The organism is Amycolatopsis sp. NPDC058340 (assembly GCF_042723975.1).
Lineage (GTDB): Bacteria > Actinomycetota > Actinomycetes > Mycobacteriales > Pseudonocardiaceae > Amycolatopsis.
The window spans coordinates 218519-333861 of sequence record NZ_JBHXIB010000004.1; the positions used below are offsets into that span (position 1 = coordinate 218519).

97 protein-coding genes and 1 pseudogene (1 of these 98 cut by a window edge) are annotated in these 115343 nt (G+C 68.4%); 43 read left to right on the forward strand and 55 right to left on the reverse strand.

The annotated features are described in order from the left end of the window. Positions 1-97 precede the first annotated feature (97 nt). On the reverse strand, positions 98-871 hold the full coding sequence (locus tag ACFWIW_RS07700) for a maleylpyruvate isomerase N-terminal domain-containing protein (RefSeq protein WP_378367787.1): 774 nt from the start codon (positions 869-871) through the stop codon (positions 98-100). 298 nt (positions 872-1169) lie between these two features. Here ACFWIW_RS07700 and ACFWIW_RS07705 point away from each other — a divergent pair, with 298 nt between their 5' ends. Then, entirely contained in the window at positions 1170-2618 is a 1449-nt protein-coding gene (locus tag ACFWIW_RS07705) for a DHA2 family efflux MFS transporter permease subunit (protein WP_378367687.1), read from the forward strand. A 10-nt stretch (positions 2619-2628) separates the two neighbouring features. On the opposite strand, the gene ACFWIW_RS07710 is transcribed toward ACFWIW_RS07705, so the two are convergent. From ACFWIW_RS07710 to ACFWIW_RS07720, 3 genes are read right to left on the reverse strand one after another with little or no spacing between them, the layout of a single operon-like run. Next, positions 2629-3756 (reverse strand): acyltransferase family protein, encoded by a 1128-nt coding sequence (locus ACFWIW_RS07710; RefSeq protein ID WP_378367688.1) that lies wholly within the window; start codon positions 3754-3756, stop codon positions 2629-2631. Positions 3757-3813: 57 nt separating this feature from the next. Further along, the gene (locus ACFWIW_RS07715) at positions 3814-5208 is read right to left on the reverse strand and encodes an ATP-binding protein (RefSeq protein WP_378367689.1); all 1395 of its coding nucleotides are present in this window, start codon (positions 5206-5208) and stop codon (positions 3814-3816) included. Then, complete coding sequence (locus ACFWIW_RS07720) at positions 5201-5878, reverse strand: response regulator transcription factor (protein WP_378367690.1); 678 nt, start codon at positions 5876-5878, stop codon at positions 5201-5203. Before ACFWIW_RS07720 ends, ACFWIW_RS07715 begins: the two co-directional genes overlap by 8 nt. A 231-nt stretch (positions 5879-6109) precedes the next feature. On the opposite strand from ACFWIW_RS07720, the gene ACFWIW_RS07725 reads away from it, so the two are divergent. Further along, positions 6110-7849, forward strand: a complete 1740-nt coding sequence (locus ACFWIW_RS07725) for a glycoside hydrolase family 6 protein (RefSeq protein WP_378367691.1) — start codon at positions 6110-6112, stop codon at positions 7847-7849. 219 nt (positions 7850-8068) lie between these two features. On the opposite strand, the gene ACFWIW_RS07730 is transcribed toward ACFWIW_RS07725, so the two are convergent. From ACFWIW_RS07730 to ACFWIW_RS07750, 5 genes are read right to left on the reverse strand one after another with little or no spacing between them, the layout of a single operon-like run. Continuing rightward, positions 8069-9832 carry a beta-galactosidase family protein gene (locus ACFWIW_RS07730; RefSeq protein ID WP_378367692.1) on the reverse strand — a complete coding sequence of 588 codons (1764 nt, stop codon included), beginning with the start codon at positions 9830-9832 and terminating at the stop codon, positions 8069-8071. After that, positions 9825-11369, reverse strand: coding sequence for an alpha-N-arabinofuranosidase (locus ACFWIW_RS07735; RefSeq protein ID WP_378367693.1), 1545 nt, complete (start codon positions 11367-11369; stop codon positions 9825-9827). The genes ACFWIW_RS07730 and ACFWIW_RS07735 overlap by 8 nt, the downstream gene beginning before the upstream one ends. 3 nt (positions 11370-11372) lie before the next feature. Continuing rightward, positions 11373-12701 (reverse strand): ABC transporter substrate-binding protein, encoded by a 1329-nt coding sequence (locus ACFWIW_RS07740; RefSeq protein WP_378367694.1) that lies wholly within the window; start codon positions 12699-12701, stop codon positions 11373-11375. A 23-nt stretch (positions 12702-12724) separates the two neighbouring features. Further along, complete coding sequence (locus tag ACFWIW_RS07745; protein WP_378367695.1) at positions 12725-13588, reverse strand: carbohydrate ABC transporter permease; 864 nt, start codon at positions 13586-13588, stop codon at positions 12725-12727. Next, the gene (locus ACFWIW_RS07750) at positions 13588-14517 is read right to left on the reverse strand and encodes a carbohydrate ABC transporter permease (protein WP_378367696.1); all 930 of its coding nucleotides are present in this window, start codon (positions 14515-14517) and stop codon (positions 13588-13590) included. The genes ACFWIW_RS07745 and ACFWIW_RS07750 overlap by 1 nt, the downstream gene beginning before the upstream one ends. 88 nt (positions 14518-14605) lie before the next feature. Between ACFWIW_RS07750 and ACFWIW_RS07755 the strand changes: the two genes are divergently transcribed. Further along, positions 14606-15658 carry a LacI family DNA-binding transcriptional regulator gene (locus ACFWIW_RS07755; protein ID WP_378367788.1) on the forward strand — a complete coding sequence of 351 codons (1053 nt, stop codon included), beginning with the start codon at positions 14606-14608 and terminating at the stop codon, positions 15656-15658. Between the two features lie 317 nt (positions 15659-15975). On the opposite strand, the gene ACFWIW_RS07760 is transcribed toward ACFWIW_RS07755, so the two are convergent. Together ACFWIW_RS07760 and ACFWIW_RS07765 are read right to left on the reverse strand one after the other, a co-directional pair. Beyond that, a complete protein-coding gene (locus ACFWIW_RS07760) occupies positions 15976-17448 on the reverse strand; it encodes an SDR family oxidoreductase (protein WP_378367697.1) in 1473 nt (490 codons plus the stop codon). 12 nt (positions 17449-17460) lie between these two features. Continuing rightward, the gene (locus tag ACFWIW_RS07765; protein WP_378367698.1) at positions 17461-17934 is read right to left on the reverse strand and encodes a MarR family winged helix-turn-helix transcriptional regulator; all 474 of its coding nucleotides are present in this window, start codon (positions 17932-17934) and stop codon (positions 17461-17463) included. Between the two features lie 106 nt (positions 17935-18040). Between ACFWIW_RS07765 and ACFWIW_RS07770 the strand changes: the two genes are divergently transcribed. After that, positions 18041-20071, forward strand: coding sequence for an MMPL family transporter (locus tag ACFWIW_RS07770; protein WP_378367699.1), 2031 nt, complete (start codon positions 18041-18043; stop codon positions 20069-20071). Here ACFWIW_RS07770 and ACFWIW_RS07775 read toward each other — a convergent pair. Next, positions 19977-21434, reverse strand: a pseudogene (locus ACFWIW_RS07775) (MFS transporter); the annotation flags it as partial. The gene ACFWIW_RS07770 and the pseudogene ACFWIW_RS07775 overlap by 95 nt on opposite strands. Before the next feature lie 117 nt (positions 21435-21551). Between ACFWIW_RS07775 and ACFWIW_RS07780 the strand changes: the two are divergent. Genes ACFWIW_RS07780 through ACFWIW_RS07805 form a run of 6 tightly spaced genes read left to right on the forward strand, consistent with a single transcriptional unit; the run spans position 21552 to position 26199 of the window. Beyond that, positions 21552-22760, forward strand: a complete 1209-nt coding sequence (locus ACFWIW_RS07780; RefSeq protein ID WP_378367700.1) for a cytochrome P450 — start codon at positions 21552-21554, stop codon at positions 22758-22760. 5 nt (positions 22761-22765) lie between these two features. Further along, positions 22766-23440, forward strand: coding sequence for a TetR/AcrR family transcriptional regulator (locus tag ACFWIW_RS07785; protein WP_378367701.1), 675 nt, complete (start codon positions 22766-22768; stop codon positions 23438-23440). Continuing rightward, positions 23437-23631, forward strand: a complete 195-nt coding sequence (locus ACFWIW_RS07790) for a ferredoxin (protein ID WP_378367702.1) — start codon at positions 23437-23439, stop codon at positions 23629-23631. The genes ACFWIW_RS07785 and ACFWIW_RS07790 overlap by 4 nt, the downstream gene beginning before the upstream one ends. After that, complete coding sequence (locus ACFWIW_RS07795) at positions 23628-24788, forward strand: NAD(P)/FAD-dependent oxidoreductase (RefSeq protein WP_378367703.1); 1161 nt, start codon at positions 23628-23630, stop codon at positions 24786-24788. The genes ACFWIW_RS07790 and ACFWIW_RS07795 overlap by 4 nt, the downstream gene beginning before the upstream one ends. After that, positions 24785-25975 carry a cytochrome P450 gene (locus ACFWIW_RS07800; protein ID WP_378367704.1) on the forward strand — a complete coding sequence of 397 codons (1191 nt, stop codon included), beginning with the start codon at positions 24785-24787 and terminating at the stop codon, positions 25973-25975. The genes ACFWIW_RS07795 and ACFWIW_RS07800 overlap by 4 nt, the downstream gene beginning before the upstream one ends. Before the next feature lie 2 nt (positions 25976-25977). Further along, on the forward strand, positions 25978-26199 hold the full coding sequence (locus ACFWIW_RS07805) for a hypothetical protein (protein ID WP_378367705.1): 222 nt from the start codon (positions 25978-25980) through the stop codon (positions 26197-26199). A gap of 8 nt (positions 26200-26207) precedes the next feature. Here the strand turns inward: ACFWIW_RS07805 and ACFWIW_RS07810 are convergent, their stop codons facing one another. The 5 genes from ACFWIW_RS07810 to ACFWIW_RS07830 all read right to left on the reverse strand — a co-directional run bounded on the left by ACFWIW_RS07810 (position 26208) and on the right by ACFWIW_RS07830 (position 30192). Next, the gene (locus ACFWIW_RS07810) at positions 26208-26510 is read right to left on the reverse strand and encodes a DUF1905 domain-containing protein (protein WP_378367706.1); all 303 of its coding nucleotides are present in this window, start codon (positions 26508-26510) and stop codon (positions 26208-26210) included. A gap of 115 nt (positions 26511-26625) precedes the next feature. Further along, positions 26626-27252, reverse strand: coding sequence for a TetR family transcriptional regulator (locus ACFWIW_RS07815; protein ID WP_378367707.1), 627 nt, complete (start codon positions 27250-27252; stop codon positions 26626-26628). A 137-nt stretch (positions 27253-27389) separates the two neighbouring features. Beyond that, the gene (locus ACFWIW_RS07820; protein WP_378367708.1) at positions 27390-28598 is read right to left on the reverse strand and encodes an NAD(P)/FAD-dependent oxidoreductase; all 1209 of its coding nucleotides are present in this window, start codon (positions 28596-28598) and stop codon (positions 27390-27392) included. Positions 28599-28600: 2 nt separating this feature from the next. Beyond that, complete coding sequence (locus ACFWIW_RS07825; RefSeq protein ID WP_378367709.1) at positions 28601-28795, reverse strand: ferredoxin; 195 nt, start codon at positions 28793-28795, stop codon at positions 28601-28603. Further along, positions 28792-30192 (reverse strand): fatty acid desaturase, encoded by a 1401-nt coding sequence (locus ACFWIW_RS07830; protein ID WP_378367710.1) that lies wholly within the window; start codon positions 30190-30192, stop codon positions 28792-28794. The genes ACFWIW_RS07825 and ACFWIW_RS07830 overlap by 4 nt, the downstream gene beginning before the upstream one ends. A gap of 192 nt (positions 30193-30384) precedes the next feature. Between ACFWIW_RS07830 and ACFWIW_RS07835 the strand changes: the two genes are divergently transcribed. The 3 genes from ACFWIW_RS07835 to ACFWIW_RS07845 are packed head-to-tail and all read left to right on the forward strand — an operon-like array spanning position 30385 to position 32755. Continuing rightward, the gene (locus ACFWIW_RS07835) at positions 30385-31395 is read left to right on the forward strand and encodes a hypothetical protein (RefSeq protein ID WP_378367711.1); all 1011 of its coding nucleotides are present in this window, start codon (positions 30385-30387) and stop codon (positions 31393-31395) included. A gap of 11 nt (positions 31396-31406) precedes the next feature. After that, positions 31407-32303 carry a hypothetical protein gene (locus tag ACFWIW_RS07840; protein ID WP_378367712.1) on the forward strand — a complete coding sequence of 299 codons (897 nt, stop codon included), beginning with the start codon at positions 31407-31409 and terminating at the stop codon, positions 32301-32303. Then, the gene (locus tag ACFWIW_RS07845) at positions 32300-32755 is read left to right on the forward strand and encodes an ester cyclase (RefSeq protein ID WP_034318989.1); all 456 of its coding nucleotides are present in this window, start codon (positions 32300-32302) and stop codon (positions 32753-32755) included. The genes ACFWIW_RS07840 and ACFWIW_RS07845 overlap by 4 nt, the downstream gene beginning before the upstream one ends. Before the next feature lie 52 nt (positions 32756-32807). Here the strand turns inward: ACFWIW_RS07845 and katG are convergent, their stop codons facing one another. The 4 genes from katG to ACFWIW_RS07865 all read right to left on the reverse strand — a co-directional run bounded on the left by katG (position 32808) and on the right by ACFWIW_RS07865 (position 37657). Continuing rightward, entirely contained in the window at positions 32808-35042 is a 2235-nt protein-coding gene (gene katG / locus ACFWIW_RS07850; RefSeq protein ID WP_378367713.1) for a catalase/peroxidase HPI, read from the reverse strand. 32 nt (positions 35043-35074) lie between these two features. Further along, positions 35075-35506 carry a Fur family transcriptional regulator gene (locus ACFWIW_RS07855; RefSeq protein WP_378367714.1) on the reverse strand — a complete coding sequence of 144 codons (432 nt, stop codon included), beginning with the start codon at positions 35504-35506 and terminating at the stop codon, positions 35075-35077. Between the two features lie 126 nt (positions 35507-35632). Further along, positions 35633-37093 (reverse strand): 4-hydroxyphenylacetate 3-monooxygenase, oxygenase component, encoded by a 1461-nt coding sequence (gene hpaB, locus ACFWIW_RS07860; protein ID WP_378367715.1) that lies wholly within the window; start codon positions 37091-37093, stop codon positions 35633-35635. Between the two features lie 30 nt (positions 37094-37123). Beyond that, complete coding sequence (locus ACFWIW_RS07865) at positions 37124-37657, reverse strand: flavin reductase family protein (RefSeq protein WP_378367716.1); 534 nt, start codon at positions 37655-37657, stop codon at positions 37124-37126. Positions 37658-37716: 59 nt separating this feature from the next. Between ACFWIW_RS07865 and ACFWIW_RS07870 the strand changes: the two genes are divergently transcribed. Continuing rightward, positions 37717-38406: an IclR family transcriptional regulator gene (locus ACFWIW_RS07870; RefSeq protein ID WP_378367717.1), complete on the forward strand. Its 690-nt coding sequence runs from the start codon at positions 37717-37719 to the stop codon at positions 38404-38406. Positions 38407-38424: 18 nt separating this feature from the next. Here ACFWIW_RS07870 and ACFWIW_RS07875 read toward each other — a convergent pair whose 3' ends face one another. After that, a complete protein-coding gene (locus tag ACFWIW_RS07875; RefSeq protein ID WP_378367718.1) occupies positions 38425-39798 on the reverse strand; it encodes an MFS transporter in 1374 nt (457 codons plus the stop codon). Positions 39799-39947: 149 nt separating this feature from the next. Between ACFWIW_RS07875 and ACFWIW_RS07880 the strand changes: the two genes are divergently transcribed. The 7 genes from ACFWIW_RS07880 to ACFWIW_RS07910 are packed head-to-tail and all read left to right on the forward strand — an operon-like array spanning position 39948 to position 47225. Continuing rightward, positions 39948-41432 (forward strand): fumarylacetoacetate hydrolase family protein, encoded by a 1485-nt coding sequence (locus ACFWIW_RS07880; protein ID WP_378367719.1) that lies wholly within the window; start codon positions 39948-39950, stop codon positions 41430-41432. Continuing rightward, positions 41414-42085 (forward strand): GntR family transcriptional regulator, encoded by a 672-nt coding sequence (locus ACFWIW_RS07885; RefSeq protein WP_378367720.1) that lies wholly within the window; start codon positions 41414-41416, stop codon positions 42083-42085. Before ACFWIW_RS07880 ends, ACFWIW_RS07885 begins: the two co-directional genes overlap by 19 nt. Before the next feature lie 16 nt (positions 42086-42101). Next, positions 42102-43607 (forward strand): 5-carboxymethyl-2-hydroxymuconate semialdehyde dehydrogenase, encoded by a 1506-nt coding sequence (hpaE, locus tag ACFWIW_RS07890; protein WP_378367721.1) that lies wholly within the window; start codon positions 42102-42104, stop codon positions 43605-43607. A 27-nt stretch (positions 43608-43634) separates the two neighbouring features. Next, entirely contained in the window at positions 43635-44729 is a 1095-nt protein-coding gene (gene hpaD, locus ACFWIW_RS07895; protein WP_378367722.1) for a 3,4-dihydroxyphenylacetate 2,3-dioxygenase, read from the forward strand. Positions 44730-44738: 9 nt separating this feature from the next. Beyond that, a complete protein-coding gene (gene hpaH / locus ACFWIW_RS07900) occupies positions 44739-45524 on the forward strand; it encodes a 2-oxo-hept-4-ene-1,7-dioate hydratase (protein WP_378367723.1) in 786 nt (261 codons plus the stop codon). Continuing rightward, entirely contained in the window at positions 45509-46276 is a 768-nt protein-coding gene (locus tag ACFWIW_RS07905) for an HpcH/HpaI aldolase/citrate lyase family protein (protein WP_378367724.1), read from the forward strand. The genes hpaH and ACFWIW_RS07905 overlap by 16 nt, the downstream gene beginning before the upstream one ends. Positions 46277-46286: 10 nt before the next feature. After that, positions 46287-47225 carry a squalene cyclase gene (locus tag ACFWIW_RS07910; protein ID WP_378367725.1) on the forward strand — a complete coding sequence of 313 codons (939 nt, stop codon included), beginning with the start codon at positions 46287-46289 and terminating at the stop codon, positions 47223-47225. Between the two features lie 263 nt (positions 47226-47488). On the opposite strand, the gene ACFWIW_RS07915 is transcribed toward ACFWIW_RS07910, so the two are convergent. Both ACFWIW_RS07915 and ACFWIW_RS07920 read right to left on the reverse strand, forming a co-directional pair. Beyond that, positions 47489-48742, reverse strand: a complete 1254-nt coding sequence (locus ACFWIW_RS07915) for a DUF222 domain-containing protein (protein WP_378367726.1) — start codon at positions 48740-48742, stop codon at positions 47489-47491. Between the two features lie 209 nt (positions 48743-48951). Beyond that, positions 48952-50301: an MFS transporter gene (locus ACFWIW_RS07920; RefSeq protein WP_378367789.1), complete on the reverse strand. Its 1350-nt coding sequence runs from the start codon at positions 50299-50301 to the stop codon at positions 48952-48954. A 230-nt stretch (positions 50302-50531) separates the two neighbouring features. Between ACFWIW_RS07920 and ACFWIW_RS07925 the strand changes: the two genes are divergently transcribed. Continuing rightward, positions 50532-51086 carry a hypothetical protein gene (locus tag ACFWIW_RS07925; protein WP_378367727.1) on the forward strand — a complete coding sequence of 185 codons (555 nt, stop codon included), beginning with the start codon at positions 50532-50534 and terminating at the stop codon, positions 51084-51086. On the opposite strand, the gene ACFWIW_RS07930 is transcribed toward ACFWIW_RS07925, so the two are convergent. The 16 genes from ACFWIW_RS07930 to ACFWIW_RS08005 all read right to left on the reverse strand — a co-directional run bounded on the left by ACFWIW_RS07930 (position 51064) and on the right by ACFWIW_RS08005 (position 74613). Continuing rightward, complete coding sequence (locus ACFWIW_RS07930; protein ID WP_378367728.1) at positions 51064-51468, reverse strand: hypothetical protein; 405 nt, start codon at positions 51466-51468, stop codon at positions 51064-51066. The genes ACFWIW_RS07925 and ACFWIW_RS07930 overlap by 23 nt on opposite strands. Before the next feature lie 104 nt (positions 51469-51572). Further along, on the reverse strand, positions 51573-55307 hold the full coding sequence (locus ACFWIW_RS07935) for a glycoside hydrolase family 2 TIM barrel-domain containing protein (protein WP_378367729.1): 3735 nt from the start codon (positions 55305-55307) through the stop codon (positions 51573-51575). A 22-nt stretch (positions 55308-55329) separates the two neighbouring features. Further along, positions 55330-56787, reverse strand: coding sequence for a family 43 glycosylhydrolase (locus tag ACFWIW_RS07940; protein WP_378367730.1), 1458 nt, complete (start codon positions 56785-56787; stop codon positions 55330-55332). Between the two features lie 2 nt (positions 56788-56789). Then, positions 56790-59324, reverse strand: coding sequence for an alpha-L-arabinofuranosidase C-terminal domain-containing protein (locus ACFWIW_RS07945; RefSeq protein ID WP_378367731.1), 2535 nt, complete (start codon positions 59322-59324; stop codon positions 56790-56792). Between the two features lie 128 nt (positions 59325-59452). Beyond that, positions 59453-60700, reverse strand: coding sequence for a multiple monosaccharide ABC transporter permease (gene mmsB, locus ACFWIW_RS07950; protein ID WP_378367732.1), 1248 nt, complete (start codon positions 60698-60700; stop codon positions 59453-59455). A gap of 3 nt (positions 60701-60703) precedes the next feature. Continuing rightward, positions 60704-62227 (reverse strand): multiple monosaccharide ABC transporter ATP-binding protein, encoded by a 1524-nt coding sequence (gene mmsA / locus ACFWIW_RS07955; RefSeq protein ID WP_378367733.1) that lies wholly within the window; start codon positions 62225-62227, stop codon positions 60704-60706. A 4-nt stretch (positions 62228-62231) separates the two neighbouring features. Then, the gene (chvE, locus tag ACFWIW_RS07960) at positions 62232-63359 is read right to left on the reverse strand and encodes a multiple monosaccharide ABC transporter substrate-binding protein (protein WP_378367734.1); all 1128 of its coding nucleotides are present in this window, start codon (positions 63357-63359) and stop codon (positions 62232-62234) included. Positions 63360-63385: 26 nt separating this feature from the next. Next, the gene (gene araA, locus ACFWIW_RS07965; RefSeq protein WP_378367735.1) at positions 63386-64891 is read right to left on the reverse strand and encodes an L-arabinose isomerase; all 1506 of its coding nucleotides are present in this window, start codon (positions 64889-64891) and stop codon (positions 63386-63388) included. Further along, positions 64888-65574, reverse strand: coding sequence for an L-ribulose-5-phosphate 4-epimerase (locus ACFWIW_RS07970; RefSeq protein WP_125782774.1), 687 nt, complete (start codon positions 65572-65574; stop codon positions 64888-64890). The genes araA and ACFWIW_RS07970 overlap by 4 nt, the downstream gene beginning before the upstream one ends. Then, a complete protein-coding gene (araB, locus tag ACFWIW_RS07975) occupies positions 65571-67244 on the reverse strand; it encodes a ribulokinase (protein WP_378367736.1) in 1674 nt (557 codons plus the stop codon). The genes ACFWIW_RS07970 and araB overlap by 4 nt, the downstream gene beginning before the upstream one ends. Positions 67245-67329: 85 nt before the next feature. Then, positions 67330-68313, reverse strand: coding sequence for a galactofuranose ABC transporter, permease protein YjfF (yjfF, locus tag ACFWIW_RS07980; protein WP_378367737.1), 984 nt, complete (start codon positions 68311-68313; stop codon positions 67330-67332). Continuing rightward, complete coding sequence (locus ACFWIW_RS07985; protein WP_378367738.1) at positions 68310-69347, reverse strand: ABC transporter permease; 1038 nt, start codon at positions 69345-69347, stop codon at positions 68310-68312. Before ACFWIW_RS07985 ends, yjfF begins: the two co-directional genes overlap by 4 nt. Further along, positions 69344-70846, reverse strand: coding sequence for a sugar ABC transporter ATP-binding protein (locus ACFWIW_RS07990; RefSeq protein WP_378367790.1), 1503 nt, complete (start codon positions 70844-70846; stop codon positions 69344-69346). The genes ACFWIW_RS07985 and ACFWIW_RS07990 overlap by 4 nt, the downstream gene beginning before the upstream one ends. A 22-nt stretch (positions 70847-70868) precedes the next feature. Then, complete coding sequence (locus ACFWIW_RS07995) at positions 70869-71840, reverse strand: ABC transporter substrate-binding protein (RefSeq protein WP_378367739.1); 972 nt, start codon at positions 71838-71840, stop codon at positions 70869-70871. Positions 71841-71920: 80 nt separating this feature from the next. Next, positions 71921-72934 carry a LacI family DNA-binding transcriptional regulator gene (locus ACFWIW_RS08000; protein WP_378367740.1) on the reverse strand — a complete coding sequence of 338 codons (1014 nt, stop codon included), beginning with the start codon at positions 72932-72934 and terminating at the stop codon, positions 71921-71923. A gap of 632 nt (positions 72935-73566) precedes the next feature. Further along, the gene (locus ACFWIW_RS08005) at positions 73567-74613 is read right to left on the reverse strand and encodes a LacI family DNA-binding transcriptional regulator (RefSeq protein WP_240598219.1); all 1047 of its coding nucleotides are present in this window, start codon (positions 74611-74613) and stop codon (positions 73567-73569) included. A gap of 183 nt (positions 74614-74796) precedes the next feature. Between ACFWIW_RS08005 and ACFWIW_RS08010 the strand changes: the two genes are divergently transcribed. From ACFWIW_RS08010 to ACFWIW_RS08035, 6 genes are all read left to right on the forward strand, one after another. Beyond that, positions 74797-76098, forward strand: a complete 1302-nt coding sequence (locus tag ACFWIW_RS08010) for an extracellular solute-binding protein (protein ID WP_378367741.1) — start codon at positions 74797-74799, stop codon at positions 76096-76098. A gap of 3 nt (positions 76099-76101) precedes the next feature. Continuing rightward, a complete protein-coding gene (locus ACFWIW_RS08015; RefSeq protein WP_378367742.1) occupies positions 76102-77082 on the forward strand; it encodes a carbohydrate ABC transporter permease in 981 nt (326 codons plus the stop codon). After that, positions 77079-77936, forward strand: coding sequence for a carbohydrate ABC transporter permease (locus ACFWIW_RS08020; RefSeq protein WP_378367743.1), 858 nt, complete (start codon positions 77079-77081; stop codon positions 77934-77936). The genes ACFWIW_RS08015 and ACFWIW_RS08020 overlap by 4 nt, the downstream gene beginning before the upstream one ends. Before the next feature lie 2 nt (positions 77937-77938). Next, complete coding sequence (locus ACFWIW_RS08025; protein ID WP_378367791.1) at positions 77939-79342, forward strand: GH1 family beta-glucosidase; 1404 nt, start codon at positions 77939-77941, stop codon at positions 79340-79342. Positions 79343-79732: 390 nt separating this feature from the next. Continuing rightward, complete coding sequence (gene abc-f, locus ACFWIW_RS08030) at positions 79733-81352, forward strand: ribosomal protection-like ABC-F family protein (protein ID WP_378367744.1); 1620 nt, start codon at positions 79733-79735, stop codon at positions 81350-81352. Positions 81353-81556: 204 nt separating this feature from the next. Continuing rightward, a complete protein-coding gene (locus ACFWIW_RS08035; protein ID WP_378367745.1) occupies positions 81557-82810 on the forward strand; it encodes a DUF222 domain-containing protein in 1254 nt (417 codons plus the stop codon). An 893-nt stretch (positions 82811-83703) separates the two neighbouring features. On the opposite strand, the gene ACFWIW_RS08040 is transcribed toward ACFWIW_RS08035, so the two are convergent. Beyond that, positions 83704-84048, reverse strand: coding sequence for an MmcQ/YjbR family DNA-binding protein (locus tag ACFWIW_RS08040; protein ID WP_038512763.1), 345 nt, complete (start codon positions 84046-84048; stop codon positions 83704-83706). A gap of 131 nt (positions 84049-84179) precedes the next feature. Here ACFWIW_RS08040 and ACFWIW_RS08045 point away from each other — a divergent pair, with 131 nt between their 5' ends. Both ACFWIW_RS08045 and ACFWIW_RS08050 read left to right on the forward strand, forming a co-directional pair. Further along, positions 84180-84809: a class I SAM-dependent DNA methyltransferase gene (locus ACFWIW_RS08045; protein WP_378367746.1), complete on the forward strand. Its 630-nt coding sequence runs from the start codon at positions 84180-84182 to the stop codon at positions 84807-84809. Positions 84810-84811: 2 nt separating this feature from the next. Next, positions 84812-85606 carry a glycosyltransferase family 2 protein gene (locus ACFWIW_RS08050; protein WP_378367747.1) on the forward strand — a complete coding sequence of 265 codons (795 nt, stop codon included), beginning with the start codon at positions 84812-84814 and terminating at the stop codon, positions 85604-85606. Here ACFWIW_RS08050 and ACFWIW_RS08055 read toward each other — a convergent pair. After that, positions 85524-86120, reverse strand: a complete 597-nt coding sequence (locus ACFWIW_RS08055) for a TetR/AcrR family transcriptional regulator (RefSeq protein ID WP_378367748.1) — start codon at positions 86118-86120, stop codon at positions 85524-85526. The two genes, ACFWIW_RS08050 and ACFWIW_RS08055, sit on opposite strands and share 83 nt — an antisense overlap. Positions 86121-86211: 91 nt before the next feature. Between ACFWIW_RS08055 and ACFWIW_RS08060 the strand changes: the two genes are divergently transcribed. Both ACFWIW_RS08060 and ACFWIW_RS08065 read left to right on the forward strand, forming a co-directional pair. After that, positions 86212-87588: a cytochrome P450 gene (locus ACFWIW_RS08060; protein ID WP_378367749.1), complete on the forward strand. Its 1377-nt coding sequence runs from the start codon at positions 86212-86214 to the stop codon at positions 87586-87588. A 163-nt stretch (positions 87589-87751) separates the two neighbouring features. After that, the gene (locus tag ACFWIW_RS08065; protein ID WP_378367750.1) at positions 87752-88204 is read left to right on the forward strand and encodes a carboxymuconolactone decarboxylase family protein; all 453 of its coding nucleotides are present in this window, start codon (positions 87752-87754) and stop codon (positions 88202-88204) included. Between the two features lie 5 nt (positions 88205-88209). On the opposite strand, the gene ACFWIW_RS08070 is transcribed toward ACFWIW_RS08065, so the two are convergent. Continuing rightward, entirely contained in the window at positions 88210-88926 is a 717-nt protein-coding gene (locus ACFWIW_RS08070) for a helix-turn-helix transcriptional regulator (RefSeq protein ID WP_378367792.1), read from the reverse strand. Positions 88927-89062: 136 nt separating this feature from the next. On the opposite strand from ACFWIW_RS08070, the gene folE reads away from it, so the two are divergent. After that, positions 89063-89659: a GTP cyclohydrolase I FolE gene (gene folE / locus ACFWIW_RS08075; RefSeq protein WP_340681596.1), complete on the forward strand. Its 597-nt coding sequence runs from the start codon at positions 89063-89065 to the stop codon at positions 89657-89659. On the opposite strand, the gene ACFWIW_RS08080 is transcribed toward folE, so the two are convergent. Next, on the reverse strand, positions 89649-90899 hold the full coding sequence (locus ACFWIW_RS08080; protein ID WP_378367751.1) for an MFS transporter: 1251 nt from the start codon (positions 90897-90899) through the stop codon (positions 89649-89651). The genes folE and ACFWIW_RS08080 overlap by 11 nt on opposite strands. Positions 90900-91266: 367 nt before the next feature. On the opposite strand from ACFWIW_RS08080, the gene ACFWIW_RS08085 reads away from it, so the two are divergent. Continuing rightward, a complete protein-coding gene (locus ACFWIW_RS08085; protein ID WP_378367752.1) occupies positions 91267-91974 on the forward strand; it encodes a P-loop NTPase fold protein in 708 nt (235 codons plus the stop codon). A gap of 218 nt (positions 91975-92192) precedes the next feature. On the opposite strand, the gene ACFWIW_RS08090 is transcribed toward ACFWIW_RS08085, so the two are convergent. Further along, positions 92193-92918: a flavin reductase family protein gene (locus ACFWIW_RS08090; protein WP_378367753.1), complete on the reverse strand. Its 726-nt coding sequence runs from the start codon at positions 92916-92918 to the stop codon at positions 92193-92195. Between the two features lie 256 nt (positions 92919-93174). Between ACFWIW_RS08090 and ACFWIW_RS08095 the strand changes: the two genes are divergently transcribed. Continuing rightward, positions 93175-95244 (forward strand): AMP-binding protein, encoded by a 2070-nt coding sequence (locus tag ACFWIW_RS08095; RefSeq protein WP_378367754.1) that lies wholly within the window; start codon positions 93175-93177, stop codon positions 95242-95244. A gap of 115 nt (positions 95245-95359) precedes the next feature. On the opposite strand, the gene ACFWIW_RS08100 is transcribed toward ACFWIW_RS08095, so the two are convergent. Next, a complete protein-coding gene (locus tag ACFWIW_RS08100) occupies positions 95360-96985 on the reverse strand; it encodes an AMP-binding protein (RefSeq protein WP_378367755.1) in 1626 nt (541 codons plus the stop codon). Positions 96986-97092: 107 nt separating this feature from the next. On the opposite strand from ACFWIW_RS08100, the gene ACFWIW_RS08105 reads away from it, so the two are divergent. From ACFWIW_RS08105 to ACFWIW_RS08115, 3 genes are all read left to right on the forward strand, one after another. Further along, positions 97093-97908, forward strand: coding sequence for a response regulator transcription factor (locus ACFWIW_RS08105; protein ID WP_378367756.1), 816 nt, complete (start codon positions 97093-97095; stop codon positions 97906-97908). Between the two features lie 141 nt (positions 97909-98049). After that, positions 98050-99027: a GlxA family transcriptional regulator gene (locus ACFWIW_RS08110; RefSeq protein ID WP_378367757.1), complete on the forward strand. Its 978-nt coding sequence runs from the start codon at positions 98050-98052 to the stop codon at positions 99025-99027. A 78-nt stretch (positions 99028-99105) separates the two neighbouring features. After that, positions 99106-100092 (forward strand): alpha/beta fold hydrolase, encoded by a 987-nt coding sequence (locus ACFWIW_RS08115; RefSeq protein ID WP_378367758.1) that lies wholly within the window; start codon positions 99106-99108, stop codon positions 100090-100092. A gap of 168 nt (positions 100093-100260) precedes the next feature. Here the strand turns inward: ACFWIW_RS08115 and ACFWIW_RS08120 are convergent, their stop codons facing one another. Together ACFWIW_RS08120 and ACFWIW_RS08125 are read right to left on the reverse strand one after the other, a co-directional pair. Further along, positions 100261-101226, reverse strand: a complete 966-nt coding sequence (locus ACFWIW_RS08120) for a DUF6528 family protein (protein ID WP_378367759.1) — start codon at positions 101224-101226, stop codon at positions 100261-100263. Between the two features lie 77 nt (positions 101227-101303). After that, positions 101304-102260, reverse strand: coding sequence for an Acg family FMN-binding oxidoreductase (locus ACFWIW_RS08125; protein ID WP_378367760.1), 957 nt, complete (start codon positions 102258-102260; stop codon positions 101304-101306). Positions 102261-102416: 156 nt separating this feature from the next. Between ACFWIW_RS08125 and ACFWIW_RS08130 the strand changes: the two genes are divergently transcribed. Next, positions 102417-102713, forward strand: coding sequence for a dsRBD fold-containing protein (locus tag ACFWIW_RS08130; protein ID WP_378367761.1), 297 nt, complete (start codon positions 102417-102419; stop codon positions 102711-102713). Between the two features lie 7 nt (positions 102714-102720). On the opposite strand, the gene ACFWIW_RS08135 is transcribed toward ACFWIW_RS08130, so the two are convergent. Next, positions 102721-104463 carry a GAF domain-containing sensor histidine kinase gene (locus ACFWIW_RS08135; RefSeq protein WP_378367762.1) on the reverse strand — a complete coding sequence of 581 codons (1743 nt, stop codon included), beginning with the start codon at positions 104461-104463 and terminating at the stop codon, positions 102721-102723. A 130-nt stretch (positions 104464-104593) separates the two neighbouring features. Here ACFWIW_RS08135 and ACFWIW_RS08140 point away from each other — a divergent pair, with 130 nt between their 5' ends. Continuing rightward, positions 104594-105571 (forward strand): Acg family FMN-binding oxidoreductase, encoded by a 978-nt coding sequence (locus ACFWIW_RS08140; RefSeq protein ID WP_378367763.1) that lies wholly within the window; start codon positions 104594-104596, stop codon positions 105569-105571. A 220-nt stretch (positions 105572-105791) separates the two neighbouring features. Here the strand turns inward: ACFWIW_RS08140 and ACFWIW_RS08145 are convergent, their stop codons facing one another. Further along, complete coding sequence (locus ACFWIW_RS08145) at positions 105792-106424, reverse strand: response regulator (RefSeq protein ID WP_378367764.1); 633 nt, start codon at positions 106422-106424, stop codon at positions 105792-105794. A gap of 188 nt (positions 106425-106612) precedes the next feature. On the opposite strand from ACFWIW_RS08145, the gene ACFWIW_RS08150 reads away from it, so the two are divergent. Together ACFWIW_RS08150 and ACFWIW_RS08155 are read left to right on the forward strand one after the other, a co-directional pair. Continuing rightward, the gene (locus ACFWIW_RS08150) at positions 106613-106918 is read left to right on the forward strand and encodes an ANTAR domain-containing protein (RefSeq protein ID WP_378367765.1); all 306 of its coding nucleotides are present in this window, start codon (positions 106613-106615) and stop codon (positions 106916-106918) included. Positions 106919-106989: 71 nt separating this feature from the next. Beyond that, entirely contained in the window at positions 106990-107394 is a 405-nt protein-coding gene (locus tag ACFWIW_RS08155) for a response regulator transcription factor (RefSeq protein ID WP_378367766.1), read from the forward strand. A gap of 8 nt (positions 107395-107402) precedes the next feature. On the opposite strand, the gene ACFWIW_RS08160 is transcribed toward ACFWIW_RS08155, so the two are convergent. From ACFWIW_RS08160 to ACFWIW_RS08170, 3 genes are read right to left on the reverse strand one after another with little or no spacing between them, the layout of a single operon-like run. Then, positions 107403-111890 carry a HAMP domain-containing protein gene (locus ACFWIW_RS08160; protein WP_378367767.1) on the reverse strand — a complete coding sequence of 1496 codons (4488 nt, stop codon included), beginning with the start codon at positions 111888-111890 and terminating at the stop codon, positions 107403-107405. 17 nt (positions 111891-111907) lie between these two features. Continuing rightward, positions 111908-112987, reverse strand: coding sequence for a PAS domain S-box protein (locus tag ACFWIW_RS08165; protein ID WP_378367768.1), 1080 nt, complete (start codon positions 112985-112987; stop codon positions 111908-111910). 32 nt (positions 112988-113019) lie between these two features. Next, the gene (locus ACFWIW_RS08170; RefSeq protein ID WP_378367769.1) at positions 113020-113697 is read right to left on the reverse strand and encodes a response regulator; all 678 of its coding nucleotides are present in this window, start codon (positions 113695-113697) and stop codon (positions 113020-113022) included. A gap of 320 nt (positions 113698-114017) precedes the next feature. Here ACFWIW_RS08170 and ACFWIW_RS08175 point away from each other — a divergent pair, with 320 nt between their 5' ends. Next, a complete protein-coding gene (locus ACFWIW_RS08175; protein ID WP_378367770.1) occupies positions 114018-114275 on the forward strand; it encodes a hypothetical protein in 258 nt (85 codons plus the stop codon). A gap of 108 nt (positions 114276-114383) precedes the next feature. Here ACFWIW_RS08175 and ACFWIW_RS08180 read toward each other — a convergent pair whose 3' ends face one another. Continuing rightward, positions 114384-114941, reverse strand: a complete 558-nt coding sequence (locus tag ACFWIW_RS08180) for a hypothetical protein (RefSeq protein ID WP_378367771.1) — start codon at positions 114939-114941, stop codon at positions 114384-114386. A gap of 128 nt (positions 114942-115069) precedes the next feature. Continuing rightward, on the reverse strand, positions 115070-115343 hold the 3' end of the coding sequence (locus tag ACFWIW_RS08185; RefSeq protein WP_378367772.1) for an ANTAR domain-containing protein. The gene runs 446 nt beyond the window's last position; 274 of the gene's 720 nt are visible here — the last part of the coding sequence; its start codon lies off the right edge, out of view — the gene reads right to left on this strand; its stop codon occupies positions 115070-115072.

Below are 115343 nucleotides of genomic sequence, written 5' to 3' on the forward strand. Positions count from 1 at the left end.
GCCCCCCCGGGTTAACCCAAACCGGGTTGCTTCACGTTCTGGGGCTGGTTTGGTGTTTCGTCGTTAAAAACCCGTCCTTACCACTCACGAGTCCGCATCAGGGCAAACGCACGACACGCAGGAAAGCGGGCAACAACCAAGGCCGCGGACCGCTGACGACGACCTTGCCCGTCAGCGCGGAACGCACCTTGCCGACCCGGCGGAACAGCATCAGGTTCAGCGATGGCGGATCGAACGAGATCCGTGCGTCGACCGGGCCTCCGGGTTCCTCGACGGTCACCCGTCCACGACGCAGCACCAGCACGACCGGGGACGTGTACGCCGACCGGAACGCCACGGCGATCCGTCTTTCTCGCGGCGGCTCGTCGGTGTCGAGGAGGTGCCCGACGTCATGGCTCAGCACACCGACCAGGAAGAGATCGAAGAACAACGCCGCGTCAGCGGGCGGGATCGTCCACGGCAGCTTCAGCGCCTTGGCGATGTCCCAGCCGTGGATCTGCAGTTCGTTGACCAGGTGCGCGAGCACACCGGCGAGCGGCACTTTCGACTCCCCGAGCCAGTCCAGTGAGGTCGCCGGGTCCGCGTCCTCGGTCACGCGCAGTACTTCTTCGATGTCCGCGAGCAATCCCGTCACCAGCACGCCGAGGTCGCGTTCGGGAAAGTCTCGCAGCACCAAGCCGTTCAACACGGAAACCGTGTCCACAGTGGTCTTCCCGACCTGGCTCTGCCCGCGGGCGTCCAGCACCGGGGCGCTGCCCGGGCGCACCAGCGACGTGTACATCTTCGCGATCATCGCGACGTGGGCGACCGTTTCGGCCACCGTCCACTCCGCGGTGACCATCGCGGACGGATCCGGGGCGCGGCCCACCATTTCCGCGAATCGCGCACCGGTCACCCGATAGGCTCGCCGCACCGAATGCCATCGATCCGCCGTGATCGCTCTGGTCACGTGCCGATTTTATCGTGTTACCACGGAAAATCCGTTCCGCCGGCGTGCGGTCCATGCCGCCCGAAGGGGCAGTGACCGTACTCACTACGGAAATTCACGTGACACGCACCGACCGGCACAGGCAGACTGAAGGGCGAATTCACCCTCGCCTTCGCTGTCACCGTTGCCGTCGTCGAAGGCGGCCCACGCGGACCCGCGCCCTTCCAGGAGCCCTTCACTGATGACCGAGACCCTGCCCGAAACCACCCAAGACCAGGAACGGGCACCGGCGAAAGCCGGGCTCCTGATCGGGGTCCTGGTCCTTTCCGCGTTCGTGATGATCCTCAACGAGACCATCCTGAGCGTCGCGCTGCGTGACCTGACCGTCGACCTCCAGGTCCCGACCACCACCGTCCAGTGGCTGACCAGCGGATTCCTGCTGACCATGGCGGTCGTCATCCCGACCACCGGGTTCCTGCTCGAACGGTTCACCCCGCGCCAGGTCTTCCTCGCCTCGCTGACCCTGTTCAGCACCGGCACCCTGGTCAGCGCGCTCGCCCCGGGCTTCGCGCTCCTGCTGACCGGCCGGGTCATCCAGGCCTGCGGTACAGCCGTGATGCTGCCGCTGCTGATGACCACGGTGATGCGCCTGGTCCCGGTCGAGAAACGCGGCGCCACGATGGGCACGATCACCATCGTGATCGCGGTCGCCCCGGCGATCGGCCCGACCATCGGCGGCGCGGTGCTCTCTTCGCTCGGCTGGCGATGGATGTTCTGGATCGTGCTGCCGCTCGCGATCGCCGCCCTGGTGGTCGGCATGCTGCAGCTGCGGCTGGAGAGCGACACCCGCAAGGTTCCGCTGGACGTGTTGTCGGTGGTCCTGTCCGCCGTCGGTTTCGGTGGCGTGCTGTACGGCCTGTCCGTGTCCGGCGAGTCCGCCGGTGGGCATCAGCCGGTGCCGCCGTGGGTGCCGATCGCCGTCGGGGCCGCGGCGCTCGCGGTGTTCACCTGGCGCCAGCTGCGCCTGCAGAAGGAAGATCGCGCGCTGCTGGACCTGCGCCCGTTCACCCACCGCAGCTTCGTAGTCTCGCTGGTGCTGACTGCACTGCTGTTCATGTGCCTGCTCGGCGCCGCGGCGATCCTGCTTCCGCTGTACCTGCAGACGGTCCTGCGCACCAGCACGTTCGTCAGCGGGCTCGCGGTGCTCCCCGGCGGCCTGGTCCTCGGGCTGCTCGGCCGTCCGGTCGGCGCGTTGTACGACCGCTTCGGCCCCCGGCCGCTGGTCATCCCGGGCGCGGCCGCGATGGCGGTCTCACTGTGGCTGTTCGCGCTGCTGGGCCCGGAATCACCGCTGATCGCGGCCATCGCCATCCACGTCCTCCTGATGGGCGGGCTCGGCCTGATGATGACGCCGCTGATGACCGAGTCGCTCGGGTCGCTTCCCGAGCACCTCTATTCACACGGCAGCGCGATCCTCGCCACCCTGCAGCAGCTCGCCGGCGCGCTCGGCACCGCGGTGTTCATCGCGGTGGCCACGGCGAGCACGACCACGGCCGGGGCGACCAGCCCCGACTCGGCGGGTATCCGCACCACGTTCATGGTCGCCGGTTGCGTCGGGCTGGCCGCCTTCCTCGGTTCGCTGTTCGTCAAGAAGAGCGCCGGAGGCACCCCGGTGGCCGCGCACCACTGATCCCACCGTTTCACCGCGCGCCCGCCGCGGCCTCCACCGGAGGCACGGCGGGCGCGCGTCGTTCGAGCACCTTCCTGCCGTAAGCGATGGCGGGCCGCTCGACCCAGCGGCGTAGCGCGCAGGCGAACACCAACGCGACACCGGTGGTCGCGGCGGCCTTCGCGAGCCCGCTGGGCAGCAGCCATCCCGTGACCCCGGCGGCGCCGGTCTGGGCGAGATAAAGCGCGTACGAACGATCTCCGACGAAGGTCATCGGCCTGGTCGAGAGCAGTGCCCGCACCGGGCCCGGCGAGACGACGGCCACGAGCAGGAGTGCCGAGCCCGCCGCGTAGACCGGGACCACGAACTGCCAATGCCCGCCGAGTGCCTCCGCCAGCGGGCCGACGGAGAACTGCAGCACGACGAAGCCACAACCGAGCACCGTGGCGGCGGCCGGGCTGGTCAGGGGCCGGAGCAGGGCGAAACCGCGCGGATGGTGGAGCGTCATCGCCAGGAGGCAGCCGACGACCAGCGAGCAGTAGTGCACCGAAAGGCTCGCCCAGGTGTGCGACGGTGCCATCGGTAGCGCGAACAGCACGACACCGAGAACGGCCGAGGCGCCCAGCAGCAGGCGCAGCGCGGTCTTCCCGCTTCGCGCGAACGCCGTCAGCACCAGCAAAGCGGGCCACACCAGGTAGAACTTCTCCTCCACCCCCAACGACCACGAGGTCGGATAAGGGGTGTTGAAGTCGACGAGTTCGTTGCCGAAGACGAGGTAGTACGGCATGGCGTCGGCGAGCCTGCTGCTCCGATACGTCCCGCCGAGCGTCACCGCGACCGTGGTCAGCGCCAGGAGGAGGAAGTACACCGGCATGATCCGGAAGACCCGCCGCAGGTAGAACCCGCGCAGCGAGATCCGGCCGTCACGGTCCTCCTCGCGCAGGGCCAGTGTCGTGATGAGGAATCCGGACAGCACGAAGAACAACTGCACGGCGATCCAGCCCTGGAGGCGGTCCACGACGGGACCCCCGTAGTGGAAGAACACCACGGCCACGGCGGCGAGCGCACGCACGCCGGTGAGACCGGGGAACCACGACGAGGCCAGGTAGTCGGCGTGGCAGAGGGGACGCCACCACGTGCGGAGCGAAGAAGCGAACATGGCCCGAAGATTCGGGCTCGGACGCTGAACCGAGGCTTAAGGAAGCTGAAGACGTCTTCAGCTTCGCGCTTCCGCCAACGGCAGGCGGACGACGAGGCGGGCGCCGTCGTCGTGCTCCGCGACCTCGACGGTGCCGCCGTGTGTCTGGGCGATCTCGGCGACGATCGCCAGCCCGAGGCCGGCGCCACCTTCGTCACGCGCACGCCCGTCGTCCAGCCGCACGAAGCGGTCGAACACCCGCTCCCGGTCCGCGACGGGAATACCGGGCCCGTCGTCGGTCACCGTCAACACGGCGAAGTCGTCCACAATGGACACTCGCACCTCGACGCCGGTCCTGGCATGGCGTTGCGCGTTGTCCACCAGGTTCCGCAGCAGCCGTTCCAGCCTGCCGCGATCACCGAGGACCGTCGGATCGTCCTCGATCTCGGCGCGGACGCCCCGCCGCCCGGACAGACAGGATTCGACCACTTCGGACAGTCGCACCGGCGTGGACCGTTCCGGTTCCGCGTTGTCCAGCTTGCCGAGCAGGACGAGGTCGCCGACGAGGTCCTGCAGCCGCGTGATGTCGAGGAGCGCGTTGCGGCAGGCGTCGCGCCAGTCGAGCCGGTCCGGATGGGCGAGCAGCACCTCCAGCTGGGTCCGCAGGGACGCCAGCGGAGTGCGCAGTTCGTGCGACGCGTCCGAGGTGAACCGGCTCTGCCGGGTGACCGCGGTATCGAGGCGCGCGAGCATCGTGTTCATCGTTTCGGCCAGTTTCGCGATCTCGTCGGCGCTGTCCGGCGCCGGGACCCGGCGGGAGAGGTCGTGCGCGCCGATCTCCGCGACCTCCGAGCGGATCGCCTCGACGGGGCGCAGTGACCGGCGGACCGCGAACCACGCGATCGCCCCGATCAGCAGCGCGATCACCGGGACACCCGCCAGCAGCGTCACGCGCACCGAATCCAGCGCGGCCTGGCCGGACTCGTCGACAACCGCGGCGCCGTAGATCCGGTACTTGCTGTCCCCGCTCGTGTCGGCCGCGACGTGCACCCGTGTTTCGGTGGTCTCGACATCGCGGCCGAGCACTCCCCGGCAGCCGACCGAGCCCGCCATCGACTCGTCGACGGCGCCCGCCTCGAGAACCGACACGGAGTCCCCCTGCTGGTAGCTGTCCGTCTGAACGAGCAGACCGTGCCGCAGCCCCGGGCAACCGATGACGCGCTTGCCCGACTGGTCGACCACCTCGTAGGCCGAGTCACGGACGAGCAGAAGCAGATCGGCAGGCGCGGCGCCGTTGTTCAGCAACTGCACGATCGCGGCCGCGCGCGCCCTCGCCACCTGCACCGCGCCCGCCCCCAGCCGGTTCTGGGCGTCGATCACCAGCCAGGCCGACACGAAACCGAGAGCGACGAGCGACGTCACGAACGACGTCAGCGCGACCCGGAACCGGGTCGATTTCCACGCCTTAGGCACCCGATCCCACCACGTGGTAGCCGGCGCCGCGCACCGTCCGGATCGTCTCCGCCCCGAACGGCAGGTCGATCTTCCGCCGCAACGCGCTCACGTGGACCTCCACCAGGTTCGCGGTCGCCGACGCCGCGAAATCCCAGAGGTTCTCCAGCAGCTCCGCCTTGGTGACCACCTCGCCCTGCCGCTTCATCAGATACGCCAGCAGGGCGAACTCCTTGGTGGTCAACGGGATCTCGGCGATGCCGCGACGGCAGACGTGACTCGCCTGGTCCAGTTCGAGATCACCGAGCCGCAGCGTGCCCGGCCGGATCGCTCCCCCGCGCCGGATCAGCGCCCGCAGCCGGGAAAGCAGGACGCCGTAGGAGAACGGCTTCGGGAGGAAATCGTCGGCGCCGGTGTCGAGCGCCTCGATCTCGTCGTCCTCGCCGTCCTTCGCGGTCAGCATGAGGATCGGGGTCGTGTCGCCTCGTTCGCGCAGCCTCCGGCACACGCGGTACCCGTTCAGCCCGGGCAGCATGATGTCGAGGATCATCGCGGCGTACGGATGTTCGGCGGCGTACCAGAGCGCGTCGCGGCCGTTGTGCGCGACGTCCACGGCGTAGCCCTCGGCGCTCAATCCCGCCCGGAGCGATTCGGCCAGGCGTCGCTCGTCCTCCACGAGCAAGATCCTCATCCGCTCACGATCCCATACGGTCCGGCCACATCCGGTCACCGCCCGCTGTCCGGGTGAAGGCCGCGCCGCCGTCAGGACGAACCTCCCGGCGGAAAATTCACTCCTTCGGCCGCTTTCTGGGAGCGATTCCACAATGCGGTCCGACCGGCCTTGTCACGACCGGCCCGCCCCTTTACGGTCCTCGGTGGGAGCGCTCCCATAAATCGGATTCCGGTCGCAAGGAGGCGACGTATGAGATTCCGCAGAAAGGGTGCCACGGCACCATTGGCCATCAGCGCGACACTCGCGATGGTGACAGTGCCGGTGGTGCTGGGCTCGAGCGCCGAAGCGGCGCCGGGCTGCAAGGTCGACTACACGATCACCAACCAATGGGACACCGGGTTCGGGGCCACCGTGACCGTCACCAACCTCGGCGACCCGATCAGCGGCGGCTGGACGCTGAGCTGGGACTTCCCGGGAGATCAGCGCGTCCAACAGGGCTGGAACGGCACTTTCGCCCAGCAGGGCAACCGCGTGACGGTCCGCGACGCCGGATGGAACGGTTCGATCGGCACCGGTGCCACCGTCTCCCCCGGCTTCAACGGAAGCCATTCCGGCACCAACGGGAAACCCGCCGTCTTCACCTTGAACGGCACCACCTGCACCGGTTCCACCGGTCCCACCACCACGACGTCACCCACCACCTCACCCACGACGACCACCACGCCTGGTCCGGGCGGGCCGAAGGCGGACAACCCCTACGCCGGCGCCGGCGTGTACGTGAACCCGGACTGGTCGGCGAAGGCCGCCGCCGAACCCGGCGGCTCCCGGATCGCGAACCAGCCGACCGGCGTCTGGCTCGACCGGATCGCCGCCATCGAGGGCACGAGCACGAGCCGCGGGCTGCGTGCGCATCTCGACGGAGCGCTCCAGCAAGCGGCCGGGAAACCTCTGGTCGTCCAGCTGGTGATCTACAACCTGCCCGGGCGGGACTGCTCGGCGCTCGCGTCGAACGGAGAACTGAAGGCGGACGAACTCCCGCGCTACCAGGCCGAGTACATCGACCCCATCGCCGGCATCCTCGCCGATCCGAAGTACGCGTCGCTCCGGGTGGTGACCGTGATCGAGATCGACTCACTGCCGAACCTCGTCACCAACGTGACACCCCGGCCGACGGCCACGCCCCAATGCGACGTCATGAAGGCCAACGGGAACTACGTCGCCGGTGTCGGCTACGCGCTGGCGAAGTTCGGCGCGATCCCCAACGTGTACAACTACATCGACGCCGGGCACCACGGCTGGCTCGGCTGGGACGACAACCTCGGCCCGTCCGCGGCGCTTTTCGCGCAGGCAGCGAAGAGCTCCGGCAGCACACTGGCCAACGTGCACGGTTTCATCGCGAACACCGCGAACTACGGCGCGCTGAAGGAGCCGTACTTCACCGTGAACGACACCGTCGGCGGGACTTCGGTGCGGACGTCGAAGTGGATCGACTGGAACCGCTACGTCGACGAACTGTCCTACGCCCAGGCGTTCCGGCAGGAGGCGATCCGGGCGGGCTTCCCGGCGGACGTCGGGATGCTCATCGACACCTCGCGCAACGGCTGGGGCGGTACCGCTCGGCCCACCGGCCCCGGACCGTCCACCACGGTCGACGCCTACGTGAACGGCGGCAAGACCGACCGGCGGATCCACCTCGGCAACTGGTGCAACCAGGCGGGCGCCGGGCTCGGCGAACGTCCCAAGGCCGCGCCGGAACCCGGGATCGACGCGTACGTCTGGATCAAGCCGCCGGGTGAATCCGACGGTGCCAGCAAGGAGATCCCGAACACCGAGGGCAAGGGTTTCGACCGGATGTGCGATCCGACGTACACCGGCAACCCGCGGAACCAGTACAACATGTCCGGCGCCCTGCCCGACGCGCCGCTTTCCGGGCACTGGTTCTCCGCTCAGTTCCAGGAGCTGCTGGAGAACGCGTACCCGGCCCTGTAGGTGGCCGCAGTCGTCGCAAGTCCGTGAGGGCCTCCTTGCCTACCCTGAAGGTAGGCAAGGAGGCCCTCACGGACCTTCAGGATCGCCACCCGCAGCCCCGGCAAGGCGGTGGCGTGGTGGGCGGTGCCTCCGTGCCTGTGTCGCGAAAGCCACTTTCGGGACATCGCACGTCGCGAAAGTGGCTTTCGCGACGTGCACGCACACCGCCGCCCGCGAGGCTCAAGCCTCCGTATGCCCTAACAGCGGCCGCGGCACGAACCTCGCCTCGGGTTCGAGCATCGTGTCCAGTTCCAGCACGACGAGATCGTTGCGCCCGGCCCGGACCACCGGCCGCGGCACGTACAGCGTCCTTTGTGGACCGCGCCGCCAATAACGGCCGAGCAGGAACCCGTTGATCCAGACCATCCCCTTGCCCCAGTGCCCGGTGTCCAGGAAGAGGTCGGCGGGCTCGTCGAGAGCGAATCCGCCCCGCACCGCGACCGGCCCGGACAACGGCCCCACCGGGCGCTCGTCCGCGGCGGCCTCGGGCAGGAGATCCGGCAGCGTGGGGACGTCGATGGGGATGACCTCCCAGCCCGTCAGGGGTTCACCGTGCAGGCGCGCGCCGCCGATGATCCCCTTGGCCTCGCCGATCCTGTCCCCGTAGTTCACCCTTCCCTGGTCTTCCACCAGGACCAGGAGTTCGCCGCGGGCCCTGGGCAGCCGGATCGCGCGATCGTGGTGCTCGCGGAGGAGGGTGCCGAGGCGGTCCCCGTCGAAGAACACCGTCGCCCGGTCGCGCACCTCGCAGAAGGTGAGCACACCCGGCTCCCCTGCGTCGATGGTGGTCCGCAGGAACGCCAGGCGCGGTGCCGGGGTCAGTTCGTCGAAGGTGGGCAGGTTCTCGTGTTCCCGCGCGGTCCCCCAGCGGCGGGGCGAGTCGAGCAGCCACGCGGGGTCGCCCAGGGCCGCGACCGGTGTCGGGGCAGGCCGGGCCTCGGGCGGAACGCTGTCGGGAACCTTGTGGTAGCGCGCGATTACCTCGCGGAAGGCGTGGTACTTCGGTGTCGGGTCGCCCGCTTCGTCGAGCGGCGCGTCGTAGTCGTAGGAGGTGACCAGCGGCTGGTAGACGCCCTTGTCGTTGGCCCCGTTGGTGAGCCCGAAGTTGGTGCCGCCGTGGAACATGTAGAGGTTCACCGAGGCACCGGCCGCGAGCAGCGCGTCGAGATCCGCCGCCGAGCCTTCGACCGACGTGGTGTGGTGGTGCGCGCCCCAATGGTCGAACCAGCCGTTCCAGAACTCGCTGCACATCAAGGGCCCCGTCGGCTGATGCTCACGCAGGGTCTTCAGCCGCGCCGCGCTCTGCGAGCCGAACGACGCCGTCCGGTGAAGCACCCCGTCGAGACCGCCGTTCGCCAGCATCTCGTGGGTCGGCTGGTCCACCGTGGTCAGCGGCACGGTGATCCCGGCGGCGCGGGTGTAGTGGGTCAGCGCGGCCAGATACCGCTTGTCGGAACCGAAGGCGCCGTACTCGTTCTCGATCTGGACGAGCAGCACCGGCCCGCCCCGGTCGATCTGGTGCGGCGCCACCACGCGGTACACGTCGTCCAGATAGCCGCGAACGGCGGCGAGGTAGCGCGGTTCGAACTCGCGGACGCGGAGTTCGGGGTCCCGCAGCAGCCAGGTCGGCAGGCCGCCGTTGTCCCATTCCGCGCAGATGTACGGCCCGGGCCGGACGATCGCGTACATCCCGGCCTCGGCGATCAGCCGGAGGAACCGGTCGAGGTCGAGGCCGCCGGAGACGTCGAACTCGCCCTGCTCCGGCGAGTGCGCGTTCCAGGCGACATAGGTCTCGATGGTGTTGAGCCCCATGCGCCGGGCCTTGTCGATGCGATCGGCCCAGAGGTCGGGATGCACACGGAAGTAGTGCAGCGCCCCGGAAATGATCTGGAACGGTTTCCCGTCGAGCAGGAAATCGGTCTCCCCGATGGCGAACTCAGGCATCCCGGACCACCTCCGCGGTCAGCCGGAACGCGGTCCAGGAAAGGGGTGGGAGGGTGACGGTGATGATGGTTCCTTCCGGGTCGTGCCCGGCGGTCGCGCCGGGCAACGGGACGGGCCGGACCGGCTCCGCGTCGACGGAATTCGTGAGATGACGGTCGTGTCCGTCGGGGACCGCGACGGTCCAGGTCTCGGCGAGCGCCAGCCGCGCGCCGCGGATCCGCAGCCGCACGCCGGTCGCGGACACGGTCGCGCGATTGGTGAGGAACACGGCACAGCGGCCGTCTTCGCCGAAGGTCGCCGCCCCGTCGACGACGTCCACGCGGCCGTGGAGTCCTGTGTGGACGGTGTCCCCCGTGACGGTGAGCCGGAGGCTGTTCCCCTCGGCGAGCGCCGAGGTGAGGCTGAACGGGTGGAACGTCGACTGCCGCCACGCGCGGCCACCGGGTTCGGTCCGGATCGGCGCGATGACGTTCACCAGCTGCGCCTGGTTCGCCATCGTCACGCGGTCGACGTTGCGCAACAGGGAGCCGAGCAGCGATCCGACGACGACCGCGTCGGTGACGGTGTAGTCCTCCTCGATGATCCGGGGATGTTCACGCCAGCCGCCGTCGATCAGTTCTCGCTGTTCGACGGCGTTCCAGCGGCGCTGGTCCCAGACGTTCCACTCGTCGACGCTGATCCCGATCTTCTTGTCCAGCCCGGCCTTCGCCAGGACGTCGTCGACGATCCGGCCGGTGGTCCGGATGTAGTCGTCCAGGGTGGCGGCGCTGGCGAGGTAACTGTCGACGTCGCCGTCGTGTTCCTGGTAGTACGCGTGCAGCGAGAGATGGTCGACGAGCGCCGCGGTGTGCTCCAGGACGGTGCGTTCCCACTCGCCGAACGTCGGCATCTCACTGTTCGAGCTCCCCGCGACCACGAGCTCGACGCCGGGATCGATCATCCGCATGAGACGCGCGGTCTCGGCGGCCAGACGGCCGTACTCGTCCGCGGTCTTGTGGCCGACCTGCCACGGCCCGTCCATCTCGTTGCCGAGGCACCACAGGCGGAAGCCGAACGGACGGTCGGCGCCGTTCGCGCGCCGCCGCTCGCTCAGTTCCGTTCCGCCGGGGTGATTGCAGTACTCCAGGACGTCGGCGGCCTCCTGGACGCCGCGGGTGCCGAGATTGACCGCGTACATCACCTCGACTTCCGCGGCCTCCGCCCACGCCGCGAACTCGTGCAGCCCGAAGCGATTCGACTCGATGCTGTGCCAAGCGGGATCCAGCCGGACGGGCCGGCTCTCCACCGGCCCGACGCCGTCCTCCCAGCGGTACGAGGAAACGAAGTTCCCACCGGGATAGCGGACGACGGAGGGACCCAGCTCGCGGACCAGCCCGAGGACGTCGCCGCGGAAACCCTGACCGTCCGAAGTGGAGTGTCCGGGTTCGAGGATCCCGGTGTGCACGGACCGGCCCATATGCTCGACGAACGAGCCGAACAGCCGCCGCGGCACCGGTCCGATCACATCGGAAACGTCGGTTTCGATCTCGATGCCCACGCCTCACCCCGCGCTGACGGTGAAGCCCTGCTGGTTGCCGTAGTCGACGATCGCCTGTTGCCAGGCGTTCAGACCGGCGTCGAGCGAGGTGCCACCGAGGTAGGCCTTGCCGACGGTGTCGCTGAAAACGCTGTTGGCATAGGTCTGATATGGCAAGTAGCTCCAGCCCTTCGCGACGTTCTTCGACGCCTCGTTGAGCACCTGGTTGATCTTCTGGCCGCCGAAGTAGGGATCGGCCTGGTCGAGGAAGGCGGGCGAATTCAGATCGGCCGTCGTCGCCGGGAAACCACCGCTGGCGATGAACGGCTTGACCCCGTTGCCGTGGTTGAGCCAGCGGACGAACGCCGCCGCCAGCGCCGGGTTGCCGCTCTGCTTCAGCACCGACTGCGTGCTGCCGCCGTTCTCCGCGGTGACCGGCTGCCCGTCGTAGGTGGGCATCGGCGCCACCGCCCATTTGCCCGCGCCACCGGGGACCGAGGATTTGAAGTTGCCCGGCATCCAGGCGCCGGTGACCAGCGAGGCGATGGTGCCGTCGCCGAGCGCGCGGAACCAGTCGTCGGACCACTCCTTGATCGGCGCGAGAAGTTTGCCCTCGACCAGCTGGTTCCAGGTGGCTGTCCACTTCTTGGTGCCCGCGTCGGCCAGGTCGACCTTGACGTTCCGCCCGTCGGAGGTGAACGGTTTCCCGCCCGCCTGCCAGATCATGCTGGTGGCGAAGCCGGGGTCTCCGGTGTCGGACGTGAGGTACTTGCCGGGGTCGGCCGTATGCAGCTTCTTGGCCGCGGCGACGTACTCGTCCCAGGTCTTCGGCACGGCGATACCGTGGGCGTCGAAGACTTCTTTGTTGTAGAACAGCGCCATCGGACCGGAGTCCTGCGGGAGGCCGTATAGGCCGTTATTCACCCGGACGCTGGACCAGGTCGAAGGCGCGTAGTCCTTCTCGAAAGCCCCGAAACCGTACTGGTCGAGATTGGCCAGCGAGTCGGTCAGCGCGAACTGCGGCAACGCGTAGTACTCGATCTGCGCGACGTCCGGCGCCCCGGAGCCCGCCTTGATGGCGTTCTGCAGCTTGGTGTACTGCTCCTTGTTGGTACCGGCGTTGACGTAGTTGACCTTGACGTTCGGGAACTCCTTCTCGAACGCGGCGACCTGGTCCTTCGCGGACGGCGTCCAGCTCCAGTAGGTGATCGTGCCGCCCGCCTTGAGCGCGGCGTCGACCGAGTCCTGCGACCCGGCGGCCGGGCCGTCCGAGCCGGACGAACAGCCGACGGCCAGTGCCGCGGCCAGTGTGACGGCGACCGCGGCCTTGACGCGTCTGTGGATTCGCGACATCGAATGTCCTTTCGGGACGGTGTTCATTGCTTGACGCTGCCCGCGCTCAGGCCGGACTGCCAGTAACGCTGCATCAGCAGGAAGGCGATGACGAGCGGGACGATGGTGAGCAGCGAGCCGGTCAGCACCAGGTGGTAGACCGGCTGGGCACCGGCCCCGGAGGCCTGCGCGCTCCACTGGTTGAGCCCGACGGTGAGCGGATACCACTTCGGCTCGCTCAGCATGATCAGCGGCAGGAAGTAGTTGTTCCATGTGGACACCACGGTGAACAAGGCCACCGTGACGATCCCCGGCGCCAGCTGGCGCAGCGTCACGGTGAGGAAGATCCGGATCTCCCCCGCGCCGTCGATCCGCGCCGCCTCCAGCAGTTCGTCGGGGATCGCGTCCGAGGCGTACACCCAGATCAGGTACAGGCCGAACGGGCTGATGAGCGACGGGATGATGATCGCCAGCGGCGTGTTGGTGAGGCCGAGTTCGCTGAACATCAGGAACGTCGGCACCGCGAGCGCCGTGCCGGGGACCGCGACCGCGCCGAGCACGACCGCGAACACCGCACGACGGCCGGGAAAGCGGTACTTCGCCAGGCCGTATCCCGCCGCGGTGGCGAGGATCGTCGCTCCCCCGGCGCCCGCGACGACGTAGAGCAGCGTGTTCCCCAGCCAGCGCAGGAAGATCCCGTTGTCGTAGGTGAAGGTCTCGCCGATGTTGTCGAACAACGCGAACGGCCCGCCGAACGCCAGCCCCGACGTGGTGAACAGGGCGGGCTGCGTCTTGGTCGCGTTGATCACCAGCCACACCAGCGGCACGAGCGTGTAGACCAGGTACAGCGCCATGACGGCGGTGAGGACACGCGACTTCCGTGGCCGGGTCACCGAGAATGTCGCCATCACATCCCCTTCCGGGATCCGCGCAGCTGCACGACATAGGCGATGATCGCGGTGATGACGCCCATCACGATCGCCACGGTGGCGGAGTAGTTGTACTGTTGCGCGCCGAAGGAAAGGTTGTAGGCGTACATGTTCGGCGTGTAGAAGGTGCCGATCACGTTGGGCGCCAGGGTGCGCATGATGTTCGGCTCGTTGAACAGCTGGAAACTGCCGATGATCGAGAAGATCGTGGCGATGACGATCGCCCCGCGCAACGCAGGCAGCTTCACGCTCAGGATGGTGCGGAAGGCGCCTGCACCGTCGATCGCCGCGGCCTCGAACTGCTCCTTGGGGATCACCTTCAGCGCGGAATAGAAGATGAGCATGTTGTACCCGGCGAACTCCCAGGTGACGACGTTGCCGATGGACGCGAGCATCCAGTTGTCCGACAACGGTTTCACCACGTCGCGGCCGAGCAGGTGGTTCAGGTCGGCGGCCAGTCCGAAATGGTCGCCGTAGAGGAACCCCCACATCAGCGCGGCGACCACGGCGGGCACAGCGTAGGGCAGGAAGATCACGACCCGGAAGAAACCGGCGGCGTGCAACCGGGCGCTGTCGATCGCCAGTGCCGCGATCAGCGCGAGCACCAGCATGATCGGCACCTGCACGACCAGGAACACCAGCACCCGCTGGAAGGCGTCCCAGAACTTCGGGTCGGCGAGCACCTGCGCGTAGTTGTCCACCCCGACGAACGTCGTGCCCCCGAAGAAGGCCTGTTCGCGGAACAGGCTCAGGACGAACGCGTAGCCGATCGGGGCCAGGAACGTCAGCGCGAACACCAGCATGAACGGGGCGACGAAGAGCCAGCCTCGCCAGTCGCGGCGGGCGCGGCGCGTGGTGGCCGCACGGCGGGGTGGCGCCGGGGTTGGCGCGACCGCTGTGGACGTCATCGTCCCTCCGGATTCTCCGAGAATGGCGCGTCTCGCGAGATGTTTACGTCAACATCAGACCGGCGGAGGCTATCGTGTTGACGTGAACATGTCCAGAAGCGGCCGTGGGCCCTCGATGGCCGACGTCGCCAGGGAAGCCGGTGTGTCCGGCCAGACCGTCTCCCGCGTCGCGAACGGCAGGTCGAACGTCGACGAGGCGACGCGCGAGCGAGTGCTCGCCGCCATGCGCCGGGTGGGCTACCGGCCCAACAGCGCCGCCCGCGCATTGCGCAACGGCCGCTTCCGCAGTATCGGCGTGATCATCTCCGCGCTCTCGACGTTCGGCAACAGCCGGACCCTCGACGCCGTCGCGTCCGCGGCCGCCCGTGAAGGGTTCGCGATCGTCCTCATGCCGGTGTCCAGGCCGTCCCAAGGTGAGGTGTCGGGGGCCTTCAGCAGGCTGGACGAACAGGCCGTCGACGGTGTCATCATCCTGATCGAGCAACACGAACTGGACCAGAGCGAGATCGAGCTGCCCCACGGGCTCCCGGTCGTCGTCATCGACGCGGGCGGGCGGCGCGATCATCCGGTGGTCGATTTCGACCAGGCCTCCGGTGCCACCGCCGCGACCAGTCATCTCCTCGACCTCGGCCACGAGACCGTCTGGCACGTGGCCGGACCGCCGGAGTCCTACGCTGCCGAACGCCGCCGTAAATCGTGGCAGGAGACGCTCGAAGACGCGGGACGGGAGGTGCCGCCACCGCTGACCGGCGACTGGTCTTCGCGCTCCGGGTACGAACACGGCGTCCGGCTGGCGGGCGATCCCGCGGTCACCGCCGTCTTCGCCGCCAACGATCAGATGGCGCTCGGGCTGCTGCGCGCGCTACACGAGAAGGGCCGGTCCGTTCCGGGCGAAGTGAGCGTCGTCGGCTTCGACGACATGGACGAGGCCGCCCACTTCTGGCCGCCGCTCACCACGGTCCGACAGTCGTTCGACGAGGTCGGGAAGCGAGCCGTCGCGGCACTTCTGGCCGGGATGTCCGAGGAGGGGGCTCCGAAGGCGATCAGCGTCCCGACCGAACTCGTCGTCCGCTCCAGTACCGCCCCACCGGCTCACCGAAGGGGAGCCGATACGCGGGCTCCGAGTCAGGGGCGTGAGTGATCAAGGGCGCTATTGAGGGGTAGATCGAACCCTGTCTCGCAGGCCGTCTTCACCGACTTCGCGATGAGCCGGCCACCCTGGACAGCAGGGTTGCCGACCGAGGCGTGAGCTCACCCCCGGTACGGAGTGTCCACAAGAGACACGTCGCGTCCATTGCGCGCCGATTGGTGTCGAAATGTCCGGCCCCGGCGGGGGTCGTGAGTGGTAAAGAGGGTTAGAACGACCCTTGCCACTCACGACCCCTATGCGAAACGCTCAAACCAGACATGCAGGGGCAGCCACCGTCGGCCACTACGCCGCACCGGTTCGAAGCCCCGTCAGCTCCCGGAGACACCGGCCGCCTTCTGCGCCGCACCGGTGATGTTGCGGACCATGCCACCGAAGACGACACCGTGGAACGGCGCGATCCCCTTCCAGTACGCGTGCCCGGCGAGCCCGTGCGGCTCGAACACCGCCCGTTGCCGGTAGATGGTCCGACCGTCCTCATCGGACTCGACACCGAGTTCGAGCCAGGCGCGTCCCGGCAGCTTCATCTCCGCCCGCAACCGCAACAGCCGCGGCCGGTCGAGATATTCGACGCGCCACCAGTCCAGTGCCTCGCCGAGATGCAGGTGTCGCGGATCCCGTCTGCCGCGCCGCAATCCGACGCCGCCGACGAGCCGGTCGGCCCAGCCGCGGACCGACCAGGCCAGCGGGAACGAATACCATCCGTGCTCCCCGCCGATGGACTCGATGACGTCCCACAGCGCCTCCGGCGAGGCGTCCGTCCGCTGCTCGCGCTTGTCCTCGTAGACGGTCCCGCCCGCCCAGTCCGGATCACTCGGCAGCGGATCCGAAGGCGCCGCGTCGCCTGACGCGTCCGACCAGCGGGTCGGCACGTCGGCGTTGCGGATCCGGGACAGCGCCAGTTCGACGGCGTGCTCGTAATGCGTCAGCCCCGCCTCCGGGTCGGGGATGTGCTCGGCGATCGCGTGGTCGTGACAGACGACCTCGTGCACCAGCGACTCGATCAGCGGCACCGCGATCGCCTTCGGCACGGGCGTGACCAAGTTGATCCACTGCGCGGACAACCACGGGGTCAGTACGGGCACGGGTACGACGGCACGCCTCGGCAAGCCCGCCACCACGGCATAGCGGCGCATCATGTCCAGATAGGTCAGCACGTCGGGCCCGCCGATGTCGAAGGCACCGTTCACTTCGGACGGTAGTTCCGCGGCGTGCACGAGGTAGTGCAGCACGTCCCGGATCGCGATCGGCTGGATGCGGTTGCGCACCCAGCGTGGCGTGACCATCGCCGGGAGCCGCTCCGTCAGGTAGCGCAGCATCTCGAAACTCGCCGAGCCGGAGCCGATGATCACCGCGGCCTGCAGGACGATCGCGGGCACTCCGGAGTCGAGCAGGATCCGGCCCACGTCGGCGCGCGAGGCCAGGTGCGGCGACAACTCCTCGTCGTCCGGCACGATGCCGCCCAGATACACCAGCCGCCGCGCGCCCGCCGTCTTCGCCGCCTCGGCGACCGTCTTCGCCCCCTCGCGGTCGACGTCGACGAAGTCCTTGCGAGACAACGAATGCACGAGGTAGTAGACGACCTCGCAGCCGGTCAGCGCCGTCTCGATCGAGGATGGATCCGTGACGTCGCCGCGTTCGACCTCGACACGGTCACGCCACGGCTCCTCGGCGACCTTCTCCGGCGAGCGGGCCACCACGCGCACTTCGTGACCCGCGTCGAGCAATCGCGGCACCAGCCGCCCGCCGACGTAACCCGTCGCACCGAGCACCACACATCGCATGGTCCCGAGTGTTCACGGTGCCAGCCGGCCACGCACTTCGACGGTCGCCGCGATCGTGCCTCGGAGGAACCGGGCGACCGTCCGCCGCTCGTCCTCCCCCATCTCCCGCCACGCGTCGGCGTAGCGCCGGCCGAGGGGCAGGAAGAACTCGGCGCCGATCTCCCGCGCCTTCTCGTGCATCCGCAACTCGACCTTGCGCCGGTCGGTCGCGCTCCGGTCCCGGTGGAGATGCCCGGCCCGCTCCAGCCGATCCAGCACCGCCGTCGTCGCCGACGCGCTCAGGTGCAACGCGTTCGCGAGCGCGCTCGGGCTCATCGGGGTCCCCATCCTGGCGGCGTCCATGATCACGGCGAGCGCGTTGAGGTCGGTCCGGTGCAGGCCGTGTGCCTCTCCGAACATTTCCGCGAACCGGTCCGACTCGACGGTCAACTGCCGCAGCAGGAGAACGAGCAGATCGTCCGTGACCGGCTCGACGTCCTCAGCCATGTCGGGAAGCTCCCCTCACGTTGCCCCGTCCGGGTGACCACTCTACTATTTCGATGGTCGAACTATTCACTTGTCGAAGTAGCGCTGTCACGGGAGCCATCGGTCCATGATCTCGGAAGTCGAACGCCCCGCCCGCACGCGGTCACGTCTGCGGTGGCTGCTCCCAGCGCTGGTGGCGGTCGCCTGGCTGATCTTCGGCGGCTTCAGCGGACCGTACGCGGGCAAGCTCAGCCAGGTCACGGAGAACGACAGCAGCAGTTTCCTCCCCGCGTCGGCCGAAGCGACCGAAGTGGGCGAGCTCCAGAAGCAGTTCTCCAGCACCGCCGTCATCCCGGCGATCGTCGTCGCCGAGCGGCCGTCGGGCCTGACCGAGGCCGACAAGCGGTTCCTCGCCGATCGGACGTCGAACGCACGGCTCGTCCCGGCTCCGCAGAGCGACGCGGGCGCACAGGTGGTCGTGCTCCTGGACGCCACGAGCGACCCCGGCGACGGCGTCGAGGCGCTGCGGGAGTCGCTCGCCCGTGACACCCCGGACGGGTTGAAAGTGCTCGTGACGGGGCCCGCCGCGCAGGTCGCCGATCTCAAGGAGGCGTTCGGCGGGATCGACGGGCTGCTGCTCCTGGTCGCGGGCGCGGTGGTCGCGGTCATCCTGATCATCGTCTACCGGAGCCCGCTCCTCCCCCTGCTCGTGTTGCTGTCGGCGGTGTTCGCGCTCGGCACGGCGAGCCTCGCGGTGTACGTGCTCGCCGATCACGACGTGCTGGCACTGAACGGGCAGAGCCAGGGGATCTTGTTCATCCTCGTCTTCGGCGCCGCCACCGACTACGCGCTCCTGATGATCTCGCGCTACCGCGAAGAACTCCGGACGACCGACGACGCCCGCACCGCGCTCCGAACGGCGTGGCGCTCGACCATCGAGCCGATCGCAGCCTCCGCCGGGACCGTGATCCTCGGCGTGTTGTGCCTGCTGTTCAGTGATCTGAACTCGAACAAGGGGCTCGGTCCGGTCGCCGCCATCGGCATCGGCGCCGCCTTCCTCACCACCATCACATTCCTGCCCGCCGTCCTGTCCTTGTGCGGGCGCAACGCTTTCTGGCCCTTCCGCCCGGCCGTCGCCGCGCCCCGCGAGGAGACCGGCGGGCTTTGGGCACGCGTGTCGGGCCTGGTCGCCCGCGCACCGCGGACGATCTGGATCGTCACGACCGTCGTCCTGCTCGCGGGCGGCGCGTTCCTCCCCCAGCTCAAGGCCTCCGGCACCGCGCAGTCCGACGTCTTCCTCACGCCGGTCGATTCCGTCGCGGGACAGGAAGTCCTCTCGCGCTACTTCCCCGGCGGCTCCGGCTTGCCCACGGTGATCATCACCCCCGCCGGTCAGGCTCGGGCCGTCACCGCGTTGGCGCGTGTCCCCGGCGTCTCGGACGTCCGCCAAAGCGGCGAAGCGGGCGGACTCGCGAAGATCGACGCCGTCCTCGCCGCTCCCCCGGACTCCGACGCGGCCGTCGCGACGGTGCAACGGATCCGCGACGCCGTCCACACCGTCGACGGCACCAAGGTCGGCGGGCCGACGGCCACCCTGCTCGACACGAGGGAGACCTCCGAGCACGACCGGATGGTGATCATCCCGATCGTCCTGGTCGTGATCTTCCTCGTGCTCGCGCTGCTCCTGCGGTCACTGCTGGCGCCGCTACTGCTGATCGGCACGGTGGTGCTGTCCTTCGCCGCGACGATGGGGGTCTCGGCGCTGGTGTTCAACCACGTCTTCGACTTCCCCGGTGCCGACCCGGTCGTCCCGCTGTTCGGCTTCGTCTTCCTTGTCGCGCTGGGGATCGACTACAACATCTTCCTGATGACGAGGGTCCGCGAAGAGGCGGGCGAGATCGGCACGCGGGAGGGGACCCTGCGCGGCCTGCGCGTCACCGGCGGCGTGATCACGTCCGCGGGTGTAGTGCTCGCCGCGACCTTCGCCGCCCTCGCCGTCCTGCCCATCCTTTTCCTGGCGCAGCTGGCTTTCATCGTCGCGTTCGGCGTCCTGCTCGATACGCTCCTGGTGCGCTCGCTGCTGGTACCGGCGCTGGCGGTGGACGTCGGACGGAAGATCTGGTGGCCGTCGAAACTGGCGAAGACCGGCCGGGGATGAACGCGGCGATCACCAGCGCGACGAGCGCGGTCGCCGAGCCGAGCCCCATGATCAGGCGGAAGCCACCCTGGGACGGAACCTGCATCGGTCCGAAGGAGACGGTCAGCTGCGCCAGGATCACGCCCGCGACGGCGCTGGAGATCGACGTGCCGATCGCGCGCATCAGGGTGTTGAGGCTGTTCGCGGCCGCCGTCTCCGAAACCGGGACGGCGCCCATGATGAGCGCGGGCATCGCGCCGTAGGCGAGCCCGATGCCGGCGCCGATCGTGGCGGACACCAGCACGAGATGCCACACACTCGCCATCAGAACGGTGCCGAGGCCATAGCCCGCGGCGACGACGAGCGCGCCGAGCATCAGCGTCACCTTGGGGCCATGGGCTTTCGTGACCCTCGCGGACAGCGGGGCGGTCAGCATCATCACCACACCGGACGGCACCAGCACCAGCCCGGTGACCAGCATGGTCTGCCCGAGCCCGTAGCCGGTCGCCGCGGGTAGCTGGAGGATCTGCGGCAGCACCAGGGACTGCGCGAACATGGCGAACGCGAACACGATCGACGTCAGGTTCGTCAGCAGCACCTGCCGCCGGACGGTCGTCCGCAGATCCACCAGCGGCCGGGCCGTGCGCAGTTCCCAACCACCCCACAGCAGCAGGACGAGCGCGGCGGCCGCGAACAGACCCAGCGTCCGCCCGCTCGCCCAGCCCCACCGCGCCCCCTGGGAGATCGCCAGCAGGAGACAGACGAGAGCGGCCGAAAGCCCCACCGCGCCGGCGAGATCGAACCGTCCGCCGGTGCGGACGTTCGATTCGGGGACGAACGCCAGCACGAGCGCGGTCACGACGACACCGAGCCCGGCCGCCGTCCAGAACAGCAGATGCCAGTCGGCGTTCTCGGCGAGCAGCGCGGCCGCGGGCAGGCCGAGCGCACCGCCGACGCCGAGTGAGGCGCTCATCGTCGCCGTCGCCGAAGCGAGCCGTTCGGCCGGGAGTTCGTCGCGCATGATGCTGATCCCGAGCGGGATCACCCCGGCCGCGAAACCCTGCAGGACCCGGCCGGCGACCATCGGCGCCAGCGTGTCACTGAGCCCGGCGACGACCGAACCGGCGATCAGCGTGCCGAGGCTGAGCAGCAGCATCCGCCGCTTCCCGTACATGTCGCCGAGCCTGCCGACGACCGGTGTCGCGACGGCGCTCGCCAGCAGCGTCGCCGTGATCACCCAGACCGCGTCGGCCGGCGACGCGTCCAGGAGTTCCGGCAGCTTCGGGATCAGGGGGATGACCAGGGTCTGCATCAGCGAGACCACGATCCCGCCCAGCGCTAACACCACCACGATCAGCTGAGGACGTGGCACGGGCTGAGTCATTCAAGCCTCCGAGAGGGATCGGGCGAAGGACACCAACTTAAGTCAGTTGATTGACTTATGCCAACAACCCGGGCACTGTGTGCATCACCGAACCCCGCCACGCTGAAGGAGCTTCCGATGACGGAGCGTCTGCCGAGCTTCCCGTTCCCGACCGAGGCCGCCCTGGCACCGCCCGCCGAATGGGCCGAGTTCCGCGCGAACTGCCCGGTCGCCAAGGTCACCCTCGCGAGCGGCGACGAGGCGACGCTGATCACCCGTTACGCGGACGTCAAACGCGTCCTTTCCGACCCGAGGTTCACCCGGCCCACTCCCGCCGACAAGGCGGCGCGGGTCGCGGACACCGAATCGGGCGGGGTCTTCAACAGCGAGATGGCGGGGGTGATCCCGCAGCACGGCGAGGCACACCTCAAATGGCGCCGGATGCTCGGCAAGTGGTTCACCGCCAAGCGGATGAACGCGCTGCGGCCGCGGATGGAGGCGATGGCCGTCCAGCTGATCGACGAGATGGTCGCGAAGGGCGAGCCCGCGGATCTCAAGGCGGGCCTGGCCTTCCCGCTCCCGGTGTGGGTCATCTGCGACATGCTCGGCGTCCCGGACAGCGACCGGGAACGCTTCGCCCACTGGTCCGACGTCATGCTCAGCATGACCCGCTACACCCAGGCCGAATTCGACGTCGCGCAGGCGGAATTCGGCCGGTACATGGGCGGGCACATCGCGGCGAAGCGGGCCGAGCCCGGCGAAGACATCCTCAGCGCGCTCATCACCGACACCGATGTCGATGGTGAGCGCTGGTCCGACGCGCTGCTCGTCGCGACCGGTATCGGGCTGCTCATCGCCGGGCACGAGACCACCGCGAACATGATCGCGAAGATGGTCGCGATGCTGCTGGAGGACCGGAGCCGCTGGGAAGCACTGCTCGCGGACCGGTCGCTGATCCGCACCGCCGTCGAGGAATCCCTGCGCATGGACGCCAACGCGGGGATCGGCATGTCGCGCTATCTCACAGAGGATTTCGAGGTCGGCGGCACGACGCTGCCGGCGGGCACCACCGCGATGTGCAGCATGGCCGCGGCGAACCGCGACGAGAGCGCGTTCGAGTCCGCCGCCGACATGACGCTCGACCGGAGCCCGAACCCGCATCTGGCGTTCGGCGCCGGGGCGCACGCGTGCCTGGGGCAACCGCTCGCGCGGACCGAACTCCAGGTAGTCCTCGGTGTCCTGCTGGAAAAACTGCCCACGCTGGAGCTGGCCGTCGCGGCGGCGGAGCTGCGCAAGGTCGAAGGGCTCGCCGTCGGCGGACTGCGGGAACTGCCCGTGCGATGGTGATGCCCATGACGAGTGAGATCACCGGCGCCCGCGCCGAACGGGCGCACGCGACGCGAGAACTGATCCTGACCGCGGCGGAGCGGCTGTTCGCCGAACACGGCGTCTTCGCCGTGTCCAACCGCCAGGTCAGCGAAGCGGCGGGACAGGGCAACAACACCGCGGTCGGCTACCACTTCGGCACGAAGGCCGATCTGGTGCGCGCGATCGCCCGCCGTCATGCGGGGCCGATCGAAGAGATCCGCCGCCGGATGCTCGCCGACGTCGGTGACAGCACGGACCTGCGGGCCTGGATCGGCTGCCTGGTCGCCCCGGTGGCCGAGCATCTGGCCACGCTCGGCAGCCCGACCTGGTTCGCACGGTTCGGCGCGCAGGTCATGACCGATCCCGCGCTCCGCCCGATCATGGTCGAGGAATCCCTGACCTCGCCGTCACTGGTGCGGATCGTCGAAGGACTCCATCGCTGCCTGCCCGATCTGCCCGCCGACGTCCGCGCCGAACGCGGCGACATGGCCCGCCAGCTGCTGGTCCACATGGTCGCCGAACGCGAACGCGCCCTCGCCGAGGGCACCCCCACTCCCCGGTCCACCTGGCAGGACGCCGCGACCGGGCTCATCGACGCACTCACCGGGATCTGGCTGGCACCGGTCACTCCCTGCCCGGACGAAGGAAAAGGACCATGAAGATCACTGTCGACCAGGACAAATGCTGCGGCGCCGGAACCTGCGTGCTGCTCGCCCCCGACGTCTTCGACCAGCGGGAAGAAGACGGCATCGTGCTCCTGCTCCAGGAGTCGCCCGGCCGGGACTCGCACGACATCGTCCGCGAGGCCGCCGACGTCTGCCCCGGCGCCGCCATCACGGTGAGCGAGTGACCCTGCTCGTGGTCGGCGCCTCCGCCGGCGGCCTCGCCACGGTGGAGACCTTGCGCCGCAAGGGTTACGCGGACCGCATCACGGTGCTGGGCGCCGAGCGGCATCTCCCCTACGACCGGCCCCCGCTGTCCAAACAGGTCCTTTCCGGACAGTGGGAACCGGCTCGGACCCGGCTGCGTCCCGCCGACCGTTTGTCCACATTGGATACCGAGTTCCTGCTCGGCGACGCGGCCATCGCGCTCGACGTCCGGGAACGGACCGTCCACACCGCCTCGGGACGCGCGCTGACCGCCGACGAGATCGTGCTCGCCACCGGACTGCGACCACGTACCTTCCCCGGCCAGAGCGGACTCGACGGCGTTCACGTGCTCCGCACCCTCGACGACGCACTGGCCCTGCGGGCGGATCTGCTGTCCTGTTCGCGGGCGGTCGTCGTCGGCGACGGCGTCCTCGGCACCGAGATCGCCGCCTGCATCGCGGGGATGGGCGTTCCGGTCACCCTGGCGGGCCCGCAACCGGCGCCACTTGCCGCGCAATTCGGCCCGGTCGTCTCGGGTCTCCTTGCGGAGCTGCACGAATCCCGCGGTGTGTCCCTGCGGCTCGGCGCGGCGGTCACCGGACTGGATTCGCATGATGGTCGCGTCACCGGCGTGCGACTGGAAACCGGTGAGGTACTCCCCGCGGACGTCGTCGTGGTGGCGTTCGGCGCCGCCCCGGCGACGGACTGGCTCGAAGGCAGCGGGCTGGCGACGGCGAACGGCGTCGTCTGCGATTCGCGGTGCCGCGCGGCGGACGGGATCTACGCCGTGGGCGACGTGGCCCGCTGGCATCACGAAGCGCTCGACATGACCTTGCGGCTGGAGAACCGGACCAACGCCACCGAGCAGGCCGCCCACGTCGCGACGGTCATCCTCGGCGACGACCGGCCCTACCTCCCGGTCCCCTACTTCTGGACCGACCAGTTCGACACCAAGATCCACGTGCACGGAACCCTCTTCCCGGACGCCGAAGTGTCCTTTGTGGAGGGATCAGTCGCCGATCGCCGCTTCGTCGCCGAATACCGGCGAAACGGCGTGGTGACCGGTGTCCTCGGCTGGAACATGCCCAAACAAGCCCGCCTGCGCCGCCCGGGCGTTCTCGTTGGAGGAAAGCCTTGACCACCACACCGTCCTTTCCCGCCACCAGGGCGGCGGGCTGCCCGTTCGACCCGCCGCCCGCCCTCCGGTCGCTGCAGGCGGAAACCCCGCTCGCGCGGGTCCGGCTGTGGGACGGCAGCACTCCGTGGCTCGCGACCCGGTACGCCGACCAGCGGAAACTGCTTTCGGATCCCCGTGTCAGCGCCGACATCACCCGGCCCGGCTATCCGAGTCCGACGCCACTGCGAGGTGGCTCCATCAGTTTCATCCTGATGGACGACCCCGAACACGCCCGGCTGCGCCGGATGGTGACCGCGCCGTTCACCATCAAACGCGTGGAGGCCATGCGGCCCGGTGTGCAGAAGATCGTGGACGACCTGATCGACGAGCTGCTCGCCGGACCGAATCCCGCCGACCTCGTCACGGCGTTCGCGCTTCCCGTGCCCTCCCTGGTGATCTGTCAGTTGCTGGGTGTCCCCTACGCGGATCACGAGTTCTTCCAGGACAACAGCAACGTCCTCATCAACCGCGAGACCGGCCCCGAGGCGAAGGCGGCCGCGGGTGCCGCGCTGGGCGAGTACCTCGGCAAGCTGATCGGCGAGAAACTCGAGAACCCCGGCGAAGACCTCCTGTCCGGCCTCACCGAGCGCATCCGCGCCGGTGAGCTGACCCGGGAGGAAGCGGCCCAGATGGGCGTTCTCATGCTGATCGCCGGACACGAGACGACGGCCAACATGATCGCGCTCGGCACACTGGCGCTGCTCGAACACCCGGACCAACTCGCTCTCCTTCGCGAGACCGAAGACCCGAAGCTGATCGCCTCCGCCGTCGAAGAACTGCTGCGCTACCTGCACATCACCCACAACGGACGCCGCCGTGTCGCGCTCGAGGACATCGAAATCGCGGGCCAGGTCATCCGGGCGGGCGAGGGGATCATCCTCGCCAACGACATCGGCAACCGCGATCCCGACGTCTTCCCCGACCCCGACCGGCTCGACCTCCGCCGCGATTCCCGCCGTCACGTGGCCTTCGGTTTCGGCGTGCACCAATGCCTCGGCCAGCCGCTCGCGCGGATGGAACTGCAGGTCGTCTACGGCACGCTGTACCGGCGCATCCCCACCCTGCGGCTCGCCACCGACCTGTCGGAGATCGACTTCAAGCACGACGGTTCCGTCTACGGGGTGTACGCCTTGCCCGTAACCTGGTGACCATGAGCGCTGAGCAGGACGCCATCGACGAACGGATCCAGGCCGCCGCCGAGCGCGGCGACCTGGCCGAACTCCGGCGCCTGGCCGACGGCGGCAGCAGTGACGCGGCGGACCAGCTGATCGAAACGGCGACCGAACTGGGCGCGCTGGACGAACTGCGGCGGCTGGCCGCCGACGGGAACCAGGACGCCGCGGATCAGCTGGCCGAGCTCACCGAGGAGTAGCGTGACGGTCAGAGGTCGATCAGCTCGACGGTCACTTTCGCCATATCACCCTCCTCGATCCCTTCGGCCTTGCGAACCGCTTTCTTGACCGGCAGCACGTAGGCGCCCCGCTTGGAGTCCGGGAAGATCGACGTCTTCCATTTGCTGCCGCCGATACCGACCTGGACCCGGACCGCGCCGAACCCGCGACGCGGTCCGTCGGTGATCTCGCGGATCTCTTCGGAAACGTCCTGGGGCAGGCTGACGAAGGTCCAGGTCTCCCCACGGCGGGCGTCCCAGACCCAGAGCTCGGCATCGAACACGACGATCATCGGTGGAGCGTCGCATACGGGACCGACAATTCCGCGCGCCCCGGCTCGTGAGTGTTGAGGACGGTTAGAACCGTCCTTGCCACTCACGAGCCGCAGGGCGGCGGGAACCGCAGCCTCAATTCTCCGGAAGATGCCGCAGTGAACGGGTCTTCGTCGCGCCGAGCACCCGCGAGGCCATCCACGCCAGCGCGTCGGCCGTGCGTGCCGGGGTGTCCGACGGCTGCATGATGTGACTCAGCACGGTCCTGACCACGACGTCGATCGCCACATCCAGCTGGGCGGCGTCCAGCGGCGGACCGTAGGCGCGGACCCGGCCGCGCAGCATGACGGTCGCTTCGCTCAGCAGGCTCCCGGCCCGCACCGTCAGCAGCGGCAGCAACTCGGTGTCGGCGCCGTGCGTGGCCGAGACGATGGCGCGCAGCAGGAGATTGTCGTCGGCGAGTTCCAGAACGCCGCGGACGGCGTCGTGGATCGCCTCGACGAGGTCTTCGGGGTGCCGCTCGAAGGCATCCCGGACCACCGAAAGGAACCGGGCGAGTTCGTGCGAGATCATCGCTTCGGCGAGCTGGGTCTTCGAGCCGAGTTCGTTGTAGACGGTCTGGCGGCTGACGCCGACGATCTCCGCGAGTTTGCTCATCGTCACCGAGGCCCAGCCGGAACGCACGGTCAGCTCGATCGCCGACGCGACGATCGGCTGACGGTACGGACCGCCCGTGACCGGTGCCTCACTCATGATCGTCATTCTAAGCTGTGCCTTTCCCAGCGCGCTTTCGGATTTCAGCCAGCCAGGCCAGCCCCCGCCGATCCGAGGCCTCCGGCCGAAAAAAGACGCGCGCGCGCCGTCACCGCCGTCGTCGACCTTCGATCGGAAGACACCTTCTAAGCCGCCGTTCCCGCCGCGAACGCCAGCGCCTCCGGCCACGGCGCCCGTCCGGCGATATGCCGACGGTACTTCATGATCTCGCGCGGCCGGTCGACGGTCAGCGCCCCGACGATCCGGTCCCCGCGCCGGTACAGCGCGGTGAAACCACCGGACTCCGGGACGGCGGCCACCACCTCGTCCGCGCGTGGGGTGCCGACGAACTGGATCCGGTGGTCGTACCAGTCCGACCAGAAGTACGGCACCGGCGACAGCGCCCGCGCCGCCCGCGGGGCGAGCGCGTGACGAGCGGCCGCGGCACCCTGCTCCGCGGCGTTCGTCCAGTGCTCCAGCCGCATCAGCTCACCGTCGAACAACGGGTTCGCGGCATGCGCGACATCCCCGGCGGCGTACACGCCGGGCACCCCGGTCGCGAGCGTGGCGTCGCACACCACACCGCCGTCCCGTGGGTGCAACGGCACCCCGCTTCCGGCCAGCCAGCCGGTGGCCGGGACGACGCCGATGCCGGCGACCACCAGATCCGCGGGCAGCACCTCGCCGGTCGAAAGCCGGACGCCGGTCACCACACCGCCTGCGGACTCCAGGCCCGTGACCGTGGTGGACAACCGCAGTTCCGTGCCCGCCTCCCGGTGCAGCGCGGCGCACACCGCACCGGCCTCCGCGCCGACGGACCGGGTGAGCGGCACGTCGAGCGTCTCGACGATCGTCGCGGACAGCCCGCGCTTCCGTGCCGCCGCGGCGACCTCCGAGCCGATGAAACCCGCCCCGATCACGACCGTGCGTGCCCCGGCGTCGAGCGCCGCGCGGACCGCCAGCGCGTCCTCGGCGGTCCTCAACGTGTGGACCCCGGCGATCCCCTCGCTTCCGGGCAGCCGCCGCGCGGTGGCACCGGTCGCGATCACCAGTGCCTCGTAGGGAACCGTCGTCCCCGCCACCGAAACCTCGCGGGCGGCGGTGTCGAGGCCGTCCGCGGGCGCGCCGAGCATCAACTCGACGCCGAACTCGTCGCGCAACGCGTCCTCGCCGTGGAAGGGCTCGACCTCGCCGGGTCCTTCCGCGTCGAGGAACGACTTCGACAGCGGGAGGCGGTCGTAGGGCGGGTGGTCCTCCGCGCCGATCAGCACGATCCGCCCTCGATATCCGTCCCGGCGCGCGGCCTCCACCGCGCGCAACCCGGCCAGCGACGCTCCCACCACGACCAGTGTCATGATCAGTCCCGCAGCTTCAGGGCGAGGACCGGGCAGGCGTCGACGGCGGCCGACAGGTCCTGGCGGTGTTCCTCACCGGGCCGCTCGTCGAGCACCACGACCGCGCCGTCGTCGCCCACCTCGAAGAAGTCGGGCGCCATCGCCTCGCACATGCCCAGCCCGTCGCATTTCGCGCGGTCCGCCTCGATCTTCATCATGCTCCGACCCTTCCCGGTGCCACGAAATCGACCTTTTCCCGCACCCCGCAGTCCGGGCAGCACCACGAATCCGGGATCGCCGACCACGGGGTCCCGGCGGGGAAACCCTCCCGCGGGTCGCCGAGTTTCTCGTCGTACACGTAGCCGCAGCCCGGGCACATCCCGCCCTCGGTCGCGTCGCCGTGTGTGTCGGCGACGTGCCGGGACGGCGCGGTGACACGGGTTCCGTAACGCGCCAGCACCTTGGCCCGTTTCGAGGGCTGGATGTTGGCGCGGGACATGTCGCCGTCGAAATGCGCGAGCACCCGCGGATCCATCACGCGCCGCCACACCGGCGGGACCAGCGCGAGCACGATCATCCCGGCGTAGCCCGTCGGGAGTACCGGCGATTCCGCGAAATCGCGCAGCGTCTGGTAGCGGCGGGTCGGGTTGGCGTGGTGATCGCTGTGCCGCTGCAGGTGGTAGAGCAGCACGTTCGTGGCGATGTTGTTGGAGTTCCAGCTGTGGCTCGGATCCACACGCTCGTACCGGCGGCGGTTCGGCCGGCCGACCATCTGCCGCCGCATCCCGTAGTGCTCCATGTAGTTCACGACCTCCAGCAGCGAGAATCCGATCACCGCCTGGATCACCAGGTACGGCAGGATCCCCGGCCCCAGCCACACGGCCATCGCCGCCCACAGCACCGCCGACATCAGCCAGGCGTTGAGCACGTCGTTGCCGATCCGGAACGGATGCCGGCCGCGCCTGGCGTAGCGCTTGCGCTCCAGCCCCCACGCGGATTTCAGCGAGCCGAACACGGTGCGCGGCCAGAACCGGTAGAAGCTCTCCCCCACCCGGCTGCTGGCCGGGTCCTCGGGAGTGGCCACCCGGACGTGGTGGCCGCGGTTGTGCTCGATGTAGAAGTGGCCGTAGAAGCTCTGCGCCAGCGCGATCTTCGACAGCCAGCGTTCGTGGCTCTCCTTCTTGTGCCCGAGCTCGTGCGCGGTGTTGATGCCGATCCCGCCGATGCAGCCGATCGAGATCGCCAGGCCGACCTTGTCCATGACCGACAGGTCGCCGCGGGCGATCAGCCAGAACGCCACCACGAAACCCGCGTACTGGATGGGCAGGAACGCGAAGGTGATCCACCGGTAGTAGCGATCCCGCTCCAGCCGTTCGATCACGTCGTCGGGCGGGTTGCTGCGGTCCAGCCCGGCCACCAGGTCGATCAGCGGCACGATCACCAGGATCACGATCGGCCCGATCCAGAACCACACCCCCCAGCCGGTGGCCGCGTGCAGGCCGATGGCCAGGAACGCGAGCGAAGGCACCACCAGGCCGATCAGCCACAGATATCGCTTGCCGTCGGTCCAGCGTTCGGTCGAGCCCGCCGGGATCGTGCCCGTCATCTCGCTCATCGCACCCTCCTCCATTGGCTGGGTTTACAAAACCATATGTGATGTACAGCCAGTTTGACAAGAGGACACCATTTGTAAATCCAGCGTTGCTTCATTTCGTGAGAAGCTGGCGATATCTTGTATTCGTAAGGAAACTTACTTAACTTGTGACGACACGCCGCGACCCACTTCGTCCGCCCCGAAGGAGCGCGAATGCCCCGATCACCTCGCCGGATCCGACCCGCCGCCGTGGCCGCCGTCGCCGCGGCCCTGCTGGTCCTGCCCGCCACCGCCGCCACCGCGACCACGACGGCGAACAGCCCGTGGCCGGGCGGTTCCGCCGTCACGAACGCCGACGGTTCGAACGTCCTCGGCGGCAACATGAGCGGACTGTCGTTCGGCGGCCCGGACGTCCTCTGGGCGGTCAAGAACGGCCCCGGCACGCTGTACCGCCTCGTGCGCAACGGTTCGAAATGGCAACCGGACACCGCCAACGGCTGGTCGTCGGGCAAGCAACTGCGCTACCGCGGCGGCAAGGGCGACCCCGACGCCGAAGCCGTCGTGGCCACCCCGGACGGCGTGGTCGCGGCCACCGAGCGCGACGGCGACAACAGCAAGACGAGCGCGCTCAAGGTGCTCCGGTACGACGTCGCCGGCACGGCCAAGACCCTGACCGCGAAGGCCGAATGGGATCTGACCGCCGACCTGCCGAAGGTATCGGCCAACGACGGCCTCGAAGCCATCTCGTGGATCCCGGACAGCGCCCTCACCGCCAAGGGGTTCGTCGACCAGCACACGAAGGCGCCGTACAACCCGGGCGGCTACCCCGGCCACGGCACCGGCCTCTACCTCGTCGGCCTCGAAAGCAACGGCATGATCTACGCCTACGCGCTCGACCAGGCCGGCGGGAAGTACACCCGGGTCGCGAGTTTCGCGAGCGGCCTCTCCTCGATCATGGAGCTCGAGTACGAGGCCTCGACCGGCAAGCTGTGGGCGGTGTGCGACGACAACTGCGGCGGCGACTCGACGACGCTGGCCGTCGACGCGCAGGGCAAGTTCGCCGTCACGGCCACGTACGACCGGCCGAGTGGGATGCCGGACTACAACAACGAAGGCTTCGCGATTTCGGCCAACTGCGCCGCCGGAGCCAAGCAGGTGGTCTGGGCCGACGACGGGAACGATGGCGGGCACGCGCTCCGCGCCGGCACCCTCTCCTGCGGCTGAAGGGGCGCGACATGAAATTCGCCTCACTCGCGATTCTTCCGGCCCTGCTCTTTCCCCTGCTCCTCCCGCCCGCCGCATTCGCGGGCGACGGCTGGGAATCCATCGGCACCGGCATGACGTCCGGTGCCAGCGGAATCGCCGTCCTCGACCGGGACGACGGCCGGATCGACGCACTTGTCCTGCGAGACAACAAGAAGCCCGGCGAGAACCGGGCGGTCCGGGTCCGGCTCGACCACGGCAAGGTGTCCAAGGTGGACTCGATCGACTGGCCCGGCGAGCTCCCGGTCGATCTGGAAGCGGCCGAAGCGGTGCCGGGGAAGACCGGCGAATTCGTCGCGCTGGCCAGCGACGGCAAGGGCTTTCACTTCACGCTGAAGGACCGGTATCTGAAAGTGCTCGGCACTTTCCAGGTGCCGAAGGGCGACCCGGAAGACAATTACGAGGGTTTCGCGCTGAAAAAGGTGAATGACCGATTGTTCGCGGTCTGGGCGGACCGCGGCCAGGACGCCCGTCCGGCCACGCTCTACTCCGCCGAGTTCTCGGTCTCGAAGCTGTCCTTCAAGAAGCCGAAGTCGATCCCGTTCCGGGTGCCGTACCCGGCCACCCACGTCCGGCACACCTCGGACGTCGAGATCACCGCGGACGACCGTGTCCTGGTCTCGGCCGCCTCCGATCCCGGCGACGAAGGCCCGTTCGATTCGGCCGTCTACGCGGCGGGCGTGCTCCGCTCCGACGGTTCGATCGCGCTCTCCCCCGCTCCGGTGCGGATCGGCGACTTCCCCGGCCACAAGATCGAGGCCATGACCTGCCTTTCGCGCTCGTGCGGCAGCCTGCTCTACGGCACCGACGACGAGGCCGCGGGCGGTAGGCTCCGGATCGCGACCAGGAACGAGCCGGAGGACCAGTGATCAGCGAAGACCTGCGCGAGCGCCGCCTCAAGATCATCGAAGAGCACATGGACACCGAGGTGGCCCATGAGTTCGACCGCACTCTGGGCACCTTCAACGGGCACCCGCACTACGAGATCATGGCGACCGGGCAGATCTTCGACGGCGACGAAGAGGTCATGGCGTACTACCGCATGACCCGGACGGCGTTCCCGGACCAGCGCCACGACAACGTCCGGTACCACTTCGCCGACGAGTCGGTCATCGTCGAATTCGACCTGCTCGGCACCAACCTCGGCGAGTTCTACGGCCGTCCGCCGACCGGCAAGGCGTTCCGGGTGCCGATCATCGCGGTGTTCTTCTTCGACGAGGACAGGATCACCAACGAGCGCATCTACTTCGACGCCGCCAGCCTGATCACCCAGGCCGGGCACGCCGAACTGCTGACCCTGCTGGCTTCCGGCGACGTCTGAAAAACGTCCGGGCCCGCCGCGGAAGCGACGGGCCCGGACGTCCGGATCAGTCTCAGACCAGGTCGTAGCGGTCGAGGTTCATGACCTTGTCCCACGCGGAGACGAAGTCACGCACGAACTTCTCCTTGGCGTCGTCGCTGGCGTAGACCTCCGCCACCGCACGAAGCTCGGAGTTCGACCCGAACACGAGGTCGGCACGGGTACCGGTCCACTTGACCTCGCCGGTCGCGGAGTCCCGGCCTTCGAAGACCTCCGCCTCGGCGGACGTGGCCGTCCACTGCACGCCCATGTCGAGCAGGTTCGCGAAGAAGTCGTTGGTCAGCGCCCCCGGCTTCTCGGTGAACACGCCGTGCTGGGACTGCTGGGCGTTGGCACCCAGGACACGCAGGCCGCCGACGAGGACGGTCATCTCGGGCGCGGTCAGGTTCAGCAGGTTCGCGCGGTCGATGAGCAGGTACTCCGTCGGGAGACGGTGGCCCTTGCCGCGGTAGTTGCGGAACCCGTCCACGGTCGGCTCCAGCGGGGCGAACGACTCGACGTCGGTCTGCTCCGCCGTCGCGTCGGTGCGGCCCGGCGTGAACGGCACGGTGATCTCGTGGCCACCGTCCTTGGCGGCCTGCTCGACGGCGGCGACGCCACCCAGCACGATCAGGTCGGCGAGCGAGACCTTCTTGCCGCCGGTCTGGGCGCTGTTGAACGCCTCCTGCACACCTTCGAGGGTCCGCAGCACCTGCGACAGCGTCTGCGGGTCGTTGACCTCCCAGTCACGCTGCGGCTCGAGCCGGATGCGGGCACCGTTCGCGCCACCGCGCTTGTCGCTGCCGCGGAAGGTCGAAGCCGAGGCCCACGCGGTGGAGACCAGCTGCGAGACCGACAGGCCCGAAGCGAGCAGCTTCTCCTTGAGGGAGGCGATGTCCGCGTCGTCGATCAGCTCGTGGTCGACGGCGGGCACCGGGTCCTGCCAGATCAGCGTCTCCTGCGGCACCAGCGGGCCGAGGTAGCGCTGGATCGGGCCCATGTCGCGGTGGGTCAGCTTGAACCAGGCACGGGCGAAGGCGTCCGCGAACTGGTCCGGGTTCTCGTAGAACCGGCGCGAGATCTGCTCGTAGACCGGGTCGAAACGCAGCGCAAGGTCGGTGGTGAGCATGCCGGGCGCGCGGTTGAGCTTGCCGTCCTCGGGGTCCGGCACGGTGTTCTTCGCCTTGCCGTCCTTCGGGACCCACTGGTGGGCGCCCGCCGGGCTCTTGGTCAGCTCCCACTCGTACTCGAAGAGGTTGTGGAAGAACCAGTTGCTCCACTGGGTCGGGGTCGGCGTCCAGGTGACCTCGAGGCCACTGGTGATCGCGTCGCGCCCCTTGCCGCTGCCGAAGCTGTTCTTCCAGCCGAGGCCCTGCTCCTCGATCGAAGCGCCCTCGGGCTCGGCCCCGACGTACTTGTCCGGGTCGGCCGCGCCGTGGGTCTTGCCGAAGCTGTGACCACCGGCGATCAGCGCGACGGTCTCCTCGTCGTTCATCGCCATCCGGCCGAAGGTCTCGCGGATGTCGCGGGCCGCGGCCAGCGGGTCCGGGTTGCCGTTCGGGCCTTCCGGGTTCACGTAGATGAGACCCATCTGCACGGCGGCCAGCGGGCCCTCGAGCTGGCGGTCACCGCTGTAGCGCTCGTCGCCGAGCCACGTGCGCTCGGGACCCCAGTACACGTCCTCGTCCGGCTCCCAGACGTCGGCGCGGCCACCGGCGAAGCCGAAGGTCTTGAAGCCCATGGTCTCCAGTGCGCGGTTGCCGGTGAAGATCATCAGGTCGGCCCACGAGATCTTGCGGCCGTACTTCTTCTTGACCGGCCAGAGCAGGCGGCGGGCCTTGTCGAGGTTGCCGTTGTCCGGCCAGCTGTTGAGCGGGGCGAAACGCTGCATGCCCGCGCCCGCGCCACCGCGGCCGTCCTCGATCCGGTAGGTGCCGGCGCTGTGCCACGCCATGCGGATCATGAAGCCGCCGTAGTGGCCGAAGTCCGCGGGCCACCAGTCCTGCGAAGTCGTGAGGACGGCGTCGACGTCCTTGGCGAGTTCATTGAGGTCGAGGGTCTTGAACTCGGCCGCGTAGTCGAACCCGGCGTCCATGGGGTCGGAAGCGGCGGAGTGCTTCCGGAGGATCTTCAGGTTGAGCTGGTTCGGCCACCAGTCGCGGTTGCTCGCACCTTCGGTGGGGTGGTTGCGGCGGCCCGACGAGACGGGGCAGCCGCCCGCGCTCTCTTCGTTCATTTCGCCGACGACGGCGTCCGGGCTGTCAGACACGGGAATCCTTCCGGGAATCAGAACTGCAGGGCTCAGGAACGGGGTTCGATCGCACAGTCGGGACACAGGCCCCAGTAGATGACCTCGGCCTCTTCGATCACGAAGCCTTGGTCGTTCGACGCGGTCAAACAGGGTGCGGGACCGACGGCGCAGTCGACGTCGGCGATGGCACCACAGGTTCGGCACACGACGTGGTGATGGTTGTCCCCGACCCGGGACTCGTAGCGTGCCACGGACCCCGACGGCTGGATCCGCCGTACGAGACCCGCGGCGGTCAGCGCCCGCAACACGTCGTAAATGGCCTGGTGAGAGACCTCGCCGAGCTCCGTACGCACGGCACCGATGATCGAGTCGGTGTCGGCATGCGGGTGGTCGCGTACCGCTGTCAGCACGGCCACCCTGGGACGCGTCACGCGCAGGGAGGCCCCGCGCAGCATCCGCTCGAACTCCTGGGTCGTGGGCACGGCCGCAGTCTGGCCCATTTTCTGGAATGAATCAAGTTCGCGGGATCCCGGGCGTGTCCCGTCCTCGCCACAAGCCTCGTGAGTGGCAAGGACGGTTCTAACCGTCCTTGCCACTCACGAGGGCACTCACCGGCCTTCGCGCGCCAAGAGTTCCCGGACCCGTTCCTGCAACGCCTCCCTCGGGTACGCGTTCACCTGGGCTCCGGCCATCCGCACCGGGTCGCCGAAGAAGAAGTACTCGTACAGCGACTCCCGTCCGGCGAAGCTCGAGACCGACGCGTCGAACGCGAGCTTGAACAGCCGCGCGCGGTCCTTGGCGGGCAGGGTGGCCGACTGGAGGTAGGTGTCGATGTCGGGACGGCCCTCCGCGTCGAAGTCCGCCTCGCCCGGCAGCGCCATGAGGCCGGAGGCGGAGAACTTGCGGATGATCTCGGTCAGCCGCGGCGAAACCTTGGTCGGGTACCAGTTCCGGGCGGCGTTCAGGACTTCCCACTTGGGCAGGAAGACGCCGTCCTCGCTGAGCTTGCCGTCCGCCTCCGCCGCCCGCAGCACGGCCTTCTCGATCTCGACGTAGGAGATCAGCTCCGACAGGTCCTGCTGGATGTGCTGGAAGCCGCCGATGCCGATCGCGGCGGCGATCTCGCTGGCGAGCCCGAGGTAGAACTCCGTCTTGGCCAGCGTGCGGGTGACGACCTGGTGGGTCATGAGCGCGCCGGCACCGGTCTCGGAGTACCAGGCGTTGCACAGTTCCGGGTGCCCCAGCAGGAAAACCCGTTCGTTCGGGACGAAGACGTCGTCGAACACCACGACCGCGTCCATCTCCTCGAAGCGGGAGGCGAGCGGTTCGTCGAAGTGCGAGCGGCCGTGGTCGAGCCCGGCGCGGCAGAAGTACTTGAGGCCGGGAGCGTCGTTCGGAACGGCGAAAGCGTAGGAATACGGCGCGTCCTCGGGAGTGCCGCGCAAGACGGTCGACGGGAAGACAAGGAGTTCGTCGGCGATCGGCGCGATCGTGGCGAGCATGCGGGCGCCGCGGACGACGATGCCGTCCTCCCGTTCCTCGACCACCTTCGCCGACAGGTTGCCACCACCCTGCTGACTGCCCGAAACCGAACGGTTGACCTGCGGCGGGATCAGGGTGTGCGTCGCGAGCAGATCGTTCTCGCGCGCCATCTCGTAGTACTTCTCGATGCGCTCGCCGTAGACGGGATCGGCCTGGGAGAAGAACTTCTTCGCGGTCGAGAGCGCGGTGAGCGACGAGTTCATGTAGTCGCCGGTGCGCCCGAGGAAACCGTTCGAATACTCCGCCCAGACGGAGAAGGCCGCACGACGGCGTTTGAGGTCTTCTTCGCTGCGCGGCACCAGGAACGACACGCCGACCCGTTCCCCCGTGGTCGGCGATTCGTAGGTGAGGACGTCACGGTGCGCCGGGTCGTGCTGGAGGTCGAACAGCTTCGCGTAGGTCAACGCGTTGTTGCGGAACGCCGGATGCTCGGCGACCTTCGAGGTCACCTTCTCGCCGTCGACGTACAACTCCGGTGTCATCGCGTTGAGTTTGTCGAGGTACTGCTGTCCGGTACGGGCTCCCATGTCGTGCTCCTTCTCGGGTGGACGTCTTTGTCAGAACAGGGATTCGTGACCTTGCGCGGATTCGTGGATGGTCGAGAACTGCCCGTCGACGAAGCCGAGCGCGTCACCGGAGCGGTAGTCGAACTCCCGCACCTCACCGAGGAACAGGGTGTGGTCGCCGCCGTCGTAGGCGGCCCACGGCGTGCAGTCGAACCAGCTCAGGACGCCGGCGAGCCTTGGCGCGTGTCCGCCCTCGACCCATGTCGGCGCGCCTTCCGGAGTCGGGCGGCCGGCGAAGTTCATCGCGAGCGCCTCCTGTTCGGCGCCGAGGACGTTGACCGCGAACGGGCGGCCCGCCAGCAGATCGTGACTTTTGACCGTGCGCTGGATCGAGACGAGCACGAGCGGCGGATCCATCGAGACCGCGGTGAAGGAGTTCACCGTCAGGCCGTGCCGTTTCGTCGCGGCGTCGAAGGTCACCACCGCGACACCCGTCGCGAACCGGCCCAGACAGCCTCGGAAGAACTGCGCGGGCGGCCGATACAGGCTCGAACCCGGCGAAAAACTGGTTTCGCGTGACATCATCGTCGGATCCTGTTCTATAATCGAACAGCCAGTTCAACTATCGAAATGGATCGTATACGATGGTTTCGGACTCCCGCAAGACCGCGAGCACGTCCCAAACGCTCAGCCGTGGCATCCGTGTCCTCGAAGTCCTTGCCGACGCCCAAGAACCGCTCAGTGTCGACGGGATCGCCGAACGGCTCGGCGTGCACCGGTCGATCGCGTACCGGCTCATCCGCACCCTCGAAGAGCACGGGCTCCTCACGCGGGAACCCGCCGGGAAATACGAACTCGGCGCGCGGCTGGCCGCGCTGGCGGCGGGGATCAAACACGATCTGCAGGCCGCGGCGCTGCCCGAACTGACCGCGGTCGCGAACGAACTCGGCATGACGTGTTTCGTGGCGGTGATGGACCGCGAGGAATGCGTGACCCTGGTCAGCGTGGAACCCCGGCACGCCGTCGCGTCCGTCGCGCAGCGCCCGGGGTCCAGGCATCCGTTCACCGCGGGCGCCCCCGGCCGCGCGATTCTTTCCCAGCTCCCGGAAGAGGACTGGCCGGAAGGGATCGAGGAAGTGGCCGAACGCGGCTACGCGGACAGCCACGGCGAGGTGATCGAGAACCTCAGCTCGGTGGCCGTACCGCTCCCCCTGCGCGGCCACGCCCCCGCCGCGCTCGCGGTGGTCTATCTGTCCAGCGCACGAACCCCCGCCGAGCTCGCGGAGCGGCTCAAGGCGGCGGCGAAGGCCGTCCGTGACGCTCTCGGCGGGTGAGCGTCACGGACGGCGGGATCACTTGCCGAACCGGAGAGGGCTGACCGCCTGCTCGGCCTCATGGTCCGGGCCGAGCGGGATTCCCGATCGGTCACGCAGCAACAAGGTGGCGATGAGCCCGATGACGGTCATCCCGGCCAGGTAGACAGCGACGGACACCGAAGTGCCGGTCGTGTCGACCAGCGCCGTGGCGATCGTCGGCGCGAACGCGCCACCGAGGATCGCGCCCAGCGCGTACGAGATCGAAACCCCGGAGAACCGGATGGACGCGGGGAACAGCTCCGCATAGAACGCCGCCTGCTGGCCGTAGGTGAACCCGAGCCCGACGCTGAGGATGATCAAACCCAGCGCGAGCAACAAGATGTTCCCGGTGTCCACCAAGGGGAAAAGCACCGCGATGCCGGCGAGCTGGGCGATCCAGCCGACGACGTAGGTGCGCCGCCTGCCGATCCGGTCGGACACCGCGCCCGCCGCCCACGTCGAGATCAGCCAGGTCGCCGCCGACGCGGTCACCGCCCACAGCACCGGGCCGCGGTCGAGGCCGAGCGGGCCCTTCGGGTTGGTCGCGTAGTTCTGGATGTAGCCGCCGGTGGTCATGTAGCCGACGGCGTTGTTGCCCGCGAACACCAGCGCGGCCACCACCACGAGCACGGCGTGTTTGCGGAACAGCTGGATGATCGGGGTCCGGGTCTGCTCGCGGCGCTCGGCGATCTCACGGAAGACCGGGCTCTCCTCGACCCGGCGCCGCACGTAGTGACCGACCAGGATCAGCCCGACGCTGAGCAGGAACGGGATCCGCCAGCCCCAGTCGAGGAACGCCTGCCCCGGGACGAGCAGGCTGGTCAGCGCCAGCACACCGGAAGCCAGCAGCAGCCCGAGCGGGACACCGATCTGCGGTGAGGCGCCGAAGAGTCCCCGTCGTTTGGACGGCGCGTGCTCGACGGCCATCAGGACGGCGCCGCCCCATTCCCCACCGGCCGAGACACCCTGCAGGATCCGCAGCAGGATCAGCAGAACCGGCGCCAGGACACCGATCTGGTCGAACGTCGGGAGCACACCGATCAGCGTCGTCGCGGCGCCCATCAGGATCAGGGTGAGCACGAGGACCACCCGGCGGCCGTACTTGTCGCCGAAATGCCCGGCGAGGAACGCGCCGAGGGGACGGAACAGGAAGCTCACCCCCACCGTGGCGAAGGAAACGAGCGTGCTGTTCGCCCCGAGGCCGGAGAAGAACAGCTTGCCGAAGACGAGACCGGCCGCGGACGCGTAAACGAAGAAGTCGTACCACTCGACGGTGGTACCGACGACGGTCGCGAAGGCGACCCGGCGCCGGTCGGAGGACGGTGGTGCGGTCCGGCCGGGCGTGCGCTCATCCTGCGTTGGATTCGACACCTTGACTCCTTTGACGTAGGCCTGACGCGAGTGGCGGCCCGTGGGGAAGCCGGGCGAGGCGAAAGCCACTCGGTGACCGCCTTGCCACTGTGGCACGGAATCATATACGTTATTAGATACGAAGCAAGGGTCGAGGATTTCAGGGGAACATGGGCACTTACGAGGCAGCAGCGCCTTCCGGCCGCGCGACAGGTCCGTTGGGCACCCGGCCGGGCAAGATCATCGCCGTCCATCTGAGCTACGCGTCACGCGCGGAGCAGCGCGGACGGCGTCCGGCGAATCCGTCGTACTTCTTCAAGCCGTCGAGCTCGATCGGTGTGTCCGGCGGCACGGTGGAACGCCCGGCCGGCACCGAACTGCTGGCCTTCGAAGGCGAGATCGCGCTGGTCATCGGCACCGCGGCCCGGTGGGTCAAACCGGACCAGGCGTGGGAGCACGTCGCCGCGGTCACCGCCGCGAACGACTTCGGCCTCTACGACCTGCGCGCCGCGGACAAGGGCTCCAACGTCCGGTCCAAGGGCGGCGACGGCTACACCCCGCTCGGCCCCGGCCTCATCGACGCACGCGACGTCGATCCGTCCTCGCTGCGCGTCCGAGCCTGGGTGAACGGCGACCTGGTGCAGGAGGACACCACGGCCGGGCTGCTGTTCCCGTTGCGGCAGTTCGTTTCCGACCTCTCCCAGCACTTCACGCTCGAACCTGGCGACGTCATCCTCACCGGGACCCCGGCGGGCTCGACGGTGGTCTCCCCCGGCGACGTCGTCGTGGTCGAAGTGGACGTTCCCGGCACCTCGGTGAGCAGCGGACGGCTCCACACCACGGTTTCCCAAGGGATCCGGTCCTTTTCGGACATCGGCAGCCTGCCCGAGGTCGACGACAAGCAGCGCGCCGAAGCGTGGGGAACTCCCGCCGAGGAGTCCGTCGCGGAGGACACTCCCGCGCTCAGCGAGCGGCTACGCGCCAAACTGCTGCGCGCGCCGGTCGCGGGATTGTCCGCCCAGCTGCGCAAACGCGGGCTGAACAACGTCGCGATCGACGGCGTACACCCCAATCTGCCCGGTTCGAAAGTCGTCGGCACGGCACGGACGTTGCGTTTCGTCCCGAACCGCGAGGACCTCTTCAAATCGCACGGCGGTGGCTACAACGCCCAGAAACGCCTCTTCGACTCGGTCGGCGCCGGCGAGGTGATCGTCATCGAAGCACGCGGTGACAAGGGATCCGGCACGCTCGGGGACATCCTGGCGTTGCGGGCTCGCTACCTCGGCGCCGCCGGGGTGATCACCGACGGCGGGGTCCGCGACTTCGACGCCGTCGCCGCGACCGGGCTCCCGGTGTTCTCGCAGGGCCCGCATCCGGCGGTCCTCGGCCGCAAGCACGTGCCGTGGGACACCGACGTCGCGATCGCCTGCGGCGGGGCCACCGTACTGCCCGGCGACATCATCGTCGGCGACGACGACGGCGTGGTCGTCATCCCGCCGTCACTGGCCGAAGAGATCACCGACGCGGCGCTCGTCCAGGAGGACGAAGACTCCTGGATCGCCGAGCAGGTCGGACAGGGCCGCCCGATCGAGGGGCTCTTCCCGCTGAACCCGTTGTGGCGGGAAAGGTATGAGGCATGGCAGAAGAAGCAGTGAAGACGACCAGCAAATCCGAACTCGCCTACGAGTGGCTGCGTGAGCGGATCGCCCGGCACGAGTACGGACCCGGCTACCGGCTGGTGCTCGCCGAGATCGCGGGCGCGCTCGACATGAGCGTCGTCCCGGTGCGCGAGGCGATCCGGCGGCTGGAGGCCGAACGGCTGGTGACCTTCGAACGCAACGTCGGCGCGCGCGTGGCGATGGTGGACCAGAACGAGTACGTCCACGCGATGCAGACCCTAGGCGTCGTCGAAGGCGTCGCCACCGCGTTGTCCGCGCCGCAGCTGCCCGAAGAGAACATCGCGCGGGCACGACGGGTGAACGAGCGCATGATCGCGCTGCTGGACCACTTCGACGCGCACGAGTTCACCGCGCTGAACCAGCAGTTCCACTCGCTGCTCTTCGAATGCTGCCCGAACCCGCAGATCCTCGACCTCGTGCACCAGGGCTGGACCCGGCTGTCCGGGCTGCGCGACTCCACGTTCGCGTTCGTGCCCGACCGCGCGCACCGGTCGGTCGAGGAACACGAAGAGATCCTTCGGCTGATCACCGAGAAGGCCGACCCGCTCGACATCGAATTCGCCGCGCGCAATCACCGCTGGGCCACCATGCAGGCCTTTTTGGACGCTCGAGAGCGCGCGAACCGCTGACTGAGGAGGGCTAGTCTTGACCACCACCACTCCCCGGCCGATCCCGGACGGTGTCCCGGAGCGGATCCGGCACTACATCGGCGGCGAACTCGCCGATTCGGCCGACGGTGCCGTCTTCGACGTGCTCGACCCGGTGACCAACGACGTCTACGTCCAGGCCGCCGCGGGGAAGAAGGCCGATATCGACCGCGCCGTCGCCGCCGCGCGGAAGGCGTTCACCGAGGGGCCCTGGCCGAAGCTGCTGCCGCGCGAGCGCTCGCGCGTGCTCAACCGCATCGCCGATCTCGTCGAGTCTCGGGACAAGCGGCTGGCCACGCTGGAAAGCTTCGACTCCGGTCTGCCGATCTCGCAGGCGCTGGGCCAGGCGCGCCGGGCCGCGGAGAACTTCCGGTTCTTCGCCGACCTGATCGTCGCGCAGGCCGACGACACCTACAAGGTGCCGGGCCGCCAGGTGAACTACGTCAACCGCAAGCCGATCGGTGTCGCCGGACTGATCACGCCGTGGAACACGCCGTTCATGCTGGAGTCGTGGAAACTCGCGCCCGCGCTGGCGACCGGCAACACCGTGGTGCTCAAGCCCGCGGAGTTCACCCCGCTCTCCGCGTCGCTGTGGGCCGAGATCTTCGAGGAGGCCGGGCTGCCGCCGGGCGTGTTCAACCTCGTCAACGGCTTCGGTGAGGACGCCGGCGACGCGCTGGTGAAGCATCCGGACGTCCCGCTGATCTCGTTCACCGGCGAGAGCGGCACCGGCAGCCTGATCTTCGGCAACGCGGCGCCGTTCCTCAAAGGACTGTCGATGGAACTGGGCGGCAAGTCGCCCGCCATCGTCTTCGCCGACGCCGATCTGGAGACCGCGATCGACGCGACGATCTTCGGCGTGTTCTCGCTCAACGGCGAACGCTGCACCGCGGGCAGCCGGATCCTGGTCGAGCGCGCGATCTACGACGAATTCGTCGAGCGCTACGCCGCGCAGGCCAAGCGGGTCAAGGTCGGCGACCCGAGCGACCCCGCGACCGAGGTCGGCGCGCTGGTGCACCCCGAGCACTACGACAAGGTCATGAAGTACATCGAGATCGGGAAGACCGAGGGCAGGCTGGTCGCCGGCGGCGGCCGTCCGGACGGCTTCCCGACCGGGAACTACGTGGCGCCGACGGTGTTCGCCGACGTCAAACCGGACGCCCGGATCTTCCAGGAGGAGATCTTCGGCCCGGTCGTCGCGATCACGCCGTTCGACAGCGAGGAAGAGGCGCTCGAGCTCGCGAACAACACGAAGTACGGGCTCGCGGCCTACGTCTGGACCAACGACCTCAAGCGGGCGCACAACTTCGCGCAGTCCGTCGAAGCGGGCATGGTGTGGCTCAACTCGAACAACGTCCGCGATCTGCGCACGCCCTTCGGCGGGGTGAAGGCGTCCGGGCTGGGGCACGAGGGCGGCTACCGCTCGATCGACTTCTACACCGACCAGCAGGCGGTGCACATCAACCTCGGCGAGGTGCACAACCCCGCCTTCGGCAAGGGCTGACCCCCACTGTCCACAAAGGATGACGCAATGAAGCCGATCCCCACCCCGAAATCGCCGCCGCCGGACGTCCTGCGCTGCGCGTACATGGAACTCGTCGTCACCGATCTGGCGCGTTCGCGCGCTTTCTACGCCGACGTGCTGGGCCTGACAGTGACCGAAGAGGACGAGACCACGGTCAGCCTCCGTACGATCGACGAGTTCATCCACCACAACCTCGTGCTGCGCCAGGGACCGGTCGCGGCGGTCGCCGCCTTCTCGTACCGGGTGCGGGCACCCGAGGATCTGGACAAGGCCGTCGCGTTCTACACCGAACTGGGCTGCCGGGTCGAACGCCGTGCGGATGGCTACACGAAGGGCATCGGGGACTCGGTGCGGGTGCAGGACCCGCTCGGCTTCCCGCTCGAGTTCTTCCACGACGTCCAGCACGTCGACAGGCTCAGCTGGCGCTACGACCTGCACGTCCCGGGCGCGCTGGTCCGGCTCGACCATTTCAACCAGGTCACGCCGGACGTCCCGCTCGCGGTGAAGCATATGGAAGACCTCGACTTCCGGGTCACCGAAGACATCCAGGACGAACAAGGCACCACCTACGCGGCCTGGATGCGCCGCAAGCCGACCGTGCACGACACCGCGATGACCGGCGGCGACGGGCCGCGGATGCACCACGTCGCCTTCGCCACGCACGAAAAGCACAACATCCTGTCCATCTGCGACAAACTCGGTTCGCTGCGGATGTCGGACCACATCGAGCGCGGACCGGGCAGGCACGGCGTCTCCAACGCGTTCTACCTATACCTGCGCGACCCCGACGGGCACCGCGTCGAGATCTACACGCAGGACTACTACACCGGTGACCCCGACAACCCGGTCGTCACCTGGGACGTGCACGACAACCAGCGCCGCGACTGGTGGGGCACGCCGGTGGTCCCGTCGTGGTACACCGACGCCTCGCTGGTGCTCGACCTCGACGGCAAGCCGCAACCCGTCGTGGCGCGGACCGACGACAGCGAGCTGGAGGTCACCATCGGCGCCGACGGCTTCTCCTACACCCGCAAGGGTGACGACGAAGGCGAACTGCCGGCCTGGAAACAGGGCGAGTACAAACTCGGCAACCAGCTCTGAGGCGGGGACATGCTCGAACAGGAAACGATCACCGCGATCGCCGACGAACTGGCGGCCGCGGAGGAGGCGCGGGAGACGATCCCGCTGCTGACGGCGCGCTATCCGGACATGACCGTCGAGGACTCGTACGCCGTGCAGAACGAATGGCGGCGCCGGGGTATCGCGGCGGGACGCCGTCCGGTCGGGCGCAAGATCGGGCTCACGTCGAAGGTCATGCAGGCCGCCACCGGGATCACCGAACCCGACTACGGCGCCATCTTCGCGGACATGGTGTTCGAGAACGGCTCCGTGATCGAGCACAGCCGGTTCTCGAACGTCCGCATCGAGGTCGAGCTGGCCTTCGTGCTCCGTGATTCCCTCGCCGGGCCGGACACCACGGTGTTCGACGTATTACGGGCGACCGAATACGTCGTGCCCGCGCTGGAGATCCTGTCGTCGCGGATCGAGATGGCGGGCCGGACCATCGTGGACACGATCAGCGACAACGCGGCCATGGGCGGAATGGTCTACGGCGGCAACCCTGTCGCCGTGGACGCCGTCGACCTGCGGTGGGTGTCGGCGCTGTTGTACCGCAACGAAACCATCGAGGAATCCGGTGTCGCCGCCGCGGTGCTGAACCATCCCGCGAACGGCGTCGCCTGGCTGGCGAACAAACTCGCCCAGCACGGTGACAAACTCGATCCGGGCGACATCGTGCTGGCCGGGTCGTTCACACGGCCGATGTGGGTGCACCCGGGCGACACCGTGACCGCCGACTACCGGGAGCTGGGGGCGATCACATGCCGCTTCGTCTAGATCCGCCGTTCCGGGATCAGCTGGGCGAGCGGCCGCGGATCGGCATGTGGGTCACGTCGGGCAGCCCGGTCGTCGCGGAGATCTGCGCGGGCTCGGGGCTCGACTGGCTGCTCGTCGACACCGAGCACTCCCCCGCCGGGCTGGAGACCGTGCAATCGTTGCTGCAGACGATCGCCGCCTATCCGATCACGCCGGTGGTGCGCGCTCCGTCCGGTGACGCCGTCGCACTGAAGCAACTGCTCGACCTGGGCGCGCAGAACCTGTTGGTGCCCATGGTCGACAACGCGGAAGAGGCGCAGGCCGTCGTGCGGGCGGTCCGCTATCCGCCGCGAGGCGTGCGCGGGGTCGGCAGCGCCCTGTCGAGGTCCGCGCGCTGGAACCGGGTCGAGGACTACCTCGCGAAGGCCGAGCAGTTCACGTCACTGTTCGTCCAGATCGAGTCGACGGCGGGGGTCGCCGCCGCCGCCGGGATCGCCGCTGTCGACGGCGTCGACGGGGTGTTCGTCGGACCGTCCGACCTGGCCGCCTCGATGGGCTTGCTCGGACAGCAGACGCACCCCGATGTCACGGCGGCCGTCTTGGGCACTTTCGAGGCCGTCCTTGCTCAGGGAAAACCAGTCGGCGTCAACGCGTTCGACCAGGCACAAGCTCAGCGTTATCTCGACGCCGGCGCTTCGTTCGTCCTGGTCGGCGCCGATGTCACGCTGCTCGCCCAAGGTTCGGAGGCGCTCGCGCGGCGGCATCAGGCCTAAGGTCTTGGGCATGATCCCGTGGCTGCTCGACTCCGATCCCGCCCTTCGCTGGCAGGTGGAACGCGATCTCGCCAACGAACCGGCCGAGGTCTGGGAGGCGACGCGGGCACGGATCGCGACCGAAGGCTTCGGCGCGCGTCTGCTCGCCCACCAGGACCCGGACGGCCAGTGGGCGGGCGGCGCGTTCTTCCCCGCCGGATTCACCGGACAGGAGGACGGGCAGCCCTGGACGGCGACGACGTGGTCGCTGAACACCCTGCGGGAGTGGGGCATGGACGCCGGTGTCCTGCGCGGGACAGCCGAACTCCTCGCTCGGAACAGCCGGTGGGAGTACGACGATCTCCCGTACTGGGGTGGCGAGGTCGACTGCTGCATCAACGCGTGGACCCTCGCGAACGGCCTGTGGCTCGGCGCCGACGTCGCCCCACTCGCGTCGTGGTTCTCGGAGCATCGGCAACCCGACGGTGGCTGGAACTGCGAATGGGTCTCGGGGTCTCGGCGTTCATCAGTGCACTCGACGCTGAACTCGCTCAAGGGCCTGCTCGCCTTCGAGTCCGCCACCGGCGGCACTCCGGCTTCGCGGGCCGCGCGGCGCTCGGGTGAGGAGTATCTGCTGGAGCGCGGCTTGTTCCGGCGACTGTCGACCGGTTCGGTCATCGCGCCGTGGATCACGGTGTTCGCTTACCCGTTCCGCTGGTTCTACGACGTGCTGAACGCGGCCGACTACTTCCGTGAGGCCTCACTGCACGACGGCACGGCACCGGACCGCCGGATGACCGAGGCCGTCGAACGCATCCGTGCCGCGCGGCAGCCGGACGGGACCTGGCTGCAAGCCCACCGGCACACCGGGCGGGTGTGGTTCGAGGTCGATGTCGCGGCGGGTGAGCCGTCGAAGTGGCTGACGCTGTATGGCACCCGGGTGCTGAACTGGTGGAATTCGGCGGCTTAGCCTCAGACGCCTTCTGAGGTGCTGTGGCCGGCCGGGCCGTGAAGGCCTCCTCTGTCACCTCCCGGGCTGGCGTCCCGTGGTGATCAGCCTGCTGTGCTCTCAAGGGAAAGGTGATCGGAGGCGGTGCGATTCTGTCCTGGGGCTCACCCGACCATCCGGGTGGGTAAGACTCGATGATCGCGGCCTTGGCCACCGAAGTTCGCCCTGCGGGCATGGTGAGGGGCCCGTCGCCTGGGTGGGTGGCTGGCGGGCTCCTCGATGGTTCAGATGTGATGGAGGGTGTTGCGGCGGGGTTGTCGGAGCGGGTCCCGGTATTGGGGTGGGACGAATTCCGGTAGCCCGTCGGCGGCTATGCGTACTTCCCAGTCGCCGTGGTGAATCAACCGATGGTGGAAGCCGCAGAGCAGCACGAGATTCCGGAGGTCGGTGGGTCCGCCGTCTGCCCAGTGCTCAATATGATGAGCGTGGCAATTCTTCGGCTTTCTGTGGCATCCCGGGAACGCGCAGCCTCCGTCCCGGATGTTGAGCGCCCTGCGTTGGCCGGGCGTGACGAACCGTCTCAGGCGCCCCATATCCAGTGGCTCACCCGAGGTGCTCATCACGACCGGCAACATCAGGCAGTCGCAGGCCGCGAGCCGCGCTTCCCGAGCGGTCATGGTGCCGACGAAGTCGAGACACGCGGTGCCGAGGCCGGATTTGAGTTCGTCGAGTCCGATGGTGACGTTCACGAGGGTGCGGTAGCCGCTGGTGCCGGGCTGGTCCGGGCAGGCGATCGCCAGGTCCAGCAGATCAACCCAGGCGTCTCCCATGCGTTCGCATTTCATCCGCAGGTCGGCTTGCCCGAATTCGTCGACTGGGCGTGGCCGGGCGTGTGCTTCTAGGGCGGCGGCGGTGCGGGCCCCGGTCTCGTCGTCGAGCAGGCCGGTCAGCTTCCAGAACCCGTCCTTGCGGCGTTCCAGGGTGAGTTCGCGGCGTGGCTCTTTCGGTTCGGGGTCTTTGGGTTCTTTGCCGTCGGGGTCGAGCCAGCCCAGCAGGTTCGCTTCGGCCTTGGTGAGCTGTGCGGGTCCAGCGTTCGGGGCGAGGTCGGCCAGGATCTTCTCCGCGGTCGCCCGATCCTCAGCAGACGTGTCGGCGGGGAGCCGTTTCAGGATCTCCAGGATCTGATCGATCCGTTCGTTCCCGATCAGTCCTTCGGCGGCGACGGCGGCAGTGGCGGGCGCGACGGGCGGAACCTCGGTGCCATCCAGAGTCCGGGTGGGGTTCAGCGCGATGGCCCGTTTCACCACCGCACCGGCCTCGCCGCGCGACAAGCCCGCCAGATCCGCGAGCCAGCTGGCCGTACTGCCGTGGCCGTACAAGTCTTTGACGCCCCGAGACTCGATCTCCGCCAAGAACCGCCCCAACGCGGCAGTCGCCACCCGGATCACCTGCAAGGACTGCTGCACGCCATGGGCAAGCTCCAGCTTGCCGGCACGCCACAGCTCCTGCGGCAACTCGGGAAGAAAGGTCTCGGACACCACTCAATAATACCACTTTCTATCGAACACGTGTTCGTAATTTTAAGCGACCAACAAAACCGCACGAACAACACTGAAGAGTGATTTCGTTCAGTCCGCCAGCCCGACTCGGTAACCCTCGCGTTCCACAGTGCCAAGGAACGACCGCAACACCACTACCAGCAGCAACAGAGCCAACCCACTCACTCGCCGAAAAACGGCAAACCGAATCAGCCGACCTCAGCCGTTTCACTCACCTTCCCCGGGAGCCGAAACGCCGCCACAACTCCACCAACAGCGACCAGCCCCACAAACCCGAACACCACACCGAAAGCCAACCCCGGCCTGGCTTCCAGCCCCGCCAGAATCGCCCCGGTCACCGCGACCCCACCCACCGCGCCCACCTGTCTGACCGTGTTGAACAGACCCGAGGCGCCACCCGCGGCGTCCGGCTCGACGGACGCCATCGCGATGGCGGACAGCGGTGACCACGCCATCGCGTTCGCAGCGCCCAAAAGCGCGGCCCCCACCGAGATCCACCATGGATTCAGGCTCAACGCCACCACCAGCCCGATGAGCAGCAAACTCGTCGCGAGCAAGGTCATGCCGAGGATCGCCGGCCTGCGCCCACCCACCTGGTCGACCCAACGGCCTGCCTGCGGCGAAAGCAGGATCGCGACGATGGCGTCCGGCGCGAGGACCATCGCGGCCTCGATCGGCCCGAAGCCTCGTATTTCTTGGATGTAGAGCATGGTGGGAAGCGCCATCGCGAGGACTGTCGCGCCGAGCGACGCCATCGCCAGGCTCGCGGACAGGTACCCCGAAGACCGATACAGGTGCAACGGCGCGAGCGCCTCCGTGCCTTGCCTGCGTTCTTGAAACCAAAAACCGGCCAGGAGCACGACGGCGAGGGCCGCGGCGGGCAACGAGAACGAACCCCAGGACAGCAGAGCCCAGACGAGAAGGCTCAGCCCGGCCGTGCTCAACGTGGCGCCGAGCAGGTCGAAACGGGCGGTGCCTCCTGGGCATCCCGGAATCAGGCGAACGCCCATGACCACGGCCACCGCGCAGAGCGGCACATTGACCCAGAAGATCCAGCGCCAATCCAGACTCGCGGTCAGCAGTCCGCCCAGCACCGGACCGAGCAGGGTGGCGGCCGCCGCGACCGAGCCCCAGATACCGAATGCACGGCCTCTTTCATGGCCGGCGAAGAGACGGCGAATCAGCGTGAGCGGTTGAGGGGACATCGCGGCGGCGGCCAATCCTTGCAGGATCCGGAAGGCGATGAGCCATCCGATCGATGGCGCGATCCCGCACAGCGCGGAGGCGACGGCGAAGCCTCCCATGCCGAAAAGGTAGACATGCTTCGGGTCGAAGAGGTCGCCGAGCCTGCCGGCCACCAGCAGCGGGACCGAGAACGCGAGCAGGTAGCCCGCCGTCACCCAGAACAGCGCCGAGACATCCCCACCGAGGTCGGCTTGAATGCTCGGGCTCGCCACGGCGACGATCGTCGTGTCGAGCAGGAGCACGAAGAATCCCGCCAGCAGAGCCGCGAGGCCACCCCATCGAGAAGATGTCATGCCCCCCAAACCGCGTAGGCCGATCACGATAGGGCCACGGATGGCGCCCGCCGTGACAAGGCCTCCCCGGTTCGCGAGTGGTGAGCCGACGGCTTCGGCACCGACCGACCGTGCTCACCGCCGTGGTCGAGCCGAGCCCGGCGTCCACCGCACCCCAGGCCGCCACGAACGAGGACATCGCCCCGTTCGTCACCGCCTGCACTCTCATCCGGACGAAATAGAATCCGTCCATGACCGCTCTTCCCCGCGGCGGGCGCCCCGCCGAGGCCTTGACGGCCGTCGAGGCGAGCATCGAAGACCGCTGGCGGCTGTTCCTCGCGGAATACGGTGTCGCCGCCGGGACGACGGAGGAAACCGACCTCGCCGAATCGGTCGTCGCCGACACTTCCGTATTCGAGTGGCGGGTGGTCGACGCCGCCTACGACAGGCTGGCGTGCGCCGACTGCGGTAGCCGCCTCGGCTCGGGTCCCGTCGGCTGCGAGAAATGCGACCAGGCCGACGGCTTCCGGTTCGCCGCCGTCGAAACCGACCGTCCCGCGACGCCGCCGGGCACCGAGCACGGGCTCCGCGTCGCCACCGCGGTCGCCCGCGCCCGGCACCGCTACGGGGCACGGGCTCGCTGCGGTTTCGAACTCGGTCTTCCGCTTCTCCTCAACGGCGAACTGCCCGGTACGGCTCAAGCGCAGGCGTACCGGGCAGCGATCAACAGGCTCACGGAAGAGGAATGCGAACGCGTGACCTCCTTCGAGGAGATCCCGGGGATCAGTAGTCGTCACGTCCGGTGAACTGCTGTTCCAGCAGCTCCGCGGAACCCGCGACGAGTTCGAGCGGGTCGGTGAACTCGTTGATGTCGAGGTTCACCAACGGCAGGGAATGGCGCAGCACCAGGTGATCCCCCATGACCACCAGTCCCCCGACGACGATGGTGTTGCCGATCTCGGTCAGCACGGTCGCCAGGTCGACGTCGCTGACCCGCGCGAAAGGCGTCGCGATCTGCACCCAGTCCTCGCGGCGGTCGAAGATCTCCCGCGCGATGACCACGGTCTGGGCCCGCTCTTCGTAGTCGTCGTCACCGTAGGACAACCGGATGCGAATTTCGTCCGGTTCGTCCTTTACCACCCGATATTCGTGCCGTACGAACGCGACCAGATCGGCCCATTCCGCCATGAATTCAGTCTCCCTCGCAGTCGAAGATCAAGACTAGCGACTGCCGCAACTCGTGAGTGGCAAGGACGGTTAGAACCGTCCTTGCCACTCACGAGGCCCGAGGGTCAGCCGCCGGTCGGCAGCCCCGCCCGCGCTTCCTGCTGCGTCAACGGCCGAAGCGACAGCGTGTACTCGTACGTGCTGTCCGGCTGGACCTGGCTGCGTTCCCGCACCGGGTTCGGCGTGTCCCCGACCCCGGTCACCGCGTGGCTCGCGTGCAACGTGAACCAGCCCTTGTTGCGCTGCAACTGGAACGGGTACGCCGCCCGGTCGAGATCGTCGAACGGGGTCACGCTGACGTCCTTCGCGCCCCCGACCAGCAGGCCACCGGTCCGGCCGTCGGTGAGCAGCGCCCACCGGCTGTCGGTGTGGTTGCCGTGGTCCTGCGGCCGGTGGTATTCGACGTACTGCTCGTCCACCGTGCTCGACTGCACGCCGATCGGCGTCCCGTCCTTGCGGTCGACGTAGCTCTCGGCTTTCCGTCCATACCAGGCGAACCGGTCATATCGGTCCGGCACCGCCAGTGAGACACCGATCCGCGGCAGATACGGCAGCGTGCGCACACTCCCCTGCGGAATCACCCGGTTGCCGAGACTCAAGGTCCCGGTCCGGTCGACGGCGTAGATCATCGTCTGGTCGAACCACGCCCCGGTGACGTCCGGCGCCGCGACCCGGCTGTCGACGATCACCCGAACGCCGCGCGAGCCGTCCTTCTCGACCCGCACTCCGGTGACCGTCGTCTTCAACCGGTCGAGCCCGGCCTTCCGCCAGTCCTCACCCTCGGCCCTGCCCCAGGCGAACGTCTCGTTGCTGATCGGTGCCCGCCACGCGTCGAGCCTCGGCCCGCCGCTCAGCAGTTCCTTCCCTTGATGCCGGATGGATGTCAGCGTGCCGGTGGCCTTGTCCACCCGATACGTGACGCCCGCCGCCGTCGCCGTCACCGAAGCCGCGTCCTCGACGACTCCGACGGACTTCCCGTCGAGCGGCGTCCGGTCGAGGCCCGGAACCCGCTCGCCGCCCAAGGAGAACTGGTCGTGCGCCAGGACATGTCCGCGCGCGAGCATCGGCTCGCCCTGGGTCGTCACCGCTTCGACGGTGAGGAACCGCTCGCGGTCCCCGGGATTCGGCGGCACCGGGACGGCGACCTTTCCGGTCGACCCCGCGGCGACCCGCAGCGGCTGTTCGCCACGGGCGACGATCCGCGAGCCTTCCTGGATCCGCCACCGCAGGTTCAGCTCGTCGGTGCCCTTGAACTGCCGTTCGTTGGTCACCGACAACGAACCAGCCGAGTAGGCGAACCGGAGCGGCTGATGCGCCCAGGCCATCTGCGCGGTTTCCGGCTGCACCGAACGGTCCGAACCGATCAGACCGTCCACACCGGACAGACTGGAGCCGTACGAAAGGTGACTCCCCCGCTCCGTGACACTGTCGAAGTCGAGCGCCAGAACGGCCCCGCCCGCCGGAGCTGTGCCGGAGAGTTCCGTGGCGGACAGCGGCTTGTCGTAGATGCGGACGTCGTCGACGGCGCCGCGGCCCATCCAGCCGATGGTGGACGGGTCGTTCCACGACGTCTCGAAGTCTCGGCCGATGTTCACCTCCGCGGAGGACGAGTCGATCGCGCCGGTGAACGGTTTGCTCCCGACCTCCTTGCCATCGAGGTAGAGCCGCAAGGCCGTGCCGTCGTAGGTGCCGCTCACCCGGTGCCAGTTTCCGTAGAAGTCGGCCGGCACCTTCGCCTGCACCGCCTGCCACGTTCCACTGTGGATGAAGAACTCCAGCGTGTCCTGCGTCTTCATCTTCAGCGCGTACTGGTGGTCACCCTTGCCGAGGATACGGAAGTCACCGGTCCACTTGCCCGGTTTCACCCAGGCGTCCAGGGTCAGCGCCTTCCCGGTTATGTCGAGCTTCCGATCGCGGTAGACCTCGACGAAGTCATCCAGCCCGGACAATCCCAGCGCCTTGCCGCGATGCCCTTCGACCAGATCCGGCTTTCCACTGATATGCGCCGAGATGTCGTTGCCCGACGAGTCGGGCGTGAGCCGGATCGGCTGCCGGATGTTCTGTTCCGCCCAGTCCCAGATGAACCCGCCCTGGGTCTGCGGATTCGCCCGGATCGTGTCCCAGAACTCCCGGAAGTTGCCGAGGCTGTTGCCCATCGCGTGGGCGTATTCGCCGAAGATCAGCGGTTTGGTGGTGTTCTTCGCCTGCTCGGCGAACTTCTCCGGCGACGGATACCGCGGCCCCCAGACGTCGGCGAACGGCGCGTCACCGTCCGGGCTGTTCGACTGGTGGTAGATCGGGCGGGTCGGCTCGTTCGCGTCCAGCCATTCCGCCAGCGCGAAATGATGCGCGCCGAGACCGGCCTCGTTACCGGTGTCCCACAGGAAGACGCTCGGATGGTTCTTGTCCCGTTCGACCATGCCGATCATGCGGTCGAAGAACGCGTCCCGCCAGGCCGGGTCGTTCGCCTGGCAATAGCGGGCGCAGTTCTCGTGGTTGTGGGTCTCGATGTCGATCTCGTCGTCGATCCAGAGCCCGTGCCGGTCGGCCAGTTCGTAGAAATAGGGATCCGATGGGTAGTGCGAGGTGCGGACCGCGTTGACGTTGAGCCGCTTCATCAGCGCGACGTCGCGTTCCTGCGCGCGCCGGGGCACGTGCCTTCCGTGATCGGGGTCGGTCTCGGCGCGGTTGACGCCCTTGAACAGCACCCGTTTCCCGTTGACCAGCAACTGCTTGTCGCGGATCTCGATCTCGCGGAATCCGACCGTCTCGCTGGTGATGTGCGTGACGCGGCCGTCGGGCGCGGTCAGCGTGAGGACGGCCGCGTACAGGTTCGGGGTCTCGTCGGTCCACTTCGCCGGGTTCCGGACGGGCAGGCTCAACGCGGTCTTGCCACCCGCGTCGACCTCCCCGCTCGTGGTCCCGACCTCCTTTCCCGCCGCGTCACGCAGACTGAGTCCGACACGATGCTTGCCCGTGGTCCCACCGGGTTTGGTGGCGACCTCGACCGCGGCTTTGAGGGTGGCGTCGGTGTAGGTAGCGTCGAGGTCGGTCGTCAGCCCGACGTCCTGGATGAACGTCCCCGGCGTCGAGTGCAGGGTCACCGACCGGAAGATGCCCGAGTACCGCCATTGGTCGACGTCCTCCAGGTAGGCGCCGGCGCTCCAGCGGTGCACCTGCACGGCGATCCGGTTCGGCCCCGGCCGCAGCGCGGACGAGATGTCGAACTCCGCCGGCGTGTAGCCGCCCTGGTCGTAGCCGATGTACTTCCCGTTCACCCAGACGAAGTACGCCGACGTCACGCCCTCGAAGCGCAGGAAGGTCTCGCGTTCCGTCCAGTTCGCGGGAAGGGTGAAGTCGCGGACGTAGGCGCCCGTCGGGTTGACGTCACGCGGCACACGCGGCGGGTCGTCGGGCTGGATCTCGGTGGCGATGTTGCGGAAGATCGGATGGTCCAGACCGTCCGTCTGCCAGGTGTGCGGTACGGACACCTCGCGCCAGCGCGACGCGTCGTAGCCGTCCTCGTGGAACCCCTCCGGCACCTGAGAGGGGTTGTCCGCCATGGCGATCCGCCATTTGCCGTCGAGTGAAACCGTGTACGGGCTCCGTTCGTCGCGGCGGGCCGCCGCGGAAACGTCCGCATACGGCCTAAGGAAAGCGTGCGGTGGCTCCTGTCCTTCGGAGACTTTTCGTGGATCGTCGAGATAGGACTGGACGTCCGCGGCCGCCGGAGTGGCGGCCGCGACGAGGGTCCCGGCGAGCATCGCCAGGACCAGGACGATGGGGCGTGTTCGCAGCACTGCGTTCAACCTCCCAGGGAGTTCAGCTGAGCCGGAAGCTGACCCGTTGACGATCCCGCACGGCGGTACCGGGACGGAAGACCAAGATCCTTCCCTTGTCGTGGGCCAAATAGGTGGCGGGCTCACCCAGGAGGCGGAACGACACCGCCAGCCGGTCGGAAAGGCCCGGCACCTGGGTGAAACTCGCCGCCCGGCCGTACGCGTCGCTCTCGTCGTACGGATCGATCCGCACGGTCGTCGCGTCCACGACCCGGACGTACCGGTCCGGGAAGTTCACCGATTGCAGTGCGACGGTGCCCGCTCCGCGGAATCCCGCGACGATGCGGAACTGGGAATCGGCCAGCTCGCGGACGTTGCCGTCCGCGGTCAGCCGGTACTCGTAGTGCCGCACGTACAACGCGGGATCGTCCAACGGGGACAGCCGCACGCAAGGGCCGCCTTTGCCGACCGGGACACCGAAACTCGGCGTCCCGTCGTCGTTCCAGTACAGCCGCTGCACCCGGGTGTGCCGGTTCGGGTCGTACAGCGGATCGCCGGTGATGTCGCGGTAGTCGCGGGCGTGGTACACGAGTACGTCCGAGCCGTCCTCGGCGACGGTGAACGAGTTGTGCCCAGGACCGTACTGCCGGGTCGCCTCGTTCGTGGTGAACACCGGCTGCGGCGACTTCGTCCACGAACGCGGGTCGAGCAGATCCGACCGTTCGTCCGCGGTCAGCAAGCCCATGCAGTAACGGGCGTCGGTGGCACTGGCCGAGTAGGTCATGAACACCCGCCCGTTGCGGATGAGCACCGCCGGCCCCTCGTTGACCTTGAAGCCCTGGATCTCCCACGGCAGGGTCGGCACCGCGAGCCGGGCGGGGTCGCCCTTGAGCGCCAGCGGTGACGCCATCTCGGCGAGGTACAGATTGCTGTTGGTCGCGATCCCGGGTTCGCTCTGCGCCCAGGCGAAGTACCGCTTGCCCCGATGTTCGAACGTCGTCGAGTCCAGTGTGAAGGTGTCCCACTTCGTCACCATCTGCCCGCGCAGCACCCACGTGCCCGCGCGTGGATCGTCCGAAGTGGACTCCAGCACGTAGGTCCGGATGCGGAACACGTCGTCCGAGTCGCCCGCGGCGAAGTAGACGTACCAGCGCCCGTCGATCCGGTGCAATTCCGGTGCCCAGATGTGGCCGCCCATCTTCCCGGACGGCGGACGTCGCCAGATCGTCGTCTCCCTGGCGGTGGCCAGGCCGTCGAGCGTGGCGGCGCCGCGGACGACGATGCGGTCGTACTCGGGCACCGAACCGGTCAGGTAGTACATCCCGTTCACCGGCCGGGTGATGAACGGATCGGCCCGCTGCTCGACCAGCGGATTCCGGGTGGTCAACGACGTAGGAGCGGTTTCGGCGGCCTGAGCCGTGCCCGGCGTCAAGCTTCCGACGGCGGTGGCGGCAAGCAGTCCGCCACCCGCTCTGAACAGGTCACGTCGGTCGATGGTCATGGTCATCCCCTCACTCGGGCCGGGAAGCGCAGGAAGGTCACGGAGTTCGGCGGGAAGGTGTACGTGAAGGTGTTCGACACGCCGGAGAACCGCGACTCGCGTGGTGCGATCGGCGTGCTGAAAGCGGTGTTGACGTCGTCCGGCGAGCCCTGCAGCGTCGTCACGCGGGCGGTCGAGCCCGGCTGGACGCGGGTGCCGAGGTCGACCCGGGTCCGGGCGGCGGCGGCCTGCGCGTTGACCACCTTGACCACCAGTTCACCGGTCTTGACGTCGCGGGTGACGACCTGGCGGAACGGTTCCGCGACCTTGTCGTCGGTGAACGAGCCCCACTTCTGTCCGTCGAGGAACAACGTCACCTGGCGGCCCCGGACCTCGACCCGCAGGTCGTACTGCCTGCCGGTCTCGATCTTGGTGTCGTTCTGGAGCAAGGTCGTCTTGCCGCCGCCTTCGGTCTTCTCGACGGCGGAGACGGTGTTGTTCCAGCCGCCGAGGTTCCACCAGTAGTTGTTGCCGGTGTCCTTGACGCCGAACGCGACCAGGAAGCCTTCCTTGCCGCCGGTCTTGGTCGCCTTCACCGAGAAGTCGTAGTTGCTCCAAGAGGGATCACCCGCGGTCACCAGGGTGTTCTCGGCGGCCTGGTCGGACTGGACGTACGCCCCGTTCGACACCGCCCACGACCCCCGCCCGGCGACCTTCGTCCAGCGCGAATCGTCACCGGAGAAGTCGTCCGAGAAGAGTTGCGCACCGTCGGCCGAAGTGACCTTGACGTCGTCGTACGCCGCGCTCGTCGCCCAAGTGGACAGTCCCACCGCACCCGAGATGGGCGCGACCGTGGACGGTGTACCGGAGGCCTTGCTCGGGACGACGTGATCACCGACGTTGGTCATGAACAGCTTCTGTGTCTCGTAGCTGGCCGAAGCCCAGGACCGCTGGTTGTCGAACCAGATCATGTCCGGTTTCCACTGCACGTAGTCGGTGTTCGCCAGCAGTGGCGCGTACGACGCGAGCTTGACGACGTCGGCGTTCCGCTCCAGCCCGGTCATGTACGCGGCTTCGGCCAGCGCGTTGCCGAACTTGTTGTCCAGTGACGCGTACTCGCCGAGGAACACCTTCGGGCCATTGCGGTCGTAGGAGTCGTACCGCTGGTTGTTCTGCAGGAACCACTGTGGGCTGTTGTAGTAATGCTCGTCGACCATCGAGACCTTCGCGTTCCGGTTCAGGTCCCACAGCCGGTCGAACGTCGTGCCGGTGTCGTCCGGTCCCGAGTTGCTGATCACCGTGATGCCGGGGTACTTCGCCGCGATCGCCTTGCGGAATTCGGTGAAGCGGGCGAAGAACTCGTCCGGCAGGTTCTCCTCGTTGCCGACGCCGACATGCGTCAGGTTGAACGGCGCCGGATGCCCCATCTCGGCCCGCTTCTTGCCCCAGGTCGAGGTGACCGGGCCGTTGGCGAACTCGATCAGGTCGAGCGTGTCCTGGATGTGCCGCCGCAGCAGCGCCGGGTCGTCGGTCGCCTTGTTCTGCCCGCAGCCGGTGACCAGCGCCGGCACCACCGGGAGCGGCATCGCGCCGATGTCCTCGGAGAACTGGAAGTACTCGTAGTAGCCGATGCCGTAGGACTGGTTGTAGCCCCAGAAGTTCGCGTTCGTGGCCCGCTGCTCGACCGGGCCGATGGTGTCCTTCCACTGGTACGAACGCTTCCGTTCCCAGTTCGGCGCCTCGTAGCCATAGTGGCTGCCGGTGTTGACCAGGCAGCCGCCGGGGAAGCGGACGAATCCGGGTTTGAGCGCGGCGATCTTCTCCGCGAGATCGGCCCGCATGCCGTTGGGGCGGTTCTTGTAGGTGTCGCGCGGGAACAGCGACACCATGTCCAGCCGCAGCGTGCCACCGCCGGACGCGGTCAGCGCGAGCCTGCCCAGCGCGCTCGACTCCCGCGCCCGGACGGTGCCGGTGTAGCGCACCCAGCCGTCGCCGCGGACCTGGACCCGCAGCGGATCGGCGAGCGCCTTGCCCGCCGGATCGGTGACGGCGACCGTGAGCGGGGTGCCCGCCGCGCGATCCGTCCTGGCGAACACCGAGAAGTCGTACTGCTTGCCCTTCTCGACCCGGATCCCCGAGTTGTAGCCCGAGTTCGCGACTCCGTACTCACCGCCGGTGAGGTCGAGCTTGAGATAGCGGCGGTTCCGGTCGTTGAGCCGCCGGTCGTCGTCGGCCACCGTCGCCGTGCCGGTTCCGCCGTTGAGCGACGTGGGTGCCCACGACGTCAGCGGCGTGTACGACGCGTTGTCGGCCTTGTCGTACTCGAACGACCGGTTCTGCACGAGTTCGGCGTACAGCCCGCCGTCCGCCGCGCGGTTGATGTCCTCGAAGAAGACGCCGTACATCGAACGGTCGATCGTGGCACCGCGTCCCGCCGCGTCCACGGCGAGGCTGTAGTCGGTCGTCGGTGTCTGGCCCGAAGCGGTCTGAACGGGCACGAGGACACCGGCGGCGATGGTCAGGGACAGCACACCGATCCGGGCTGATCTGCTGCGCACAGCACTTCCTTTCGCTTCTTTGCGAGGAAACCCTGAAACTGCGTATGGAGCGCGGGCCGCGTTGCGAAAGCCACTTTCGCAACGTTGAAGGTTGCGAAAGTGGCTTTCGCAACCTCCTCGGCCTCACCTCAAGCGGCGGTCCGGGCCCGCCGCTTCGTCCAGATGTCGTAGGCGACGGCGGCGAGCAGCACGGACCCCTTGACCAGGTTCACGCTCTCCGTCGGCGCGCCGATCAGGGACATGCCGTTGTTGATCACGCCCATGATCAGTCCGCCCGTGATCGCGCCGACCACCTTGCCGACGCCGCCCTGCACCGCGGCGCCGCCGATGAACGCCGCCGCGATCGCGTCGAGTTCGAACATGTTGCCCGCGGTCGGCCCGGCCTGGTTGAGCCGTCCGGCCACGATGATCCCGGCGAGCGCGGAGAGCACGCCCATGTTGACGAAGATCCAGAACGTCACGGACTTGACCTTCACGCCGGACAGCGTCGCGGCCTGCAGGTTCCCGCCGATGGCGTAGATGTGGCGGCCGAACACCGCGCGCGTCGTCACCAGCGAGTAGCCGATCACCAGCACGGACAGCAGGATCAGCACCCACGGCAGGTTCTTGTACCGCGCCAGCTGCACCACCACGAACAGCACGACGGCGGCCGCCGCGACGATCTTCAGCAGGAACATCGGCAGCGGGTCCACCTCCTGCAGGTAGTTCAGCCGCGCCGTCCGCTTGCGCCACCGCGAGACGACCGCGCCCGCGATGGCCAGCGCACCGACCAGCAGGCTGACCACGTCGGCGCCACCGAGCGGGCCGAGCCCGATGTTGCCGAGGTAGCCGCCGGTGAACCCGTTCGCCAGCGTCCGCACCTCGTCCGGGAACGGGCCGATCCCCTGGTTCCCGAGCACGGTGAGCGTCAGCGCGCGGAAGATCAGCATCCCCGCCAGCGTCACGATGAACGCGGGAATCCCGAAGTAGGCGACCCAATACCCTTGCCACGCCCCGATCACCGCGCCGACGGCCAGGGTGATGAGCAACGCGATCGGCCACGCCACACCGAGGTTCACCATCAGCACGGCCGAGATCGCGCCGGTCAGCGCCACCACGGAGCCGACCGACAGATCGATGTGCCCGGCGATGATGATCAGGATCATGCCGATCGCGAGGATCAGCACGTACGAGTTCTGCACGATCAGGTTCGAGATGTTCTGCGGTTCCAGCAGCGCGCCGCCTGTGAGGATCGAGAACAACACGACGATCAGCGCGAACGCGACGTAGATGCCGCTCTCGCGCGGGTTGAACGAGATCCGGCGCGGCGCCCTGGCCGGCGCGGCTCCCTGCTGGTCACCGACACCGGTGACGGTGTCGGCGGAGGCGGTGCTCATGTCTTACTCCTGTTCCCTGGTCATCGCCCGCATGAGGACCTCTTGGGTGGCCTCGGCCCGGCCGACCTCACCGGTGATCCGGCCCGCCGACAACGTGTAGATCCGGTCGCACAGACCGAGCAGCTCCGGCAGTTCGGACGAGATGACCAGGACGGCCTTCCCCTCGTCGGCGAGCCGGTTGACGATCGTGTAGATCTCGTACTTCGCGCCGACGTCGATGCCGCGGGTCGGCTCGTCGAGGATCAGCACGTCCGGATCGGTGAGGATCCATTTGGACAGCACGACCTTCTGCTGGTTGCCGCCGGAAAGCGTGCCGGTCACGCTGCGCACGTCCGGTGCCTTGATGTTCATGCTCTTGCGGAATTCTTCGGCGACACGGTGTTCTTCGTTCTCGTCCACCCAGCCGCGCCGGGCGAGTTTGCCCAGCGCCGCGCCGGAGACGTTGCGCTGGATGTCCTCGATGAGGTTCAGCCCGTAGCGTTTGCGGTCCTCGGTGGCGTAGGCGATCCCGTTCGCGACGGCGTCGCCGACCGTGCGCACTTCGATCTCCTTGCCGTCCTTGATCAGGCGACCGGAGATGTCCTTGCCGTACGAGCGGCCGAACACGCTCATCGCGAGTTCGGTCCGCCCGGCGCCCATCAGCCCCGCGAGGCCGACGATCTCGCCCCGCCGCAACGTCAGGCTCGCGCCGTCGACGACGACCCGGCCGTGTTGCGTGGGGCTGTGCACGGTCCAGTCCTCGATCCGGAGGACCTCGTCGCCGATTCGCGGTTCCCTCGGCGGGAACCGGTTCTCCAGTTTCCGGCCGACCATCCCGGCGATGATCCGGTCTTCGGTCACCGTGCTCGCGTCCAGCGTCTCGATCGTCCTGCCGTCGCGCAGGATGGTGATCGAGTCGGCGATCGCGGCGATCTCGTTGAGCTTGTGCGAGATCAGGACGCAGGTGACGCCGTCGTCGCGCAGGCCGCGCAGCAGGTCGAGCAGATGCGCCGAATCGTCGTCGTTCAACGCCGCCGTCGGCTCGTCCAGGATCAGCAGTTTGACCTCTTTGGACAGTGCCTTGGCGATCTCGACCAGCTGTTGCTTGCCGACACCGATGTCGAGCACCGGCGTCACCGGGTTCTCCCGCAGGCCGACGCGCCGCAGCAGCTCGCCGGCCTCGGCGTTGGTCCGGTTCCAGTCGATCAGCCCGCCGCGCGCCTTCTCGTTGCCGAGGAAGATGTTCTCCGCGATGGACAGTTGCTGGCACAACGCGAGTTCCTGGTGGATGATCACGATGCCGCGGCGTTCGCTGTCGCGGATCGCGGAGAACGCGCACGGCTCGCCGTCGAAGACGATCTCGCCGTCGTACGAGCCGTGCACGTAGACGCCCGAGAGCACCTTCATCAGCGTGGACTTGCCCGCGCCGTTCTCGCCGCAGATCGCGTGGATCTCTCCACGGCGCACCGACAGGTTGACGTCCTGCAGCGCCTTGACGCCGGGGAAGGTCTTGGTGATCCCCCGCATCCGAAGGATTTCGTCGGTCACGTCGCTACCTCAGCTGTTCCGCTTTGTAGTAGCCCGAGTCGATGAGTTCCTTCTGGTAGTTCCCCTTGTTGAGGATCACCGACTCCAGCAGGAACGCCGGGACGACCTTCTGGCCGTTGTTGTAGTCCGTCGTGTTGTTGGTCTCGGCCTTGCCGCCCTTGAGCACCGCGTCGGCCATCTTGACCGTGGTCTCGGCGAGTTTGCGGGTGTCCTTGAAGATCGTCGAGTACTGCTCGTTCGCGATGATCGACTTCACCGACGCGACCTCGGCGTCCTGGCCGGTGACCACGGGGTACGGCTGGCCGGGCGTTCCGTAGCCGTTGCTCTTGAGCGCCGACAGGATGCCAATGGAGAGCCCGTCGTACGGCGAGAGCACGCCCTGCACCTTGTCGCCGGAGCTGTAGGTCTTGGTCAGCAGGTCTTCCATCCGCCGCTGCGCGGTCGCCGCCTGCCAGCGCAGGATCGCCGCGACGTTGAACGCGGTCTGGCCGCTCTTGACGACCAGCGTCCCGTTGTCGAGGTACGGCTTCAGCACCGACATGGCGCCGTTGAAGAAGAACGTCGCGTTGTTGTCGTCCGGCGAACCCGCGAAGAGCTCGACGTTGAACGGTCCCTTGCCCTCACCGGGCGAACCGTCCTCTTTGAGCACCTTGAGCCCGGTGAGCAGCGACGTCGCCTGCTGCACGCCGACCTTGAAGTTGTCGAAGGTCGCGTAGTAGTCGACGTTCGGGGTGTTGCGGATCAACCGGTCGTAGGCGATGACCGGGATCTTCTTGTCCGCGGCCTCCTGCAGCTGGGTGGTGATCGCGGTGCCGTCGATCGAGGCGATCACGAGCAGTTTCGCGCCCTTGGTGATCTGGTTCTCGATCTGGTTCACCTGGGTGGGGATGTCGTCCTCGGCGTACTGCAGGTCGACCTGGTAGCCCAGCTTCTCCAGCGCCGCCTTGATGTTGTTGCCGTCGTGGATCCAGCGCTCCGACGATTTGGTCGGCATGGTGACGCCGACCAGTCCGCCCGCGGCGCCTCCCGCGGCCGCCTGCTGATCGACGGTCTTCTCACTCGAACCGCAGGCCGTGAGCGCGGCGCCGAGGCCGACCGCCACGGCCAGTGTGGCCAGTTTCGTGAACTTCATTGTTCCTTCTCTCCGGTGGGGACCGATCAGAATCCTTGTGCGAGCCGGTAATAGGCCTGGTTCCAGCGCATCCGGTCGGCGATCGAGGCAGGGGTCGTGGTCTGGTCGATCACCAGCAGTTCGACGTCGAGCATGGTGGCGAAATCCCGGATCGTTTCCGCGCCGACGGCCTGCGTGAGCACCGTGTGGTGCGGTCCGCCCGCGGTGATCCACGCCTCGGCGGACGTCGCCAGCGAAGGCGCCGGCTTCCACACCGCGCGCGCCACCGGCAGATTCGGCAGCGGTTCGTCCGGTGCGACGACCTCGACCTCGTTGGCCACCAGGCGGAACCGGTCGCCGAGGTCGGCGAGGCCGATCACGACGGCGTCACCGGCGGCGGCGTCGAAGACGAGCCGGACCGGGTCCTCACGGCCGCCGATACCGAGCGGGTGGATCTCGCACGAAGGTTTGGCCGCGGCGATGCTCGGGCAGACCTCGAGCATGTGCGCGCCGAGGATCTTCGGCTCACCGGGCCCGAAGTGGTAGGTGTAGTCCTCCATGAAGGACGTTCCGCGCTCGGAGTCGCGGCCCATCGCCTTCACCGCGGTCAGCAGCGCGGAGGTCTTCCAGTCCCCCTCGCCGCCGAAGCCATAGCCGTCGGCCATCAGGCGCTGCACGGCGAGACCCGGCAGCTGCCGCAGGCCACCGAGATCCTCGAAGTTCGTGGTGAACGCGCCGAAACCGCCGTTCGTCAGGAACGTGCGGAGGCCCTGTTCGATCCGGGCCGCGTAGCGCAGCGATTCGTGCCGCTCCCCCGCCTTGGCCAGTTCCGGTGCGAGCGCGTACGTCTCGGCGTACTCCTCGACGAGCTTGTCGACCTCGGCGTCGGGCACCGCGTCGACCAGCGCGACGAGTTCGTTGACGCCGTAGGTGTTCACCGAGACACCGAACTTCAGTTCCGCCTCGACCTTGTCCCCGTCGGTGACCGCGACGTCGCGCATGTTGTCACCGAACCGTGCGAGCTTGAGCGAGCCGATCGTCTGGCGCCCGACCGCCGCGCGCACCCAGGCGTCGATCCGGTCGGCGACCGACGGATCCGCCGCGTGCCCGGCGATGGTCTTGCGCGGCACCCCGAGCCGGGTCTGGATGTAACCGAACTCGCGGTCGCCGTGCGCGGCCTGGTTCAGGTTCATGAAGTCCATGTCGATGGACTGCCACGGCAACGCCTCGTTGAGCTGGGTGTGCAGGTGCAGCAGGGGTTTCCGCAGCGCGTCCAGGCCGGTGATCCACATCTTCGCCGGCGAGAACGTGTGCATCCAGGCGATCACGCCGACACAGGCGTCGTCCGCGTTCGCGTCGAGCATCACGCGCCGGATCGCCGACGGCTCCGTCAGCACCGGCTTCGCGACGATCTCCGCCGAGATCCGGCCGGTGTCGGCCAGCATCCGCTGGATCTGCAACGACTGGCCCGCGACCTGTTCGAGGGTCTCCTCGCCGTACAGCGCCTGGCTCCCGGTGAGGAACCAGACCTCGGTCTTGCGTTGTGTGCTCACTTCTCTCCCTGCTGGCCGTAGACGTTCTGGTAGCGCGCGTAGAGCCGGTCCACGTCCTGTTCGGACAGTGGTTCCGGCGTGCCCAGCGCGGAAGCGATGTGGACGGTCTTGGCGACGTCCTCGACCATCACGGCGGCCTTGACCGCGTCCCGCGCGGTGCGGCCGACGGTGAACGGGCCGTGGTTGCGCATCAGCACCGCGGGCGAGCGGCTGGACCGCAGCGTCTCGACGATGCCCCGGCCGATCGAGTCGTCACCGATCAGCGCGAACGGCCCGACCGGGATCTCGCCGCCGAACTCGTCCGCGATCATCGTGAGCACGCACGGGATCGGCTCCCCGCGCGCCGCCCACGCGGTGGCGTAGGTCGAATGCGTGTGCACGACGCCACCGACCTCCGGCATGTGCCGGTAGACGTAGGCGTGCGCGGCCGTGTCCGAAGACGGCGCCAGATCGCCGTGGACGACCTCGCCGTACAGGTCGGTGACGACCATCGTGTCCGCGGTCAGGTCGCCGTAGGACACCCCGGACGGTTTGATCACCATCAGGTCGTGCCCGGGGACGCGCGCCGACACGTTGCCCGCGGTCCAGATGACCAGTTCGTAGCGGGTCAGCTCGCTGTGCAACCGGGCGACGGTGTCGCGCAGCTCTTCGAAGGTGTCCGTGATCTCCACGGCGAGGCTCATCGGTGCTGTCCTTTCCGGACGGAACGGCGTCGGGCGGCGAGCCGGTGCATGACGTCGTTGGCCCCACGGCCGAAGTAGTCGTGCAACGCGGCGTATTCGGCGTAAAGGTCGTTGTAGGCCTTGACGTTCTCGGGGATCGGCCGGTGGACCGCCCGGTGGACCGAGCCCATCGCGAGCGCGGCGGCCGGGACGTCGGCGTGCGCTCCGGCGGCGACGGCGGCGTGGATCGCCGAGCCCAGCGCGGGGCTCTGCGCCGAGCCCGCCACGGAAAGCGGCAGGTTCGTGACGTCGGCGTAGATCTGCATCAGGAGCGGGTTCTTGACCAGGCCACCGGCGACGATCAGTTCGGTGACCGGCACCCCGGCGCGGTCGAAGGTCTCGATGATCGTGCGGGTGCCGAACGCGGTCGCCTCCAGGAGCGCGCGATAGGTGTCCTCGGCGCGGGTCGCGAGGGTCTGCCCGACGACGACGCCGGACAGCTCGTGGTCGACCAGCACCGAACGGTTCCCGCTGTGCCAGTCGAGCGCGACGAGACCGTGCTCGCCGATCTCCTGTACCGATGCGAGCCGCGTGAGCAGTTCGTGGACGGAGATCCCCGCTTCACGGGCGTCGTCCACATAGGACGCCGGAACGCCGTGTTCGACGAACCACGCGAAGATGTCGCCGACGCCGCTCTGCCCGGCCTCGTAACCCCACTTCCCGGACACGATCCCACCGTCGACGACGCCGCACATCCCCGGCACCTCACGCAATTCGGCGCCGTTCATCACGTGGCAGGTGGAGGTGCCCATGATCGCGACCATCTGCCCCGGCTCCACCGCTTGGACGGCGGGCGCGGTGACATGCGCGTCGACGTTGCCGACCGCGACCGCGATCCCCTCGGGCAACCCGGTCCATTCCGCCGCCTGAGCGCTCAGGCTCCCCGCCTTGGCGCCGAGAGCGCCCAGCGGATGGACGAGCTTGTCGTCCACAAAGGACCCGAAGCCGGGCGCCAGCTCCTCCAGGAACTCCGCGCTCGGGTAGCGACCGTCCTGCAGGATGCCCTTGTACCCGGCGGTGCACGCGTTGCGGACGTAGGTCCCGGTGAGCTGCCAGACGATCCAGTCGGCGAGCTCGACCCAATGGCGCATCCGGGCATACACCTCGGGTGCCTCTTCGAAGACCTCCAGCGCCTTGGCGAACTCCCACTCCGAAGAGATCAGTCCGCCATAGCGCGGCAGCCACGACTCGCCGCGCTTGCGCGCCAGCGCGTTGATCCGGTCCGCCTGCGGCTGGGCGGAATGGTGACGCCACAGCTTCACGTACGCGTGCGGCTCCCCGGCGAACTCGGGCAGCTCGCACAGCGGCGTGCCCTCGGCCGTGGTCGGCACCATGGTGCACGCGGTGAAGTCGGTGCCGATGCCGATCACGTCGGCGGGGTCCGCCCCGGCGGCACGGACGGCCTCCGGCACGGCGGTGCGGAGGACGTCGACGTAGTCCGACGGCACCTGGAGCGCCCAGTCCGGCGGCAGACCGTGCCCGGTCTGGGGCAGGATCCGGTCGATCACGCCGTGCCGGTACTCCGAAACCGCGCTGCCCAGTTCCGCGCCGTCGCGGACGCGGACCACGACGGCCCGGCCCGACAGCGTCCCGAAGTCGACGCCGACGACCAGCGGCTCCCTTGTACTCACTTCTTCTCCCGCACTGTTAGCGTTCACATTTCTGGCCGAGAACCACGATCACGCGTGTTACGGCTCCAATCACGCGTGTCCCGTGTTACGTCACGCGTCTTCCGACAAGGCGTTGCAGCACGATGAAGGCGAACAGCAGCGCACCGGTGATGATCGAGGTCCACCAGGAGTTCAGCGTGCCGTCGAAGGTGATCAGGGTCTGGATGATGCCCAGCACCATGATCCCGAGCACCGTCCCGAGGACGTAGCCGGAGCCGCCGGTGAGCAGCGTGCCACCGATGACGACGGCCGCGATCGCGGTGAGTTCCAGCCCGACGCCGTTGAGCGGATCGCCGGAGGATTTGTACAGCACCAGCAGCAGCCCGCCGAGCGCCGAGCAGAACCCGCTGAGCGTGTAGACGGTGATCCGCGTGCGGCCGACGTTCAGGCCCATCAGCAGCGCGGACTTCGGGTTCCCGCCGATCGCGTACACCGTCCGGCCGAACCGGGTCCCGTACAGGACATACGCGGCGGCGGCGACCACCACGAGCGCGACGACCACGCCGATCGAGATGTGCAGCTCCCCGCCGAGCGGGATCTGCGTCTGCGCGAGGCTCGCGACCGTCGGATCGTCGATCGAGTACGCCTGGGTGCTGATCGTGTAGCAGAGCCCCCTGGCGAAGAACATCCCGATCAGGGTGGCGATGAACGGCTGGATCTCGAACACCTGGATCAGCACGCCCATCCCGAAACCGAGCGCCGCGCCGATCGCGAGCACCGCGGGGATCACCGCGAGCACCGGCCAGCCCTGGTTCTGCAGCAGATCGGCGGAGACCACGGTGGACAGCGCCACCACCGACCCCACCGACAGGTCGATCCCGCCGGTGAGGATCACGAACGTCATCCCGACGGCGACGACCAGCAGGAACGCGTTGTTGATGAACAGGTCGAGCACGACCTGCCCGGAGCCGAACGCCGTATAGCTCGAAGCGCCGTAGACGTACGCGCCGATGAGCATCGCCATCGTCGCCAGGATCGGCAGATGCCGCTGCCGGGGCCGATAACCCTTGATGCGGTCGAGTGTCGTCATACCCCGGCCTCCACCTTCTCCGGCCGGACGGCGGGTGACGGCGGGGCCGTTTTCCGCCGCCGGGCGAGCTTCCTCCGGAACACCGGCGACTGCAGCAGGCAGACCGCCAGCACGACCACGGCCTTGAACAGCATGATCGCCTGCGGCGCGATGCCGAGCGCGTACACGGTGGTCGTCAACGTCTGGATGAGCAGCGCGCCGATCACCGAGCCGGTGAGCGAGAACCGGCCACCGGTCAGCTGCGTCCCGCCGATGACGACGGCGAGGATCGCGTCGAGTTCGATGAACTGCCCGGCGTTGTTGCCGTCGGCGCTGTGCACGTTCGCGCTGATCATCAGCCCGGCGATACCGGCGCACAGCGCGCAGAAGACGTAGGTGAGCCAGATCAGCCGAGCCGACCTGAGTCCGGCGAGCCTGCCCGCCTCCGGGTTTCCGCCCACCGATTCGACCAGCAGCCCCAGCGCCGACCGGCGGACCAGCACGGCGGCGATGGCGAACACCGCCAGCGCGATGAGGATCGCGCTCGGCAGGCCGAAGGTGAACCCGCTCCCGATCCATTCGTACGGATGCGAGTTGACGGTGATGATCTGGCCGCCGGTGATCAGCTGCGCGATACCGCGGCCGGCGACCATCAGGATCAGCGTCGCGATGATCGGCTGGATACCGAGTACCGCGACGAGCCAGCCGTTCCACAAGCCCAGCACGAGGGCGAGGCCCAACGCCATCCCGACCGCCGCGAGCGTCCCGCCGACACTGTTCTGGTCGCCGAGCCCGCTGAGGTGCAGACAGGCGAGCGCGCCGCTGATCGCCACGACCGCGCCGACGGAGAGGTCGATTCCCCGCGTCGCCACCACCAGGGTCATACCGATCGCGATGAGGATCAGCGGGGCGCCGTTCTTGAGGATGTCGATGAGGTTCCCGTAGAGATGCCCGTCGCGGAATTCGATCGCGAAGAACGCCGGATGGGCGATGAGGTCGCCGAGCAGCAACGCCAGCAGCGCGACGACCGGCCAGAACAACCGATGCTTGGTCATCGTGCGACTCCTTCGGCCATCGTCGCCATCACCTGGTCCGCGGTCAGCGATTCGTTGTCCAGTACGGCGACCACCGCGCGGTCGCGCAGTACGACGACCCGGTGACTCAGCCGGAGCACTTCCTCGAGCTCGGCGGAGATGAACACGACGGCCATCCCCTCGCTCGAAAGCCGGGCGACCAGCCGCTGGATCTCCGTCTTGGCACCGATGTCGATCCCGCGTGTCGGCTCGTCGAGGATCAGCAGCCGCGGTTCGGTGATGAGCCACCTCGCGAGCAGCACCTTCTGCTGGTTGCCGCCGCTCAGGTCACCGACCTTCGCTTCCGCGTTGGCCGGCCGGATGTCCAGCATTTCGATGTAGCGCTCGGCGATCTCGTCCTGCCGCCGCCGCGGGATCGGCCGTGCCCAGCCGCGCGAGGCCTGCAAGGCGAGCACGATGTTCTCGCGCACGGTGAGTTCCTCGACGAGGCCTTCGGTCTTGCGGTTCTCCGAGCAGAACGCGATGCGGTGGTCGAGCCCCGTCCGCGGTGTCTTCAGTGCCACCGGCTCGCCGTCGATCCGCACGGAACCGCTGTCCGCGTGATCGGCGCCGAAGAGCAGCCGTGCCAGTTCGGTGCGGCCCGAACCGAGCAGTCCGGCGAGGCCGACGACCTCACCCGCCCGGATGTCGAGCGAGAACGGTGCGACACCGCCCTTGCGGCCGACGTCGCCCGCTTCGAGGAAGACGGGCGCCCCGGCGACGTCCGACCGGCTGTGTCCGGCGTCCTCGATGTCTTCGAGCGCCGCGAGTTCCTTGCCGATCATCCTGGTCACCAGGTCGACCGGGGTGATCTCCTCGGTGCGGTACTCCCCGATCAGCTTCCCGTTGCGCAGCACCGTCATCCGGTCCGCGACGGCGAAGACCTGCTCGATGAAATGGGAGACGAACAGGATCGCCATCCCCTGGTCCCGCAGCGAACGCACCACGTTCAGCAGCTGCTCGACCTCGCCCGCGTCCAGACTGGACGTCGGTTCGTCGAGCACGAGCACCCGCGCCTCGATGTCGAGCGCCCTGGCGATCGCGACCAGTTGCTGCACCGCGATCGAGCAGCTGCCCAGCTCCGCCGAAACGTCCACCTCGACGTCCAGCCTGGCCAGCAGCGCGGCCGCCCGGCGGCGCGTCTCGCGCCAGTCGATACGGCCTCGCCGCCGCGGCTCCTTGCCGAGGCAGATGTTCTCCGCCACCGACAGATTCGGGCAGAGGTTCACTTCCTGGTAGACGGTGCTCACGCCGGAGCGCTGTGCCTCGCCCGGGCCGCTGAACGCGACCCGGGCGCCGTCGAGCTCGATGGTGCCCGCGTCCACCCCGTACACGCCGGTGAGCACCTTGATCAGGGTGGACTTGCCGGCGCCGTTCTCACCCATCAGGGCGTGCACTTCGCCGGGGAACATCCGGAAGGAGACGTCGTCGAGGGCGACCACGCCGGGGAATTCCTTCCGGATATGGCTCATCCGCAGCATCGCAGGGGATTCCGTCATCGGCTCAGTACTGGCGTTGCGGCAGCGCGGCCTTGGCGGCTGCCTGGTCGAATTCGGTCTCGGTGGTCTCGATCCGCGGGGGCACCTGCTCCCCGGCGGCGACCTTCTTCACCAGATCCATCAGCTGCGGGCCGAGCAGCGGGTTGCATTCGACGACGTGGTTGATCTTGCCGTCGGCCAGCGCCTGCAGCGCGTCGCGGACGCCGTCGACCGAGACGATCTTGATGTCCTTGCCGGGCACCTTGCCCGCCGCCTCTATCGCTTCGATGGCGCCGAGGGCCATGTCGTCGTTGTGCGCGTACAGCACGTCGATCTTGGGCTGGGACTTCAGGAAGGCCTCCATGACCTCCTTGCCCTTCGCGCGGGTGAACTCACCGGTCTGCGACGCGACGACCTTGAACTTCGGGTTCGACGCGATGACGTCGGCGAAGCCCTTCTTGCGGTCGTTCGCCGGCGCGGAACCGGTGGTGCCCTGCAGTTCCACGATGCTGACGTCGCCGGCCGCGGAGCCGAACTCCTTGGCCAGCCACTCGCCCGCCTTCCTGCCCTCGGCGACGAAGTCCGAGCCGAGGAAGGTCTTGTACAGCGACTTGTCCGCCGAGTCGACGGCCCGGTCGGTGAGGATCACCGGGATGTTCGCCGTCTTCGCCTCCTTGAGCACGGTGTCCCACCCGGATTCCACGACCGGCGAGAAGGCGATCACCTTGACCTTCTGCTGGATGTAGGACCGGATCGCGGCGATCTGGTTCTCCTGCTTCTGCTGCGCGTCGGAGAACTTCAGCTCGATCCCGGCCGCCTTCGCGGATTCCTGGATCGACTTCGTGTTCGCCGTACGCCAGCCGCTTTCCGCGCCCACCTGGGCGAAGCCGAGGGTGAGGGCGCCGCCGCCACCCGTCCCGCCGCCACCGCCGCACGCGGAGAGCAGGAGCAGCCCGGCCACTCCGGCCACGATCGCCGTCCACGGTTTTCTTGCCACATCGACTCCTAGATCCGCACTGATCAATTGAGTTAGCGTTAACACTTGCGCCTTCGAGCCATGAGGAGCGGCTCTCGGTGCTACGAAAGACCGGTGCTCTCCCGCACGATCAGTTCGGGGACCACCAGGTCGCGGTCTCGGTCCTCACCGCCGTTCATCCGGCGGCGGAGCAGGTCGAACGTGCGCCTGCCGACTTCGACGAAGTCCTGGCGCACCGTCGTCAGCGGCGGCGTGTAGTACGCCGCCTCGGGAACGTCGTCGAAGCCGACGATCCGCATCTCCCCCGGCACGTTCACCCCGGCCTCGGTGCAGGCGCGAAGGAAACCGAGGGCCATCTGGTCGTTGGCCACGAACACCGCGTCCAGGCCCTTTTCACCGACGAGGGATCGCCCGGCCGCGTACCCGGAACGCGCGCTCCAGTCACCGCGGATGACCGGCGGGATCCGCACGCCGTGCCGTTCCAGGGTCTCGCGCCAGCCACGTTCGCGGTCCAGCGCCTCCAGCCAGTCTTCGGGACCGGCCACGTGCCAGACGGTCTCGTGCCCGAGGCCGAGAAGGTGCTCGGTGGCGCGGCGCGCGCCGTCGTACTGGTCGACCGAGATCACCGGGACCGGCGCCTTCTCGCCGCCGCCGACCGCGACGAGCGGCACGTCGCTGGGCGCCGCCTCCAGCGCGCGAGCGGCGGTGACGTGCGGCGCGATCACGACGATGCCCTCGACGGCTTGGCGCCGCAGGCGCTCCACCGCGTCGGTGATGGACGACCGGCCCGGGCGGCTGATGCTGGTTATGGTCGTCGCGTAGCCCGCCTCCCGGGCGGCGTGCTCGATGCCACTCAAGGTGCTGGCCGGACCGTAGAGGTTCGCCTCCAGGGCGACCACGCCGAGCGTGCCCGAGCGACCGGTGACCAGCGCGCGGGCGACCGAGTTCGGCCGGTAGTCCAGCTGCTCGATCGCCGCGTTGACCCGGACCCGCGTCTCGGCGCGGACCGGGCCGGTGCCGTTGATGACCCGCGAGACCGTCATATGCGAAACACCCGCGAGCGCGGCCACGTCGGTGAGACTGGCCTGCTTGCTCTCGGTGCTTTCGCGTGCCATCGGCTGTCTCCCAATCCCGGTACGTGTGACGAGTGCCGCAAGTGTTAGCGATAACACGAGCCGGGTCAAGCGCTCACCGAGTCACAGTCGGGTCACGGACCGGTTCCTTGAGCCATGGTTCGCGTACCAAGGACGCCTTCGGCGCCTACCGCCGCGCGCGGGTGGACGACACGCGTGACCCGACGGACGACACATGTGCCCGGAGGGTCGACTCGCCATGCCGTCCAACCAGTCACGCGTGTCGTCCGCCGGGTCACACGTGTCGTCCGCCGGGTCACACGTGTCGTCCGTCGGGTCACGCGTGTCGTCCGTCGGGTCACGCGAAACGGCCGGCTCCGCACAAGATGGAGTCGGCGGTGCGAGCGGGCTCGCCACCGAGGCCTGGTACACCCCTCAGGCTGTCCAGAAAGACCATTTTCGAGATCGACGCGTTCGATTTGGTCACTTTGCGCAGTATTGCCCGGGGGTCGTGAGTGGCGATGGTCGTTCTAACCCTCTTTACCACTCACGACCACCCGCGAAACCGGACTTACCGGCGCAAAGCAGACGTATGCTGCCCGAAGAGTGACCACTGTGGACACCAAAGACAACGCGCCACATTTGACTCACTCCTCGCTAGAACCACCCCCGGTTCAGCTGGAGGCGCGATGGGTGAGCGAGACCGGCAAGATCCGCTGGCGGGGCTTGAGATCCCGGTCGTCCATCACCGCGAGCAGGGTCTCCACCATCGCGTGGACCTGTTCCCTCGGGTCCTGGTGGACCGACGTCAGCGGCGGGTCCATCTCCGGCGCGAGGGTCGCGTTGTCGTCGAAGCTGACGACCGCGACATCCGAGGGGATCCGCCGTCCGGCGGAATGCAGTGTGCGGAGCGCGCCGAGGGCCATCATGTCGCTGGCCACGAAGACGGCGTCGAGGTCGGGGCGCCGCGCGAGCAGGTTCGACATCGCCTTCGCCCCGCCGGTCAGGGTGAAGTCGCCTTCCTCCATCAGGTCCGCCGGGTCGAGCCCGGCGTCCAGGAGGGTCTTGCGCCAGCCGGAGAGCCGGTCGATCGCCGCGCTCTGGTCCTGCGGGCCCGCGATCGTGGCGATCCGCCGGTGGCCAGCCTCGACCAGATGCGCGACGGCGAGCTTCGCGCCACCCTCGTTGTCGAAGTCGACGACGTGGACACCGCGTTTGAGCCCGGCCGCCTGACCGCCGTACACCACCGGGATCCTCAGCTGCCGCAACGCCTTGGGCAGCGGGTCGGTGCGATGCGGCGCGAACACCAGCACGCCGTCCACGTGTCCGCCGTCCAGGAACCGGACCGTGCGGTCGAGGTCCTCGCGGGTGTCGCTGAAGATCAAGACCATCTGACAGCCGATGTCGGCGAGTTCGCGATAGCCCGCGCGCATGACCGCGGTGCGGTACGGGTCGTCGAGCAGCCGAGCCTCCGGCTCCGACAGGACGACCGCGACGGCACCGGTCCGCTTCGTGACCAGGGACCTCGCCGCCTGGTTCGGGGAGTACCCGAGTTCGCGGGCCGCGGCCTGGACCTTCTCGCGGGAGCGCGCGCTGACGTAGCCGTCGTCGTTCAGCGCCCGGGACGCCGTCGACCGGCTGACCCCGGCGGACGCGGCGACGTCCTCCAGCGTCGGCCTGCCGTCTTCCCCTGGTCGAGGCCCCACCCGCGCCACCTTCACTCTTCAGCTCCATCCGGACACCGACAGCTTAGTGCTCGGCGGGCGGCGGCACTGAGAGCGCTCCCCTGATGGAAACGCTCTCATTACAAGCTCTTGACACGGCAATACCTTGGCGACAGACTCGGCCCATCCTGGGAGCGCTCCCATTTTCTCTCCACCCCCATCAGCAAGGGACACAAAGACGTGAGAAGCATCCGGAACGGCCTGGTGCTGGCACTGGGTATCACGATGACGGCGTTCGGACTGGCGGCGTGCGGCGGTGACGACGGCGGGGCGCCCGCCGCGTCCGACCCGAACGCGAAGGTCGAACTGTCACTGGCGACGTTCACCGAGTTCGGCTACGAGGAGCTGATCCCCGAGTACGAACGGCTGCATCCGAACATCAAGATCACCCACCGCAAGACCGGTCAGGGCGGGCCGTACCACCAGGACCTGATCACGAAACTGGCCGCCGGTTCCGGGCTAGCCGACGTCACCGCCGTCGAGGAAGGGCACCTGTCGAACGTCCTCGACAAGGGCTCGAAGTTCAACGACCTGACCAAGATCGGCCCGCCGGAGGCGTCCCCCGACCGCTGGCTCGGCTGGAAGTACGACGCGGCGAAGACCAAGGACGGCAAGGTCATCGGCTACGGGACGGACATCGGCCCGCTGGCCATGTGCTACCGCAAGGACATGCTCGAAGCCGCGGGCCTGCCGTCGGACCCCGAAGCGGTGAAACCGCTGTTCGCGACCTGGGACAGCTACTTCGCCGCCGGTGACCAGTACGTCGCCAAGTCGGGCGGGAAGGCGTGGTTCGACTCGGCCGCGCAGAACTTCAACGCCATGGTCAACCAGCTCCCCACCGGCTACATCGGCAGCGACGACAAGCTCGCGGTGGAGACCAACCAGGGCATCAAGGACGCCTGGACCAAGGTCACCGGTGCCGTCGCGAAAGGACAGTCGGCCAAGCTGACCGCGTTCAGCAACGAGTGGAACTCCGGCTTCAAGCAGGGCGCATTCGCCACGAAGGTGTGCCCCGCGTGGATGCTCGGCGTGATCGAAGAACACTCCGGACCGGACAACGCGGGCAAATGGGCGGTCACCGCGGCCTTCCCCGGTGGCGGCGGGAACTGGGGCGGCTCGTACCTGACCGTGCCCACGCAGTCGAAGCACCCGAAGGAGGCGGCAGAACTCGCCGCCTGGCTGACCGCGCCGGAGCAGCAGATCAAGGCGTTCAAGGCGAAGGGCACCTTCCCCAGCCAGGTCAAGGCGCTGGAGGACCAGGCGCTGCTGAGCGAGACCGACGCCTACTTCGGTGGCGCCAAGATCGGGCAGCTGTTCGCCGAGCAGGCCAAGAAGGTCGCGAAGCCGCAGTACAAGGGCCCCGGCGACGGCCAGATCCAGGAGAACGCGTCGAGCCCGGCACTGCAGGCGGTCGAACAGGGCAAGTCCGCGGCCGACGGCTGGACGCAACTGGTCGACGCCGCGAAGAAGATCACGCGCTGACCGATGACCGTCGTCGACAAGATCGCGCCGGACAAGGAGAAGGCCGGGGCGCGCACGCCGCCTCGGCCCACCCTCCGTCATCGGCTGAGCCGGTGGGACGTCAAGGTCTCGCCGTACCTCTACATCGCCCCGTTCTTCGTGGTGTTCGGGATCGTCGGGTTGTTCCCGCTGCTCTACACGGCGTATGTGTCGTTGTTCAGCTGGGAGGCGGGCGACGACGATCCGGCCTTCATCGGGCTGGACAACTTCAAGGAACTGTTCGCCGACACGCAGTTCTGGAACGCGCTCGAGAACACCGTCAGCATCTTCCTGCTCTCCAGTGTTCCGCAGCTGATCATCGCGGTGCTCCTCGCGGCGCTGCTCAGCGCCAGGATCCGCGGGGCGACCGGCTGGCGTGTCGGCGTCCTGCTCCCCTACGCCGCCAGCCTGGTGGCGCTCGGCATCATCTTCGCGAACCTGTTCGGGCCGAAGTACGGGCTGGTCAACGGCCTGCTGCAGACGATCGGGCTGGATCCGGTCGACTGGCAGGCCGACCGGTTCAGCAGCCATGTCGCGATCGCGATCATGGTGAACTGGCGCTGGACCGGGTACAACGCGCTGATCGTGCTGGCGGCGATGCAGGCCATCCCGAAGGAACTACACGAAGCCGCCCTCATCGACGGCGCGGGCACCGTACGCCGATTCTTCAGCATCACGCTGCCCCTGCTGAAGCCGACGCTGATCTTCGTCACGATCACCTCGACGATCGGCGGCCTGCAGATCTTCACCGAGCCCAAGCTGTTCGACGCGTTGCCGGGCTCGAACAACGGCGGCTCGTCCAACCAGTTCCAGACCGTGACGCTCTACCTGTACCAAACGGCCTTCGAGAACTACGAACTCGGCTATGCCTCGGCGATCGCGTGGGTGCTGTTCGTGATCATCGTGCTGATCGCGCTGGTGAACTTCTTCCTCACCGGCAGGCTCACGGCGGTGAAGAAGAAATGACCGTGCTCCACAGTGGACTCAAGCGCGGCGTTTCGGCGCTGGGCAAACCTCGCCGGGCGACCTACGTCGTGCTCACGATCTTCGTGCTCGGCTCGCTCTTCCCGTTCTACTGGTCGTTCCTGGTCGCCAGCCGGGACAGCGGGATGCTCACCGAACGGGTGCCGCCCTTCCTGCCCGGCGGGAACTTCTTCGCCAACGCGGCGAGGGTGTTCGACACGGTGCCGTTCTGGAAGGCGCTCGCGAACAGCCTGATCGTGTCCGGCACGGTCACCCTCACCACGGTGCTGTTCTCGGCGCTCGCCGGGTTCGCGTTCGCCAAACTGCGGTTCCGCGGCCGGAACGGGCTGTTCGTGTTCATCGTCATCACCCTCGCCGTGCCGACCCAGCTCGGCATCATCCCGCTGTTCATGGCCATGTCGGAATTCGGCTGGGCGGGCGGGCTGCAGTCGGTGATCGTGCCGAATCTGGTGACCGCTTTCGGTGTCTTCTGGATGCGGCAGTACACGCTGGACGCGGTGCCGTACGAACTGATCGAGGCGGCGCGCGTCGACGGCTGCAGCATGATCCGGATCTTCTGGAACGTCTGCCTGCCCGCGGTCCGCCCGGCCGCGGCGATCCTGGCGATGTTCACGTTCATGACGTCGTGGAACGACTTCCTCTGGCCGCTCGTGGTGCTGGACGCCGGCAACCCCACCGTCCAGCTGGCTCTGGAGAAGCTGCAGAGCGGCTACTACGTCGACTATTCGCTGGTGCTGGCCGGAACCACCCTGGCCACCATCCCGATCCTCATCGTCTTCCTCCTTCTCGGCCGTCAGATCGTGGCCGGGATCATGCAAGGTGCCGTGAAAGGGTGACCATGTCCGCTCATCCCGACAGTGTCCGGGCGAAGACCGCGCTGCTGTTCCCGCCCGGATTCGTGTGGGGCGCCGCCACCGCCGCCTTCCAGGTCGAAGGGGCGACGACCGCCGACGGCCGGACCGACTCGATCTGGGACGTCTTCGCCCGCCGTCCCGGCGCCGTCGTCGGCGGCGACACCGGCGAACCGGGCGCCGATCATTACCGGCGCTATGCCGAAGACGTCGACCTGATGCGGCGGCTCGGGCTCGGCGCGTACCGGTTCTCCCTGTCGTGGCCGCGGATCCGGCCCGACGGCGGCGCCCCGAATCCACAAGGGCTCGCGTTCTACGACCGGCTCGTGGACAAGCTGCTCGAAGCCGGGGTGGAGCCCTGGGCGACGCTGTATCACTGGGATCTCCCCCAGTCACTGGAAGACGAGGGCGGCTGGGCGGCACGCGAGACCGCATTCCGGTTCGCCGAGTACGCGGAAACCGTCGTCGCGCGCCTGGGCGACCGTGTGCCGCGCTGGTCCACCCTGAACGAGCCGTGGTGCGCCGCGATGCTGGGCTACGCGCGCGGGATCCACGCGCCCGGCAGGCAGGAGCCCCGCGCCGCCGTCGCGGCCGCGCACCATCTGCTGCTGGGGCACGGGCTCGCGATGGACGTCCTGCGGGGGTATGCGCCGGCCGCGTCGTCGGGGGTGACGCTGAACCTGTATCCGGTGTCGGCGGTCGACCCCTCGTCCACTGTGGACGCCGAGGCCGCGCGCCGGATCGACGGCCTGCAGAACCGGCTGTTCCTGGACCCGATGCTTCGTGGCTCCTACCCCGAGGACCTCCTGGCCGACCTGGCTCCGCTCGGCATCGGTGAACTGGTACGGGACGGTGACCTCGCGACCATCGCCGCGCCGATCGACTGGCTGGGCATCAACTACTACCGCGGCTACCAGGTCGCGGGCACTCCCCTCCCCGGCAGCGAACCGGCTGGCGCCGACTGGCTCGGCTCCCCCGACGTCCATTTCGTCCCCGACGAGGCGGCGCCGCGTACCGACTCGGGCTGGGAGGTCCAGCCATCGCGGCTCACCGAATGCCTGCTGCAGGTCCACCGCGACTATCGGCCGATCCCGTTGTACATCACCGAAAACGGCGCTTCGTATCCCGACGCGCTGATCGGCGGGGACATCGCGGACACCGACCGGATCGCCTTCCTCGACTCGCATCTGCGGGCCGCGTACGACGCCATCGAGGCGGGTGTCGATCTGCGCGGCTACTTCTACTGGTCGCTGCTCGACAACTTCGAGTGGGCCGAGGGGTACGCCAAGCGGTTCGGCCTCGTGCACGTCGACTACGCGACCCAACAGCGGACGCCGAAGCAAAGTGCGCTCTGGTACTCCCGGACGATCGGGCTCAACGGGCTGAGCTGACGGCAAGGGGTCGTTCAGGACGTCTCCCGTCCCGAACGACCCCTTGTCTGACGGATTCGTCTTCGGAATCGGGCTTTGACGTTTCGACGGAATTCCCCAGTCACGAAAACGTCGTACCGAGAACATCGGCCATGCGGAAGCCGTATCGGATCACCGCCACACCGACGGTATTGCGGTGGCCGTGTCCCGGCAGGTCTTGTTATCGTGGGGCGGACCGATCGACGAGCAGGGAGACCAGACGTGGCAGGTGAAGACGACATCTCCGGGTGAGCCGGAGTTGGCAGGCCACCGGCGCTGACGCCGACGTGGCCACTTTGTCGTCCCCTTTCAAGCCACGTCCATCGCGGTCGCAGCCCTGAGGCGCCCGCTGTCTTTCACGAGGTCATTTCCATGTCAGACGCCTTCGTCGTCGTGTCCGCCCTGTCGTTCGCCTGGCCGGACGACACCCCGGTCTTCGACGACCTGTCCTTCACCGTGCCCGGAGGCCGCACCGGCCTGGTCGCGCCGAACGGGGCGGGCAAGAGCACGCTGCTCAAACTGATCGCCGGCGAGCTGCGGCCGGTGTCCGGGACCGTCTCCACCCAGGGGGTTCTCGGCTATCTGCCGCAGTCGCTGCCGCTCACCGCCGAGCTGACCGTCGCCGAGGTGCTGGGAATCGCACCGCAGCTCGCGGCGCTGAGCGCCATCGAGTCGGGTGACGCGAGCGACGAGCATTTCACCGCCATCGGGAACGACTGGGACATCGAGGAGCGCACTCGCGCACAGCTCGACCGGCTCGGCCTCGACGGCATCGCGCTGGACCGGAGCCTGCGGACGTTGAGCGGCGGGCAGATCATCTCCCTCGGACTGGCCGCCCAGTTGCTGAAACGGCCGGACATCCTGCTGCTGGACGAACCGACCAACAACCTCGACCTCGACGCCCGCCGCAAGCTCTACGGCGTGCTCGAGGACTGGTCCGGCTGTCTGCTGCTGGTGAGTCACGACCGGGAACTGCTCGACCGGATGGACCGGATCGCCGAACTCGACCGCGGCGATCTCCGGTACCACGGCGGGAACTTCACCCAGTACGAAGCGGCGGTCAAGGCCGAACAGGAGGTCGCCGAACGCAACGTCCGCAGCGCCGAGCAAGAGGTCAAACGCGAGAAGCGGGAGATGCAGCAGGCGCGCGAGCGGGCGGCGCGGCGCGCGGGCAACGCGGCCCGCAACCTCGGCAACGCCGGTCTGCCGAAGATCTTCGCCGGCACCATGAAACGCAACGCCCAGGAGTCCGCGGGCAAGGCGAACGAGACGCACGCGGCCCGTGTCAGCGAGGCGAAGAACCGCCTCGACGAGGCCGAACGCTCCCTTCGCGACGATCACAAGATCGCGCTGATCCTGCCGGGCACCAACGTGCCCGCCGGGCGCACGATGTTCCACGGCGAGCACATCCAGGTCCGCTACGGCGGCCGGAACGTCTTCGCGGGCGACGGCGTCGACCTGACGATCCGCGGCCCCGAACGGATCGCGCTGACCGGCGGGAACGGCACGGGGAAGTCGACGCTCCTGCGAGTGCTCAACGGCGACCTCACGCCGGACAGCGGCGTGCTGAAGCGGGCGGAGGGCCGGATCGCGTACCTCTCCCAGCGACTCGACCTCCTGGACCTCGATCGGACCATCGCCGAGAACTTCGCCACGTTCGCCCCGAGCCTGCCCGAATCGCAGCGAATGACCCTCCTCGCCCGCTTCCTGTTCCGAGGCGCGCGAAGCCAGCTTCCCGTCGGCGTGCTCTCCGGCGGAGAGCGTCTGCGAGCCACGCTGGCCTGCGTCCTGTTCGCCGAACCCGCGCCGCAACTGCTCCTGCTGGACGAGCCGACCAACAATCTGGACCTGGTCAGCGTCGGGCAGCTGGAGAGCGCGCTGGGCGCCTATCAGGGGGCTTTCGTGGTGGTGAGCCACGATGAGCGGTTCCTGAAGGAGATCAAGGTGGATCGGCGGGTGCGGTTGGCCGACGGGGCCCTTGTGGAGTCCTGATCGCCTCGTGAGTGGTAAGGACGGTTAGAACCGTCCTTACCACTCACGAGGCTTTTGTTTCGCATTTAGTCGACTAACTGCGGGGCGCTTTCATCGCGTGATCGCCACGTGGAGTTCTGTCACCCTTCAGTGTTGTTCGTGCGGTTTTGTTGTTTGCTTAAAATTACGAACACGTGTTCGATGGAAAAGTGGTATTATTGAGTGGTGTCCGAGACCTTTCTTCCCGAGTTGCCGCAGGAGTTGTGGCGTGCCGGCAAGCTGGAGCTTGCTTATGGTGTGCAGCAGTCCTTGCAGGTGATCCGGGTGGCGACCGCCGCGTTGGGGCGGTTCTTGGCGGAGATCGAGTCTCGGGGCGTCAAGGATTTGTACGGCCACGGCAGTACGGCTAGCTGGCTCGCGGATGTGGCGGGCTTGTCGCGCGGTGAGGCCGGTGCGGTCGTGAAGCGGGCCATCGCGCTGAACCCGACTCGCGCCTTGGACGGCACGGAGGTTCCGCCTGTTGCGCCCGCTACTGCTGCGGTTGCGGCGGAGGGGCTGGTCGGGGATGAGCGGATCGATCAGATCCTGGAGATCTTGAAACGGCTCCCCGCCGACACCTCCGCTGAGGATCGGGCGAGCGCGGAGAAGATCCTGGCCGATCTCGCCCCGAACGCCGGTCCTGCACAGCTCACCAAGGCCGAAGCGAACCTGCTGGGCTGGCTCGACCCCGACGGCAAGGAACCCAAAGACCCCGAACCCAAGGAACCACGCCGCGAGATCACTCTGGAGCGTCGCAAGGACGGGTTCTGGAAGCTGACCGGTCTGCTCGATGACGAGACCGGCGCCCGCACCGCCGCGGCTCTCGAAGCACACGCCCAGCCGCGGCCGGTGGACGAGTTCGGGCAGGCGGATCTGCGGATGAAGTGCGAGCGCATGGGCGACGCCTGGGTCGACCTGCTCGACCTGGCGATCGCCTGCCCCGACCAACCCGGCACCAGCGGCTACCGGACCTTGGTGAACGTCACCATCGGGCTTGAAGAGTTGAAGTCCGGTCTCGGCACCGCGTGTCTCGATTTCGTGGGGACGATGACCGCCCGGGAAGCCAGGCTCGCGGCCTGCGACTGTCTCATGCTGCCGGTCGTGATGAGTGCGACCGGAGAACCCCTGGATATGGGGCGGCTGAGACGGTTCGTCACTCCCGGGCAACGCAGGGCGCTCAACATCCGGGACGGAGGCTGCGCGTTCCCGGGATGCCACAGAAAGCCGAAGAATTGCCACGCTCATCATATTGAGCACTGGGCAGACGGCGGACCCACCGACCTCCGAAATCTCGTGCTGCTCTGTAGCTTCCACCACCGGCTGATTCACCACGGCGACTGGGAAGTACACATGGCCACCGACGGACTACCGGAATTCATCCCACCCCAATACCGAGACCCGCTCCGACAACCCCGCCGCAACACCCTCCACCACAGCTGACCACCGAGGAGCCCGCCCCCTGGTGACGGGCCCCTCACCATGCCCACGGTCGGCCAGGACCGAAACACGGCACTCGCCCGACCGGAGATCCTCAGGACTCGTCCACGCCTCGGCCGTCCCGAACGGACGACGACCATGACCGGACCGATCACGCACGACTGTGTGATTTTCAGGTCAGCCAACGCCCCGAAATCCACACATTCCATCGCCAACGAATCGGTCACGACCCCAAAGACCGGGCGCCCGGGCCGGGCGGAGACCCGCAGGACCTTCATCACCACTGAACCCCGAGAAGCGCGACCCGGACCACACCGGCGCAAAGAAGTATTGAGCCCGCGAAATCATCCCCCACAGAAAAGAAAAGGTCCCGCTTCCGCTCAGCGAAGGCTGGGGGTTCCTGCGAGCAGGAAGCGGGAGTTTGTGGCCGGTACGGGGGCCGCCTCTCGGCGAGTGGCTCAACGCGGCTCCGGCCGAACCGGTATTCCGTGAAGGCGAAGGGTGAGGCCCGGGGGCACCATCCGTACCGACACTCTCTACAACGCACCAACGTCCCAAATGTTCCCCGGCGACGAGCCCGAAGTGATGTGACCCGCGTCTACACGAACAAAAGAGCGACCTACGTCAAACCCGAGGCCGATCAAACAAAAAAAGACCCGCTCCCGCTCAGCGAAGGCCTGGGGGTCGCCTGCGAGCGGAAGCGGGAGCCAAAGGCCGATACGGTGGGCCGCCTCTCGGCGAAAGGCACGACATGGCTCCGGCCGAACCGGTATTCCATGAAGGCGAAGGGTGAGGCCCGGGGGCACCATCCGTACCGACACCCTCTACAACGCCACGCCCCGGAAAACGTTCCCACGAAAGGAGTGACGCGCGTCAACACACGAATGCGGTAACGCTCAGCAGGGCGGCGGAACCTGAGCGACGAGTTCTTCGGGAGCGGAAAGCCGCCACGCTTCGTAGACCAATTCGGTGAGCTCGTCGGATTCGATGCCGTCGAGGTAGACCACCACCCAGCCGAATCCCCCGGCGGTGAACTGCACCTCGAAGACGTCGGGCCGTTCGGCCACGAGGGCTTCCTGTTCCGAGAGGGTCTGCTTGAGCCCGACGGTCTGGGTCCGCGGCCAGTAGTAGCCGAACCGCTTCCCGCGCACGCTGAACGACTCCCACTCCTTCGCGTCGGAGCGCTCGACGTCGGCGAGCGTCTTCAGCATCCGGTGGAACTCGTCACTCGACACGCTCATCTGAACCCCAAACCCCAGGAAATTCCGTCCGCCACAGTCTAAACGGCCACCTCCGCCGAGGACGCGAGACGGCGAACCGAGGGTTCGGTAGCCTCGCCGAGGGAGATCCACTCGATCCGGGGAGCTGCGCAATGGACCGACCCGTCACCGCGGCGGAGCTGTTCGACGCCATCGGTTCCGGCTACGAAGACGTCTTCGGGCGGGCTCCGGCGGTCGACAGGGCGGTGCGGTATCTCCTGCGCGCACTGCCTCCGTCGTCGAGGGTGCTCGACATCGGCAGCGGAACCGGCAAGCCGGTCGCCGAGGAGCTGTCGTCGGCCGGTCACCGGGTGACCGGGCTCGATGTGTCGCCGGTGATGATCGATATCGCGCGTGAGCGGGTTCCGGCCGCCACCTTCGTCCACGCCGACGTGCGCGAGTGGACATCGCCGCCCGAGACCTGGGAAGCCGTCTGTGCCTTCTTCCCGTTCCTCCAGATGCCGCGCAAGGACACCGAAGCCGTGCTCGCCGACATCGCGCGCTGGCTGGTCCCGGGTGGTCATTTCGCGCTGGTCACCGTTCCGCGGGACGTCGAGAACGAGTCGGCGGAGTTCTTCGGCCGCAGCTTCCTCGTGACCAGTTTCGCGCCGGAAGACCTCGTCCGGCGGGTCGAGGCGGTCGGCCTGGAGGTCACCGCCACCCACTCGGAGATCTTCACCGCGGACGAACCGGGGACCCCGCCGGAGGAGCACCTCCTGATCACCGCTCGGCGCCCGGCCTGATCATGCCGACCATCAGCATGATCACCCCGGTCCACCCGCCGAGTCTGCCGTACCTGACCGAGGCGTACGAATCCCTCGCCGCACAGGACCTCCCGCCGGGCTGGACCTGGGAATGGCTGGTGCAGGAGGACGGCGAGACCGGCCTGCTCGACGGAGCCCTGCCCGCGGACGACCGAGTGCTGCCCGGTTCGGGCCGCCGGGGCGGTCCGGGGGTCGCGCGGATGATGGCGCTGTCCCGCGCTTCCGGGGAGCTGATCAAAGCCCTCGACGCGGACGACCTCCTGGCGCCTGGCGCGCTCTCTCGGGACATCGCCGCGCTCGAAGATCCCGCGATCGGCTGGACCACTTGCCAGGTCCTCGACCTCCTCCCGGACGGGACCACGGCCGGCGTCGACAGCGATCCCGACGAGGGGCGGATCGAGCGCGGCGCGATCCTGCGGCACTGGCAGCGCAACGGCTACGTGTCGTCGGTGGTGGCCGGGACCTTGTGCATCCGCCGCGAACTGCTGCTCGACCTTGGCGGCTGGATGGCGCTGCCCGCGTCGGAGGACACCGGGCTGATCCTCGCCGCCAACGCCTGCTCGGACGGCTACTTCATCGCCACGTGCGGCATGTTCTACCGGAAGTGGTCCGGGCAGGTCACCAGATCCGCGGCGCACAACGACGACGGCGAGCGGCTCGCGAGGATGCGGCTGATCGAGGAACGCGCCGAGGTCATGTTGGCAGGTCGACGATGTCGAGCAGCGCCTTCGCGCACAGATCCCGGATCTGCTCCCGGGTCAGCCTCCGGTACTTGAGCCAGTCGAGGCAGACCGCCACGACGAAGGCCAGCCAACCGCGGACGAGCACCCGTAGCGCCTCCGGGGGCTCGCCGTCCGGGCACAGCACCTCGAGAATGCGTCGACCCTGTTCGGCGAAGTTGTTGTCCAGGACCTCACGGACGCCGTCGACGGCGATGGACGTGCCCGAATGCAGTGCCCGGTACCCGTCCTCGTTGGCTTCGACATAGCGGAGGTACGCGTCGAGTCCGGCCGTCAGCTGCTCCTCGACCGGCAGCGTGGGATCGGATTTGGTCATCTCGAGCAGGCGTTCGCCCTGTGATCTGATGACTTCGGTGACGAAGTCCCGTTTGGTCGGGAAGTAGTGGTACAGCAGCCCTCTGGACACCTCGGCGATGTCCGCCACCTGCTCGATCCACACGTCGTCGTACGGCCGCTCCGCGAACAGGCGGGCACCGATCCGCAGCAGCTGTTCCCGCCGCTCGGCGGTGGTCAGCCTGCTGCGGGGCTTCCCTGAGGTACTCGGCGCCATCCGGGCATCGTACTTACTTGACACGAGTTCAGTAACAGGCCACGCTCGCTATTGGATGCCGGTTCAACAGCGCTCACCCTGGAGGGGCTCGATGGCCACCGCTCTCCCCCATCCCCCGCGACGGATCCCGCTCATCGGCGACGTGCTCGGCGTTTCGCCGAAGACGCCGGTCCAGGACTCGATGCGGCACGCGGCCGAGCTGGGCCCCGTCTTCGAGCGCAAGGTGTTCGGCCGGAGCATCGTGTTCGTCCACGGCGCCGGGATGGTCGCCGACCTCTCCGACGAGAAGCGGTTCGCCAAGCACGTCACCCCCGCCATCTCGAATCTCCGCCCGCTCGGCGGCGACGGGCTGTTCACCGCGCACAACGAAGAGCCGAACTGGCGGCGCGCGCATGAAATCCTCGCGCCCGCGTTCAGCCGCAACGCCATGCAGCGCTACCACCCCACGATGCTGGCGATCACCCGCGAACTGCTGGACACCTGGGACAGGGGCGGCGAGGTCGACGTCGCGGACGACATGACCAAGCTGACGCTGGAGACCATCGGCCGGACGGGCTTCGGGTACAGCTTCTCGTCGTTCGAACGCGCCGAGCCGCATCCGTTCGTCGCGGCGATGGTCCGCACGCTGCGGCACGCGCAGCGGATGGCGATCCAGCCGCCGGTCATCGGCCCGCTCTTGAGCCGCAAAGCGAACCAGCGCAACGAGGCCGACCTCGCGTTCCTGCACTCCGTCGTCGCCGACGTCATCGAGGCGCGCCGGAACGATCCGAGCACCGAAGACCTGCTCGGGCTCATGCTGAACACGACACAGCCGAGCACCGGCGCGGCGCTGGACGAGGACAACATCCGTCACCAGATCATCACCTTCCTGGTGGCGGGGCACGAAACCACGTCGGGCGCGCTGTCGTTCGCCCTGTACTACCTCGCCCGCAACCCGGACGTCCTGGCCCGCGCGCAGTCCGAAGTGGACAAGGTCTGGGGCGAGAACCCTGATCCGTCGTACGAGGAGGTCGCGAAGCTCCGGTACGTCCGGCGAGTGCTCGACGAGGCGCTCCGGCTCTGGCCGACGGCGCCCGCGTTCGCGCGCCAAGCCCAGGTGGACACCGTCGTCGGCGGCGAGTACGCGATGCGGAAGGGACAGTGGGCGCTGGTCCTCATCCCGGCACTGCACCGCGATCCCGTCTGGGGAGACGATCCCGAGTCGTTCGATCCGGACCGCTTCTCCCCGGAACGCAACCGTGCCCGGCCCGCACACGTCTACAAACCCTTCGGCACCGGCGAACGTGCCTGCATCGGACGGCAGTTCGCCCTGCACGAGGCGACGCTGGTGCTCGGCATGCTGCTCAGCCGGTACGACCTGCGGAGCGACCCGTCCTATCGGCTGAAGGTGCAGGAGTTGCTGACTCTCAAGCCGGAGGGCTTCAAGCTGGAGGTCTCGCTCCGCGATCGCGCGTCGGTGCCGGCCTGAGGCTTGAGCAGCGCGTCCACCAGGGTGGGCGGAAAGCTCGCTCCCCGTGAGCGCCCGGTAGACGATCGGCCCGACGACGGCGGTCGTGCCCTGGTAGGTCACATCTCCGCTCCGGGATCCGTCAGTGCGGTGAAAGCACGACGAAACCCTGGAGGAGAACATCATGGAAACCCGGATCCCCAACCCCGCGATCACGAACCCGGCCACGTTGAAGGCCCTGATCGCGCTGTCCGAGTCGACCGGCGACACCGGTGTCCCGAAGACGACGCACTATCTCATGCACGTCCGCGCGAGCCAGATCAACGGATGCGGCGGCTGTCTGGAGATGCACACCAAGGAAATGCGCGAGGCCGGCGAGCCGGACGAGCGGATCTTCACCGTGGCGGCGTGGCGCGATACGGCCTACTACACCGACGCCGAACGCGCGGCGCTCGCGCTGGCCGAGGCGATCACCCGGATCGCGGACCGGGCCGACCCGGTCGACGACGCGGTCTGGAACGAGGCCGCTCGTCACTACGACGAAAAGCAGCTCTCCAGCCTGGTCCTCTCCATCGCCGCCATCAACACCTGGAACCGGCTCAACGTCGCCACGCGGCAGATCGCCGGCGCCGCCTGATCGGCCTATTCGGCCTGCCGTAGCTCCACACAGCACTCGGCCACGCCGGGAACGAGGGCAGCTTCCACGTTCCCGGCGCGCACGCCGTTCAGGAAACCGGCCAAGAAGGCCTGGTTGATCCCGCAGACCAGGTCCGGGGCCTTCGCGGCCAGCGGGTGGAACGGGCAGTTCCGCAGCCGGACGCAGGTCCTGCTATCCCGGCTCGGCTCGAAGCCGTAGCGGCGAAGCATCCCTTCGGCCACGGTGAGCGCGCGTTCCGCACCGAGCCTGCCGGGCCGTGTCCGCGCGCGTTCCTCCTCGCCCGCCGCGAAACCACGCTCCCCCGCGACCCGGCGCACCGCTTCCCTCGCCGTCTCACCGGATTCTTCGGCGAGCACGGCCTCGGCGAGGATGTCCGCGAGAACTTCGTGCCGTCGCGCGGGAAGCTGCACCTGGATGGTGTCGTCGACGGGTTCGTAGACCTTCGGCCTGCGCCCCACCTTCACCACCGGGCCCGCGGCGAAACCGAATCTGAGCAGCCCGGCATCCACCAGTTTGTCGAGGTGGAAGGCGGCGAGCTTGCGGGAGATCCCCACCGCGGCCGCCGCCTCGTCCCGTGTGACCGGGCGCCGCGCGCGCCGGGCGTAGGCGTACATACCCCGGCGAAGGTCGTCGTCGAGAGCCGCCACCGCGGCGATGGCGGGGACGTCGAGGCCGTCCGGGTCGGGCACTGTCACGTACACCACGATATCGCCTATCTCAACCGACGGAACACCCTGGATCACGGATCTACCATGTACGATGAGCCCGCGGGTGGCAAAACACCCAAAAGTCTTGGTTAAATAACCACTGGGGATCGCGTCCAGCCTAGGAGGCCCAATGTCCACTCCCGCCTTGCGCGTCGTGCACGAAACCGGGCCGGGGCCGGACCTGGCGGCCGCCGAGGCCGCGGCCGCGGACCTCCTCACCGCGCTCGGTATCTCCCTGGACTCCGAGAGCCTCCGCGGCACGCCCGGCCGGATGGCACGCGCGTACGCCGAGCTGTTCACCCCGCGGCCGTTCGACCTCACGACCTTCCCCAACGACGAGGGCTACGACGAACTCGTCCTCGCCAGGGGGATCCCGGTCCGATCCGTCTGCGAGCACCACCTGCTGCCGTTCGTCGGCGTCGCACATGTGGGCTACCTGCCCGGCGAGCGCATTCTCGGCCTTTCCAAACTGGCGAGGATCGTCGAGCACTTCGCGTGTCGTCCGCAGGTTCAGGAGCGGCTGACGAAACAGGTCGCCGACTGGCTCGAAGAGCAGCTCGAACCCCGTGGTGTCGGCGTGGTGATCGAAGCCGAGCACTCGTGCATGACGTTGCGCGGCGTCCAGGCCGTCGGGTCGAGCACCGTCACCTCCACCCTGCTCGGCACGCTCCGTGAAGACGCCCGCTCCCGGCAGGAGTTCTTCGCTCTCACCGGCATCAACGGGTGACGGCGGGCTCTTCCGCGTAGGCCGCGGAGACGACCGCACGGTCGAACACCCGCCAAGTGAGCGCGGAAACGAGCACCGCCACCACGAAACCGGCCCAGTACGGCGTCGTCAGCCCGAACTTCGAGGCCACCGCACCGCCGAGCAACGCACCGACGCAATTGCCGCCCGCGATGATGAACAGGCTGGTGCTGCCCACCCGGCCGAGCATGTCCGGCGGGGTGAGCCGCTGACGCAGGGAGCTGCCGACGATGCCCCACAGCGCGCCGTGCACCCCGAACAGGAACAGCGTCACCCCGACCACCGGCGCGTTCGTGCTCGTCGCCAGCACCAGATGGGTGCCTGCCTCGATCAGCAGCCCGATCCGCAAGGTCCAGGTCGGTGTGCACCATCTGATCAGCCGGTCTCCGGTGACCGAACCGAGCAGCCCGCCCACCGCCATGCAGGTGAACAGCAGGCCGTAGCCGACGGAACCCAGCTGGAGCCGCTCCTTCGCCAGCAACACCAGCACCGAGGTGGCCGCGACGAGCGTCAGATTCAGCATGCCGATCAGCCCGACCATGGTCCGCAGCAGGCGCTGACCGGCCAGCCACCGGAACCCCTCGGCCGCCTCCGCCCGTATCGAGCGCCGCACGACAGGCTCGCCAGGATCGCCGCCGGGTCGCGATCGATAGGCACCGGCGATGAGCCCGAGCAGCAGGGCGCTGACCGCGTACGTGCCGGCGTTGACGTAGAACGGGATGCTCGCCGCGACGCCGAACAGGAATCCACTCAGCGGACCGGAAAGCATCCCGTGGGCGAGCGTCGTCCCGGCGTACAGCCGCCCGTTCGCCCGTTCCAGCAACGACTTCGGGACGATCGCGGGCAACATCGCCCCGCTCGCCGTCCGGAACACGACCTCGCTCGCGTTGATCACGAAGAGGACCGCGTACAACAAGGCGATGTCGACGTTTCCCGCCGTGATCGCGACGGCCAGCAGCGCGACGGCGGGTACGCGGATCCAATCCAGGACGATCATCAGCTTCCGCCGGTCCACCCGGTCGACGAGCACCCCGCCCGGCAGTGAGAAGAGCAGCCAAGGCAACCACGCCACGGCGAAACCGCCTGAGACCACGAGTGGCTCGTCGGTGTGGGAAGCGATCAGCAGCGGTGCCGCCACCGTCGCGAGACCACTGCCCAGCGCGGATGTCGTACTCGCCGCCCAGAGCTTCGCGTACCTGCCGTCGAGCCGCTCCCCGGTCATGAGATCAACGTAGCGAGCGGTGACCGAGCGGATGCGGGGTTTCACTCACAGCTGAGTATTCGCCCTCTGGACTGCCCTTCCGTTCGGCCTTGGGAGGGAGCGCGGCGATCGGCCTACGAAGCCCTGACCACGACCTACGCCGGAGCGGAACTGCCGGTGGAGCCTCGGCAGCCTCAGCGCGGTCCGCCTCGAACGCAGGACGTCGACGGCCCGGCAGAAGCAGGCGAGCCGGAAGCGAAGGAAGCCGCGCGAATACGTCCGCGCCGTCTTCGACAGCCTCACCGACGAACGGCCGGCCGGGGAAGCCGGCGGGCCGCGTTCGGACGTCGCCGAATTCTGGCGACGGCTCCGGCAGGATCCGGTTCCGTTGCTGGTCCTGATCGGCGGGCTCGCGGTGGCGAGTTCCGCGCCGGCCGTCGTCCTGCGGATGCGCGCCAGCGCGGACCGGATCCACCAGGCGCTCGGCGAACTCGGCGGTCCGTCCGAAGAGGACGAAGAAACCGAGCGGCGCTTGGCCGAACTGGACGCGGAATCCGACCGGCCCGAAAAGGCGGTCAGTGAACTCGCGCCAGGGCTGGACCTCGTGTCGTTCGCCGAGTCCCGGGTCTCGGACTACGTCGAGCATCTGGGCGTGGTCTCCTTGCTGCGGACCGTGCTCTACATCGACGACCTCGACCGCTGCCCGCCCAAGGTCGTCGTCCAGGTCCTCGAAGCCATCCATCTCCTGCCGGTAAACCTTCGCCGAGAACTAGCTCGAAAAGATCTTCCTGGTGCCGTTCACGTTGTCCCCCATGGACGATCCAGGGTTCGCGGGGCTCGTGCGCGGGCTCGCCGCGACCGAGGTCCAGGACTCCACCCCGGCGCCCGCACCCGCCGGAAAGGATCGGGCCACCGGCGATCGCGCTCCGGTGGAGGCGGCTCCCACTCATCGCGCGGCAGAACCGGCACCGTCGTCCGAACAGTCCACAATAGACGTACGACCTCCTCGCTTGGTGATCTCTTCGGCGGAACTGGACTTCCTGCCGACGCTGGCCCCGTTCATCCGAACGAGCGCGTTTCGCCGGAGAGGAACTGACCGGTTTCCTCGCCGACGGCGACCACGAGGCACCCTTCCGCGCGGTGCTGGTGCTGCTCGCGGTCCACGTCGGGCAATCGGACGCCATACGTGGTTCGACGATCTCGGGGGCGCGGGCCCCGAAGACGCCGCCATCCAGATCGTGTCGTCGATGAACGACCATGAACTGGGGCCGAAGCTCGAACGCGGCCTGTCCGGCGACTCCTGGCCGCGTCCTATCAGCGCTGGCTGCCGTTGGTGAACCGGTTCTCGTTCGCGCGCGACCGCTCGATGTCCGGCCCCCGGTAGAGCCGCTCCGGGATCTTCGCCAGCGTCGACGGATGAACCTGCGGGCCGAGCCCGTAGAGCTTCTGGAAGCTCATGATCAGCGGCCGCCACCGGTCTGGGTCGATCCGGTCTTCGGTACCCGGCATCCGCACGTCGTCGTGGACGTGGACGCGCTGCACGCGCACCTCGAACACGAGCACGCCGCCGCGTTGTTTCGGATCGTCCTCGGCGAGGGGGTGGACGGCCTCGACGACGGCCTCCATCGTCACCGGGCATTCCGCGACGCGGGGCGGCCGGACCGTCTCCGAGCCGACCGGGGTGAGCCCGGCGCGGGCGAACTTGTCCGGTTCGTGCCGGTAGCCGCGTTCGTACTTACGGGACGGGACCGGATCCGATCCGGTGGTCAGCGCCAGCCTGTCGACGGCGGCCGCCAACTCGTCGGAAGGGAGATTCAGAACACATTCACGGTTACGCATGAGATTCTGCGCCGTCTTGGCTTTCGCGCCCAATCCGAGCATGCCCCGCCAGCCCAGCCAGAACGCCGACGACATCGGGGCCAGGTTCGGGCTGCCCGCCTGGTCGACCGTCGAGAGGAGCACCACCGGGGTGCCGAAGTAGAGGATTCCGGGCTCGATACGGGTGTGCGCGGCCTCGGCCGCCGTCGTGGAAACTGTCACGTTCGTCAGCTTCGCCGCCTCTCGCGCCGGAGGCTGGCGAGAATCGGACGTCGCGATCAACACCGTCGGCGGACGGCGTCGCGCCGCCCGAACACTTACCCTCTTCCGAGACGGTTCCCTTGAGCGGACGCGAACCCGCGGTCGTTCGGAGTATTGCGTTCGGCCGATTGCTGGTAGGTTCGCCGAACTTGAACGACGAAGGAGGCGCCGGCAGCGGCCCGGTCAACACCCGAACGCGCGTGGTGAGGCGAATCGCATGCGAGACGATGTGGTCCAGGCGAGCTCGATTCTCGGGCACTCCCCCGGCCAGGTTTGGGAAGTGATCGGCGATCCCGAGTCCTACTCGAGGTTCGTCGCGGAGATCAGCTGGTGCGAGCTCCAGCGTCCCGCAGAGCGCGGGCGCGGCCCGAAATGCCTTGTCCGACTGGAACCGCGGCCGGGAACGCTCGTCGTCGGCGACATCGAGGCCCGGGTCTGGCGGCCGGGTGAGCACGTCGTGTGGTGCGGCGTCGAGAACGACGGCATCTGGGTGTCGGTCGAGCTTCGACAGGCCCCCGGTGGCGGCACGGAGATCCTCGCGCAGCTGATGCTTCCGGCGCCGCACTCCTCCCTCGTCTCCGCAGCGTCCTTCAAACGCACCGTCCGCGCGGCCGCCCGGCGGATCGATCTGCACCTTTCGGGCCGGGCGGCGTCACCGCAGGACGAACCGGCGCACACCAAGGCCACCACGCTGCACACGGCGAGCACCCTGATCAAGGCCGGCGTGCTCGCCGCCGCGCGCCCGGACAAGATCGCGCGGCAGCTCACCTCGCTTTCGCAATGGGGCGCCACCGTCGCCGGCGGCTACACGGCCAACGCCGCGCGCGTACCCGACGAAGTCGCGCTGCACGACGAACGCAATGTCCGGACGTTCAAGCAGGCGGCCGATCGCAGCAATCGGCTCGCGAACGCGCTGGCGGCCCGCGGCGTACGCGCCCGTGACCGGATCGCCTTGCTGTGCCGCAATCACGCCGCGATGGTCGAGTCGCTGATCGCGTGCAGCAAACTCGGCGTGGACGCGATCCTGCTCAACACCGGCCTTTCCGCCGGCGCGGTCGCGGACGTGATCGGGCTGCACAAACCGGTCGCGGTGCTCGCCGACGACGAGTTCTCGCGGATCATCGCCGACATCCCCGGCGATTTCCTGCGGCTGTCCACCTGGCCGGAGACCGAGAACGGCTACCCGACGATCGATCAGCTCATCGCCGGGGTGCCTGCCACCAAACTCAAACCGGTGGACCGGATCGGCAGGCTCGTCGTCCTCACCTCGGGCACCACGGGAACGCCGAAGGGCGCACGCCGTCCGACGCCGAAGGGGCTGTCGACGTCGGCCGCCATGCTCGACCGGATCCCGCTCCATTCCGGGGATCGCTTCGTCGTGGCCGCGCCGCTGTTCCACAGCTGGGGGCTCGCCGGGATGCAGATCGGGATGGCCGTGCGCGCTTCGCTGTCGCTGATCCGCCGGTTCGACGCCGAAGAGATCCTGCGGACCATCGCCGAACACCGGTGCGGCGTGCTGTTCGCCGTCCCCATCATGTTGCAGCGCATTCTCGACCTGCCCGAACGGATCCGCAGCCGCTACGACCTCACTTCGCTGCGGATCGTCGCCAGCAGCGGATCCGCGCTGCCGGGCCCGATCGTCACCGAGTTCATGGACACCTTCGGCGACGTGCTCTACAACTTCTACGGCTCCACAGAGGTTTCGTGGGCCAGCATCGCCACACCGGAGGACTTGCGGGCCGCGCCGACGACCGCGGGCCGCTGCCCGCCCGGCACCCGTGTCGCCATCCTCGACGACGACCACAACCGGGTCCCGCCGGGCTGGGAGGGACAGATCTTCGTCGGCAACGACATGCTGTTCGAGGGCTACACCGACGGCGCCAGCGTGCCCCGCGCGGAGAACCTGATGGCGACCGGCGACGTCGGCTACCAAGACGCCGCCGGCCGTCTCTTCGTCACCGGCCGGGCGGACGAGATGATCGTGTCGGGAGGAGAGAACGTGTCCCCGCGCCCGGTCGAGGAGGCCATCGTCGCCCTGCCCGGTGTCCACGAGGCCGCCGTGATCGGCGTACCGGATCGCGAGTTCGGGCAACGGTTCGCGGCGTACATCGTCCCGAAACGCGGCGCGCGGATGAGCGCGGACGACGTCCGCGCCTACATCCACCACCGTCTGGCCCGCTTCGCGGTTCCGCGGGACGTGTACTTCGTCGAGGAGCTGCCCCGGAACGCGACCGGGAAGGTGCTCAAGCGGTTGCTGAGGGACGAGACCTGGCCGATCGAGCAGTGACCCGGGCCGGAACTCGCGTGATGGAAGGCGGAACACGCCGGGCCCGGGGCCGCGCCGTGTCTTCCGGCTCCAATCACGCGTGATCCGCCTCCAATCACGGGTGTTCCGTCGCCGATCACCCGTGATCCACGGTCGAATGCCGCTCCCGCAGGAGGAATCGCTGGATCTTCCCGCTGGGTGTCTTGGGCAGTTCCGGCACGAAAAGCACTTCGCGCGGGTAGGCGTGCGCGGCGAACCGGGTCTTCACCAGCTGCTGTAGTTCGGAAACCAGCGCGGCGTCCGCGGGGACACCGTCTCGCGGCACCACGTACGCCACGACGACCTCGCCGCGCAGCTGGTCCGGGACACCGATCACGGCGCATTCGGCCACCGCGGAATGCTGCTGCAGAACGCTTTCCACGTCGAACGGGCCGATACGGTAGCCGGCCATCAGGATGACGTCGTCGTCCCGCGACGCGAAGGTCAGGTACCCGGAGGCGTCCTTGGCGGCCACGTCGCCGGTGTAGTACCAACGGCCGTCGGGACTGAACCGAGCGGCGGTGCGCTCGGGTGCGTCACGGTAGCCCCGGAACCACACCAGCGGACTCGCCGAGAGATCCACGGCGACGCGTCCGCGTTCTCCCGGCTCGGCCACCACGTCGGCGTCTTCACGGAGGACCTCGACGGCGAAGCCCGGCAGGACCCGCCCCATCGAACCGGGTTTGACCTCCGAGCGGAGGTCCGGATGCCAGGCGTTGCCGACCACCATGCCGAGTTCCGTCTGTCCATAATGGTCATAAACGCCGACACCGAGCTTCGACGACGCCCATTCCAGGACGTCCGGGGTCAGCGGTTCCCCCGCCGACGAACAGTGCCGCAGCCGCAGGCCGTCCGGCACCGGGGCGGACGAGTTCCGGAGCGCGCGGTACACCGTCGGCGCGGCGGCGAAGTTGGTGACGCCGAACTTCTCCAGTACCGCCCAGGTCAGTTCGGCCGAGAATCCGGCGTGCAGCAACAGGCTCCGCCTGCCGGTCGCCATCGGCGTCATGATCGCGTAGTAGAGACCGTAGGCCCAGCCCGGGTCGGCGGCGTTCCAGAACACGTCGTCGGCGCGGACGTCGAGCGCGAAGTCTTGGTACGCCTGGAAACCCGCGAGCGCGCGCAGCGGAATCGGGACGGCTTTGGGCGTGCCCGTGGTCCCGGAGGTGAACAGTTCGACCAGGACCCCGGATCCGCCGGTCTCCGCGGCTCCCGGCACTGGCGCGGCGTCGGCCAGCAGCTCGTGGAACGACAGGTCGCCGTCCTCCCCGTCACCGGCCACCACGATCCGCCGGGACGGGTCGGCGGGCAGATCGGCGGACGGCGTCAGCTTCGAGCGCTGACCGGCGTCGGCGATGACGACCTTCGTGCCGTTGCCGGTGATGCGCAGTGCGATGGCGGGCGGCGCGAACGCGGTGAACAGCGGGACATGCACCGCGCCCAGCCGCCAGATCGCGAGCAGCGCCACGACCAGCTCCGCCGACTTGCCCATCAGCGTCGCCACCCGGTCCCCTGGTCCGACCCCGAGTTCGCGCAGTGCCCCGGCGAACCGTTCCGACCGTTCACGCAGCTCGCCGTAGGTGAGGTCCACGCTGGTCAGATCCGCCTCGACCACGGTGAACGCGACCGCCTCCGCCGGATGCCGGTCGCACAACAGCGTCGCCGCACTGGCCCGCTCGTCGTCGTAGACCTCGAGCAACCGCCGGACGTGAGCTTCGGTCATCGTTTCTCCCGGGACATGGCGAAGGCGTACAGTTCCGGAAATCGTGCGGGCGGGCCCGTCCCGCCCACCACCCCCGATCGAGGGGGATCACCGAGGAGGGTGAGCCGATGCCGGTCGACGACGCCCAGCTCCTCGGCGCGGTCTCGGACCTGCGCCGGGACACCGGCCTGCCGGTCGGTTTCGCCGGGATCGCAGGCACCTCGCCGCGGATGCGGCTGACCGCGTTCCTCGGCAACCGTGGCACCGCGCTCAACGGCCTGTCCGTCCGCGCGGGCTGCGGACTCGGCGGCAAGGCGCTCGCGCTGACCAGGCCGGTGGTCGCCAACGACTATCACCACGCCACCACGATCAGTCACGACTACGACGAGCCGGTCCGCGACGAGGGGATCCACTCCGTGGTCGCCATCCCGGTCGTCGTGCGCCGTCGCGTCCGCGCCGTGCTCTACGGCGGCTTACGCGACGAGGCGACCCTTTCCGACCGGACGATCACCGCCGCCCTCCACGCAGCGCGCGATCTCGAACAGACGCTGGCCGTCGAGGACGAGGTCGAGCAGCGGCTGGCCGAGGCACGACCGCTGGCCGAACACCACGAGGAGGCCGCGCCGCGCGAGCGCCTTCGCGAGGTCTACGCGGAGCTACGGGCGCTCTCCGGCCAGATCGGCGACGGTGTCCTCCGTGACCGGCTCGACGCGGTGTGCGAGAACCTCACCGGCGCCGGTTCCCCCGCCCTGCGCCTGGCGCCGCGGGAACTGGACACGGTCTCGCTCGTCGCGCTCGGCCTGACGAACGCCGAGATCGCGCACCGGCTGGGCCTGACCGCGGAGACGGTCAAGAGCTACCTGCGGGACGCCATGCGCAAACTCGACGCGACCTCACGGCTGCAGGCCGTCACGCACGCGCGCCGGGCCGGCCTGCTCCCCTGACTCGGCCCGCCTTGTCTCGTGAGTGGTGAGGACGGTTAGAACCGTCCCCGCCCGCCTCCCCGCCCCGGCCCCCCTTTTTGTGTGTGTGGGTGTGTCTTTTTAACCCCCCCCCCACCACTCACGAGTCCCTAGGATCGACCCATGAGACGGCTGGCCGTGGTGGTCTTCAACGGGGCGTCGCTCGGCGCGATGTCCTTCGCGTTCGGCGTGTTCGAGATGGCTTCGGCCTTCGGGGAACTGCCCGACCTCGAACTCAAGGTCGTCGGCGGCGAACCGGGCACCGCGCTGCGGGGTGGCGGCCTGACCGTCCCGGTCCCCGAAGACCTCGACGCGGTCCGGGACGCGGACCTGGTGCTGGTCCCCAACTGGCGGTCGCCGATGGAGGATCCGCCGGGAGCGGCGCTGGCGGCTCTCCGCTCGGCACACGACCGTGGTGCCCGGGTGGCCGGACTGTGCAGCGGAGCCTTCGTGCTGGCCGCCGCCGGGCTGCTCGACGGACGGCCCGCGACCACGCATTGGGCGATGGCGCCGCTGCTCGCGGCCCGGTTCCCCGCCGTCCGCCTCGACGAGTCGGTGCTCTACATCGACGACGGCGACATCCTGACCGCGGGCGGCGGCGCGGCGGGGATGGACCTCGGCCTGCACCTGATCCGCTCCTGGTGCGGCGCGGAGGTGGCGAACCGGCTGGCGAAGGGCATGGTCGTCCCGCCGCACCGGCCGGGTGGGCAGGCGCAGTACATCGAATCGCCGATGCCGGAACTCGACGAGGGCGACCCGGTGTCGGAGACGATGGCCTGGGCCTTGACCCGGCTGGACACCGCGCTCCCGGTCGACGAACTCGCCAGGCGGGCGCATATGAGCAGGCGCAACTACGACCGCCGGTTCCGCGAGATCACCGGCGCCGCGCCCGGCACCTGGCTCACGCATCAGCGCGTCATCCGGGCGCAGCAGCTGCTCGAATCCACCGATCTCCCGGTCGACGAGATCGCCCGGTACTGCGGGTTCTCGTCGTCCGCCGCGCTCCGGCCGCATTTCCGCCGCCAGGTCGGGGTCACGCCGGTGTCGTATCGGGAGACGTTCGGGACCAGGCTGGGGGTGCCCGAACCGATTCTGTCCTGACTGGGTTGTCTCAAAACTGACGCCGGTTGGCGAAATCACCGCTCACGGTCGGCACCCCGGCCCGGCCACGATCGGGACATGACCGAAAACAGCCGTTCCTTCCTCAACCGCCGGTCCATGCTCACCCTTGGCGCGGGGGCCGCGGCCGCGCTGGTGGCCTCGGGTGGCATCGCCGAGGCGAGCCGGCCCGCCGCCTCCGACGCCGAACTCGCGCGGTCGCTGCCCGGCGGTTTCCGCAGCGAGTACGCCCAGGTCAACGGGGTCCGGCTGCACTACGTCGCCGGTGGCCGGGGTGAGCCGCTGATCCTGCTGCCGGGCTGGCCGGAGACCTGGTGGCAGTACCGCATGGTCATGCCGGAGCTGGCGAAGCGGTATCGCGTGATCGCTGTCGACCTGCGGGGAATGGGCGGCTCGGACAAGCCTCAGGGCGGGTACGACAAGAAGACGATGGCCCGCGACATCTTCGAACTCGTCCGCGCGCTGGGTCACCGCCGGGCGCATATCGCCGGGCACGACATCGGCGCTATGGTCGCGTTCGCCTTCGCCGCCAACCACGCCGAAGCGACGAAGACCGTCACGCTCATGGACGTCTCCCACCCCGACGAAAGCCTGTATCAGCTCCCGATGCTGGCCCCGCCCGGGCAGCCGGTGAACGTCTGGTGGTTCGCCTTCAACCAGGTCGCGACGCTGCCCGAGCAGCTGCTGACCGGCCGGTCGCGCTTTCTCGTCGACTGGATGTTCGACCACCTGGCGGCCGACCCGGCCTCGATCGGGAACCGGGACAGGGCGATCTACGCCGCCGCGTACGACCGCCCGGACGCGATCCGCGCCGGGAACGGCTGGTACCAGGCGTTCGGCCAGGACATCGAGGATCAGAAGGCGTACGGGAAGATCACCGCGCCGATGCTGGGGCTGGGCTCGGAGTTCAACTACGACTACCTCGCCGCGGTCCTTCCGGCCAAGGCGACCGACGTCCGGGTGCGGAAGGTCGCCGGTTCGGGCCACTTCGTCGCCGAGGAGCAGCCGCGGACCGTCGTCGACGAGCTGCGGTCCTTCCTCGGGTGAGGCCTATACCCCGAATGGGTCAACGCCGCGCGCCGAACGGCCCGATTCACTCGGTCAGGTGAAAGACGCGGCGAGACGTCATTCTCGCGGCGAGGGTCCCTCTTCTCTGGTGTGTCGGTACCGGCCGGGCAGCCCCCCGAACGGCCGGTACCGACATGGAAGTTCAGCTCAACCGATCCACCAGCGGGCCTTGTAGATCCACGCGCCGTGCAGCGCCAGCTCGGCGCGTGGAAAGGCCAGCCGGACGGTGTCCGTGCACCAGGTGCACAGATGACCGTCCTGTACCGACGCCGTCAGGATCCGGCCGGTCCGCGGGTTCGTCGACACGCTCTTCACATGCGGCCGGTCGATCTCCCGAGCGCCCGCGTAGCGCTGCGTGAACCCGCCACTCGTCTTCGAGAACTGATACACCCCGGCCTCCGTCGTCACCCACAGCAGATCCGGCCGGTCCGGGACCGGCTGGAGGTCGTGCCCGCCCTTGGTCGGCACCGGGACGGACCGCTGCTCGGTGAGCACCGGAGCGGCGGGCGTCCCGCCGACGCTCAACGCGACGAGCGCATCGGTGCCCAGTGCCCACAGCACGTTCCGTCCGGCGTCCCACACCACGCCGTGCGCCCCCACCAGCCGGTATTCGGCGTAGGTCGTCGAGCGCTGCCCCTGTGAAGCGGTGTAGACCCGCACCCAGCCGCCGGTACTGGCGGCCACCGCGACGTTTCCGTCCGGCAGCAGTTCGATGCTGTGCGGGTTGGCAGGGCCGCCTACGTTCGCGGCCCAGTACGCCCGGTCGCCCGCCGGATACGGCACGACGGCCGCGAAACCACCCGACGCCGACGTCAGCAGGTACTTCTCGCCGCCGCGTTGGGCGAGCTTCGCGTCGCTCGGGTTGCTCCACGAGCCCGCCAGGTCCGCCAGCCCGTTGGCGGCGTTCGGCGCCCACGCCCAGCTCACCTTCCGCTCCCGCCAGGAGGCCCGGTCGGCGGGCAGGACCAGGATCCGCTTGGACGCCTGCTCGGTGATGACGATCGAGCCGCGATCGCGACCGGCGGCGTCCGCGTCCGCCACCGCCGGCGCGGACGCCGCGACCGAAAGGCCCGCGATGGCAAGCGCCACCAAGGATTTCCGCATGATCTTCATACCCAGACCGAACCCGCCCAGGATGACGGGTGGGTGGCGGCGGCCGGAAACGTGGATGTCGACGAGGTTGCCCGGAATCAGAGGCTCGCTTCGGACCGCCGGGACAGCACTTCGCCGATCGGACGACGCGCCGTCATCGGAGCCGGGCGACCGTAGCCGAGGCGCAGCATGGCGTGCGGGCGGCCGAGGTCGGCGAAGACCCGGTCCATCGCCGCCCGGGTCTCCGGGGTTTCGAACGGCCTGCCGACGAACGACGCCGCGAGTCCGGCGGCGGTCGCGGTGAGCAGTACGCGCTGCAGCACCATTCCCGCCCGCAGATCCGCGGCGGGCCCGCCGTCGGCGGTGAGGACCGCACCGAGCACCGGCTCGCCGCCTTCGGGTTCGGCGGTGATGAAGGACTCCTGCGCGGGAATGCCATGCGGTGACGGGGGCCTGGCCGGCGCCCGGACACCGTCCGGCGCGTGGGCCGTCCGCCGTGTCCACAGCGCGACCTCCGCCTGGAACGCGCCGTTGCGCGCCTGCGCGGCCTCGGCCCGGTGCAGCACGCGCGCGACCGCGTTCGCCCGGTCGCCGCGGCCGAACAGCTCCAGCAGCCCGCCTTCCACCAGCGCGGCCGCGCGCAACGTCCGCCGTGCCCAGACGGGTACCGGCCGGTCCAGGAACGGACGGCGGTTCGTGTGACGTCGGAAGACGACCTCGGCCAGCTTCCGTTCCTCTGGCGACGAGAACCGGTCGCCACCGATCACCAGCTCGGCGAGCAGGTCCGGCTCCTCCGGCTTCGGTACCAACCGAAGCGAAAGGGTCTTGCCGTTGGAGCGCAACGAAACGATCAGGTTGAACAACGCGGCGCCGCACGAAAGCCGCGCCTCGCGGGCGTCCGGGTCGGCGATCCGCAGCACCCTGGCGCGATCGAGCCATACTTCGATCCGGTCCCGGTCGACGACGAACCGCCACGGCTGGGTGTTGAGCGGGGACGGCGCACGGACGGCGGCCGCCACCGCCTGGTCGACATGGGTCGGTAACGGGATCTTCATCGTGGGCTCCGAACGAAAGGGGTTGACCCACCATCGGCCGGGGTATCCGGCGACCGCAGCGGCCGCCGGTCACGAGATCCGAGGACTTTCGCCCCCGATTCGCGGAGAGCGAGGACTTAGGACCCTGTGCCGCGGACGGCCGCGATGAGAGCCTCGATGACCGGAACGGAGCCGACGATGACGGACAACTGGACGATCGACGTGTCCCTGCAGCACGAGCCGTACCGGGTACGCGCGGAAGCATTGCTCCGTCTCGAAGACGGCGGCGAGTTCGTCGGTGTCGGCATCGCGGAGGCCGGGCTGAGAAACGGTCCGGCCTCCCAGATCGGCTCCTATCTCGCGGTGACGCGGGCGCTTTCGGATCTCACCGCGGAACTGCTGGAGACCGTCGCCTCCGACGTCGCCCGCTCGATCGAAGTCGACGGGGTCCTCGCCGCGCAGTCGACGAACTGAACACCGGTCAGCGCAAGGGGGCGGACCAGTCGATCCTGGTTCCGCCCCCTTCCCTTGTCTCCGCCAGGAACGTCCCGCCCGCCTTCTCCGCGCGATCACGCAGATTCCGCAGCCCGCCGAAACCACCCGGCTCGCCGCCGATCCCGGTGCCGTCGTCGGTGACCACGATCCGCAGGACGTCGTCCTTCACCGCGACACTCACCGAAACGCCGCTAGCCCGCGCGTGGCGGACGACGTTGCCGACCGTCTCCCGCACCACCGCCTCGGCGTGTTCGGCGAACGGGAGCGGGATCGAGTCGAGCGGCCCGGACAGGCTGACCGTCGGATGGATGGGGGTGTCGTCGGTGAGTTCGGTGATCGAGTCGTAGAGGCGATGCCGCAGCCGCACACCCCGCTGGCCGGCCTCGCCACCGTGGAGATCGAAGATCGCCGTGCGGATCTCGTGCACGATCTCGTGCATCTGGTCGATGCTCTCGCCGATCCGCCGCCGCAACTCCGGCGACTCCGCGCGGCGTTGTGTGCTCTGCATGGCGAGACCGACCGCGAAGAGCCGCTGGATGACGTGGTCGTGCAGATCCCTGGCGATCCGGTCCCGGTCGGCGAGCACGTCGAGCTCCCTGGCGGTGCGCTGCCGCGCGGCCAGCTGGAGCGCGAGCGCGGCCTGGTCGGCGAACGAGGCCACCACCGGCAGCTGGTCGAGCTCGAACGGGACCGCGCCCGGATTCCGCACCGCCATCAGCACACCGGACGTCCGTTCCCGCGCGCGGAGCGGCACGACGAGGGTCGGGCCGAGGCCGATCTCCCCGTCGGGACCGAGTACCAGTTCCGGCACGCTGCGCGGGGTCCGATCGCGGTACACCGCGCCCGGCAACGACGTGGCGGCGCTGATCCGCACCCCGGTCAGCTCCGCCGACCGCGCGCCCGCGCAGACGGCGATGGTGAGTTCGTCGGCCTCGTCCTCGCCGTCCGGGCTGACGTCGAGCCTGCCGGGACCGGGCAGTGCCAGCAAGGTGAGATCGGAACCGGTGAGTTCGAGTGCCCGGCCGGCGATCAGGTTGAGCGCGTCGACGGGGTCGGTGCCACCCAGCAGCTCCGTGGTCACCTCGCTGGTGGCCGCCTGCCACCGCTGCCGCATCCGCGTCTGCTCGTACAGATGGGCGTTCTCGATCGCGATCCCGGCCGCGGCGGCGAGCGCCTGGACGACCACTTCGTCGTCGTCGGTGAAGCTTTCCCCGCGTTTCTCGGTGAGGTAGAGATTCCCGAACACCTCGTCACGGACCCGGATCGGCACGCCGAGGAACGAGCGCATCGGCGGATGACACGGCGGGAACCCGACCGACGCGGGATGCCGTGAGATGTCGGCCAGGCGCACCGGTTTCGCCTCGTCGATGACGAAACCCAGCAGTCCGTGACCTTTCGGGAGATGACCGATCTGTTCTTTCGTTTCGCCGTCGATACCGTGATAGACGAACTCGGCGAGCGAACCGTCGTCCGCGATCACCCCGAGCGCGCCATAGGTGGCTTCGCCGAGATCGATCGCCGCCTGCACGATCCGGTGCAGTGTCGTGTCCAGCTCCAGCCCCGACGCGACCGCGAGCACCGCTTCGAGCAGGCCGTCCATCTTGTCGCGCGTGCCGATGAGCCGTTCGATGCGGTCTTGGAGATCCCGCAGCACCTCACGAACCTTCAGCTGGGAAAGCGCGCCGGTGATCCGGTCGTCGCTTCCGCCCAGCCGGTCATGAGCCGACATCCTGCTCCGCCTCCGAAGATCGGGACGACTCCCCCGCCGTGGTGACTTTCTCCTCTTTCGGCCCCGCACCGCGGGCGGGACCGTCTCATCAGACAACCGTATTGCCCGTGGCGCAGCGGCGGGGGAAATTATGACCATACAAGTCACCAGGGTCGGGCGTTTGAACTCCGAACAGGTGAATTCGGTGCTCCGCTCGGCCATGCTGGCGCCGTCGACGCACAACACCCAGCCGTGGCTTTTCCGGTGCACCGCCACCGGGATCGAGTTGCACGCCGATCCGCGCCGGATCTTGCCGGTCACGGATCCGGACGGCCGTGAACTCGTTCTCTCGTGCGGCGCCGCCCTGTTCACGCTCCGGACGGCGATTCACGCACTGGGCTTCCACCCGGCGACGACCCTGATGCCCAGCCGCGCCGACCCCGATCTGCTGGCCGTCGTCCGCCCGCTCGCCGAACGCATGCCCGATCCGAAGGTCGTGCGGCTCGCCCGCGCGATCCCCCGCCGCCGGACCAACCGGCGGCCGTTCCTGTCCAGCGTCGTCCCGAAACCGACGCTCGCCGCGCTCCGCCACGCCACCGAACTCGAGCACGCGTGGATGCCGAACCTCGACGCCGAACAGTGCCGTCTCCTGCACGACCTCACCGCCCGTGCCCGCCGGGCACAGCTCGCCGACCCCGCCTTCCTCGCCGAACTCGGCCGGTGGACCGGACTCGGCGCGAACGCCCGCGACGGTGTGCCGTCCTACGCGACCGAAGGCAGCCCCGCCGACGAAAGCTGGCTCCTCGACGAATTCGGTGAAGCGGCGGACGATACGCGGCCGGTCCCGCTCGTGGTGGCGATCGGCTCGCTGACCGACGACCGGCTCGACCGGCTGCAGGCCGGGCAGGCCCTGCAACGGGTACTGCTCACCGCGACCGGCGCGGGACTCGACGCGTCGTTCATCTCGCCGCCGATCATGGTCCGCGACGCACGTGCCGAACTCCGGCGGATTCTCGGCTGCGGGGTGTGGCCGCAGGTGCTGCTGCGGGTCGGCTACGGCTCGCCGCTGCCGTGGACGCCACGCCGCCCGCTGGACGACGTTCTGCTCGAGACGCTCATTTCCGCTTGAGCCGGTCTCCGTCACCTCGCGCGATCGGCGATCTCGCGTGATCGAACGGACGACACGCGTGACTGGATGGACGACATGCGTGTTCAGCGGGACGGCACGGAGTCGGCTGAGGGCGAGCACTGTGTCGTCCGGTCAAACACGCGTGTCGTCCGGCTGATCACGTGTGTCGTCCGGCTGATCACGTGTGTCGTCCGGCTGATCACGTGTGGGGCACGCGGGATCACTGCCGCCGCAGTTCCGTGGCCAGTACCGCCGCCTGGGTGCGCCGCTGCATCCCGAGTTTCGTCAGCAACCGCGACACGTAGTTCTTCACGGTCTTCTCGGCGAGGAACATCCGCTCGGCGATCTGCCGGTTCGTCAGCCCCTCGCCGATCAGCTCCAGCAGCGTGCGTTCCTGGTCGGAAAGACCGGCCAGCGGGCCCTTCTTGGCGGCGTCGTCGCGGAACTTCGCCATCAGCGTCGCGGCGGCTCGCGCGTCCAGCAGCGACCGGCCGAGGCCGACCTCCTTGACCGCCGCCACCAGGTCCATCCCGCGGATGTCCTTGATGACGTAACCACTCGCGCCGGCCATGATCGCGTCCAGCATCGCCTGCTCGTCGGTGTAGGACGTGAGCATCAGGCATTTCAGTTCCGGCATCTTGGATCGCAGTTCCCGCGCGAGTTCGACGCCGTTGCCGTCCGGCAGCCGCACGTCGAGCACCGCGACGTCCGGCCGCAGGGCCGGGATCCTCCCCAGCGCTTGGGAAAAGGTCGCGGCCTGCCCGACCACGCACAGGTCGGCGTCCTCCTCGAGCATGTCCGCGACCCCTCGACGGACCACCTCGTGGTCGTCGACCAGAAACACCCGGAGCATTCCGACCTCCACGGTTCCCCCTCCTCGGCTGAGCGTACGGTGCACGGCCGGTCACTGCGACAGGCCAAAGGGCCCTGTTAGGCGCCCGTTCGAGTGGCTGCCGCCGACCGGACCAGGTTCATTTGCATCACTCGAGTCAGGACGTTCTGTTCTTCCCGGAGCAGTCCCGCCGCTGCGACGATCGCTTCATGTCCGAGACCACGCTTTCGCCTGCCCCGTCGTCCGGCTCGCCCGACCCGGCCGACGACCTCGTGGCCATGCGCGACCGCATCCGCTTCTACCGGACCCGCGCCGAGCAACTCCAGTACGCGCTGGATCACCGGCTTCCCATCGAGCAGGCGAAAGGAATCCTCGCCGAGCGTTACCAGATCGACATCGACGCGGCGTTCGAACTGCTGCGCTCGTTCTGCCGCAACAACAACATGAAGATCCACGACGTCGCGAGGACGCTCATCGAGCAGCCGAGCGAGGGTGACCGCCGGATCTCCTGCTGAGTCACGCCATGTTCGGCGGGGGGCCCGCGACCACCACCGGCGCCGCAGACCGCGCGGGCACGGACTGGGTGATGAACCGAACGCAGCCCCCCAGGCTCCGGGTGCTCGTCGCGGACGACAACCCGGTCATCGGCGACGCCCTGCGCGCCCTCCTGGATTCCGAGCCCGACATCGAAGTGGTCGCCGTCGCGCTGGACGCCGCCGAAGCGGTCGCGCTCGCCGAACTGCTGTCCCCCGAGGTCGCCGTGCTGGACGTCCGGATCCCCGGCGGGGGCGGCGCGTGGATGGCGCGGGAGATCAGGCGGCGGGTGCCCCATACGCGGTTGATGGCGTTCTCCGCGCACAGCGACACCCGATCCATCGCCCAGATGGCGTCCGCGGGCGTCACCGAGTACCTCGTGAAGGGCAGCCCCAACACCGAGATCGTCGCGGCCATCCGCCGCGTCTGCGCGAGCAGGGCCAACGGGACCGAGTAGGCAGGACGTCAGTCCGTGAGCCAGCGTTCCATACAAGCCAGGAGTTCCTCCGCGTTCACGGGTTTGGTGACGTAGTCGCTCGCCCCGGCGGCGAGGCTCTTCTCGCGGTCGCCTTCCATCGCCTTCGCCGTCACGGTGATGATCGGCAGGCCGGCGAACTTCGGCATCTCGCGGATCGCCGCCGTCGTCGCGTGGCCGTCCATCTCCGGCATCATCACGTCCATCAGGATCAGGTCGATACCGTCGTCGGACAGCAGTTCCTCGATGCCCTTGCGGCCGTTCGGCGCGTGCACGACCGAAAGTCCGTGCAGTTCGAGCATTCCCGAGATGGCGTACACGTTGCGGGCGTCGTCGTCGACGAGCAGGACCTTGCGTCCCTGGAGTCTCGCCGGTCCGGCGGGCGGATCGGACTGCTGGTCCACAGCGGGCACGGTCTCCACCGGGCTCACCTCGGGCTGGCGCATCAGCGGCAGGATGCCTTCGAGTTCGCTGGCCGAGATGTGCAGCATGATCCGCTCCCGCAGCATGTCCAGCGACGGCAGGAGTTCGACGGGATGCACCCGCGCGTGCCCGTGCAGCAGGCGCTCCTGCGCGGCACTGAGCTTGCGGGTCGCGTAGGCCAGCACCGGGACTTCGACCGGATCCGGCCCGTCGACGAGTCGTTTGAGGAAGGTCAAGGCACTCGTCCCGGGGATGCTGGTGTCGAGCACGACGCAGCGGTAGCTGTCGCGTTTCAGTTCCTCGAACGCTTCCGCCGGATCCGACACCGCCCGGACCTGGACCGAGCCGTGGCTGTCCGCGACGTCGGCCGCGACACCGCGGGCGAGCAGGGTCAGCAGACTGTTCTGCTCGCTCTCCACCACCAGTACCCGTCGCTCCGTGGCGGCGTTGTCCACAGTGGACTCTTCGAGGCTCGCGGGCGCGGTGAACCTCGCCACCGGCAGGTAGAGGGTGAACGTGCTGCCGGTCCCCAGCACGCTGTCCGCGCGGATCTCGCCGCCGAGCAGGTAGGCGACCTCGCGGCTGATCGACAGGCCGAGCCCGGTGCCGCCGTACTTGCGGCTGGTGGTGCCGTCGGCCTGCTGGAAGGCGCCGAAGATCGAATCGAGGTTCTCCTCGGCGATCCCGATCCCGGTGTCGGTGACGCTGAAGGCCACCAGTGCCTCGTGCGGGAGTCCTCCGGACGGCGAAACGACGGTGTCGACCAGTTTGACCCGCAGCTCGACGCTGCCGTGTTCGGTGAACTTGACCGCGTTCGACAGCAGGTTCCGCAGCACCTGCCGCAGTCGCTGCTCGTCGGTGAACAGCAGCTCCGGCACGTTCGGTTCGACGGTGACCTGGAAGTCGAGCCCCTTTTCGGCGGTCAGCGGGCGGAAGGTCGTGCCGACGTAGTCGAGCAGCTGGCGCAGCGGGAACGGCTCGTGGTGGATGTCCATCTTGCCGGCCTCGACCTTCGACAGGTCGAGGATGTCGTTGATCAGCTGGAGCAGATCGGTACCCGCGGACTGGATCACCTTGGCGAACTCGACCTGTTTGGGCGTCAGGTTCTGGGTCGAGTTCTGCGAGAGCACCCCGGCGAGGATCAGCAGGCTGGTCAACGGGGTCCGGAGTTCGTGCGACATGTTGGCCAGGAACTCCGACTTGTACTTCGACGCCAGCGCGAGCTGCTGCGCGCGTTCCTCGATCTCCTGGCGGGCCTGCTCGATTTCGAAGTTCTTCACCTCGATGTCGCGGTTCTGCCGCGCGAGCAGTTCGGCCTTCTCCTCCAGTTCCGCGTTGGACACCTGCAGTTTGGCCTGCTGCGCTTGAAGCTCCTCCGAGCGGGCCTGCAGTTCCTGGGCGAGCCGCTGGGATTCCTCCAGCAGGGAGTCGGTCCGCGCGTTGGCGATGATCGTGTTGACGTTGACGCCGATGGTCTCCATCAGCTGTTCGAGGAAGTCCTTGCGGACGGCGGTGAATTCGCCGAACGACGCCAGTTCGATCACGCCGAGCACCTGGTCCTCGAAGACGATCGGCAGCACGATCAGGGCGACCGGCGGGGCGGAGCCGAGGCTCGACGAGATCTTCACGAAGCCAGGCGGGGTCCGGTCGACCACGATCGGTTTCTTGGTCTGCGCGGCCTGCCCGATCAGCGACTGCCCCATCGCGAAATCCGATGGCGCGTCCGGTGCTTCGCTGTGCCCGTAGCTGGTGATCAGCCGCAGCCGGACGCCGTCCTCCCCGGATTCGGTGAGGAACAACGTCCCGTGCTGGGCGCCGACCAGCGGGGTCAGCTCGTTCATGATGAGCGTGGCCACCACCCGCAGATCCCGGTGGCCCTGCATCAGGCCCGAGATCCGGGCCAGGTTGGTGTTGAGCCAGTCCTGCTCCTCGTTCGCCCGCGTGGTCTCGCGCAGCGACTGGACCATCGCGTTGATGTTGTCCTTCAGCTCCGCGACCTCGCCCTGCGCTTCGACGGAGATCGACCGCGTGAGGTCGCCGGTGGCCACCGCGCTGGTCACCTCGGCGATCGCCCGGACCTGCCGGGTCAGGTTGCCGGCGAGCTCGTTGACGTTCTCCGTCAACCGCTTCCAGGTACCCGAAACGCCTTCGACCTCGGCCTGGCCGCCGAGCCGCCCTTCGCTGCCGACCTCGCGGGCGACGCGCGTGACCTCCGCGGCGAACGCGGAAAGCTGGTCGACCATCGTGTTGATGGTGGTCTTGAGCTCCAGGATCTCGCCCCGCGCGTCGACGTCGATCTTGCGGGAGAGGTCTCCCTGCGCGACCGCGGTGGTCACCTGGGCGATGTTGCGGACCTGGCCGGTGAGGTTGTTCGCCATCGAGTTGACGTTGTCGGTGAGGTCCTTCCAGGTCCCGGCGACGTTCGGCACCCTGGCCTGCCCGCCGAGGATGCCCTCGGTGCCGACCTCCCGCGCCACGCGAGTGACCTCGTCCGCGAAGGCCGACAGCGTGTCGACCATCGTGTTGATCGTCTGCGCGAGCGCGGCGACCTCGCCCTTGGCCTCGACGGTGATCTTCTGGGACAGGTCGCCCCTCGCGACCGCCGTCGCCACCTGGGCGATGGAGCGCACCTGGTCGGTCAGGTTGTCGGCCATGACATTGACCGACTCGGTCAGCCCCTTCCAGGTACCCGACACCCCCTTGACGTCCGCCTGACCACCCAGCCGCCCCTCGGTACCGACCTCACGCGCGACCCGCGTGACCTCGTCCGCGAACGACGACAACTGGCCGACCATCGTGTTGATGGTGTCCTTGAGTTCCAGGATCTCGCCGCGGGCGTCGACGCGGATCTTCTGCGAGAGATCGCCCTTCGCGACCGCGGTGGTGACTTCGGCGATGGACCGCACCTGGTCCGTGAGGTTGTCGGCCATGACGTTCACCGACTCGGTCAAACCCTTCCACGTACCCGACACGCCCTTGACGTCCGCCTGACCACCCAGCCGCCCCTCGGTACCGACCTCACGGGCCACGCGCGTGACCTCGTCCGCGAACGACGACAACTGATCCACCATCGTGTTGATCGTGTTCTTCAACTCCAGGATCTCGCCCCGCGCGTCCACGGTGATCTTCTGCGACAGATCACCCTTCGCCACCGCCGTGGCCACCTGCGCGATGGACCGAACCTGCGCGGTGAGGTTGCCCGCCATGAAGTTCACCGAAGTCGTCAGATCCCGCCACGTCCCCGCCACCCCGGGCACCTGGGCCTGTCCGCCGAGCGCGCCCTCGGTGCCCACCTCACGGGCCACCCGGGTGACCTCGTCCGCGAACGACGACAACTGATCCACCATCGTGTTGATCGTGTTCTTCAACTCCAGGATCTCGCCCCGCGCGTCGACCGTGATCTTCTGGGACAAGTCACCCTTCGCCACCGCCGTGGTGACCTCGGCGATGGACCGCACCTGATCGGTCAGGTTTCCCGCCATGAAGTTCACCGAAGTCGTCAGATCCCGCCACGTCCCCGCCACCCCGGGCACCTGGGCCTGCCCGCCCAGCCGTCCCTCGCTGCCGACCTCGCGCGCGACCCGCGTGACCTCGTCCGCGAACGACGACAACTGATCCACCATCGTGTTGATCGTGTTCTTCAACTCGAGCATCTCGCCCTTGACGTCGACGGTGATCTTCTGCGAGAGATCGCCCTTCGCCACCGCGGTCGCGACCTCGGCGATGTCACGGACCTGGCCTGTGAGGTTGCCCGCCATCGCGTTCACCGAATCGGTGAGGTCCTTCCAGGTCCCCGAAACCGAGGGCACCGCCGCCTGGCCGCCGAGCTTCCCGTCGGTCCCCACCTCGCGCGCGACCCGGGTGACCTCGGAGGTGAACAGCGCCAGCTGGTCGACCATCCCGTTGAAGACGACCGCCATCTCGTCCATCAGGACGTCGTCCACCTGGGGAAGGCGGGTGCTGAAATCACCGTCGCGAACGGCTTTCAGCCCCTGCAGCAGCCGCTGCAGGCCTTGGTCGTCGATCGCCGCGCGTTTGCTTCCCGGTTCCGGCATCGAAGTGCCTCCTTCGTTCATCCCCGCGCGGGTCCGGGAGGGCCGAGCGGAAGCCAGAAGACCACCGACGTACCCTCGCCCGGCCTGCTGGAAATCCGGAACCAGCCTTGCGCCGCTTCCGCGCGTTCACGCATCGAGGCCAGCCCGATGTGCTCGCCCGACGAGGTCTCGTGCGCGTTGTCCCCGCCCGGTTTCAGCCCGTCGCCGTCGTCGGTGACCTTCACCAGCAGGCCGCCGTCCTGTCCCGTCAGCGAGACCGCGACGGTTCGCGCGTTCGCGTGCTTTCGCACGTTCACCAACGCCTCCTGAAGAATCCGGAAGGCGGTGACGACGAGGTCGGGCGGCGGTTCGACGGCGAGATCGTGCCGCAGCGTGCAGTCGAGCCCCCAGCCGGCGACGACCTCGTCGAGGTAGTCCCGGACGGAGGCGACCAGGTCCTCGTCGTTCAGCGCGGGCGGGAGCAATTGGGCGACGAGGATCCGCAATCGCCGGATCGCCCCTTGAATCGCTTCGTCGAGTTGCATCAAAGCCGGATCGCGCCGTTGTGCGGCGAGCATCTGCAACCGCATGCTCACCGCGATCATCGACTGAATGGAATCGTCGTGAACATCCCACGCGATACGGCGACGTTCGGTTTCCTGTGCCCGTACCAAATGCGCGAAAGCCTGTCGCCGTTCGGTCCTTTCCTCCAGTGTTTTCCGGCGTTCGGTGAGGTCGCGGGTGACTTTGCCGAATCCGACGAGGACACCCTGTTCGTCCCGCAACGCGGTGATCACGGTATTGGCCCAGAACCGTGACCCACCACGGCGGACGCGCCAGCCCTCGTCCTCGTGGCTGCCCAGCTCCGCGGCGATCAGCAGTTCCGCCGCGGGTTTGCCGTCGGCGACGTCGGCATCGGTGTAGAAAACGGAGAAATGGCGGCCGAGGATCTCCTCCTCGGAGTACCCCTTGATCCGTTCCGCCCCCGGGTTCCAGCTGATCACCCGTCCGTCGACGTCCAGCAGGTAAATGGCATAGTCGACGACGCTGTGCATGAACAACTCGAAGAGCACAGCGCTGCGGTGATCGGGCGTCTGTTCCGATGGCAGCATGGCCATAGTGCAGCTTGGCACTCGGATACGTGTCCCCGCTACGGCCGTTCGAGGAGGCCATTCTTGCGCGCGTGCACCACGGCTTCGAGTTTCGAATGGGTGCCGGTCTTCATCAGGATCCGCTGCACGTGATTCCGCACGGTATTCCGCGCCAGCCGCAGTTCTTCGGCGATCCGGTCGGTCCCGGCGCCTTCGGCGATCAACCCCAGCACCTGCCGCTCCCGCAAGGTCAGCACCGGCCCGATCCGGCCCGAACCGCCCAGCATGGCGAGCGCGCCACTGAGCAACTCCGGGTCGATGACCATGTCACCTGCCGCGATGGTCCTGATCGCGGTGATCAATTCGTCGAGGAGACCGGATTTCAGCAGCAGCCCGGCGCCGCCGACCTCGAGGATCCTGGCGACTATGGCACTGTTCGCGTCGCCGGTCAGCACGAGCACCCTGCTCGACGGCGAGACCGCGCGAAACCCGGCGATGGCCTCGATCCCGTCGCCGTCCGGCAGCCGCCGATCGAGCAGCACGACGTCGGGCAGGTGCTCCTCCGCCGCGATCATCCCGTGCGCCAAGGACTCCACCGACGCCACCAGGTCGATCTCCGGGAACTCCTCGAAGGCCGCACCCATTGCTTCGGCCACCATCTTGTGGTCCTCGACGAGCAGCACCCGGATCGGGACCGCGGCCGGGGGCATGGGCTGCGGGGAGGTCGGGTTCGGCATGCACCTTCTCCGTCGATCGTGGTCTCGCCGGACCATTGTCCGGCAGATTCCCGGAAGTCGATCCCGCCCACGGCCGTAATTCACCCGCGTGCGGATTCGCGATCGGCCCGCCGGATGTGCCGGCGCATTGTCCCACCGCCGACGGCCCGGCTGTCGTTTCGACGCCAACCCGTGACCCGCCGTACCCGTCCGGCGACCGAGTGGGGTCTTTGTGCCCTCGATGGCACAACCTTCGGCGCTGACCGGAACGGCCCTCGATACCTCATCGTCGTAGGTGGCGAATTCGACGGCCGTGACCGCGGGAAGAGGGTGACTGGGACGTGACCACGAGAATCTGCGAGACCCGCCGCCGTCCCGGCACGCACGTCTCCGCCCGCCGGGTGCCACTCGCCACCGAACTCGACCGGCTGCCCCGGGTGGTGGCGAAACCGGAGACCCACGCCTCCCTCCTCGACGACGTCCTGACCGCCATCCGGCATTTCGACGGCGCGGCCTCGCGACACCGGTTCCCGCGATGGAGCCCGCGGGACCGGCGCGTCCAGCGGCTGCGCGGCTGGCTCAGCGGCGTCCCCGGCTGACCCGTCACACGCGTGATCAGAGCCGGAACTCGCGTGTCTGAAGGCGGAACTCTCGAGTTCCGGCCGCAAACACGCGAGTTACGGCTTCAATCACGCGTGTTCCGCCTGTCATACCGGGTGCCACCGGCCGATGTCGGACTCCATCGGCACGATCCGGGTCAGCGACGAGCGGATCTTCAGCTCCATCGCCCGGTCCCGGCCGCGGGTCCCGCGAGGGGCGTACGGGTAGAAGGTGCCGCGTTCCCGGCGGTAGACCATCGTCAGGCTCGGGTGGCGCAGGTCCCGCAACTCGGCGAAGTCGACCGTCGTGTGCAGCAGCCACGACGCGAACCCGGCCTGCGCCAGCCGCTCGTTGACGTCGACGAGATCGTCGAGCAGCCAGCCGAGGTCCCCGTTCTCCCGCCAGCAGCGGACGATCGTCCGGCCGTGCGCGTCGTGGGTGACCACGTTGCGGCGGGCGGGATCCCCGGCGAGACCCGCGATGATCTCCGCCTCCGTACCGGCACCCGGGCGTCCCTCCGCGACGAAGCAGACCGTCCCCGCACCGGTCGGCGCGAGCGCGTGACCGGATCGCAGCGTCAGCTCGGCCGACCTCAACTCCAGCAACGGAAGCAGGCTCGGCCGCACCGACCGGCCCTTCCCGAGCAGGCTTCCCAACAACGCCATGACTCCACCGCACCTTTCTTCGGCGTGAAGCCTTTCCGATGACGTCCTCGCGTCCTAGGGCCGCACGGTCACGTGTCGCCGGGGACAAGTCACCGGTTCAGGTGACCAACGGCCCTTTTCGGCAGCGGTCACCGGCTCCGCGGCCGAAGGAGCTTCCGGGTGTCCAGGGTGCCTTCGACGACGCCGCGCGCGACGTCCGACAGCTTCTTGTTCGAGCCGCGGGCGAAGGAACGCATGCGGTGGAAGGCGGTGCCGAGGTCGATACCGGCGCGCTCGGCGAGCATCCCCTTCGCCTGCTCGATGACGACCCGGCTGTCGAGCGCCCTCTGCAACTGCTCCGAGAGCGTCCGATAGCGACGTAATTCCCGCTGCTGCAGGAGACACAGCGTCGCGACGTCGGCG

Bases quoted from the DNA above. Each gene is read 5' to 3' on its own strand.
- ACFWIW_RS07700 (WP_378367787.1), bottom strand. From the start codon at position 871: ATGGTGGGCCGCGCCCCGGATCCGTCCGCGATGGTCACCGCGGAGTGG.
- ACFWIW_RS07705 (WP_378367687.1), top strand. From the start codon at position 1,170: ATGACCGAGACCCTGCCCGAAACCACCCAAGACCAGGAACGGGCACCG.
- ACFWIW_RS07710 (WP_378367688.1), bottom strand. From the start codon at position 3,756: ATGTTCGCTTCTTCGCTCCGCACGTGGTGGCGTCCCCTCTGCCACGCC.
- ACFWIW_RS07720 (WP_378367690.1), bottom strand. From the start codon at position 5,878: ATGAGGATCTTGCTCGTGGAGGACGAGCGACGCCTGGCCGAATCGCTC.
- ACFWIW_RS07725 (WP_378367691.1), top strand. From the start codon at position 6,110: ATGAGATTCCGCAGAAAGGGTGCCACGGCACCATTGGCCATCAGCGCG.
- ACFWIW_RS07730 (WP_378367692.1), bottom strand. From the start codon at position 9,832: ATGCCTGAGTTCGCCATCGGGGAGACCGATTTCCTGCTCGACGGGAAA.
- ACFWIW_RS07740 (WP_378367694.1), bottom strand. From the start codon at position 12,701: ATGTCGCGAATCCACAGACGCGTCAAGGCCGCGGTCGCCGTCACACTG.
- ACFWIW_RS07745 (WP_378367695.1), bottom strand. From the start codon at position 13,588: ATGGCGACATTCTCGGTGACCCGGCCACGGAAGTCGCGTGTCCTCACC.
- ACFWIW_RS07750 (WP_378367696.1), bottom strand. From the start codon at position 14,517: ATGACGTCCACAGCGGTCGCGCCAACCCCGGCGCCACCCCGCCGTGCG.
- ACFWIW_RS07755 (WP_378367788.1), top strand. From the start codon at position 14,606: ATGTCCAGAAGCGGCCGTGGGCCCTCGATGGCCGACGTCGCCAGGGAA.
- ACFWIW_RS07760 (WP_378367697.1), bottom strand. From the start codon at position 17,448: ATGCGATGTGTGGTGCTCGGTGCGACGGGTTACGTCGGCGGGCGGCTG.
- ACFWIW_RS07765 (WP_378367698.1), bottom strand. From the start codon at position 17,934: ATGGCTGAGGACGTCGAGCCGGTCACGGACGATCTGCTCGTTCTCCTG.
- ACFWIW_RS07770 (WP_378367699.1), top strand. From the start codon at position 18,041: ATGATCTCGGAAGTCGAACGCCCCGCCCGCACGCGGTCACGTCTGCGG.
- ACFWIW_RS07780 (WP_378367700.1), top strand. From the start codon at position 21,552: ATGACGGAGCGTCTGCCGAGCTTCCCGTTCCCGACCGAGGCCGCCCTG.
- ACFWIW_RS07785 (WP_378367701.1), top strand. From the start codon at position 22,766: ATGACGAGTGAGATCACCGGCGCCCGCGCCGAACGGGCGCACGCGACG.
- ACFWIW_RS07790 (WP_378367702.1), top strand. From the start codon at position 23,437: ATGAAGATCACTGTCGACCAGGACAAATGCTGCGGCGCCGGAACCTGC.
- ACFWIW_RS07805 (WP_378367705.1), top strand. From the start codon at position 25,978: ATGAGCGCTGAGCAGGACGCCATCGACGAACGGATCCAGGCCGCCGCC.
- ACFWIW_RS07810 (WP_378367706.1), bottom strand. From the start codon at position 26,510: ATGATCGTCGTGTTCGATGCCGAGCTCTGGGTCTGGGACGCCCGCCGT.
- ACFWIW_RS07815 (WP_378367707.1), bottom strand. From the start codon at position 27,252: ATGACGATCATGAGTGAGGCACCGGTCACGGGCGGTCCGTACCGTCAG.
- ACFWIW_RS07820 (WP_378367708.1), bottom strand. From the start codon at position 28,598: ATGACACTGGTCGTGGTGGGAGCGTCGCTGGCCGGGTTGCGCGCGGTG.
- ACFWIW_RS07825 (WP_378367709.1), bottom strand. From the start codon at position 28,795: ATGATGAAGATCGAGGCGGACCGCGCGAAATGCGACGGGCTGGGCATG.
- ACFWIW_RS07830 (WP_378367710.1), bottom strand. From the start codon at position 30,192: ATGAGCGAGATGACGGGCACGATCCCGGCGGGCTCGACCGAACGCTGG.
- ACFWIW_RS07835 (WP_378367711.1), top strand. From the start codon at position 30,385: ATGCCCCGATCACCTCGCCGGATCCGACCCGCCGCCGTGGCCGCCGTC.
- ACFWIW_RS07840 (WP_378367712.1), top strand. From the start codon at position 31,407: ATGAAATTCGCCTCACTCGCGATTCTTCCGGCCCTGCTCTTTCCCCTG.
- hpaB (WP_378367715.1), bottom strand. From the start codon at position 37,093: ATGGGAGCCCGTACCGGACAGCAGTACCTCGACAAACTCAACGCGATG.
- ACFWIW_RS07865 (WP_378367716.1), bottom strand. From the start codon at position 37,657: ATGATGTCACGCGAAACCAGTTTTTCGCCGGGTTCGAGCCTGTATCGG.
- ACFWIW_RS07870 (WP_378367717.1), top strand. From the start codon at position 37,717: ATGGTTTCGGACTCCCGCAAGACCGCGAGCACGTCCCAAACGCTCAGC.
- ACFWIW_RS07880 (WP_378367719.1), top strand. From the start codon at position 39,948: ATGGGCACTTACGAGGCAGCAGCGCCTTCCGGCCGCGCGACAGGTCCG.
- ACFWIW_RS07885 (WP_378367720.1), top strand. From the start codon at position 41,414: ATGGCAGAAGAAGCAGTGAAGACGACCAGCAAATCCGAACTCGCCTAC.
- hpaD (WP_378367722.1), top strand. From the start codon at position 43,635: ATGAAGCCGATCCCCACCCCGAAATCGCCGCCGCCGGACGTCCTGCGC.
- hpaH (WP_378367723.1), top strand. From the start codon at position 44,739: ATGCTCGAACAGGAAACGATCACCGCGATCGCCGACGAACTGGCGGCC.
- ACFWIW_RS07905 (WP_378367724.1), top strand. From the start codon at position 45,509: ATGCCGCTTCGTCTAGATCCGCCGTTCCGGGATCAGCTGGGCGAGCGG.
- ACFWIW_RS07910 (WP_378367725.1), top strand. From the start codon at position 46,287: ATGATCCCGTGGCTGCTCGACTCCGATCCCGCCCTTCGCTGGCAGGTG.
- ACFWIW_RS07920 (WP_378367789.1), bottom strand. From the start codon at position 50,301: ATGACATCTTCTCGATGGGGTGGCCTCGCGGCTCTGCTGGCGGGATTC.
- ACFWIW_RS07925 (WP_378367727.1), top strand. From the start codon at position 50,532: ATGACCGCTCTTCCCCGCGGCGGGCGCCCCGCCGAGGCCTTGACGGCC.
- ACFWIW_RS07930 (WP_378367728.1), bottom strand. From the start codon at position 51,468: ATGGCGGAATGGGCCGATCTGGTCGCGTTCGTACGGCACGAATATCGG.
- ACFWIW_RS07940 (WP_378367730.1), bottom strand. From the start codon at position 56,787: ATGACCATCGACCGACGTGACCTGTTCAGAGCGGGTGGCGGACTGCTT.
- mmsB (WP_378367732.1), bottom strand. From the start codon at position 60,700: ATGAGCACCGCCTCCGCCGACACCGTCACCGGTGTCGGTGACCAGCAG.
- chvE (WP_378367734.1), bottom strand. From the start codon at position 63,359: ATGAAGTTCACGAAACTGGCCACACTGGCCGTGGCGGTCGGCCTCGGC.
- ACFWIW_RS07970 (WP_125782774.1), bottom strand. From the start codon at position 65,574: ATGAGCCTCGCCGTGGAGATCACGGACACCTTCGAAGAGCTGCGCGAC.
- yjfF (WP_378367737.1), bottom strand. From the start codon at position 68,313: ATGACGACACTCGACCGCATCAAGGGTTATCGGCCCCGGCAGCGGCAT.
- ACFWIW_RS07985 (WP_378367738.1), bottom strand. From the start codon at position 69,347: ATGACCAAGCATCGGTTGTTCTGGCCGGTCGTCGCGCTGCTGGCGTTG.
- ACFWIW_RS07990 (WP_378367790.1), bottom strand. From the start codon at position 70,846: ATGCTGCGGATGAGCCATATCCGGAAGGAATTCCCCGGCGTGGTCGCC.
- ACFWIW_RS08000 (WP_378367740.1), bottom strand. From the start codon at position 72,934: ATGGCACGCGAAAGCACCGAGAGCAAGCAGGCCAGTCTCACCGACGTG.
- ACFWIW_RS08015 (WP_378367742.1), top strand. From the start codon at position 76,102: ATGACCGTCGTCGACAAGATCGCGCCGGACAAGGAGAAGGCCGGGGCG.
- ACFWIW_RS08020 (WP_378367743.1), top strand. From the start codon at position 77,079: ATGACCGTGCTCCACAGTGGACTCAAGCGCGGCGTTTCGGCGCTGGGC.
- ACFWIW_RS08025 (WP_378367791.1), top strand. From the start codon at position 77,939: ATGTCCGCTCATCCCGACAGTGTCCGGGCGAAGACCGCGCTGCTGTTC.
- abc-f (WP_378367744.1), top strand. From the start codon at position 79,733: ATGTCAGACGCCTTCGTCGTCGTGTCCGCCCTGTCGTTCGCCTGGCCG.
- ACFWIW_RS08040 (WP_038512763.1), bottom strand. From the start codon at position 84,048: ATGAGCGTGTCGAGTGACGAGTTCCACCGGATGCTGAAGACGCTCGCC.
- ACFWIW_RS08045 (WP_378367746.1), top strand. From the start codon at position 84,180: ATGGACCGACCCGTCACCGCGGCGGAGCTGTTCGACGCCATCGGTTCC.
- ACFWIW_RS08050 (WP_378367747.1), top strand. From the start codon at position 84,812: ATGCCGACCATCAGCATGATCACCCCGGTCCACCCGCCGAGTCTGCCG.
- ACFWIW_RS08055 (WP_378367748.1), bottom strand. From the start codon at position 86,120: ATGGCGCCGAGTACCTCAGGGAAGCCCCGCAGCAGGCTGACCACCGCC.
- ACFWIW_RS08060 (WP_378367749.1), top strand. From the start codon at position 86,212: ATGGCCACCGCTCTCCCCCATCCCCCGCGACGGATCCCGCTCATCGGC.
- ACFWIW_RS08065 (WP_378367750.1), top strand. From the start codon at position 87,752: ATGGAAACCCGGATCCCCAACCCCGCGATCACGAACCCGGCCACGTTG.
- folE (WP_340681596.1), top strand. From the start codon at position 89,063: ATGTCCACTCCCGCCTTGCGCGTCGTGCACGAAACCGGGCCGGGGCCG.
- ACFWIW_RS08080 (WP_378367751.1), bottom strand. From the start codon at position 90,899: ATGACCGGGGAGCGGCTCGACGGCAGGTACGCGAAGCTCTGGGCGGCG.
- ACFWIW_RS08095 (WP_378367754.1), top strand. From the start codon at position 93,175: ATGCGAGACGATGTGGTCCAGGCGAGCTCGATTCTCGGGCACTCCCCC.
- ACFWIW_RS08100 (WP_378367755.1), bottom strand. From the start codon at position 96,985: ATGACCGAAGCTCACGTCCGGCGGTTGCTCGAGGTCTACGACGACGAG.
- ACFWIW_RS08105 (WP_378367756.1), top strand. From the start codon at position 97,093: ATGCCGGTCGACGACGCCCAGCTCCTCGGCGCGGTCTCGGACCTGCGC.
- ACFWIW_RS08110 (WP_378367757.1), top strand. From the start codon at position 98,050: ATGAGACGGCTGGCCGTGGTGGTCTTCAACGGGGCGTCGCTCGGCGCG.
- ACFWIW_RS08115 (WP_378367758.1), top strand. From the start codon at position 99,106: ATGACCGAAAACAGCCGTTCCTTCCTCAACCGCCGGTCCATGCTCACC.
- ACFWIW_RS08120 (WP_378367759.1), bottom strand. From the start codon at position 101,226: ATGAAGATCATGCGGAAATCCTTGGTGGCGCTTGCCATCGCGGGCCTT.
- ACFWIW_RS08125 (WP_378367760.1), bottom strand. From the start codon at position 102,260: ATGAAGATCCCGTTACCGACCCATGTCGACCAGGCGGTGGCGGCCGCC.
- ACFWIW_RS08130 (WP_378367761.1), top strand. From the start codon at position 102,417: ATGACCGGAACGGAGCCGACGATGACGGACAACTGGACGATCGACGTG.
- ACFWIW_RS08135 (WP_378367762.1), bottom strand. From the start codon at position 104,463: ATGTCGGCTCATGACCGGCTGGGCGGAAGCGACGACCGGATCACCGGC.
- ACFWIW_RS08140 (WP_378367763.1), top strand. From the start codon at position 104,594: ATGACCATACAAGTCACCAGGGTCGGGCGTTTGAACTCCGAACAGGTG.
- ACFWIW_RS08145 (WP_378367764.1), bottom strand. From the start codon at position 106,424: ATGCTCCGGGTGTTTCTGGTCGACGACCACGAGGTGGTCCGTCGAGGG.
- ACFWIW_RS08150 (WP_378367765.1), top strand. From the start codon at position 106,613: ATGTCCGAGACCACGCTTTCGCCTGCCCCGTCGTCCGGCTCGCCCGAC.
- ACFWIW_RS08155 (WP_378367766.1), top strand. From the start codon at position 106,990: ATGAACCGAACGCAGCCCCCCAGGCTCCGGGTGCTCGTCGCGGACGAC.
- ACFWIW_RS08160 (WP_378367767.1), bottom strand. From the start codon at position 111,890: ATGCCGGAACCGGGAAGCAAACGCGCGGCGATCGACGACCAAGGCCTG.
- ACFWIW_RS08165 (WP_378367768.1), bottom strand. From the start codon at position 112,987: ATGGCCATGCTGCCATCGGAACAGACGCCCGATCACCGCAGCGCTGTG.
- ACFWIW_RS08170 (WP_378367769.1), bottom strand. From the start codon at position 113,697: ATGCCGAACCCGACCTCCCCGCAGCCCATGCCCCCGGCCGCGGTCCCG.
- ACFWIW_RS08180 (WP_378367771.1), bottom strand. From the start codon at position 114,941: ATGGCGTTGTTGGGAAGCCTGCTCGGGAAGGGCCGGTCGGTGCGGCCG.